Origin of the sequence: Gracilimonas sp., from assembly GCF_017641085.1 — a bacterium.
GTDB lineage: Bacteria > Bacteroidota > Rhodothermia > Balneolales > Balneolaceae > Gracilimonas.
This window is the reverse complement of sequence record NZ_JAEPPI010000003.1, coordinates 683,908-799,250: the sequence shown is the minus strand read 5'-3', so window position 1 is coordinate 799,250 and position 115,343 is coordinate 683,908. Positions and strand designations below refer to the sequence as shown.

General features: G+C 44.2%; 96 protein-coding genes and 6 tRNA genes (2 of these 102 only partly in view). 53 read left to right on the top strand and 49 right to left on the bottom strand.

The genetic code is table 11. The features are described from left to right. The 5 genes from JJ941_RS14500 to JJ941_RS14480 all read left to right on the top strand — a co-directional run. Nucleotides 1-9,305: the 3' portion of an FG-GAP-like repeat-containing protein gene (locus tag JJ941_RS14500; protein ID WP_290966729.1), read on the top strand. It extends 1,336 nt beyond the left edge of the window; 9,305 of the gene's 10,641 nt are visible here — the last part of the coding sequence; the start codon falls outside the window, past its left edge; the stop codon is at nt 9,303-9,305. A gap of 140 nt (nt 9,306-9,445) precedes the next feature. Beyond that, nucleotides 9,446-10,774, top strand: coding sequence for an efflux RND transporter periplasmic adaptor subunit (locus JJ941_RS14495; RefSeq protein WP_290966727.1), 1,329 nt, complete (start codon nt 9,446-9,448; stop codon nt 10,772-10,774). Nucleotides 10,775-10,785: 11 nt separating this feature from the next. After that, nucleotides 10,786-13,893, top strand: coding sequence for an efflux RND transporter permease subunit (locus JJ941_RS14490; RefSeq protein ID WP_290966725.1), 3,108 nt, complete (start codon nt 10,786-10,788; stop codon nt 13,891-13,893). A gap of 94 nt (nt 13,894-13,987) precedes the next feature. Continuing rightward, nucleotides 13,988-14,935 (top strand): hypothetical protein, encoded by a 948-nt coding sequence (locus JJ941_RS14485; RefSeq protein ID WP_290966722.1) that lies wholly within the window; start codon nt 13,988-13,990, stop codon nt 14,933-14,935. A gap of 57 nt (nt 14,936-14,992) precedes the next feature. Further along, nucleotides 14,993-16,633, top strand: coding sequence for a beta-N-acetylhexosaminidase (locus JJ941_RS14480; RefSeq protein ID WP_290966719.1), 1,641 nt, complete (start codon nt 14,993-14,995; stop codon nt 16,631-16,633). A gap of 67 nt (nt 16,634-16,700) precedes the next feature. Here JJ941_RS14480 and JJ941_RS14475 read toward each other — a convergent pair whose 3' ends face one another. Then, a complete protein-coding gene (locus JJ941_RS14475) occupies nt 16,701-17,777 on the bottom strand; it encodes a calcium/sodium antiporter (RefSeq protein ID WP_290966717.1) in 1,077 nt (358 codons plus the stop codon). A 169-nt stretch (nt 17,778-17,946) separates the two neighbouring features. Between JJ941_RS14475 and JJ941_RS14470 the strand changes: the two genes are divergently transcribed. The 7 genes from JJ941_RS14470 to JJ941_RS14440 all read left to right on the top strand — a co-directional run bounded on the left by JJ941_RS14470 (nt 17,947) and on the right by JJ941_RS14440 (nt 22,519). Continuing rightward, a complete protein-coding gene (locus tag JJ941_RS14470; protein WP_290966714.1) occupies nt 17,947-19,230 on the top strand; it encodes an amidohydrolase family protein in 1,284 nt (427 codons plus the stop codon). Between the two features lie 34 nt (nt 19,231-19,264). Next, nucleotides 19,265-19,789 carry a hypothetical protein gene (locus tag JJ941_RS14465; RefSeq protein WP_290966710.1) on the top strand — a complete coding sequence of 175 codons (525 nt, stop codon included), beginning with the start codon at nt 19,265-19,267 and terminating at the stop codon, nt 19,787-19,789. Nucleotides 19,790-19,923: 134 nt separating this feature from the next. Beyond that, nucleotides 19,924-20,220 (top strand): hypothetical protein, encoded by a 297-nt coding sequence (locus JJ941_RS14460; protein ID WP_255135006.1) that lies wholly within the window; start codon nt 19,924-19,926, stop codon nt 20,218-20,220. A gap of 100 nt (nt 20,221-20,320) precedes the next feature. Further along, nucleotides 20,321-20,641: a metalloregulator ArsR/SmtB family transcription factor gene (locus tag JJ941_RS14455; RefSeq protein ID WP_290966705.1), complete on the top strand. Its 321-nt coding sequence runs from the start codon at nt 20,321-20,323 to the stop codon at nt 20,639-20,641. Between the two features lie 10 nt (nt 20,642-20,651). Continuing rightward, nucleotides 20,652-21,191 (top strand): SRPBCC family protein, encoded by a 540-nt coding sequence (locus tag JJ941_RS14450; RefSeq protein ID WP_290966701.1) that lies wholly within the window; start codon nt 20,652-20,654, stop codon nt 21,189-21,191. A gap of 15 nt (nt 21,192-21,206) precedes the next feature. Beyond that, nucleotides 21,207-21,791: a hypothetical protein gene (locus JJ941_RS14445; RefSeq protein WP_290966698.1), complete on the top strand. Its 585-nt coding sequence runs from the start codon at nt 21,207-21,209 to the stop codon at nt 21,789-21,791. A gap of 50 nt (nt 21,792-21,841) precedes the next feature. Beyond that, nucleotides 21,842-22,519 carry a class I SAM-dependent methyltransferase gene (locus JJ941_RS14440; RefSeq protein WP_290966695.1) on the top strand — a complete coding sequence of 226 codons (678 nt, stop codon included), beginning with the start codon at nt 21,842-21,844 and terminating at the stop codon, nt 22,517-22,519. A 25-nt stretch (nt 22,520-22,544) separates the two neighbouring features. Here JJ941_RS14440 and JJ941_RS14435 read toward each other — a convergent pair whose 3' ends face one another. The 6 genes from JJ941_RS14435 to JJ941_RS14410 form a co-directional block, all read right to left on the bottom strand. Further along, nucleotides 22,545-24,305 carry a T9SS type A sorting domain-containing protein gene (locus tag JJ941_RS14435; RefSeq protein ID WP_290966692.1) on the bottom strand — a complete coding sequence of 587 codons (1,761 nt, stop codon included), beginning with the start codon at nt 24,303-24,305 and terminating at the stop codon, nt 22,545-22,547. Between the two features lie 136 nt (nt 24,306-24,441). Next, entirely contained in the window at nt 24,442-24,684 is a 243-nt protein-coding gene (locus tag JJ941_RS14430) for a hypothetical protein (RefSeq protein ID WP_290966690.1), read from the bottom strand. Between the two features lie 47 nt (nt 24,685-24,731). Next, nucleotides 24,732-25,373, bottom strand: coding sequence for a sigma-70 family RNA polymerase sigma factor (locus JJ941_RS14425; protein ID WP_290966687.1), 642 nt, complete (start codon nt 25,371-25,373; stop codon nt 24,732-24,734). Nucleotides 25,374-25,482: 109 nt separating this feature from the next. Then, nucleotides 25,483-26,202, bottom strand: coding sequence for a flavodoxin family protein (locus JJ941_RS14420; protein WP_290966684.1), 720 nt, complete (start codon nt 26,200-26,202; stop codon nt 25,483-25,485). Between the two features lie 127 nt (nt 26,203-26,329). After that, nucleotides 26,330-27,229, bottom strand: a complete 900-nt coding sequence (gene folE2 / locus JJ941_RS14415) for a GTP cyclohydrolase FolE2 (protein ID WP_290966682.1) — start codon at nt 27,227-27,229, stop codon at nt 26,330-26,332. A gap of 29 nt (nt 27,230-27,258) precedes the next feature. Continuing rightward, a complete protein-coding gene (locus JJ941_RS14410) occupies nt 27,259-27,690 on the bottom strand; it encodes a 6-carboxytetrahydropterin synthase (RefSeq protein ID WP_255135017.1) in 432 nt (143 codons plus the stop codon). Between the two features lie 351 nt (nt 27,691-28,041). Between JJ941_RS14410 and JJ941_RS14405 the strand changes: the two genes are divergently transcribed. The 6 genes from JJ941_RS14405 to JJ941_RS14380 all read left to right on the top strand — a co-directional run bounded on the left by JJ941_RS14405 (nt 28,042) and on the right by JJ941_RS14380 (nt 35,167). Further along, nucleotides 28,042-28,437: an ATP-binding protein gene (locus tag JJ941_RS14405; RefSeq protein ID WP_290966677.1), complete on the top strand. Its 396-nt coding sequence runs from the start codon at nt 28,042-28,044 to the stop codon at nt 28,435-28,437. 9 nt (nt 28,438-28,446) lie between these two features. Continuing rightward, nucleotides 28,447-28,734, top strand: coding sequence for an STAS domain-containing protein (locus tag JJ941_RS14400; RefSeq protein WP_255135019.1), 288 nt, complete (start codon nt 28,447-28,449; stop codon nt 28,732-28,734). Between the two features lie 76 nt (nt 28,735-28,810). Further along, nucleotides 28,811-29,332 carry a sigma-70 family RNA polymerase sigma factor gene (locus JJ941_RS14395; protein ID WP_290966673.1) on the top strand — a complete coding sequence of 174 codons (522 nt, stop codon included), beginning with the start codon at nt 28,811-28,813 and terminating at the stop codon, nt 29,330-29,332. Nucleotides 29,333-29,436: 104 nt separating this feature from the next. After that, nucleotides 29,437-31,056: a hypothetical protein gene (locus JJ941_RS14390; protein ID WP_290966669.1), complete on the top strand. Its 1,620-nt coding sequence runs from the start codon at nt 29,437-29,439 to the stop codon at nt 31,054-31,056. Between the two features lie 141 nt (nt 31,057-31,197). Continuing rightward, nucleotides 31,198-34,146: a hypothetical protein gene (locus tag JJ941_RS14385; RefSeq protein WP_290966666.1), complete on the top strand. Its 2,949-nt coding sequence runs from the start codon at nt 31,198-31,200 to the stop codon at nt 34,144-34,146. A gap of 16 nt (nt 34,147-34,162) precedes the next feature. After that, on the top strand, nt 34,163-35,167 hold the full coding sequence (locus tag JJ941_RS14380) for a PrsW family glutamic-type intramembrane protease (protein ID WP_290966663.1): 1,005 nt from the start codon (nt 34,163-34,165) through the stop codon (nt 35,165-35,167). Nucleotides 35,168-35,347: 180 nt separating this feature from the next. Here JJ941_RS14380 and arsB read toward each other — a convergent pair whose 3' ends face one another. From arsB to nuoL, 24 genes are all read right to left on the bottom strand, one after another. Further along, nucleotides 35,348-36,385, bottom strand: a complete 1,038-nt coding sequence (gene arsB / locus JJ941_RS14375) for an ACR3 family arsenite efflux transporter (protein ID WP_290966660.1) — start codon at nt 36,383-36,385, stop codon at nt 35,348-35,350. Nucleotide 36,386: 1 nt separating this feature from the next. Continuing rightward, complete coding sequence (locus JJ941_RS14370) at nt 36,387-36,833, bottom strand: DUF6428 family protein (protein ID WP_290966658.1); 447 nt, start codon at nt 36,831-36,833, stop codon at nt 36,387-36,389. A 37-nt stretch (nt 36,834-36,870) separates the two neighbouring features. Further along, entirely contained in the window at nt 36,871-37,479 is a 609-nt protein-coding gene (locus tag JJ941_RS14365; protein ID WP_290966656.1) for a protein-tyrosine-phosphatase, read from the bottom strand. Nucleotides 37,480-37,491: 12 nt separating this feature from the next. Next, a complete protein-coding gene (locus JJ941_RS14360; RefSeq protein WP_290966653.1) occupies nt 37,492-38,397 on the bottom strand; it encodes an arsenite methyltransferase in 906 nt (301 codons plus the stop codon). Between the two features lie 39 nt (nt 38,398-38,436). Then, nucleotides 38,437-38,769, bottom strand: a complete 333-nt coding sequence (locus JJ941_RS14355; protein ID WP_290966650.1) for a metalloregulator ArsR/SmtB family transcription factor — start codon at nt 38,767-38,769, stop codon at nt 38,437-38,439. Nucleotides 38,770-39,048: 279 nt separating this feature from the next. Continuing rightward, the gene (locus tag JJ941_RS14350) at nt 39,049-41,961 is read right to left on the bottom strand and encodes a T9SS type A sorting domain-containing protein (protein WP_290966648.1); all 2,913 of its coding nucleotides are present in this window, start codon (nt 41,959-41,961) and stop codon (nt 39,049-39,051) included. 40 nt (nt 41,962-42,001) lie between these two features. Continuing rightward, complete coding sequence (locus tag JJ941_RS14345) at nt 42,002-44,869, bottom strand: TonB-dependent receptor (protein ID WP_290966646.1); 2,868 nt, start codon at nt 44,867-44,869, stop codon at nt 42,002-42,004. 129 nt (nt 44,870-44,998) lie between these two features. Beyond that, the gene (ftsH, locus tag JJ941_RS14340) at nt 44,999-47,092 is read right to left on the bottom strand and encodes an ATP-dependent zinc metalloprotease FtsH (RefSeq protein ID WP_290966642.1); all 2,094 of its coding nucleotides are present in this window, start codon (nt 47,090-47,092) and stop codon (nt 44,999-45,001) included. Between the two features lie 127 nt (nt 47,093-47,219). Further along, nucleotides 47,220-48,248, bottom strand: a complete 1,029-nt coding sequence (gene thiL, locus JJ941_RS14335) for a thiamine-phosphate kinase (RefSeq protein WP_290966639.1) — start codon at nt 48,246-48,248, stop codon at nt 47,220-47,222. Between the two features lie 73 nt (nt 48,249-48,321). Continuing rightward, the gene (locus tag JJ941_RS14330; protein WP_255135033.1) at nt 48,322-48,768 is read right to left on the bottom strand and encodes a biopolymer transporter ExbD; all 447 of its coding nucleotides are present in this window, start codon (nt 48,766-48,768) and stop codon (nt 48,322-48,324) included. 6 nt (nt 48,769-48,774) lie between these two features. After that, nucleotides 48,775-49,317: a biopolymer transporter ExbD gene (locus JJ941_RS14325; RefSeq protein WP_290966636.1), complete on the bottom strand. Its 543-nt coding sequence runs from the start codon at nt 49,315-49,317 to the stop codon at nt 48,775-48,777. 12 nt (nt 49,318-49,329) lie between these two features. Then, nucleotides 49,330-49,596, bottom strand: coding sequence for a hypothetical protein (locus tag JJ941_RS14320; RefSeq protein WP_255135035.1), 267 nt, complete (start codon nt 49,594-49,596; stop codon nt 49,330-49,332). A 31-nt stretch (nt 49,597-49,627) separates the two neighbouring features. Further along, nucleotides 49,628-50,347 carry a MotA/TolQ/ExbB proton channel family protein gene (locus tag JJ941_RS14315; protein WP_255135036.1) on the bottom strand — a complete coding sequence of 240 codons (720 nt, stop codon included), beginning with the start codon at nt 50,345-50,347 and terminating at the stop codon, nt 49,628-49,630. Nucleotides 50,348-50,516: 169 nt separating this feature from the next. Then, complete coding sequence (locus tag JJ941_RS14310; RefSeq protein ID WP_290966630.1) at nt 50,517-53,924, bottom strand: hypothetical protein; 3,408 nt, start codon at nt 53,922-53,924, stop codon at nt 50,517-50,519. Nucleotides 53,925-54,054: 130 nt separating this feature from the next. Continuing rightward, nucleotides 54,055-55,962, bottom strand: coding sequence for a cytochrome c biogenesis protein CcdA (locus JJ941_RS14305; protein ID WP_290966627.1), 1,908 nt, complete (start codon nt 55,960-55,962; stop codon nt 54,055-54,057). A gap of 188 nt (nt 55,963-56,150) precedes the next feature. Further along, the gene (gene rplI, locus JJ941_RS14300; RefSeq protein WP_255135039.1) at nt 56,151-56,597 is read right to left on the bottom strand and encodes a 50S ribosomal protein L9; all 447 of its coding nucleotides are present in this window, start codon (nt 56,595-56,597) and stop codon (nt 56,151-56,153) included. Nucleotides 56,598-56,617: 20 nt separating this feature from the next. Then, complete coding sequence (gene rpsR / locus JJ941_RS14295) at nt 56,618-56,869, bottom strand: 30S ribosomal protein S18 (protein WP_255135040.1); 252 nt, start codon at nt 56,867-56,869, stop codon at nt 56,618-56,620. A 33-nt stretch (nt 56,870-56,902) separates the two neighbouring features. After that, nucleotides 56,903-57,289 carry a 30S ribosomal protein S6 gene (rpsF, locus tag JJ941_RS14290; protein WP_255135041.1) on the bottom strand — a complete coding sequence of 129 codons (387 nt, stop codon included), beginning with the start codon at nt 57,287-57,289 and terminating at the stop codon, nt 56,903-56,905. 127 nt (nt 57,290-57,416) lie between these two features. Next, the gene (locus JJ941_RS14285; protein ID WP_290966621.1) at nt 57,417-57,830 is read right to left on the bottom strand and encodes a PIN domain-containing protein; all 414 of its coding nucleotides are present in this window, start codon (nt 57,828-57,830) and stop codon (nt 57,417-57,419) included. Then, a complete protein-coding gene (locus JJ941_RS14280) occupies nt 57,811-58,059 on the bottom strand; it encodes a CopG family transcriptional regulator (RefSeq protein WP_290966618.1) in 249 nt (82 codons plus the stop codon). The genes JJ941_RS14285 and JJ941_RS14280 overlap by 20 nt, the downstream gene beginning before the upstream one ends. Nucleotides 58,060-58,221: 162 nt before the next feature. Then, nucleotides 58,222-59,688: an NADH-quinone oxidoreductase subunit N gene (locus JJ941_RS14275; RefSeq protein WP_290966615.1), complete on the bottom strand. Its 1,467-nt coding sequence runs from the start codon at nt 59,686-59,688 to the stop codon at nt 58,222-58,224. 9 nt (nt 59,689-59,697) lie between these two features. Further along, nucleotides 59,698-59,982 (bottom strand): 4a-hydroxytetrahydrobiopterin dehydratase, encoded by a 285-nt coding sequence (locus JJ941_RS14270; protein WP_255135045.1) that lies wholly within the window; start codon nt 59,980-59,982, stop codon nt 59,698-59,700. A gap of 1 nt (nt 59,983) precedes the next feature. Beyond that, a complete protein-coding gene (locus JJ941_RS14265) occupies nt 59,984-61,594 on the bottom strand; it encodes an NADH-quinone oxidoreductase subunit M (protein WP_290966610.1) in 1,611 nt (536 codons plus the stop codon). A 17-nt stretch (nt 61,595-61,611) separates the two neighbouring features. Continuing rightward, on the bottom strand, nt 61,612-63,633 hold the full coding sequence (nuoL, locus tag JJ941_RS14260; RefSeq protein ID WP_290966607.1) for an NADH-quinone oxidoreductase subunit L: 2,022 nt from the start codon (nt 63,631-63,633) through the stop codon (nt 61,612-61,614). Nucleotides 63,634-63,982: 349 nt separating this feature from the next. Here nuoL and JJ941_RS14255 point away from each other — a divergent pair, with 349 nt between their 5' ends. The 12 genes from JJ941_RS14255 to JJ941_RS14200 all read left to right on the top strand — a co-directional run bounded on the left by JJ941_RS14255 (nt 63,983) and on the right by JJ941_RS14200 (nt 72,704). Then, on the top strand, nt 63,983-64,540 hold the full coding sequence (locus JJ941_RS14255) for a Na+/H+ antiporter subunit E (protein ID WP_290966604.1): 558 nt from the start codon (nt 63,983-63,985) through the stop codon (nt 64,538-64,540). Continuing rightward, on the top strand, nt 64,540-64,821 hold the full coding sequence (locus tag JJ941_RS14250; RefSeq protein WP_255135049.1) for a monovalent cation/H+ antiporter complex subunit F: 282 nt from the start codon (nt 64,540-64,542) through the stop codon (nt 64,819-64,821). The genes JJ941_RS14255 and JJ941_RS14250 overlap by 1 nt, the downstream gene beginning before the upstream one ends. Continuing rightward, nucleotides 64,802-65,143, top strand: a complete 342-nt coding sequence (mnhG, locus tag JJ941_RS14245) for a monovalent cation/H(+) antiporter subunit G (protein ID WP_290966600.1) — start codon at nt 64,802-64,804, stop codon at nt 65,141-65,143. The genes JJ941_RS14250 and mnhG overlap by 20 nt, the downstream gene beginning before the upstream one ends. Next, nucleotides 65,143-65,388, top strand: coding sequence for a hydrogenase subunit MbhD domain-containing protein (locus tag JJ941_RS14240; protein WP_290966598.1), 246 nt, complete (start codon nt 65,143-65,145; stop codon nt 65,386-65,388). The genes mnhG and JJ941_RS14240 overlap by 1 nt, the downstream gene beginning before the upstream one ends. Nucleotides 65,389-65,411: 23 nt before the next feature. After that, nucleotides 65,412-65,708 carry a hydrogen gas-evolving membrane-bound hydrogenase subunit E gene (gene mbhE, locus JJ941_RS14235; RefSeq protein ID WP_290966596.1) on the top strand — a complete coding sequence of 99 codons (297 nt, stop codon included), beginning with the start codon at nt 65,412-65,414 and terminating at the stop codon, nt 65,706-65,708. Further along, the gene (locus JJ941_RS14230; RefSeq protein WP_255135054.1) at nt 65,698-66,138 is read left to right on the top strand and encodes an MnhB domain-containing protein; all 441 of its coding nucleotides are present in this window, start codon (nt 65,698-65,700) and stop codon (nt 66,136-66,138) included. Before mbhE ends, JJ941_RS14230 begins: the two co-directional genes overlap by 11 nt. Then, on the top strand, nt 66,131-66,499 hold the full coding sequence (locus JJ941_RS14225; protein WP_255135055.1) for a cation:proton antiporter subunit C: 369 nt from the start codon (nt 66,131-66,133) through the stop codon (nt 66,497-66,499). The genes JJ941_RS14230 and JJ941_RS14225 overlap by 8 nt, the downstream gene beginning before the upstream one ends. Next, nucleotides 66,496-67,989 (top strand): monovalent cation/H+ antiporter subunit D family protein, encoded by a 1,494-nt coding sequence (locus tag JJ941_RS14220; protein ID WP_290966590.1) that lies wholly within the window; start codon nt 66,496-66,498, stop codon nt 67,987-67,989. Before JJ941_RS14225 ends, JJ941_RS14220 begins: the two co-directional genes overlap by 4 nt. A 15-nt stretch (nt 67,990-68,004) precedes the next feature. Continuing rightward, nucleotides 68,005-69,489 (top strand): monovalent cation/H+ antiporter subunit D family protein, encoded by a 1,485-nt coding sequence (locus JJ941_RS14215; protein WP_290966586.1) that lies wholly within the window; start codon nt 68,005-68,007, stop codon nt 69,487-69,489. Nucleotides 69,490-69,491: 2 nt separating this feature from the next. After that, nucleotides 69,492-69,707, top strand: a complete 216-nt coding sequence (locus tag JJ941_RS14210; protein ID WP_290966583.1) for a hypothetical protein — start codon at nt 69,492-69,494, stop codon at nt 69,705-69,707. After that, the gene (locus tag JJ941_RS14205; protein ID WP_290966580.1) at nt 69,697-71,424 is read left to right on the top strand and encodes a Na(+)/H(+) antiporter subunit D; all 1,728 of its coding nucleotides are present in this window, start codon (nt 69,697-69,699) and stop codon (nt 71,422-71,424) included. The genes JJ941_RS14210 and JJ941_RS14205 overlap by 11 nt, the downstream gene beginning before the upstream one ends. A gap of 149 nt (nt 71,425-71,573) precedes the next feature. Beyond that, on the top strand, nt 71,574-72,704 hold the full coding sequence (locus JJ941_RS14200; RefSeq protein WP_290966577.1) for a BamA/TamA family outer membrane protein: 1,131 nt from the start codon (nt 71,574-71,576) through the stop codon (nt 72,702-72,704). 303 nt (nt 72,705-73,007) lie between these two features. Here JJ941_RS14200 and nuoK read toward each other — a convergent pair whose 3' ends face one another. From nuoK to JJ941_RS14185, 3 genes are all read right to left on the bottom strand, one after another. Continuing rightward, the gene (nuoK, locus tag JJ941_RS14195; RefSeq protein ID WP_290966575.1) at nt 73,008-73,310 is read right to left on the bottom strand and encodes an NADH-quinone oxidoreductase subunit NuoK; all 303 of its coding nucleotides are present in this window, start codon (nt 73,308-73,310) and stop codon (nt 73,008-73,010) included. 2 nt (nt 73,311-73,312) lie between these two features. Then, nucleotides 73,313-73,810, bottom strand: a complete 498-nt coding sequence (locus JJ941_RS14190) for an NADH-quinone oxidoreductase subunit J (protein WP_290966571.1) — start codon at nt 73,808-73,810, stop codon at nt 73,313-73,315. 124 nt (nt 73,811-73,934) lie between these two features. Further along, nucleotides 73,935-74,741, bottom strand: a complete 807-nt coding sequence (locus JJ941_RS14185; RefSeq protein WP_290966568.1) for an undecaprenyl-diphosphate phosphatase — start codon at nt 74,739-74,741, stop codon at nt 73,935-73,937. A 76-nt stretch (nt 74,742-74,817) separates the two neighbouring features. On the opposite strand from JJ941_RS14185, the gene JJ941_RS14180 reads away from it, so the two are divergent. Further along, nucleotides 74,818-75,819: a MoxR family ATPase gene (locus JJ941_RS14180; RefSeq protein WP_290966565.1), complete on the top strand. Its 1,002-nt coding sequence runs from the start codon at nt 74,818-74,820 to the stop codon at nt 75,817-75,819. Between the two features lie 400 nt (nt 75,820-76,219). Here the strand turns inward: JJ941_RS14180 and rpsA are convergent, their stop codons facing one another. Both rpsA and cmk read right to left on the bottom strand, forming a co-directional pair. Next, complete coding sequence (rpsA, locus tag JJ941_RS14175) at nt 76,220-78,223, bottom strand: 30S ribosomal protein S1 (RefSeq protein ID WP_290966562.1); 2,004 nt, start codon at nt 78,221-78,223, stop codon at nt 76,220-76,222. A gap of 58 nt (nt 78,224-78,281) precedes the next feature. Then, a complete protein-coding gene (gene cmk, locus JJ941_RS14170; RefSeq protein WP_290966559.1) occupies nt 78,282-78,950 on the bottom strand; it encodes a (d)CMP kinase in 669 nt (222 codons plus the stop codon). Between the two features lie 128 nt (nt 78,951-79,078). On the opposite strand from cmk, the gene rpsT reads away from it, so the two are divergent. From rpsT to JJ941_RS14155, 3 genes are all read left to right on the top strand, one after another. Then, nucleotides 79,079-79,330, top strand: coding sequence for a 30S ribosomal protein S20 (gene rpsT, locus JJ941_RS14165; RefSeq protein WP_255135068.1), 252 nt, complete (start codon nt 79,079-79,081; stop codon nt 79,328-79,330). Between the two features lie 12 nt (nt 79,331-79,342). Continuing rightward, nucleotides 79,343-80,863, top strand: a complete 1,521-nt coding sequence (gene gpmI, locus JJ941_RS14160) for a 2,3-bisphosphoglycerate-independent phosphoglycerate mutase (protein WP_290966555.1) — start codon at nt 79,343-79,345, stop codon at nt 80,861-80,863. A 140-nt stretch (nt 80,864-81,003) separates the two neighbouring features. Beyond that, complete coding sequence (locus JJ941_RS14155; protein WP_290966553.1) at nt 81,004-83,589, top strand: ATP-dependent Clp protease ATP-binding subunit; 2,586 nt, start codon at nt 81,004-81,006, stop codon at nt 83,587-83,589. Nucleotides 83,590-83,763: 174 nt separating this feature from the next. On the opposite strand, the gene JJ941_RS14150 is transcribed toward JJ941_RS14155, so the two are convergent. Then, a complete protein-coding gene (locus JJ941_RS14150) occupies nt 83,764-84,849 on the bottom strand; it encodes a hypothetical protein (RefSeq protein ID WP_290966550.1) in 1,086 nt (361 codons plus the stop codon). 121 nt (nt 84,850-84,970) lie between these two features. Between JJ941_RS14150 and JJ941_RS14145 the strand changes: the two genes are divergently transcribed. The 8 genes from JJ941_RS14145 (at nt 84,971) to JJ941_RS14110 (ending at nt 88,024) form a co-directional block, all read left to right on the top strand. Further along, complete coding sequence (locus tag JJ941_RS14145; protein WP_290966547.1) at nt 84,971-86,014, top strand: NAD-dependent epimerase/dehydratase family protein; 1,044 nt, start codon at nt 84,971-84,973, stop codon at nt 86,012-86,014. A 4-nt stretch (nt 86,015-86,018) separates the two neighbouring features. Next, nucleotides 86,019-87,296, top strand: a complete 1,278-nt coding sequence (locus tag JJ941_RS14140; RefSeq protein ID WP_290966544.1) for a glycosyltransferase — start codon at nt 86,019-86,021, stop codon at nt 87,294-87,296. A gap of 80 nt (nt 87,297-87,376) precedes the next feature. Further along, nucleotides 87,377-87,450, top strand: a tRNA-Pro gene (locus tag JJ941_RS14135). A gap of 64 nt (nt 87,451-87,514) precedes the next feature. Continuing rightward, nucleotides 87,515-87,588: transfer RNA gene (locus tag JJ941_RS14130), tRNA-Arg, on the top strand. Nucleotides 87,589-87,610: 22 nt separating this feature from the next. Next, nucleotides 87,611-87,681, top strand: a tRNA-Cys gene (locus JJ941_RS14125). A gap of 54 nt (nt 87,682-87,735) precedes the next feature. Further along, nucleotides 87,736-87,808: transfer RNA gene (locus JJ941_RS14120), tRNA-Glu, on the top strand. Nucleotides 87,809-87,817: 9 nt separating this feature from the next. Beyond that, nucleotides 87,818-87,891 (top strand) — tRNA-His (locus JJ941_RS14115). 60 nt (nt 87,892-87,951) lie between these two features. Then, nucleotides 87,952-88,024: transfer RNA gene (locus JJ941_RS14110), tRNA-Glu, on the top strand. Nucleotides 88,025-88,142: 118 nt separating this feature from the next. Here the strand turns inward: JJ941_RS14110 and JJ941_RS14105 are convergent. From JJ941_RS14105 to JJ941_RS14095, 3 genes are all read right to left on the bottom strand, one after another. Then, on the bottom strand, nt 88,143-90,215 hold the full coding sequence (locus tag JJ941_RS14105) for an amino acid permease (RefSeq protein ID WP_290966541.1): 2,073 nt from the start codon (nt 90,213-90,215) through the stop codon (nt 88,143-88,145). Between the two features lie 567 nt (nt 90,216-90,782). Next, nucleotides 90,783-91,190 (bottom strand): hypothetical protein, encoded by a 408-nt coding sequence (locus JJ941_RS14100; RefSeq protein WP_290966538.1) that lies wholly within the window; start codon nt 91,188-91,190, stop codon nt 90,783-90,785. A gap of 64 nt (nt 91,191-91,254) precedes the next feature. Continuing rightward, nucleotides 91,255-92,205 (bottom strand): glycosyltransferase family 2 protein, encoded by a 951-nt coding sequence (locus JJ941_RS14095; RefSeq protein WP_290966535.1) that lies wholly within the window; start codon nt 92,203-92,205, stop codon nt 91,255-91,257. Nucleotides 92,206-92,285: 80 nt separating this feature from the next. Here JJ941_RS14095 and JJ941_RS14090 point away from each other — a divergent pair, with 80 nt between their 5' ends. Continuing rightward, on the top strand, nt 92,286-92,606 hold the full coding sequence (locus JJ941_RS14090; protein ID WP_290966532.1) for a MerR family transcriptional regulator: 321 nt from the start codon (nt 92,286-92,288) through the stop codon (nt 92,604-92,606). 81 nt (nt 92,607-92,687) lie between these two features. Here JJ941_RS14090 and JJ941_RS14085 read toward each other — a convergent pair whose 3' ends face one another. Further along, nucleotides 92,688-93,626, bottom strand: a complete 939-nt coding sequence (locus JJ941_RS14085) for a COX15/CtaA family protein (protein ID WP_290966529.1) — start codon at nt 93,624-93,626, stop codon at nt 92,688-92,690. Between the two features lie 81 nt (nt 93,627-93,707). On the opposite strand from JJ941_RS14085, the gene cyoE reads away from it, so the two are divergent. Beyond that, entirely contained in the window at nt 93,708-94,613 is a 906-nt protein-coding gene (cyoE, locus tag JJ941_RS14080) for a heme o synthase (RefSeq protein ID WP_290966526.1), read from the top strand. Nucleotides 94,614-94,626: 13 nt separating this feature from the next. On the opposite strand, the gene JJ941_RS14075 is transcribed toward cyoE, so the two are convergent. Further along, nucleotides 94,627-96,066, bottom strand: a complete 1,440-nt coding sequence (locus JJ941_RS14075; protein ID WP_290966524.1) for an alpha/beta hydrolase-fold protein — start codon at nt 96,064-96,066, stop codon at nt 94,627-94,629. A 153-nt stretch (nt 96,067-96,219) separates the two neighbouring features. On the opposite strand from JJ941_RS14075, the gene JJ941_RS14070 reads away from it, so the two are divergent. Continuing rightward, entirely contained in the window at nt 96,220-96,450 is a 231-nt protein-coding gene (locus JJ941_RS14070) for a hypothetical protein (RefSeq protein ID WP_290966522.1), read from the top strand. On the opposite strand, the gene JJ941_RS14065 is transcribed toward JJ941_RS14070, so the two are convergent. Next, nucleotides 96,431-97,177 (bottom strand): RDD family protein, encoded by a 747-nt coding sequence (locus JJ941_RS14065; protein ID WP_290966519.1) that lies wholly within the window; start codon nt 97,175-97,177, stop codon nt 96,431-96,433. The two genes, JJ941_RS14070 and JJ941_RS14065, sit on opposite strands and share 20 nt — an antisense overlap. Nucleotides 97,178-97,294: 117 nt before the next feature. On the opposite strand from JJ941_RS14065, the gene JJ941_RS14060 reads away from it, so the two are divergent. From JJ941_RS14060 to JJ941_RS14035, 6 genes are all read left to right on the top strand, one after another. Next, a complete protein-coding gene (locus tag JJ941_RS14060; RefSeq protein ID WP_290966517.1) occupies nt 97,295-98,248 on the top strand; it encodes a stage II sporulation protein M in 954 nt (317 codons plus the stop codon). After that, a complete protein-coding gene (locus JJ941_RS14055; protein ID WP_290966514.1) occupies nt 98,245-99,069 on the top strand; it encodes a hypothetical protein in 825 nt (274 codons plus the stop codon). The genes JJ941_RS14060 and JJ941_RS14055 overlap by 4 nt, the downstream gene beginning before the upstream one ends. After that, on the top strand, nt 99,066-99,782 hold the full coding sequence (locus JJ941_RS14050) for a DUF4129 domain-containing protein (protein WP_290966511.1): 717 nt from the start codon (nt 99,066-99,068) through the stop codon (nt 99,780-99,782). The genes JJ941_RS14055 and JJ941_RS14050 overlap by 4 nt, the downstream gene beginning before the upstream one ends. Next, nucleotides 99,782-100,984: a DUF4350 domain-containing protein gene (locus tag JJ941_RS14045; RefSeq protein ID WP_290966508.1), complete on the top strand. Its 1,203-nt coding sequence runs from the start codon at nt 99,782-99,784 to the stop codon at nt 100,982-100,984. Before JJ941_RS14050 ends, JJ941_RS14045 begins: the two co-directional genes overlap by 1 nt. Next, entirely contained in the window at nt 100,981-102,000 is a 1,020-nt protein-coding gene (locus tag JJ941_RS14040; protein ID WP_290966505.1) for a MoxR family ATPase, read from the top strand. Before JJ941_RS14045 ends, JJ941_RS14040 begins: the two co-directional genes overlap by 4 nt. Nucleotides 102,001-102,161: 161 nt before the next feature. After that, the gene (locus tag JJ941_RS14035) at nt 102,162-103,502 is read left to right on the top strand and encodes a DUF58 domain-containing protein (RefSeq protein ID WP_290966504.1); all 1,341 of its coding nucleotides are present in this window, start codon (nt 102,162-102,164) and stop codon (nt 103,500-103,502) included. A gap of 91 nt (nt 103,503-103,593) precedes the next feature. On the opposite strand, the gene JJ941_RS14030 is transcribed toward JJ941_RS14035, so the two are convergent. The 6 genes from JJ941_RS14030 to JJ941_RS14005 form a co-directional block, all read right to left on the bottom strand. Beyond that, nucleotides 103,594-106,014 carry an alpha-ketoacid dehydrogenase subunit alpha/beta gene (locus JJ941_RS14030; RefSeq protein WP_290966501.1) on the bottom strand — a complete coding sequence of 807 codons (2,421 nt, stop codon included), beginning with the start codon at nt 106,012-106,014 and terminating at the stop codon, nt 103,594-103,596. Nucleotides 106,015-106,250: 236 nt separating this feature from the next. Next, nucleotides 106,251-107,642, bottom strand: a complete 1,392-nt coding sequence (locus JJ941_RS14025; RefSeq protein WP_290966499.1) for a class II fumarate hydratase — start codon at nt 107,640-107,642, stop codon at nt 106,251-106,253. 177 nt (nt 107,643-107,819) lie between these two features. Then, nucleotides 107,820-108,944, bottom strand: a complete 1,125-nt coding sequence (locus JJ941_RS14020; protein ID WP_290966496.1) for a hypothetical protein — start codon at nt 108,942-108,944, stop codon at nt 107,820-107,822. A gap of 23 nt (nt 108,945-108,967) precedes the next feature. After that, nucleotides 108,968-110,206, bottom strand: a complete 1,239-nt coding sequence (locus tag JJ941_RS14015; RefSeq protein ID WP_255135095.1) for an aminotransferase class I/II-fold pyridoxal phosphate-dependent enzyme — start codon at nt 110,204-110,206, stop codon at nt 108,968-108,970. A 215-nt stretch (nt 110,207-110,421) separates the two neighbouring features. Then, nucleotides 110,422-111,597 (bottom strand): glycosyltransferase, encoded by a 1,176-nt coding sequence (locus JJ941_RS14010; protein WP_290966492.1) that lies wholly within the window; start codon nt 111,595-111,597, stop codon nt 110,422-110,424. 13 nt (nt 111,598-111,610) lie between these two features. Further along, nucleotides 111,611-112,771, bottom strand: coding sequence for a glycosyltransferase family 1 protein (locus JJ941_RS14005; protein WP_290966489.1), 1,161 nt, complete (start codon nt 112,769-112,771; stop codon nt 111,611-111,613). Between the two features lie 105 nt (nt 112,772-112,876). Between JJ941_RS14005 and JJ941_RS14000 the strand changes: the two genes are divergently transcribed. Continuing rightward, nucleotides 112,877-113,851, top strand: coding sequence for an NAD-dependent epimerase/dehydratase family protein (locus JJ941_RS14000; RefSeq protein ID WP_290966485.1), 975 nt, complete (start codon nt 112,877-112,879; stop codon nt 113,849-113,851). 4 nt (nt 113,852-113,855) lie between these two features. Further along, nucleotides 113,856-115,343, top strand: partial view of an Ig domain-containing protein gene (locus tag JJ941_RS13995; RefSeq protein WP_290966482.1) — the 5' portion only. 48 nt of this gene lie beyond the right edge of the window; only the first 1,488 of its 1,536 coding nucleotides appear in the window; its start codon is at nt 113,856-113,858; the stop codon falls past the right edge of the window.

The window sequence follows — 115,343 nt, the reverse complement described above, 5'->3', positions numbered from 1 at the left end:
TTTCTAAAACGAATAAAATAGTCTGGTATCAAAACCAGGGTAATGGAACCTTTTCTTCAAGTATAGAAATTAAATCTTCGGCCCCCGATCCAAGAGCTATCAGAGTAACTGATATGGATAATGATGGAGACCTTGACGTTTTATTCGCAACCAATACTGATGAGCAAATTGGATGGTTCCCAAATAACGGTGACGGGACTTTTGGTGCTGAAATAGACATTCCTTCAACAACAAGTAGTCTATGGGATGTGATTCACGCCGATTTTGACGGAGACGGTGATCAGGATGTAGCTTCCAGTTCGAATCTTGATGACAAAATTGTATGGTATCCAAATAATGGAGATGGGACATTTGATGTAAATTCTGAAATTCAAGTCTCAAATGGTACTGCTGACGCCCCAAGAAAGATTCATGCTGCTGATCTTGACGGAGACGGTGATCAGGACATTTTATCTGCCTCCTTTCAGGATGATAAGGTCACTTGGTATGAGAACGATGGCTCTGGAGCATTTACTGTTAAATCGCCAATAAGTACAACGGAAGATGGTGTATATGCTATCGTTGCAGCTGATTACGATAATGATGGCGATCAGGATGTTTTCTCTACTACCCTCAACTCTGATTTGGTATCTTTTTTCGAAAACACCGGTACCGAAATTGTAACCTATGTAACTAAAGTTTCTAAAGAAGCCGCCGCTCCCGGTTCTTCCATTCAGGTATATGGTTCCGGTTTTAATAGTTCCAGTTCAGTTTATATCGGTGGCGTTCAAGCAACGGTGGAATCGGCTCAATCTACCAAGCTGAGCGTTACGGTTCCTTCCATGAATACCGGTATTCACGATCTGATCGTTCAAACGGATGGAGATGTAGCGGAGTATACAGGTAAGTTCACGGTCATAAAAGAGCAACCTGCTTATTTTGAATTTGCGGAATCCTTCGATAATGGAAACAGCAGTTCAAATATTTCAGTTAGCCTGGACCTGGACGGAGACGGCGACTATGACGTGCTTGAAAATTATAGTTTAGGGGGGGGCGTTTACGAACTTATTCCTTTAATTAATGATGGTAACGGTAACTTCACCTATGGTACTTCTGTTGCTAATACTTCAATTATAGAACAGGCAGCAGGAGATTTTAACGGAGATGGGTTTGAAGACCTCGTCTATTTCACAAGTCTTGGTACCGATTCCCTCATATTTTTACCGAGTAACGGCGATGGTTCATTCGGTAATAAAATCCACCTAACCGGTTTTAGCACTACTTTCTTCAACTATCACATGGAAGCCGCTGATGTAAATTCAGATGGTAATTTAGATTTATTAGGCGGTAATTTAGGAAGTGGAGCGCTTAGCTGGTTTGCCGGCAATGGGGATGGCACCTTCGGTACAGAACAAACTATTATCACTGGGTCAAGCCTGATCTATGATTTCACTCTATCAGATTTAGATTTAGACGGAGATTTAGATATTGTAACCGGCCAAAATGGTATCCTGAACTGGTTCGAAAATGACGGAACTGGTTCATTTACCCTTGTAGCCAGCCTTGGTTCGTCTTCCTATCGCACGGTAGCTACCTCCTATGTTAATGGTGACGATTATCCGGATATCATAACCGGAACATCCGGCGAAACGTTTTATTTAATTAATAATGGAAACAGCACTTTCGGCTCCCAAATCGGGATCAGCTCTTCAACCGGGAATGGAATAACCTATGAGATGGAGGTGCTTGATTTTGATGGCGATGGTGATGAAGACATTTTGGGGAGCAATAACAGCTACCTCTTCTGGATTGAAAAAACAGGCACCTTCGATTATTCTGACGTCAGAATTATTCGAACTTCGGCAGGATTGCAACGAAAAACTGATGTTCGTGATTTTGATAATGATGGTGATTTGGACATTATAGGAAGTCCATTTTCAGGTGGAACCCTGGAATTTTACAGAAACCTCGTTCCCGATCTGAAAATCTCAGATGTAATTCCATTAGGTGCTGCTACGGGTTCAGAAGTCGAAATATATGGTAACTCGTTTAGCAAAGATGTGTCTGATTTAACTGTTTCTGTCAATGACATTGTTGCTAACATAGTTAGCTCTGAAGGAGATGCTACATATGCTAATAAATTGGTCATTGAAATCCCGGTTACCGCTGCCGGACCTGCCGAGTTAAGTATTATTAGCGGAAACCGAAGCGTAGTAGAACAAAATGCCTTTACCGTTCTTAAGAGTGAAGGTGCCTATTTCGACGGACAAAACATCATCTACAATCAACCGGAACAACCATATATATCCGTTTTCGGAGATCTGAATGGAGATGGGTACAAGGATTTGGTAACCTGGTCGAACACGAACGATAACCTCGATTGGTTTGAGAATAATCAGGCAGGTGGATTCGGCTCCCGTACTCCTATCACAAGTGGTACGTTTGTTTACAATATTGAAATCACTGACGTCGATAATGATGGAGATAATGATATCGTTACTCTGGATGGAACCAACCGGTCCGTAAGAGTATATCCTAACCTGGGCTCCGGATTATTCAGCACCCCTTATGATCTCTACGACTATCCTACCCAAAGCGGTTATACACCTACTTTAAAAGATTTCACAATGGTTGACATGGATGGTGATGGATTAAAGGATCCGGTTGTTAGTCTCTATTACACCGCTTCATCTGGCTTCAGCCCTTATTACACCAAAGTATTGTGGCATAAGAATAACGGGGATGGCACAGCTGAACTACCTAATGATGTATTCAGTTTCAACAGCAGTTCCTTCTCATCAACTTACATTTCTGACTTTCATATCACTGACTTTGATGGAGATGGTGACCAGGATGCATTAATAGCATATGATAGCGGAAAAGGTATACGTGCTTTAATAAACGAGGGTAATAATAACTTTAGCAACACCGGTGCTGAAAACCGGTACTATTATTCCAATGAACTGATTTCGGATATGAAATCAGTTGATTTTAACAAGGATGGTATAAAAGACATCGTATTCGGCCGTCGCTATATAGGTACCTCTTTTTCCAATAACATTACGGTAACCCAAGGCACCGGATCCTCGAATCCAGCACTTACTGTACTGCATGAAAGCTCAGGTTATCCGGATGAAATAGAAGTGCTAGATTTCAATGGTGACGGTTTTTACGACATTCTGTTTTCATCATTAGGTGGAGATGAAATTACCCTTCTGCTTACGGACGGAAGCTCAGTAACGGATACCGTAAACATAGCCACTTCTGCAACCATTAACGGACCAAGATATATTGATGCAGCAGATATGGATAATGACGGAGATCTGGATGTGGTTTCCGCTTCAAGCTTAGACGACAAAATCGCCTGGTATGAAAACAGTACACCTCCTCTGCCATTAACAACCATTGCAGATGCACGTCAACTGGCTAATGGAGAAACTGTGAAAGTACAGGGTATTATCACCCGTCAGCACGGGAACGTATATAAGATTCAGCAGAATAACGCCGGTCTACACTTATATGCAACTTCCAGCTTTAATGCCCCCCTGTTTAATTCAGGTGCCCAAATAGGTGACCTTGTGGAGTTAACGGGGACCTTAGGCGAGGTAAGTTTCACCAAGGAATTGATCAGTATCTCATCGGTAGACATTATTTCTTCCGGAAACTCCCTCCCAACCCCTGTTGAAATCGTATTAAACAATGTATCTGATTATGAGCAGTATGAATCTGTACTGGTAAATGTTAAAAACCTGTCGGTCAATACAACCGATCAGAACTTTTCCAATGATACGAACTACAGTATACTGGAGGCTGGTACTGCTGCAAATATTACCATGCAGATTGCTGGTACTGACGTTACAGAACTAGGTGGTGCCGTAATTCCGGATGACTTTGAATATACAGGAGTTATTTACCAATCATCATCTAATGCAACTGACGGATATCTCTTATTCCCTACAAATTCAGAGGATATCAGATATTATACTCCTGATAATGAATTCATTTCTATCGAAAGTGCCAAAAACTTGGTTGACAGTTCCTTTGTCCGCGTGCGTGGAGTGGTAACCTCACCTAACTTCCAGGCTTCTGTTAATAATACTGCCTTTTATATTCAGGACGGTGATTTTGGAATTGTCGCCTTCAATGGTGATGTACCTGTCTCAGGAATTGCCCCCGGTGACAGTGTGGAAGTGGAAGGAGAAATGGAAACTTTTAACGGTCTTCGGGAAGTTATGGTCAATGATGTCAATAACGACATCTCTGTTCTTAACAGCGGAAACACCTTGCCTGATCCTAAAGTCATTTCCTATAATGATTTCGTAAATGGCGGTGATCCATCAACGGACCTGCAAAACTTACAGGGAACTCTGGTTAGAATTAATGACCTGATCACAGATCCGGGTACCTGGCCTGCCAATGCATCGGCTGTGTCAACTACAGTATCAGCTGAAACATTCGGTGGAAATAACGTAAATATCCGCCTCTGGGCTCAAACACAGATTATAGGCGATACCCCTCCGGCCTATCTTGACCTCATAGGTGTCTTAAGTACTTTTAACGGTTCTCAATTAGCTCCCCGTTTCTCAAGTGATATCATTCCGATTGAAACACCGGGCCCTTTGAATATGACGGCTACTGCCGGAGCTTCATCCATTGATCTTGACTGGAGTCCAAGTCCGGCCCCGAATATCGGCGGATATAATGTGTACCGATCAACATCTTCATTCTCAGATTCAACCGCCGCAACACGATTGAATACATCGGTAATTGGTGATACCACCTTTACGGATTCAACCCCGGTTGAGAATACCACCTATTATTACCGTGCGGCAGCCTATGATACCGTAACAGGCGCCTTATCGCAGTTAAGTGATGAAGTAGTTGTACCATTCAAAATTAAGAGCCTTTATGCACTGTCTGCAACCGCCGGAGACGCCGGAAGTTCATTAACTATCTACGGTGCTAACCTCACCAACAGTTCTCTCGATGTACAGATTGGCGGACAAAGTGCCACCATTACCTCATCAGATTCAATTAAGATCTCCGTCACCATACCGGCTGTATCTCCGGGCACCTACCCGGTTACCGTAGTCATAAACGGGAATACATTCCTGAATGCGCCGGATATGTACACCGTATTGGAAGATACTCCTGGGGAAAGCGGCTTTTTCCAGGATCCTACATCCCTTGCTACCCTGTCGGGCATACTTGAAGTGCAGATTGCCAATCTGGATAACGACCAGGATCTCGATATCCTAACCGCATCCTACAACGAGAATTCATCTAACAATGTAGACTACCTTGAAAACCTCGGTAGCCTGACTTTTTCCGCTCCTGAGGCCTTGGGAGAAACAGGCGATGCACGTGCACGCAGCGTTACCTACGCTGATTTTGATGGTGACGGTATTTTAGATGTCGCCGCGGCATATAACAATGTGCTGGGCTGGTATAAAAATGATGGTGCTTTTAACTTTTCCAGTGTGGATGGTTCCGTAATTGAGACCTTCCCGGTTATCTCTAACTATAACTCCCAGGACGTGATAGCGTTTGATGTCAACCTTGATGGGGATACGGATATCATTCATGTACATACCATTTCTGACGATATCTCGTATTATGAGAATAACGGCACCGGTACTTTTGTGCTTCAGCAATTGATAGACGGCAATGCTCCTCTGGCTAATGATGTAAAAGCTGCCGATTTTGATGGGGATGGTGATTTTGACCTCGTTGCATCGATTGAAGCTTCAAATCAAATTGTGCAGTATGTTAATAACGCCGGCACCTTTGCTGCTGCTTCGGTAATTAGCTCTTCAGTTGATAATCCTCAAAACGTTATCACTGCAGATCTGGATAACGACGGTTTTGTTGATGTGCTTTCGATTTCACAAACCGATTCTAAAGTGGCCTGGTACTCTAACAGTTCCGGTAACGGAACCTTTGGAGCTCAAAGTGTTATTTCCAGCGACCTGACTGATCCTTTTAATGCTACGGCTGCCGACTTAAACGGTGATGACCTCAAAGACGTCATTGTTTCTACCTTAAATGGTGACCTGGTTTGGTATAAAAACCTCGGTTCCGGCAGCTTTGATACTGCAGATACGCTCCTATCCGGTGCCGGAGAATTGCGATCTGTGGCTGCTGCAGACTTAACGGAAGCAGGTTTACTTGATTTAGTTGTTGGAGATTATACAGCTAATCAATTGCTCTTATTGAAAAATGTGGATACCCCTCCCGCCCCTCCAACCGGCGTAACGGTTTCCGGAAATATTGGCTCGGCCTCATTAAGCTGGGATGCCAATACTGAAACAGATCTCCTGGGGTATGATGTAGTTCGAAGTACCAATCCTGATGTAGATGGATTCACCTCCCTGCTCGGCACACCACAAACAGGAACTACCTACGAAGATACCGGCCTGAATAACGGTGTAACCTACTACTATCGGGTGGTGGCTATCGACTCAAGTAATACCCGCGTAGCCTCAGATACCGTAAGCATCAAAGCCATATCAACCCAGATTTCCGGAATTTACCCTACTTCCGGTGTTGAAGGAACTCAGGTTACCTTATCAGGTATTGGGTTTTCTAACGTATCCTCTGAAAATCAGGTGCAGTTTGGTGGTACTAACGCTAATGTTATCAGCGCTGACTCTGCTTCAATTGTTGTAGAAGCGCCGGCTGGTTTATCCGGTTTTGTAAATGTTTCGGTAACAACCAATGGAATTGGATACACGTATCCTCACAAGTATCTATACCTCAATGAAAGTGAAGGAACCTTTGGCCTGTTCGAAACTCAAGGTGGGTTCTCAGGCAGAGGTAACATAACCTCGGCTGACATTAACGGAGATGGTTTTGAAGATTTGATTGCCACCCGACCCGCAGATAATCTAATTTCATTACTTTTCTCTGATGGTGACAATCCTTTCAACAGCGTACTAAGTCTGAATTATCCGGGATCGGTATCTCCGGCAATAATCAGGACGATGAATGTATATGGAAGTGATTTCCCGGATCTTGTATTTACTTCGAATGTGAACAATGAGTTCAGAGTTCTGAAAAATAACGGAGGAAGTACATCTACTACCGGATTCCTGGATGAAACTACGGTTACCGTTAATCATACCGGCATTTCTGATATATTCCCGGCAGATATGAACAACGACGGGTTTACCGATGTTGTCATTGCTTCTTCCGGTGATGGTAAAATCAGCTGGTACGAAAACCAGAGCTTCCAGTCTGCAGTCGCATTTGGCCCGGAGAACTCAGTAGTTGATAACAGCAACCTGATCAATTCTGTTTTTGCCGGAGACTTTAACGGCGACAACCTCACCGATATCGTTTCAGGTGAGAATGGCGGCCATGAAGTAGCTTATTATCAAAATAATGGAAACGGTTCATTTACCCGAACCGTAATCGGGTCCAACATCACCAATCCCGAAAGAGTGACAGCAGCCGACCTCGATAATGACGGCGACCTCGATGTGGTTTATGCTTCATCGGGAGATAGCGAGGTTGGGGCGTTTATCAACAATGGAGACGGCACCTTTGGAAGTAAGTCGGTTATAGGCACCGGTATTACCCAGGTTGTAGATGTTTCGGTTGGTGATCTTAACGGAGACGGACTGACGGATATACTCGCAACCTCACCGGACGATGGTCAGGGAATGTGGTTCCAAAATAATGGAGGCAACTCCTTCTCTTCAGAAATAGTGCTTACCAGCGATTTCAATGGAGCCGTCAGCATCCATCCTTACGACATGGATGGAAACGGTAATCTCGACATCGCTATTCGGGGACAATTCAGTGGTACAATCGGCGTAAGCAAAAACTTCCTGATTACTCCTCTGAGTGTCAACGATTTCAACCCAAATGGAAATGTACTGTATGTAAATAATGGCGTAGAAATCGTTTTTGATACCGACATTAATACACTTAATAACTTCTCAACGGTATTTTCCGGTGCTGTTACCTTTATCAATGACGATGGCCAGACTATTACTCCCGGTGCTCTGAACGCAGAAGGTAACAGCCTGATTCTGGATAACAACAACTTCTACAGTCTGGATACTCTTACTGTTCAGATTTCATCACAAAACATGCAGGATAACAGCGGCGGTCAGTATTTTGTTGATGTTGATGGAGACGGACAATTTACATCAGCTGATGACACCTATTCCTCTCCTGAATTTTACGTCACCATGATCGGCGATTTTAACAATGACTTCGCTGTTGACTTCGATGACCTGAATTCCTTCAGCAATGGCTGGAGAGATAATGACTTTGGGTTTGAGACTGCTCCTCTTGATTTTAGTGGTGGCTTAACTTTCCCGAATGCACGCCTGAATACAGATAACGATTTCAACGTTGAAGATATCGTCGCTTTTATTCGATTCTGGAATTTAACTCAAGACAGAAACAAAGCTGCCAAAGCACAGCACATGGCTGCTCTGATTTCCGGAATGGATAACGGTTCTGTAAGTGATGCGGCTTCTGCTCTGCGCTCAGGTGCTAAGCAAGCACTAAATTCGGGAACTGAGATTACAGTCGGTAATGACAATACCATTCAGCCGGCTTCACAGCAAAAATCCGCACTGTCCATTTCTGACACCCTGCAACATATCAGCTATACCAAAGTACAGCAGGCGCAGGAATACAGCAGCAACCCGAATGCTCCGCGTGAAGTCACTTATGCCTTTGCCCTCTCCCACCCCGACAGCGTGACTGCGCTTTCATTGGTGATCGATTACGATGAAGAGAAGCTCAGTGTTGCTGATATTACCGATCAGGAGCTGTTCAACATGCACAGCAGCAGCGCCAATGTGTTTCTCTCCCATGTGGATAGCGTTAACGGGATTATTACGCTTAACGTGGCCAACTTCGGAGCCCTTTCACCGGTTCAGGAAAGAGAAATTGCAACCCTGACCTTCCACTCCCTGAACGATCAGGATGCCGAACTCATCATCGCCTCCGACCTGAGAGCGAAAGGAAAACCGGCTCAGCAGCAAATTGCCCGAAAAGCGGTTAACGTTGCAGAAGAACTGCCGGAAAGTTTCACCATGTCACAAAACTATCCGAACCCGTTCAACCCTACAACAACCATTCATTACGAATTGGCTGAGCAGGCGAAGGTAAGTATCACCGTGTTTGACATCCTTGGTCGAAAAGTGGAAACGCTGATCAACGAAAACGGCGTACGCCCGGGATACTATAAACTGAACTGGGATGCTTCCCGCTACGCTTCCGGAATGTACATATATGTACTAAACGTGGAGTCCGCTTCCGGAAAAGCCTACTCGCTATCGAAGAAAATGGTGCTGGTGAAATAGCGTAAGACCCTTTTTTCCTTAAAAACCCCTTCGAAGTCATTCAGAATTTCAAGGGGTTTTCTTTTTTATACCATTTAACATTTGCAGGGGAGCGGTTTAGTAAACAATTGAGTTTTGCATATGAACTCAATAATTATACTATGAAACAGCTACTTGTCTTACCAAAACTATTTGTACTTACCGCCTTACTGCTCCTTTTAAATGCTTGTTCGGGGTCTGATGAAGATACCAGTCAAAATCAAACAACCGGAAATTCTGTAATTCCATCAGTAGAAGCGGTTCAGGCCCGTTACGGTTCACTCCCACTGGTAGAACGATTCAGTGGTAATGTGAAATCAGAAAACCAAGTGGCCTTGTATCCGGAAATTTCGGGGGTGGTAGAGCAGGTTTTTGTAAAAAACGGAGATTTCGTAGAAAAAGGCACTAAACTGGTTCAGTTGAATACCGATGTGTTGGAAAAACAACTTCAGCAGGCAGAAGCAGGGCTCAAGATTAACAATGCCCAGTTAAAGCAAGCCAAAGCTCAGCTCGCTGAAGTTCAGTCTGAATTTAAACGGACAAAACAACTGGAAGAGAAGAACCTGACCAGTCAGTTGGAAGTTGAACAAATTGAAGCCCGGCTTTTATCAGCCGAAGCCGATGTTGAATTGGCAGAAGCGCAACTCGATCAGGCCAGGTCTTTGGTGGAAGAACGCAAAGATGAGCTAAACAAAGCAGTAATACGGGCCCCTATTTCCGGAACTGTAGGTCAGCGTAATGCTGAAATCGGCATGCAGGCCTCTACAAATACCCAATTATTTCTAATCGGGGATTTAACAAAGCTCAAAATTGAGATCGTTCTTACTGAAAGTATGTTGAATCGAATTCAGGTTGGGCAATCTGCCCGAATCCTTATTGAGAATAGTGAGGGTGAACCAAGCTCTATCAACGCCAAATTATCCCGTATTTCTCCCTTCTTAAATGAAGTGTCACGGAGTACGGAAGCTGAAATTGATGTTAACAATGTAAACGGTTTATTACGTCCCGGGATGTTTGTACCCGTTGATATCTTTTTCGGTGAAAGTGAACAAGCTACCTTAATTCCTGTCAGTGCGCTTTATACCGATCCCACAACAGGAAGAGAAGGTGTGTTTGTAGCTACATCACTTGGTTCTGAAATAGAGCCGGTCAGTGACTCCAGTGATAATAATTCAGGGGGCCTGAGAGCTATGACCCAACCCACACCTGTGCAGTTTAAACCTATTGATGTTGTAGCAGAGGGTAGAATGGAGCTTGGGGTGAACGGTTTGGAAAGCGGTCAATGGGTAGTCACTGTTGGTCAAGACTTACTCTCTGAAGGAAGAACACAAGCCCGAATTCGTACCATGAGCTGGGACCGCATCTTTCAGCTTCAGCAACTGCAACGCGAGGATTTACTTGAAGAAATCATGCGTGACCGTGACAACCAACAAAATAACGTTACCCTTTAAGCCTTTCGATCATGCCTATTACAGAAACTTCGATTAAACGTCCCGTTGCCACCTCGATGGTCTTCCTGATCATCATTACCCTTGGAGTAATCGGGTTCAGGTTCCTCCCCGTAGATTTGCTTCCCCCTATTGAGTATCCGCAGCTTACCGTTGCTACTGAATATCCAAACGTGGGGCCCGAAGAAATTGAGCAAATCATTACTGAACCTATTGAAAATGCCCTTGCCGGTGTTCCCGGAGTAGAAAGAGTTCGTTCGAGCTCCAGTGAAGGACGAAGTAGGGTTACCCTGGAGTTTGCCCAAAGCATTGACGTTGACGTAGCCTCCAATGATGTACGGGCTGCACTTGACCGGGTCAGGGATAACATCCCTCCCGAAGCAGAACCTCCCCGTATCTGGAAGTTTGACCCAAATAATTTTCCTATTGTCATTGTTGGCGCCAACTCCGATATGGATCTTGCTAAACTCACTGTTGTTTTAGAACGGGAGGTAACCAAACGCTTTGAACAGATAAACGGAGTTGGATCTATCGATATTTGGGGCGGTATAAACCGGGAAGTAAAAATCGATATAAAAAGAGACCGGCTTATTGCAAGTGGTTTGTCGACAGCTGAAGTACAACAGGCTATCGCGAGGGAAAATACCAACCTTCCCGGAGGTAATGTTAATTCCGGACTGCAGCAGTTATATGTTCGTACGCTGGGTGAATATGAATCCATCGAGCAAATTGCCAACACCGTAATCACCACTATCGACAATAAGCCAATTCGGGTTAAAGACGTTGCAAATGTATCATTTGGATACCAAGACCTGGATCGGGTGGTTTCCATTGATAAAAAGCCGATGGTTCGGTTTGGAATCCGTAAACAGACGGGCGCTAACACCGTGGCTGTAGCTGAAAACATCCGTAACGAAGTCGAAAAAATTAACAGCGAGAGAAATGACCTGAATTTATTTGTTACTACCGACCAAAGTGAATTTATTCAAAGCTCGATCGACAATGTTCAGAACTCGGCTATGTGGGGAGCGTTACTGGCTGTTGTAGTTCTTTATGTATTTTTCCGCAATGGATCTTCAACCTTTATCATCGCGGTAGCCATCCCAATTTCGATTATTGCAACTTTTGCCCTGCTCTACTTCAATGATCTGACGCTGAATCAAATGAGTTTTGGCGGACTTGCACTCGGGGTGGGTTTAATTGTCGATAACGCCATTGTAGTACTCGAGAATATTATCAGGCTCCGGGAAGAAGAAGGCGAAGATTTAGAGACAAGCGCTCTGATTGGCACCAAGCAGGTTGCAGGTGCTATCGTAGCCTCCACCCTCACCACCTGTGTAATATTTTTACCAGTCGTATTTATGCAGACAGTTTCAGGACTGCTGTTCCAGGAACTGGCACTGGTTGTTGTCTTTGCTCTCGTATGTTCATTGGTTGTAGCTCTAACGCTTGTTCCAATGCTTTCAAGCCGGTTCCTGACTATAAAAAAAGGTGCTCATAATAAGAAAGGAGCCTTTCAGCGCTTTTTCACAAAACTGGAAACCCGCTATTCTTTGGTTCTTGAGAAAACCCTTTCACATAAACCCGCCGTATTTGGTGTAACAGCCGTACTTGTAGTTAGCAGCTTCCTGTTGATACCCATCATTCCGGTTGAACTGGCACCCCAAACAGATGCCGACGAAATTGATATCGACCTTGAAATGGCGGATGGTACAAACATTGCTGTACAGAATTTATACCTCAAAGAATTAGAGGAAATCGTTCGGGCTACGCTTCCCATGGAGGATGTGGAATATTTCACAACGGAAGTGAGAGATGGGCGTGCCGAGGTTGAGATAGCTATGGTACCCCAGTCTGAACGTAGTCAAAGCACTTCCGATCTTGCTGCTGAAATCCGAAAAAATCTCTCCGGTAAAGTTCCGGGAGCAGACATCCGTGTGGATGCACAATCCGGGCTGTGGATATTACGCCGCGTATTTGGTGGAGGAGGTGGCGAAGATGTACAGTTCGAACTTCGGGGCTATGACATTGAAAAAGCCTATGAGCTGGCTCAGGATATAAAGCTGAGAGTTGAGAAACTTCCCGGAATCGTTGAAGTGCGGGCGGGAAGAAGTGAAGGCACCCCTGAAGAACGTATCCTTTTTGACCGTGATAAAATTGCCGACCTGGGACTTTCAGTCCGTGATGTGGCTCAGGTCGTTCAAACAAATATCGGAGGCAGCCGGGCTGGTTCCTACCGTGTGGGGGGCGATGAATACCCGATTACCGTCCGCCTTCAACCCGAAGACCGGCTTGGAACACTCGATATTGATAATATCTCGATACGCACACCCGATGGCGGAGTACTTCCCGTTTCCTCAGTCATTAAAAAACAAAGAGGGCGCGGCCCGGAAGACATCAACCGTATCAACGGACAGCGGGTAACCAATATCACCGCAAACCTTCAAAGTGGCGTAGCTTTAAGTGAAGCTGTGGAAGCCATAAAAGCAGAACTCATCGACTATCCCCTACCCGATGGATTTAACATTGTGTACGGCGGAGAATACGAGGAGCAGCAAAAAGCAGCTAACGACTTTTCAATGGCTGTCATCATGGCTCTTATTCTAATCTACATGGTAATGGCCGGGCAGTTTGAACGATTCTTTGATCCACTTGTGGTAATGTTTTCCGTACCGCTGGCTATGATCGGTGTAATTCCCGCTCTCCTGTTAACAGGTACGACCATCAACATTCAAAGCCTGATGGGAATGATCATGTTGATTGGCATTGTAGTAAATAATGCAATTGTTCTGGTCGACTACATCAACCTGATGCGGCGGGAGAAAAACATGCCGGTTTTAGAAGCCGTTATAGAAGCCGGACGACTCCGTCTCCGCCCTATACTTATGACTACCCTGACCACCGTGTTAGGTCTCCTCCCTCTTTCCTTTGGGTTGGGCGCCGGGGCTGAAATTCAGGCTTCCCTGGCACGTGTAGTTATCGGTGGGTTAACCGCTTCTACCTTGGTTACCCTGGTGTTCATTCCGGTAGTATATGTAAGTACCGCGAAGTTCCTGGAAAAAGCAAAAGCCATCAGCTGGAATCCATTTGGCACTTCAAATGAAGTAGAATTAGCAAAATAGCTATTTGTTGAAATGTTCTTTCTATTCTGATAGTTGATTTGGTGAGGTCTTAGTTATATCCTCACTGAATCAATTATCACTTCATCCATTTCCTATGAGCTCCTGGACCTTAAAATCCATCCCTCCCCACGATTGGTTTCTCTGCCTCGATATCGAGTCTTACTTTGATCACGAACACGAACCTGAAAAAATATTTGAGGAAGGATTCACCCGTCCTATCCCCGTTGGCGAAACCGATGCTATTGTAACCGTCTTTTTCAACGGCGATCCTGAAAGCCCTGAGTTTCACATTGAATCGCAAGAGTCGCTCTCGAAAGAGGAAATTGCAGAAGCAAACAAAAGCCTGACCAAGATCTTCGGTACCGATATGGATCTTCGTCCTCTTTATGATCAGGCTGAAAATGACCCGGTTCTCGGCGACAAACTCACCAACCTGTACGGGTTAAAGCGCATGACCCGCGCCAATTTGTTCGAAGATATCCTGTACCGGATTGTACAAATGCAGATGAACCATAAACCCACGGCCAAGAAAATGATGTACAAAATCCGGGAAACTTATGGAACGGCTCTAATGCTTGGGAAGAAATCGCTGCCCGCCTGGCCCCGCCCCCATCAGCTGATGAAAGCCGATCCTGCCAACATTCGAAAATTAGGCCCCACTCTTCGCAAGGGACAGTATCTGGTTGGTCTTGCAAACGATATTGTTGCCGGAGAAGTGGATATGGAGCACCTGAGCATCTGCGATCCACAAACCTGCTACGATGAACTCACGAGTATTAAGGGAATTGGTCCCACCTCCGGGCAGGATTTAATGATGATGCGTGGACGCACCGATGCCGTTTTCCCATCCAACAAGAAAAGCGGGGAAGAAAAAGGGCTTCGCCGGTGGATTATCTGGAGCTATGGAGAAGATCCGCACAACACTTCGGAAGAACGGTTTCAGGAACTCATACAAAACTGGAAAGGCTTTGAAGCCTCGGCCTTGGAGTTTTTGTATGCAAATTACATCCTCAAAGAAAAAGAAGAACAAGCCAAAAAATAAAAAGTCTATAAATGCTATCTTGTCGGTCAAAATTACTGAACACAGACCTGACAGATTATGAAAAAGGCATTAATTGGCGCTCTTCTCCTATTTACCGTTCAATCCTTATACGGGTTCCAGGCAGAGCCAACCGTTTCCATCATTCCCAAACCTGTTTCAGTGGAATACGGAGACGGACTTTTTGAACTGGACAGACTTACCACCATTCATCTCTCCGAAGACACCGAAGAAATGCATTTTCTGGGCGAGTATCTGGCTGATTTACTTTACTCGGCTACCTGGATGGATCATTCCATCTCTTTTGAGGAAACCCGAACCGATACGAATACGGCTGTTTTCCTGGTCATAGACGAGGATAATGAGATTAAGCACCCGGAAGGATATATGCTGTCGGTTACGGAAGATGAGGTCAGAATTTCAGCTCGGGAAACCGCTGGTCTTTTTTATGGCATACAGACTCTTCGCCAGCTTTTTGATCCTGTTATAGAACATAAACTCCCTTCGCTGGCTCCTAACAATCAGGAGTGGGCACTGCCGGTTGTTACCATTAAAGATTATCCCCGGTTTCAGTATAGAGGTATGCACCTGGATGTAGCCCGCCACTTCTTCCCCACCGATTTTGTAAAGAAATACATCGACCTGCTGGCCATGCATAAAATGAACCGCTTTCACTGGCACCTGACCGAAGACCAGGGCTGGCGGATCGAAATCAAGAAATATCCCAAACTGACCGAAATTGGTGCCTGGAGGGATTCAACCCTGATTGGCCGATACGGAACAGGTATTTATGATAATGTGCGATATGGTGGATTTTACACCCAGGAAGAAATCAGGGAAGTTGTTGCCTACGCTGAGAAACGAAATATCACCATTATCCCGGAAATAGAAATGCCGGGACATTCTTCAGCGGCATTAGCGGCTTATCCTCAGTTTGGGTGTTTTGAAAAAGAATATCACGTGCAACCTACCTGGGGAATTTTTGAAGATATTTATTGCCCCAAAGAAGAAACTTTTGAATTCCTGGAGGACGTATTAACTGAAGTGATGGAGTTATTCCCAAGCACCTACATTCACATTGGCGGAGATGAAGCTCCCAAAAAACAATGGGAAGAAAGCCCGATTGCACAGGAAGTAATAAAGCGGGAAGGCCTGAAAGACGAGCATGAACTTCAGAGTTATTTCATCAGCCGTATTGAGAAGTTTTTAAATGAGCACGGCCGGCAGATTATTGGCTGGGATGAAATACTGGAAGGTGGATTAGCTCCCCGTGCCACCGTAATGAGCTGGCGGGGTGAAAAGGGCGGTATCGAAGCGGCTAAAATGAGTCACGATGTCATCATGACTCCCTGGGGCTCCAACTATTATGATCATTACCAAGCCGAACCGAAAACAGAGCCACTGGCCATTGGCGGATTTACTACCCTGAAGGATGTTTATTTCTATGAACCTATTCCTGAAGAACTCTCTGCTGAAGAAGCCAAGTATGTGTTAGGAGCACAGGGGAATGTATGGACGGAATACATGCATTCCGGAGACAAGGTAGAATACATGGCTTATCCAAGGGCTGCTGCTTTATCCGAAGTGCTATGGACTCCCGTAGAAAATAAAAACTGGCTGGAATTCTGGTCGCGATTACAAACCCATTTTGAGCGGTTGGATATTTTGGAAGTTAATTACGCGCCGCATTACAAGAGGTAGAAATATTTTAGATTGATTTCTCGAATCAGGATTTTGCAAGTTTTCTTTTTCTATAGTCAGTCAATTACTAAAGAGCTCTCTTCCTGTAATCGGTTATGAACTTAACAACGATCAACAGAACTGTAAGTGGGATGATAATCCAAATCATCGCCCACTCCATGGTTTCTTTATATGGATTCTGCATAGCTATAAGTACAAGGTAGGCCATGTACGCAGCGTAATAAAAGAGGAACCCGACGGCTTCCGGCCTTCCCAATTCCTTAGCCGGCCAGAAAAGCGGTAAACAGGCCACTGCAACAATCACCATAAACGGTAAGTCGAGCCTGATGGCATCCATGGATACGTCTAATGCTCCGGGTGCAACAATAATGGTCAGGCTCAGGGTAAGCAGGATGTTGTACAGGTTACTCCCCATCACGTTGGCAACGGCCGTATCAGAATCATCCCGCCTAACAGCCGAAAGAGAAGTAGCTACTTCGGGGAGTGATGTACCGATGGAAACGATCGTAAGCCCTATAATAAGCTCGGAAATACCAAGGATACCGGCAATTTCTACAGCTGACTCCACCATCCATCGGGAGCCCATCACAATAAGTACCAATCCTGCCAAAAGCAGAAAAATATACTTCCCATAAAAAAGTGTGGTTACAGGCTCGTCCAAGTCCGGTTGTTCTTCTTTATTTAGCTTATTATTCCGGCGATCTTTTTTGATTTGGCTGTACATGAAAATAGAATAGGCAACCAAAGCCCCGAAAATAATGAGTCCATCCACCGGGGTAAGTAAACCATCCATGGCTAAAACATAAAGCAGGATGCTGGCTCCAATAACTACAGGGACATCAACTTTGATAATCCGGTTTGTTATCCGGAGTGGCTTCACTAATCCTGCAATTCCAAGAATCAATAGGATGTTCGCAATGTTACTGCCCAAAATATTTCCCAAAACAAGGTCCGGTTTGCCTTCGGCAGCAGCTTGTAAACTGATGGCCAGCTCAGGGGCGCCGGTTGCAAAAGCTACGACCGTCAACCCCATTACAACCGGAGATACGCTCCAGGCCAAGCCAAACTTATCTACCGATTTCAGGAACAATTCTGCTCCCACAATCAGCGTAACTAACCCTATGATGAATAATAAAACCGTCATTGTTGATGAATTTTCTTTTTTCTGAAACCGACTAAAACTACCACAAAAAACACTCTAAAACGTATGATGAACCGCTAAAATTTGTTTCAATCTTACACATGTCTCTAACTCTTTTCTTTAGGCTCATTTACCTATATTGCGCCACACTACCTAACCAAATATACTTCCTATGAAATTCCGCCATATTATTTTCACATTCTTCATTTCACTTCTGATTTCTTCTTCTGGATTTGCTCAACGAACTATCATCCATGCGGGTACACTCATAGACGGAGTTTCGGATGAAGCCCGGAGTGAGGTCAGCATCATTATTGAAGACAACAAGATTATTGCAGTTGAAAACGGATATGTTTCCGGGAACAGAAATGATGAGGTGGTGGATCTGAAATCCAAAACCGTAATGCCGGGACTCATCGACCTGCACGTTCACCTTGAAAGTGAAACTAGTCCTCAAAAGTATTTAGAACCCTTCACCTTCGATGATGCCGATAAAGCCTTTCGCTCGGTTCAGTACGCCAAAAGAACGCTAATGGCAGGATTCACGACCGTACGGGAACTCGGTGGCTCGGGCGTAAACATTGCGCTTCGGGATGCCATTAAAGGAGGATATGTGGATGGCCCGCGTATCATCACAGTAGGAAAATCACTCGCAACTACCGGGGGACATGCCGACCCTACCAACGGCTGGAAAAAAGACCTGATGGGAAGTCCGGACCCGATTGATGGAGTACTGAATGGTGTGGCAGAAGCCCGCGAAGCCGTTCGTCAGCGATACAAGAACGGTGCGGATCATATCAAGATTACAGCGACCGGTGGAGTCTTGAGTGTGGCTAAATCCGGAGATGCTCCTCAGTTTTTCATGGACGAACTGACTGCTATTGTTGAAACAGCTAACGAGTATGGAATGCACGTGGCTGCCCATGCCCATGGAGCTGAAGGTATGAAACGAGCGGTTGAAGCCGGAGTACGTACTATAGAGCACGGAACCAAGATGACTCCCGAAGTCATGGACTTGATGATTGAAAAAGGAACCTATTACGTCCCCACTATTTCAGCCGGAAAATGGGTCGCCGAGAAAGCAAAGGTTGATGGATACTATCCTGAATTGGTAGTGCCTAAAGCCCTTGAAATCGGCCCGATGATACAAAACACCTTCGCTGATGCCTACAAACGCGGGGTAAAAATTGCTTTCGGTACCGATGCCGGAGTTTTCCCACACGGTCTGAATGGAAAGGAATTCAAATACATGACCGAGGTTGGGATGCCCGCTATGGAAGCCATTCAAAGTGCTACTATGACAGCGGCTACCGTTCTGGGAATGGAAGCTGAAATCGGCTCTATTGAAACCGGTAAACTGGCTGATATTGTTGCTACCGATAAAAACCCACTCGAAGATGTAACAACTATGGAGCGAGTTTCTTTTGTGATGAAAGATGGTGTGATTTATGAATGAGTAATTAGCAGCACCATGTAGTCTTTTATTTTATATGATAAATAATAATTCCAAAAAACGACTCATTAACCGACTTCAATGGAATTTCCAGGTCGAGGGAATGAATGTAGTCATGTTTTTTGGAATTACGATCTTTCTCAACTTCCAGTACTCTCTGTCCGACATCCTTTTCTTGTCTTATGGATTATTTGTGATGTGTTTTATCCTGTTCCAGGGCACCTATTATTGGTGGATAAAGTATTCCGTATTAACAGAACGGCCGGTTTTTAAAAGTACAGCCCTCTCCCGATTCAGGAGTTTCAAGAGTCAGAGCCAACTTATGATAACGCTGATACCTGTAGTTCTGATCATTCAATGGTTAGTTTCTGGTAAAACCCTATCGACCGATAATCTCATAGGCTGGGCGGTTTTCGCAAACCTGTTTGGGGTGTGTGAATACATCAACTATTACCATAAACAACTGATGTACGATAACCGGAATGACCTGAAGTATTTGCTTCAACACCGGAAACTTAAAGAAGCTTCGCTCCATAAAGATCTCAGGGAAAATAAAATTTGATCCTGCAGTCAATTGACGTCAGGGCCTCTTAACCGGGAGTTTAAATCGATTATGAATAATCGGATGATTTCGCAAAAGTCCGCCCAATTTTGTAAGATGTTTAAGCACATTCACTTTCACTTAACCATGGAGTTATGACGGTAGAAGCCATTAAAGAACAGCTTAAGACAGCCAAAAACCCGGTAGCCAAATCTTTTCATATCGGAGATCACTTTAAAGTTCTCTTATTTGGCTTTAATAAAGGAATGAAGCTGGAAGACCACAAAGCCCATCACCCTACCAAGTTGCTTGTTTTGGAAGGTGAAGTGATTTACCACCAGGAAAAGAAAGACATTCGCCTTAAAAAGCATCAGGAAGTGGACATACCGGCTGAAGTGTCCCATTCTGTAGCCGCTCTTGATGATGCCATAGTGCTACTGACCCAAGGTTAATTTACTGGCTTTACCCGTCCTTCGCCCCTGCTCCATACGGAAACAATTCACGACAGTAAATTTAATTTGCGTAACCAATTAGTTACTTAAATAAATTTCTATGTCACAGGATGTTTTCCAGGCCATTGCTGATCCAACCCGCAGGCAAATCATAGACTTGCTTGCCGGTCAGTCGCTCCCCGTAAACGATGTAGCCGAGAAGTTTGATATGAGCCGCCCTGCCGTATCCAAACATTTGAAAATTTTGAATGAATGCGGTTTAGTGGTAATCAAACAACAGGGGCGCAAACGCTTTTGCAGAGCCGACACCCGAAAGCTGCAGGATGTGATGGAATGGACACAACGCTACCGCAAGTTCTGGAATAAAAAACTGGATACCCTGGAAGCCCTGCTGAACGACATCGATGAAACCTCAAGTTAATGGAGCAGCTATGAACAATAAGAAAGGTGTATTTATCGAACCGGGAACTGTACGTTTTGAACGGCTGTTGCCCGGCCCTGCTGATCGAGTTTGGGAATATCTAACCAGGTCTGAATTGAAAGCAAAGTGGTTGTCGGCCGGTGATGTGGAGACAGAGGTAGGTGGGAAAGTTACCCATGAATTCAATCATACACGGTTATCTCCGGAGGAAGATTCGTGGCCGGAAAAGTATAAAGATCTCAAAGACGGAGATACTTCTCATGGTGTGGTGACACAATGTAAACCGCCTCATTTATTAAGTTATACCTGGGCTGAAGGTGATGGTACCGGCTCTGAGGTTACTTTTGAACTTTTCCCGGAAGGTGAAAAAGTGAGACTGGTTTTGACGCACCGGCAATTACCGGATGAAAAAGAAGTGCAACTGGGCGTGGGCGCAGGCTGGCATACACACCTTGGAATTTTGATAGATTTACTGGAGGGAAATACCCCTCAGGGATTCTGGAAAGTCCATATGCCTTTGGAAAAAGAGTATGAAAAGTTACTGTCCTGAAAGAAGTATTATCCAATGATTTGGAAAGTAGTAGAACTGGAGTCCGGAGAAAACAATCAACGATTCAGTATTTCAAAGGACGGAGTTAAGATTTCAAATCAGCAATTTCTCATGCTGTTAAAGAATGAAGCACCCTTTCGATCTTTCTATACTGAATACCTGATCAGCTTGGGTTACGAGGCCTTTTTCTGGGAGAACAAGCCCATGATGACTGCCAACCTGCAGCAGGATTACCAATGCAATGTACTTAACAGTGAATTTCTCGCTAAAAAGTCACCTGACTTTCACACCTTCAGCTCCTATTTCAAAAAAGACCGGGACGTGGTCAGTTTTAAGAATTTAGGAAATGATGCCCAACTCATTGCTCCCTGCCCTGTTGATGAGCGTCCGGGATATGCTCATATCGGTACCTTTATCCGTGAAGCGCCGGAATCACAAGTCCATAAGCTTTGGCAATGTACCGGCACGGAGATGTTAGATATCATCGGAGAAGAACCGCGATGGCTGAGTACTTCAGGCTTAGGTGTTTTCTGGCTGCACATTCGAATCGATTCGGTTCCAAAATATTATCAAACCAAAGAGTACAAATCCGTTGGCTAAATTAAATCAGCCGTCACCAACTCTTTCAATTCCATTTTGTATTATCTGCGATGGAACCCAAAGAACTTTCGGAACAACTAAAGAAACCAACCGGCGAGAACGGGCTTGAAGTTGCCAGGGCTTTAAACGAATCGAATCAGGGACTCTACGATCTGGCTTTTAAACTTCTTGAGCTGAAACCCAACCAGAACATACTTGAAATCGGCTTTGGAAATGGAAACCATTTCTCTCAATATCTTCAGATTGAACCTGAGCTAATCCTGACCGGCGTTGATTATTCTGCCGACATGTGTGAAGAAGCCAAAGCTCGCAACGCAACTCTGATTGATGAAGATAAGCTTACCATCCACTGTGCTGAAACATCTGCTCTCCCCTTCAGCAATGACGAATTTGATGTAATTATAGCACATAACGTTATTTATTTCCTCAACCCACCTGAACCACATCTTCGGGAAATTAAGCGGGTACTGAAACCTGGAGGTATCTTCCTGATTGGATACCGGCCCCGGCATAGCATCGAACATCTTGAATTTACCCGGCATCATTTTGTGCTGTATGAGGCAGATGAACTCATCCAACTGATGAAGACCAACGGTTTTATGATTGCAGATCAGCATACCAACAGCTATCAAAAGTCGGTGGTGGATGGGACTTCATTTCAGGTAACTGATGCTTGTCTGCTGGTGAAAAAGAAAACGCCTTCGTCCACTACAGACAAAGGCGTTTAAATTTCTAATACGCTTTATGATCAGCTTATTTAATAAGCATCATCTTCCTTGTAAGCTGCTTGCCACCCGCGGTTGATAACCTGTAAATATACACCCCGCTCGAAAGGTTGGATGCATCAAAGCTAACAATTTTTTCTCCTGCCGACTGATTTTCTCTAACCAGAGTTGCCACTTTTCTACCCATTACATCAAATACTTCCAACTGCACAAAATCGCTTTCGGCCAGGCGATAACTGATTTGGGTAGTTGGATTAAACGGGTTCGGGTAGTTCTGCTCCAGTGAGAAGTTTACAGGCCGATCGTGTAACTCATCCTCATTGCTCACCAGCGTTGTAAACTGAAAGCGTGTCCAGATTGGATAATGATCAGATGTGGAACTCAGGTAACTTCCAATGTACGTGGTGTTTTCTACCCGCTCAGTTGCCACGATATATTCATCCGTAAGTTCTGAGGTAATTGTTATATGGTCGATGAAAGAGCCGGATGCCTGGGAAGCAAATCCTCGTTCTTCAAGACTTTTGGTAATGATGGTATATTCTTGATCCTGATCAAAATTATCATAGGGTGAGTCCTGACCCGATGTAATAGATCCCTCAATAGTATCATTGTAATCACCTAAAAAGATAACATTATCGGCTTCTCTTTCACTGTCCAGGTATTGCTTAAGTTCGGCTGAAGCATTTTCTCTCTGGTCATAGGAATTGAAATCATCAAATGCTTTTGCGTGAATATTGAAAGCATAAATCTCCCGTGTTTCTCCTTCTACAGTAGCATTGAACCGGAAGAATAATGGATAGCGGCCATTTGCCCAGTTCGATTGTGTCATCCCGGAGGTAATCATTCCCGAATCGAGCGAGTCAATAGTGGTACGCTTAAAAACAAAGGCTGTTTTTTGGGTTTGGGAGAAATCTGCCATAAAACCACCATAACCTTCCAACCCGGCAATCAGGTCCGCAAAGGCAGCCGTATTTGAGATTTCCTGGAAGGCGTATAAATCGGCGTCCACCTCGGTAATCACCGTTGCTACATTCGCCATTTGCTCGGCTTCATCATCAGGGCCGTTACTGGCCGACCCAAACCAATTAATATTCCAGGTTGCTACTTCAAAAGTCTGGTCTTTGGAAACCTCTTCCCCGGGATATTCAAACGGATCTGCATTTAAATCTTCGGTATCGCGTGGCAACAACTGAAATGTGTCTCTGAACCTTCCTACAACACCCACAATGGTGGTAACGCCTTCAGGCGCCTCGGCTCCAACCAGATTGGTAAAACGGTCGATACGCAGCTCCCCGGTTCCGGTATTATCGGAAATGTCGTAATTCGTGTTCCCTTGTAAAGACCCGGTGTGATCAATATCCACAATCATGGAAACCAGCTGACTTTCAAAGTCACCGGAATTCATTTCTTCAACGGAAATTTCCACAGGAGTGGTTTTATGAGTAGAGTCGGGGAAAAACTCCCAGGAAGTGGCATTTACCACCTGTAACAGATCATTAAAAAAACCAATCTCACCCGTTACAACAATGGAATCTCCCCGCTGTACGTCCAGCGTAAATTCTTCCCGCATGTTGTCATAATCAAACCAGGCAATGGCCCCGGTTTCATCCTGAAAATAAACGGGTCCTGAAAATTCATCGGTTACCGTCACATGCCCCGAAACGGTTACGGTAGTTCCTTCGGCCTGCTCACGGGCTTCAGAAATCGGAATGGGATCTTGGGCAAAAAGAGAGCTTACTGAAAAAAGAAGAGCAAAAAGAGTTAAAAGCGAATACTGAGTTTTCTTCATTGGGAACAGGATGGTTTGATGAATATTTAATCCTTAAAGATAGGACTTTTCAAAACCGAGTGCATATCCGGTATGTATTCTCCTAAACTAAGCTGTTTAGAAGTTTAGAATGCCCGGTTCATCCTTTATCGCACTCTTACTGATACACTTCCAGGTTCTCCATTGCCTTTAACAGGGCTTTATACTCTTCTCTGCATTCTCCGCATTTCTCCAGGTGCTCTTTAACCAGCGGCTTGGCTTTTGCGGGAGATTTCCCCAACAGCTCCATCTCGGCAAACTCGTGAATCTCATCAAAGCATTCCCCACATCCCAGCTCATGCTCATGCGTAGCCTTTACGCTGCTTACTAATATTTTTATGATCTGTTTATTCAATTTCATTTTTATATATCTCTTGCCTTAACCTGATGAGTTGACGCTTCCATATCTTACATCTCCTCCAAAAGTTTTTCCGGATCAATGCCTTCCAGCTCCAGACTGTTTTTCAACTTCAAACGAGCATCATGTACCAGCTTATAAATCGCATTTCGGTTCGTATCCATTTTATCAGCCACAACCGTTAACGGTATTTGATCTATAATTAAATACTGAAGCACCGTTTTTTGTTTTTCGGTGAGTTGTTCGTTCATCACTTTCATCACCTTCTCAACGGCCATCGACTCGTGTGCAATTTGATCGGGCAAAGCTTCTTTCTCTTCAATCTCAACCGCATGCTCTTTCTCTCCTTTTGGATTCACGTAATCATGCAGGGAAATATCATCGTATCGTTTCCTCCTGAGCTCGGTATAGCCTTCTCTCACTGCTATTTTCATGGCCCAGGTTGTGAATTTACTCTCTCCGCGAAAGGTATCCAGCTTGTCGAGAATTTTCAGAACGGAATCCTGGGCTATGTCTTCCACAAAATCGCCCAGATTTTTATCAACGTACTTATACAGAGAGGCTTTTAATCCCCTCACCAGGTAGGCTCTCAGCTTTGAAATGGCTGCATCTTCCGGCGGCGGAGACAGCGCTTCAACCCATTCCTCATTTGTAAAAGAAGAAGCTGATTTCTTTTTAAACCAATTAAACATCCGGTAAAACCTTAAAGACTATGCGCACAAATGTCGCAGCCTGATGAAAATTCAAGACTAATTTACTGGATGTCTATATCATTTCACAACCCAATATTCGTTCGTCAAGCTACCGGTATTCCGGGTTTTCAAAGTTCCACCGAGTGCCATCATCCCACTCTTTTCTCGAGTTTCCATAAGCGGGATACCCGCCGTGTTCCTTGAGCATTTTTGCCAAATGAAGCAGGTTATAGGTCATAAAAGTGGTATTTTTCTGGGTAAACTCGTTATCAAAACCAACAGGCCCATCTTCACTTTTATCTCCATAGCTTGGTCCGGGACCGGCTTCCCCGATCCAGCCTGCATCCGCCTGTGGGGGAATGCTGTACCCGATATGCTGCAGGGCGTATAATACACCCATCGCACAATGCTTTATTCCGTCTTCATTTCCGGTAACCAAACACCCACCGGCCTTTCCATAAAACAGGTACTGCCCTTTGTCATTTTGCTTGCCGCTCATAGCATAAAGCCGTTCGATAAGTTTGGTAGCTACCGATGATTTTTCTCCCAGCCAGATCGGTGTTCCTATGATTAGTATATCTGCAGCCTTCACCTTTTCCCATAGCTCCGGCCATTCATCTTTCTCTGCTCCCTGCTCTTTCATATCAGGATACACACCATAGGCTACATCATGATCAACCAGACGGATACATTCAGCTTCCACCCCCTCTTTCTCCATGATGTTCATAGACACATCAATCAGCTTTCGGGTATGACTTTCTCTGGGTGATTTTTTCAACGTGCAGTTTATATATAAGGCCTTCAGGCTGGAAAAATCAGGATTTGCCATTGTTATTGATTTGATTGGAGTTGATACCTGGGATTTGATGGGCTATACATTGAAAACCTTACTTCATAATCACAAAAAAAGCCCCGCTCTTTATGGAACGAGGCTTAGTTTAACAAAACAACTCCGGTTATCTCAAACCATTCGGGAGTCCTTTACAAATTCTGCTCACCGCATCATGGCTGTGCAAGCTTTCCATGTGTACGCAACGGACTACAAAATCACGGATACTGTTGTAGCTGTCCAATTCATCGTAAAGCAAACGAGCTGCATCTTCCACGAACTTTTGATAAGCTCCGTTCAGTTCTGCAAACGCTTGTTCGTCTTCCCTTTTCACCATAACCTGTGTTTCGGTTTGCAGGGCTGTGCGACAGATATTGACCAAATCCTCTACGAAAAACTCATCCTTCAGCGCTACCGTCACATTAGCCACACTTCGCTGGCTGTGAGGTATGGCAGCTACTTCACGGGTTTCACGAGCATGTTCAGACAACTCGTACGAGCACGGGCATGCACTGCTGTACTCAAAATCGAGGTGCATGTATTTCTGAAACTGATTGTAGTTGTCCAGCCGTCCCTCAAAGGAAACCTTGTAGTACTGGTACCCTTTCATGTCGGAACGCAGACTGTCTTTGAGCAGCGGATAGTTGAAGCTGACTCTCAAAAATGATTCCTGGCTTTCTAAATCATCTTTGTATGCCCGTAAAATTTCTTCAAGTCGGTCGAGATGAAAAACCTTATCCTGAAACTTATAAAAGGTGCGCATGATCCGACTCATGTTAATCCCTTTCTTATCCATTTCAAGACTTACGTAACCATCTACAGAAGCCTCAAGCGTTATAGGTTCGCCCTCTCTTCTTCTGAATTTAAGCGGAAGCTTGAAATTGGAAATCCCCACCTGCTGTATTGGGACATTTGCCCCTTCAATTAAAGAAGCCGGACCGTTTTGTAAATCGGGCAGGGATTCTTTGTATTCGTCCGTTACCGTGAAGGTAGGGTCATAAAATCGTTGTATTTCATTCTTAATCATATCTCTAACTGCTAATGATGAATAGTCTGTTATAGTCCTCTGTACGGACAATATTCGGCAATATTTCGTTCGGTTTCGTACAGCTTAACCTTGTACAACTTTCCGTCTTTGGAACAGGCGGCTTCTACATCGGGGCGCAATTCGTCGAAAAAAGCACGAACCAGATTTTCTGTTGTGGGAATGATTCCCTGCAAAAAATCCACATCCAGGTTCAGGTTTTTATGATCGCAGGGATCCAGAACCTTCTCTTTTATAATGGATTTTAATTTACCAAGATCAATGGTGTACCCCGTCTCCGGATCAGGCTCACCGGTTACGGTAACCTCAATTATATAGTTATGGCCATGCCAGTTTGGAAGGTTACACTTACCAAAAGTTTCCCGATTCCATTCCTCACTCTTGTCGGGATTATGAAGCCGGTGAGCGGCATTAAAATGGGCTCTGCGTGTTACAAACGTCAATGTTCTGTACCTAAAAATTTCATGTTGTTTGGTTAGCTAACATCTGGAAAATTGAAACAGTTCTGCAAGTAGAAATATTTTTTACGAAAAACCATCCGCTCCTACGCAGAGCATCAGTGCGGGCACTTATCAAAACTTCAGAGTAAATACTATTCAGCGGATCCGTTAATCCTGTAAATCATAGTTCAGAACCCGGGCAAGAGCTCTGTTTACAAGGCAAACAAGTTACAAGCCCTCATTAACACCTCAATGTATTATTTAGAGTACATTTTATGCAATAATTTTATATATACACTCTCATATTAAGGTTTTCCGGGTGGTATAATTTTGACATCTCTGCTTATGAAAAGTATGGGCACTTTCAAACGGGATACGAGTGAATTAGATAATATCTTCGATTTCCTTAAACAAAACTGGGCTGGTTATGAAGTTGACGAAAATGATCAACGAAAGATTGAATTATCTGTTGAAGAAATTTTCATGAACATGGTGCGCCATAACCCGAATGCAGAGTTTGATATTAAACTAATAGTTGAAAAAAAGAATCGTAAGATTATATTAAGCCTGAGTGATTTTGAAGAAAAGCCATTTGATATAACTCAAGCGAAAGGCGTTGACTTTGAGGAATATTTCAGGAAAAAAAAGTCCGGGGGATTGGGTATTCACCTGGTTAAAGAAATTATGGATGATATCAAGTTTGTTCATCGGAACGGGATATCAACCATTACAATCACAAAATTGATTTAGGGTTTTTACATGCTGAAGATTGAAGAAGTAAGTGAAAACGAGTTAAAGTTTATTGGTGAGTTTAGTGCAAGTCAGGAAAGCATTGCTTCTGATAAGCTTTCTGAGCATGAAGAGACTTTGACCATAGATATGGGGGAATTAAAATACATTTCAAGCATGGGGTTAGGGGTGTTGGTAAAAACAAACCACAGGCTGAATGAAAACGGGCACTCGCTCAGGTTAAAAAACCTGAACAGCCATATTAAAGATATTTTCAAATTTACCCGCCTTGATCAGGTATTCGATTTAATCGATTAGGTAAGGCGCGGCCTGTAAAGCAGGCCTTTATTACAGCTTTCAACGACTGAAAGCATTTTCCTAACTAATACATGTTATGGCTGATGTAGGTGACTATGATCTTATCAAACGTTGTCTGAATGGGGACAATAGTGCTTTTGACCTTTTGGTAAAGCGTTATGAGCGCCAGATGTACAGAACAGCATGGGGTATTGTTAAAAACTCAGATACAGCCAAAGATATAACCCAAACTGGATTTCTGAAGTGCTGGAAAAAGCTGCATACCTACAACCCTGATTTTAAATTTTACAGCTGGCTGTATCGAATAATGGTAAATGAGTCTCTTAATCACCTAAGAAACAAAAAAACACATTCCAGCCTGTCACTGTATCATAGCAGCGGGGAAAATCCCTATTTGAAATTATTAAAAAAAGAAGAAAACAGAATTCTGGCGAAATGTATTGGTGAGCTGCCTACAGATTATCGGGTTGTAATCCAATTAAGACATTTCGAAGAACTAAGCTATAAAGAAATTGCGGGTATTTTGGACATAGAACCCAAAACAGTAAAATCGCGATTATACACGGCAAGAATTCAATTGCGCGAAAAACTGCTTTAGCTACTTTTTATATCAATTTTTTATCGGGATACAAAAACTTACCAACTTTTTCCAATTTGTGGTGTACTTAAAGTAAACAATACCAATTCGACAGTAGAAATTAGATGGAACAGGAGCTTATATACTTAATTCAGGCTGAAATTGACGGGGAAAACTCGGCAGAACAAAGCCTGAAAGTGAAAAAAATACTGGAAGAAGACCAGGAAGCAAAAGCTCTTTATGACGATCTATTTAAAATTTCAAAAAACATTAAAAAACTTGGATCGGAAATCGATCCTTCTGAGTCCATCTCAGCCCGGGTACAACAAGAAATAGTAAATGAATCATGGGTTTACGGGGTACAATCTAATTCTAACATCAATCATAAACATAATAATGGGGACACTATGTCTGAATCAAACAAACTATTTTCGGGTCAAAATATAGCCTCTGCGCTTGTAGGAGCTGCCGTTGCTCTTTTGGTGGTTTTTATTACCGGAATGCCACAACCAAATCAAAGTGATGTAAGCGGGACAATAGGAGGAGATCCGGTTGAACGTGCCGAAAGGTATCGTGGAACACAAATGACGCATGCAGATATTTCTCTGGATGACGAAGAATTTCAGCAGGTTTTACAAAGCGATGTTTTTATCGACTTGGTAGAATCGGGTGAACTAAAGAAGCTCTCTCAAAATGAAGCTTTTGTCCAGCTAATGGCCAGTCCTGACTTTAACCAGCTTTTTGCAAGTCCGGAATTCAATCAACTGATAGCAAGTCCTGATTTTTCTCAGCTCATGTCAGATGCCTCCTTTAGCCAACTGATGGCAAGTCCTAACTTCAATCAGTTATTGGCCAGCCCAAACTTTAATGAACTGATTGCCAGCCCGGATTTCAGCAAACTGGCTGCTAGCCCCGAGTTTAATGGGTTAATGTCATCACCGGAGTTTAAGCTGCTTACTGCCAGCCCTGACTTCAACAGACTATCATCTAATCCTTCTTTCAACTCGTTAATGGCCAGCCCTGACTTTAGTCGGCTTTTAGCATCGCCTGATTTCAGTCGTTTGGTGGCCAGTCCTAATTTTAGCCGCTTAATGGCAAACCCTGATTTTAACAGATTAACCGCTGCTCCCAATTTCAATGAGCTTGCAGCAAGCCCGGAATTTAACCGTTTGATGGAAAGTCCTGATTTCAGCAACCTGATGTCGAACCCGACTTTCAGTGAGTTAATGGCGAATCCTGATTTTAACAGATTGGTTGCAAGTCCTGGATTTAACAATCTCATGTCCAGCCCGGGCTTTAGCAGGCTTATCGCCAGTCCTGATTTCAGCCGTCTGGTTGCCAGTCCGGAATTCAGCCGCCTAATGGCCAGCCCGAATTTCAGCCGACTTATCGCAAGTCCGAACTTCAGCCGGTTAATGGCGAGCCCGAACTTCAGCAGATTGATGGCCAGTCCGGATTTTAGCCGACTGATGGCAAGCCCGAACTTCAGCCAGTTAATGGCAAGTCCTGACTTCAGCCGACTTGCTGCAAGCCCTGAATTCAATCAGCTACTGGCCAGTCCGAATTTCAGCATGCTTATGGCCAGTCCAAGTTTTAACCAACTAATGGCAAGCCCGGATTTCAGCAGATTGATGGCCAGTCCAAATTTCAACCAGCTGATGGCAAGCCCTAATTTCAGCCGACTGATGGCCAATCCTAATTTCCATAGAATGGTTGCAAGCCCTGAGTTTGATCAAAGGCTTTAAACCTCATCCAATTATTCAAACATAGAAGCTAACTGCTGCGGCAAATCAAGAATGGCCCTTTAATCGGGGTCATTCTTTTGTTTTTTAAGTCAGGGTTGATTAAATAGGTGCGGGGTTAACAAAAAATTAACGGAGTACATTTTGGGTTATGTAAGCAAATTTATTCTTGGGGGTGTCACACTCTTATTATGTCAATCCTTTGCCTTCGGGCAGTATAAAACGGTAAAAACGGAAGACCTGAACCTTGTTTATTACAATTTCGGGCACGAATACCTCATTAACCACACAATCCGAAGCTACACCAACGCACTCGATTTCCATAAAGATAAGTTCAACTACCAGGTTACTGAGCCGGTAACCGTGATAATGTCCGATTTTGGTGACTTTGCGCAGGGTGGTGCCTCAGCCGTACCTAATAATGTGATTTTGATGGGAATAGCTCCCTTCCATTATGCATACGAGACCAACCCCGCTAATGAACGAATAGGTGTGCTGATGAAGCACGAGTTGGTTCATATAATCGCTCAGGAAAAATCATCTTCAGCTGATCGTTTTTATCGTAAACTGTTTGCCGGTAAAGTTTTCCCTGATCGGGACAACCCCGTTTCTATGCTATACAGCTACCTGACGGTGCCCAGGATTTTTTCCCCAAGATGGTACCATGAAGGTATTGCTGAGTATATGACCACGTGGATGTCGGGCGGCATCGGACGAGTGATGGGCGCATATGACGAAATGATGTTCCGGACCATGGTGCGCGACTCTTCCTATATTTATGATGCCGTTGGGCTGGAGTCAGAAGGCACTACTACCGACTTTGAAGCCGGTGCAAATTCCTACATGTATGGCACCCGCTTTATGGCTTACCTGTCCCACCAATATGGACCGGAATCTTTGCTTGAGTGGGTGTCCCGGGATGACGACAGTAAACGATTTTATGCCCGACAATTCGAGCAGGTTTATGGGAATTCATTAGATGATGAATGGTCAGAATGGATAGAATGGGAAAAAGAGTGGCAGCGAAATAACCTGGCTAACATCAGAAGGAATCCGGTTACGCAGAGAAAAGTACTCTCAAAAACCCCTATTGGAGGTGTGTCTTCAGCTATCTATGCCAAAGAATTGAATAAAATTATTTTTGCAGCTGATCTACCGGGCCAGATTGCACATATCACTTTGTTAGATCCAAAAACGGGGGAAATGGAGCGTGTTGCAGATATTAATGGTTCTGCTCTCTACTTTGTCAGTTCATTAGCCTATGATGCTGACAGCCAAACGATATTCTATACCAACGATAATAACGGCTGGCGTGATTTATTTGCCGTAAATATCGAGACCGGCAACTCAAGGCAATTGATAAAAGATCTGCGCACCGGAGATTTGGTGTTCAATCCCAATGACCGATCGCTTTGGGGAGTCAGGCATTTAAATGGCATTGTATCCTTGATTCGCATCCCTGAGCCTTATACAGAATGGAACCGAGTCCATTCCATGCCTTATGGAGAAGACCTCTTTGATATCGATATCTCTCCTGACGGAAAGTATTTGAGTGCGGCTATCGGTGATGTGCAAGGCTTGCAAAAGCTGGTCATGATGAGTACCGACTCTTTAATGCAGGGGAAATTTGAGCCTGAGGAAATCTATGATTTCGAAGTGAGTTCACCCGCCAGCTTTAAGTTTTCTGAAGATGGAAAGTTCTTGTTTGGTTCCAGCTATTACTCCGGTGTATCAAATATTACCAGATATGACATCGAAAACGATCAAATGGAATGGCTTACCAATGTAGAAACCGGTTATTTCAAACCAATTCCCATTACGGATGACACCCTCATGGCATTCGAATATACAGGAAAAGGCTTCTTACCTGTACTCATTGAGAATAAGCCTGCTGAAAGAGTAAGTGCCATTAATTTTCTTGGGCAAGAAATAGTTGAAAAGCACCCCGTTGTTATAGACTGGATGCTTCCCCCTCCTTCGCCCGATAAGTATAACGTGGATGAGTTACGTACCGGACAATCGGACTACACACCTTTCTCCAACATGGCTTTGACCTCTGCCTACCCAATTATTCAGGGATTCAAGGATTATGCCGCGGCCGGAATGCGATTCAATTTCAACGACCCACTCAGGTTTCACAATTTGGGAATTGCAATATCGTATTCCCCATATTCCAGCTTGGCTGGTGATGAAAGATTCCATGCTTCTTTTTCTTATGAAGCTCAAAAGTGGAGATATTTCGGTAACTACAACGGAGCCGATTTCTATGACCTTTTTGGCCCTACCAAACAATCACGAAAAGGGTATTCCATTGGATTGGGAAGAAATTTTCAACTGATGGACGAGGTTGATAAAACGCTTACGGCTGATTTAAGTACCGCTTACTATGGTGGGATGGAACGACTGCCAAGTTTCCAGAATGTAATTACCTCTTTTTCTGAATTCGTATCTCTTTCGGGCAGTTTATCTTATAAAGCCATGTTGGCATCATTAGGAGCAGTGGATTATGAAAAAGGATGGAGCTGGGAGCTGCAGACCTATCACAATTATGTTGAAGGCACTTTATTCCCAAGGGTAAATCAAAATCTGGACTATGGAATTGCATTGCCTATTCACCACTCTTCCATTTGGCTAAGGTCTTCGGCAGGAATTTCATTTTCCCCCAGAAGGGAACCTCTTGGCAACTTCTATTTTGGAGGATTTGGTAACAACTGGATTGATTACAAACCCAGTAAAAGATACCGATCGCCGCAGGCTTTTCCCGGTGCGGATCTGAACCAGATTGGCGGTACCAATTATGGAAAACTGATGGTGGAATGGTCCCTCCCACCTGTGCGATTTAAAAGGGCCGGTTTTATGAACCTATATGCTAACTGGGCACAACTTAATCTATTTACCACAGGATTACTCACCAACATAGATGATGATACCTTTTTGCAACGATATTACAACGCCGGGGCGCAGTTAGACTTCAGGTTATCCGTCATTTCTATACTTGAATCTACCTTTTCAGTAGGTTATGCCTCTGCCTGGAACGATATTGCCGGCACCCGCAGTGATGAACTGATGATTTCATTAAGATTGATGAGATAAAATAAAATTTGCAAGCATGATTCAGGTTTTAGAGTTTAGTTTTGCCCTTCTGCCCATAGTCATTTTTCTGATTGGCATGTGGATGCTTGACAGCTTTCAGCTTATAAAAACAAGAGAAGTGATAATCACCATTCTCTTTGGATTCTTAATAGCCGGTATAACCGTACTGTTTCATGGAACCATTCTGAATAATACAGGTATTGACAGAGCGGCGTTATCCAGGTATATAGCGCCGGTTAGTGAAGAGTTTTTAAAATTTCTCCCTGTCATTTTTCTGATTGTGACTCGTAGGGTCGGGTTTATGGTAGATGCAGCAATTTTTGGCCTGGCTGTAGGAGCCGGATTCGCCATTATTGAAAACCTGTATTACCTTAGAGCATTAGAAGATGCTACTTTGATCACCTGGTTTGTACGGGGATTCGGCACAGCCATAATGCATGGTTGTACAACAGCCATCGCAGCTATTATCAGTAAGGATTTATTCGATACTAAAGATTGGCCGGCTATGATTTCATTTGTCCCCGGTTTCCTGCTCGCTGTGGTACTGCATGCTTTATTTAACATGTTTCTGCTGCCACCTACTACTTCAGCCTTACTCATCACCATTTCTTTACCGCCTGTTTTATACCTCGTATTCAAGAAAAGTGAGGCTCACACCCGCTCCTGGCTCGGCACCGGGCTCGACAGTGACATGGAACTGCTGCAAATTTTATTAGCCGGCAATATCTCACAGACAAGAATTGGAGGATATATTCAATCTATACGTGATAAGTTTCCACCAGCAGTAGTAGGCGATATTATTTGCTACTTACGCGTTTACCTGGAGCTATCCATTAAAGCAAAAGGCATTCTAATTATGAAAGACAGTGGTGTGGAGTTACCTCCCGATCCAGATGTTGAAGCTCAGTTTGAAGAACTTGAATACCTGGAATCACAAATTGGAAAAATTGGGCTTCTTGCCATCCAGCCTCTTTTAAAGATTGACAACACGGATCTATGGCAGCTATCTCTAATGCGTTAGACTATTATTTGGGCCTCCTTGCGGATGCGAACTGTACAATACTTACAAACTAATATCCGCTCCGACGCAGAGCATCAGAGCCAGTACTAATCATTGCAATCCTATCATCCTACAAATCATGGTTCAAAACCCGAAATCCACAATTAGCAGAAATCAGATAAACTACCCTCGTTACGTGTATCAGTAGCTTGCTCGCTTGCTGTTAGCAAATCTTACCAGCGATAGCATCACAGGCACTTCAATCAAAACACCAACAACGGTTACTAAAGCTGCACCAGACTGCAGTCCGAATAAAGCGATAGCCACGGCAACTGCAAGCTCAAAAAAGTTACTGGCCCCGATCATAGATCCCGGTGCACAAACCTGATACGGCAACCCGATCCACTTTCCCCCAAACCATGCGATTCCAAAGATGAAATATGTCTGGATGATCAGAGGGATGGCAATGAAGATGATATCCAAAGGCTGTGATATAATGCGTTCTCCCTGGTAAGCAAACAGCAGAATCAATGTGATCAATAATGCTGAAATGGAAACAGGTTTGAACTTTGGCAGGAAGGTTTCGGTGTACCACTGCTTCCCTTTTTTAGCGATGGCCACTTTTTGTGTCAGATAACCCGCTACTAATGGAATCACCACAAAAACGATAATGGAGGCTGCCAATGTATTCCACGGAATGATAATATCCGTAATACCCAGCAACAGACCAACAATAGGAATGAACAATACCAATATCAGCAAGTCATTTACCGAGACTTGCACCAGGGTATAATTAGGATCTCCGTCCGATAAATAGGACCATACAAACACCATAGCCGTACAAGGAGCGGCTCCCAGCAGGATTGCCCCGGCAATATATTGGTCAGCCAGCTCAGGACTCAGCCATGCAGAATACAGCTGATCAAAGAATATCCAGGCAAAGAATGCCATGGTAAAGGGTTTTATAGCCCAGTTGATGATAACAGTCCACACTACTCCTTTCGGTGACTTTCCGATCTCTTTGAGCGAAGCAAAATCAACCTGTAGCATCATGGGGTAAATCATCAGCCAGATCAAAACAGCTACGGGTATGTTGACTTTGTAAATCTCCCATCGGCTGATGACTTCGATGGAATCCCCGGCCAGATATCCTACCCCAATTCCAATTCCGATACACAGCAATACCCAAACTGTCAGGTATCGCTCAAAAAAGTCCATGGTCTTTTCTGAATTTGACATCTTAACAACAAGCCCCCGCTTTCACTTCTCTGTTTAAACTTGGTTTGCATACAGTTGGTTTTACCGACAATGCCATGATCAGTGTTTCCGAATTTTCTTTAACATCCTGTATAGAATATCGAATGGTGGGATGTTTAGAATCTCCGAACTCGATAAACAATTCGGCTTCATCTCGGTATGCTTGTTTTTCCCCCACAAGCTCGATGATCTTCAGGGCCTTGTCGGTTGTCCATTCAGCCGTATTCTCAGAGTTCTCATTCACCCAAAGCTGAATTACCGTTTCATTGTATGAGTGCTCGTTTCCACCGCAATCTACTGAATCTATCGAATGGTGTTGTATTTCGGTGATGTGAAGATCACCGGAAATCACCGTTGAGTCTGGAAGACTGAATTGCAGCTCTTTTCCTGTGTTGTTTACTAAAGTGGTTACAAAAGTTGAAGTATTCATTTTATCGTATTTTTGCGATTAATATGGGTAAATTTTTTTAGACCTTGCTCATCATATAAAACATCTCTTTAGCAATCTGAAAACATCGTTCATCATAGGTTTCTTTCTCTTTATCGGTGCCGTCTGATTCTTTTGGATCACGGTAGGTAACAGCAATTCTGAATTCGGTACCGGGCACAAACGGGCAATTCTTATCCGCATCGGAGCAGGTCATTACAGCCGCAAAGGATGTATCCGGGTTGACATTATCATCAAATTTCTTGGAGAAACAGGTAAGCGATGCTGCTTCTTCACTAAATGTGATCTGATAACGGGGATTACCACCACCGGGGTTATCAACTATGAATCCGGCTCTTTCAATAGCTGCCACCGCCCTCGTATTAAAGGCTGTTGCTTCAGTCCCACCTGAATAGGTTTCAATATTATCAATCCTATAATAATGCGCAGCCGCTGCAGTCCAGATTTGGGCGAGGTGACTCCGCCGGCTGTTATGCGTACAAATGTAGTTCAGTTTAGCTACCTGATCGTTCTCTGTCTTTGTTTTGATATAAGCAGACAGTTTCTTCAGGTTTTCCTTTCTTTGCTCAGGAATGGAATCGTAACCGGATTCCAGCTTTTGAATGTATTCTTTCAGTTTACTATACATCAGATAAGAAACTTAGCAGCATCCCGAACCGGGCTCGCAAGCATTAGCGTTGGCATTTCCAAGCATCGTCACAGCTTCCTTTTTCTCTGATTTACCTTCCCCGGCTTTACGGGCAAAGACAGTGATGCTGTAAATACCAGTTCCGCCTGAGTTAAATTCGGCCATTTCATGCTCAGCTAAATACTGACTTAGAATATCCTCGGGAATCTCAATCGGTTTTTCCTTCTGGATGGTGATGTCTTCAAATCCGGCTTCTTTGATATAGCCCAGATAGGTTTCTTTTTGGATGGCGCCGGCTACACACCCTGCATACATTTCGGCATCTTCCCGAAGGGCTTCCGGGAGATCTCCCTCCAATACAATATCAGAAATACTGAAATGTCCGCCGGGTTTAAGCACCCTGTGAATTTCGGTAAATACTTTTTCTTTGTCGGGAACCAGGTTCAATACACAGTTGCTGACCACTACATCGGCTACATCATCAGAAACCGGCAGTTCTTCTATATCCCCATATCGAAATTCTACATTATTAAACCCAAGCTTGTCTGCATTTTGCCGTGCTTTAGCAATCATCGGTTCTGCAAAGTCAATGCCCAGCACCTTTCCTTCTGCCCCGGCCTCATGCCTTGCTACAAAACAATCATTGCCGGCTCCGGAACCCAGGTCAATTACATAGTTCCCTTTCCTGATTTGAGCAAATTGAGTTGGCAGCCCACAACCCAAACCTAAATCTGCATCAGCATTATAGCCCTCCAATTCACTGTAATCATCTGTCATGATGTTATATACCTTGGTGGATTCTCCCCCTGCCCCACAACAGGAACGAGCGTTATAATCTTTAGCCTGTTCGCTGATCTGGCTGTATTTCTTCCGAACCGTTTCTTTTAGCTCTTTGGGTGATTTTTGATGTGTTTTCATAATTGGGAAATTTTGAATTGGGGGATTATGAATACCTATTTAACAGCAATTTGGGTTCTGGGTCGTCAGATCTTTTAACAATGATTCCATCACGTTTTTTAATTCAGCTACATTATCTTCATCCAGGCAATAACAGGTTCGGACTCCGTCGATCTCACCTTTTATAATTCCCGCAGACTTCAATGCTTTCAAATGCTGGGAAACGGTGGATTGAGCCAGGGGTAGCTCTTCGGTGATATCTCCACATATACAGGTATTTCGCTTTGCCAGTATTTCAAGAATAGCTATACGTGCGGGATGAGCCAGAGCTTTTGCAAACTCAGCAGCTTTCACCTGTTTTTCGTCGAATAATTGTGCTTTTGTGAGTGCCATAATCGTATATCGTAATTGTACGATTAATGGTACGGTAATATCTGTTGAGTGTCAACAACTTTGTTACCGAGATTTATAACGAACATATCGTCTCACGGCAATTGCACAAGATCCAGATTCTTGCCTCCGCAGAAATGACGTAAAGGTTAAGTAATCCCTGCAATCCTTAAATTCAATAATCTGTGGTCAAAAAAAAGAGAGCCCCGGTTCCCCGGAGCTCTCTCTGATCAGCACACCTCACAGTGATGTGAGACGTTTATGTGAGTAGGAATAGGTTAATTACTTAATCAGTGTCATCTTACGCGTTATAGCCACATTTCCACTGGTTAAGCGATAGATGTACAATCCACTTGAGAGATTGCTTGCATTAAAGTTCAGGGTATTCATACCTGACGAGAACATTTCTCTGTTTGCAAGCGTAGCCACTTCACGTCCCAGCATGTCATACACCTTCAGTGTTACCTGCTGCGCTTGTGGCAGTGTAAAGCTGATTTGTGTAGTTGGGTTGAATGGGTTCGGATAGTTCTGGTTCAGAGAAACCGCATTTGGCACTTCGGCAACCGGTTCTTCTGTATCCGTAACTACGCCGTCTCCCAGGAAGCCGTAAGCGTCCAGAGCAGTCCATCCTGCTGCCCAGTTAGTACCATCGAAGGCTCCAACGTAATTTGTGCTGTAGAACCAGCTATCTCCCATCGATCCGGCTGCTCCGTAAACAGGGCTTGTTGGAACAGGACGAGGATCCAAACCTCCGTCAGTAGTCCGGCTGATACCAATCAGTTGTGGGTCGGTCACTGAGTTTCCGTTTTCATTCAGCATGGTAGCTTCGTAATCGTTGGTAGCAATTTCAGCAATAGTTGAACCCGTACCGAAGTCAAAGAAGAAGCTGTTGTTGATATTGAGTGAGTCTGCTTCCAGTCGGGCACGTGAATCGAAGTCATCTACGCCATCTACATCTTCTACGCGAAGGGCATTGCCCGGGTGGTCGGTAAATACAGAGTTGGCGTAAAGAGCCCCGGTGTTATCACGAAATTCCAGCATTTGTCCCGGATCTCCGGATGGTGTTGAGGATGAACCCGGTCCAATATAGGTAGCATTTGCAATTACCGGGTAGGCGAATGGCGTACCGGTTTCATCTCCGCCAGCTCCATCCATTTCTGCTGAACGACCTGCTTGGTCACTATCCTGAATTACAAACCAGAATTGTCCTTTTCCACGGAAGCCCTGATCCCAGTCAAAAGCGTCATCATTGTTGAAAGCGGAAATCAGGTAACGGGTGTTTACTGTTCCACCGAACCACTCGTATCCGTCATCACCTGAGGCAAATGACTCAACATACTCGATAGTTGTACCGGCACCTACTCCACCTAAAGTCAGTCCCTGAATCTCATTACCTGAACTGGATCCAATGTTGATTCCTGTGTGTCGAATCGATACATATCGAAGTACACCGGAATCATCCATGTCGTCTGTACCACCGTATCCTACCAGTGCAGGATCAGACTCAATCTCATTTACACCTTCGATAGTAGCTTCAACGGTATTGTTTGTTGAAGCGCGGCCAAGAATTACTACACCGCCCCATTCTCCAACATCATCTTTTGTTAAGTTGGCATCCTCTTCAGCTGTAAATACAATAGGGTTGCTTGGAGAACCTTCAGCAAAAATTCTGGAATCGCGAGTAATTACTAACCCGGAAGCATCAAGATCCTGACCGGCTGCCCCGCGAACGGTGGTTCCGGCTTCGATATAAAGATCAGCACCGTTGGTTACGAAAATCATCCCGTCCAGAAGATATTCGTTGTCTGCAGTCCAGTATGTATCTTCGGTAATATTGGCTGAAACCGTTACCATTCCAGCTGTGCCTTCAGCTGCCAGGTATCCGTATTGATCCAGGGCAGTCCATCCGGCTAACCAGTTGTTACCGCCAAAAGCACCTTTGTAAGCTACATTACTGAAGAAAGCATCATTTGGAATTTCTGCTCCCTCAAGAACATCAGCATTGCCCGGACACGGGTCTAAACCTGCATCATCGGTTCGGCTAATTCCCCCTAACTGAGGATCTGTAACGCTATTGCCGTTTTCATTCAGCATGGTGGCTTCGTAATCGTTGGTAGCCATCTCGGCCAGGGTATTTCCTGTACCAAAACTGAAGAATACACTATTATTGATGTTCAAAGAATCTGCTTCGAGACGAGCTCTTGAGTCGAATTCATCAACACCATCCACATCTTCCACGCGAAGGGCGTTACCGGGGTGGTCGGTAAAGATGGAGTTAGTATAAAGAGCACCTGTATTGTCACGGAACTCAAGCATTTGTCCCGGATCTCCGGATGGAGTAGAAGTAACACCAGGTCCTACATAGGTCGCGTTGGAGATAACAGGATAGGCGAATGGAGTACCTGTTTCATCTCCTCCGGCTCCGTCCATTTCAGCAGAACGTCCGGCCTGATCACTGTCCTGAATCACAAACCAGAACTGACCTTTTCCACGAAAGCCCTGGTCCCAGTCAAAGGCATCATCATTATTAAAAGCAGACACCAAATATTTGGTATTTACTGTTCCACCGAACCACTCGTATCCGTCATCACCTGAGGCAAATGACTCAACGTATTCGATGGTAGTACCGGCACCTACTGCACCTAAAGTCAGTCCTTGAATTTCATTACCTGAACTGGAACCAATATTGATTCCTGTGTGACGAATAGATACATAACGAAGAACACCCGAATTGTCCATGTCGTTATCTCCACCATAGCCTACAAGAGCAGGATCAGACTCGATTTCATTCACACCTTCGATAGTCGCTTCAACAGTATTATTTGTTGATGCACGGCCAAGAATTACAATACCACCCCACTCACCAACATCATCTTTGGTTAAGTTGGCATCATCTTCTGCTGTGAAGATAATTGGGGAATCAGCAGTTCCTTCAGCGAAGATTCTGGAACCACGGGTAATTACCAGTCCGGAAGCATCAAGGTCTTGCCCTGCTGCTCCGCGTACTGTAGTTCCGGCTTCGATATAAAGATCTGCACCGTCGGTTACGAAGATCATACCATCGAGCAGGTATTCGTTGTCAGAAGTCCATTCGGTGTCTTCCGTTATGTTAGAACTGACAGTCACTGTTGTTTGCGCCATCGCAAGAGCGGGAACAATCATCAATGCTGCAATAAGTAGCGTTACTTTTTTCATTTGTACGTTTTGGTTATTTGGGATTTGAGTTAAAGCCTCTTTAAATCTTGTATTTAATGCCCAGAGAAAATGTACGTCCACGCTTATATCGCTGATAGAAATATTCGTCACCATTAAAAGATTGTGACTGAATGATATACGGGTCCAGAATATTGCTCACCTTAAAGCTGAGCTCGAAATGATCAGCAATGGTTTTGTTTGCGGTGAAATTGAGAGAGCCATATCCTCGTTCATAGATATCGGGGGTGGCACCCTCAGAGATAATCCCCAATCGGTCTCCAAAGTAGTTGTAACTCACCGAGGAGTTGAATTCGATGTCAGGGTTCGAGTACCCCAAATCAAAATTGAAGAGGAAAGGAGATTGGCCCTGCAGTTCCCTGGTATCTTCTGCATCAGGTTTTGCATTTCGAATAACAAGCAGTTCTAATTCAGGAATGTCCACATAAGAGCGTACCAGCGTATAGTTGGTAGCTAATGAAAAGTGCCGCAGATTCTCTGTAAGGAAGCCCAGATTTTTGCGGACTTCTAGTTCGAGCCCATACACACGCCCTTCTTCTACATTTTGAATGGAGAGTGCGTCATTCCCGATATCCGTTCTGATTACCCGCTCTAAAGGATTTTTCAGTTCTTTATAGAACCCGCTTACAGCCAGTATTTCACCCGGACCGGTGAATAATTCCCAGCGAAGATCATAATTGGTAATCAGCGTGCGCTTCAGGTTTTCATTCCCCTGAAATAATAATCCCCCTACAAAGTCGAAGGTGATATAAGGTGCGAGCTCCCTGAATGTAGGCCGAGCTACCGTTTTGGTATATGCTGCACGGATATTCATATTATCGGTGAGGCTGAGAATACCATTAATGGAAGGCAGATAATCGGTATTGGAGATTGAACCAACCGCAAGCGATGTATCCTGGCTTACCACTTCAATATCAGCCTGTTCAAGCCGCACTCCCCCAATTAGCCTGAACCAATCGGTAACGGGCAATTCGGTCATTAGATAAGCAGCAGAAACGGTTCGTGTGGCGTCATAATTACTTCTGGGGGTTGAAGCATTCTGTACATAGTTTCCAAACTCCGGCCGGCCACTGTTGCTGTATCCTAAGATTCCCAGTGAATCAAAAAACGCATCCACATTCCCTTCCACATCGTTCAGGGTGAAGTTCTGTGTGTCGGTATAGAAGTCAAATCGTTGTTCTCTGAAATCACGATCAACATCAACAAGGTTACCACCAAACTTGATGTTACCTGCCACTCCGTTAAAGGAATTAAAAGGAATGGTTACATCCACACCAACTGAACGGTTCGACTCTTCCAGGTTCCGGTAAAAACGTCCGGGTCGCTGGAAGTTATTGGTTGGGCTTGAATGGAGAATTGCCCCTGATGGAAAAGTATCCACCTGCGTGGTGAAGTAACGCAAATCAGGTTCATCCTGAATATTGGTTGCACTTGCGGCTTTCCACTCTATGGTAGTTTTGAGAAAATTCTCGAAATAGCTCTTACCGCTTAACTGAAATGAAGACAGACTTCGCTCCGTATATTGAACCACGCGAGTTTGGAAAAGAGCATTGGGGATGTCGTACTGAAAACCTTCTAAATAGCGACCTTCGCCGGTACCGCTTTGAGTTCTCAGGAAACGTGCGGAAACTTTATGCGCATCAGACAGTCGATACGATAGTGTTGCCATTCCACCCCAGTCCACGTTGCGCTGGCCTTTGATGTCAGTCACATCAAGCCGGCGAAACAGCTGCTCAGAATCGTCGAAATTACCAACCAGGTCGTATCTTGATACCACTCCGTCATCGTAACCGGAATACCCCTGGCTGTATGAAAAGCTGGCCGTGTATCCCAGGTCGTTCCCTAAAAATGGAACCTGATTCCCGATGGAAATACCATAACTCTGGTCCATCACCCCATACTGCTCACGGGGACGAAACTCGTTGTTGAAAGCATTTGATAAACGATCGAGTGTTTCTGCAGCTTCCGGATCATTGCGGGTATCACGCAGGGTTGGAAATTCTTGTCCGCTTTTTATAAAGTCACGGACTTCCTGAGGGACTCCTCTTCTCCCTCCGTCAAAACCCAAATAATCGGTACTGCTTGGATCTCCTATTACAAGGTCTGTGAACGTAGATTTGGTATTGAACCCTGTTGAGGCAGAAGCCTGGAATGAGAATTGCTCTGGAAAATCTTTGGTTGCAATATCTACTAACCCCCCGCTGAAGTTACCCGGTTTGTCCGGAGTAAAGGTTTTCAGGGTTACGATGTTCTCCAGAAGATTGCTTGGAAAAATGTCGAGCTGAAAAGATTTCCTGTTAGGATCTGCTGAAGGTAGTTCTGATCCGTTCAGGTGGGTACTGGTGTATCGGTCTCCCAATCCCCGGATGAATACATATTTACCATCCACTACAGAAGCCCCAACAACTTTCTTTAGGGCTCCGGCTGCATCTCCGCTACCGCTGCTGGAGATACTTTCAGCAGAAATAGCATCGCTGAATGAAATGGCTTTTTGACGCTGCCTGAGCAACCCGGCTTCATTATCCAAAATAGCTTCGGCCGTAATAATTACGTCCTCGAGCTTTTCGGTTTCGGGTTGTAGGGTAATATCCAGCTTGGTTACTTCGCCGGAATTTACCTCTACGCCGGTTATGATTTGTTTTTGAAAAGAAATGTAACTGACTTCAAGGGTATAACTGCCCGGTTCAATATTCTTGATGGTATATTGGCCATCAAGATTTGTGGAAGTACCTATAGTAGTTCCCTGAAGTACTACATTAACTCCGATAAGAGTTTCGCCGCTTTCGGCATCTACAACGGTACCGGTGATGGTACCTGCATCCTGCGCTTTTAGGTTATACGAAAAAGAAAGCGCAAAACAAACGAGTGCTGATATTATGTGTGTTTTCACGTGTGCTGATATGTTTTAGTTTTGCTTTCATAATGCACTGCAAAACTAAACCTCAGCCTTTGCGCTACTGTTAAGGAGGCGTTATCCTTTGTTTACCTGTAGATTATCTCAATGTTAATAGCCACCCTTTCAGGCCTTGGAATCTTCTGTGTCGTTTTTTGTCTCTTCTTTTGCCTCTTGAGTATCCTCAGATTCAACTATCTCAGCATCAGCCACATCAGATTTTTCTTCGTCTTCTTTCTGAACTCCATTTTTCTTGGAATCAGAGCGTGGCTCGAAAATTCCATCCGGATATTTTCCGTGCGGACGATCACCCAGCAGGTCCCTCAGGGCGTGGTGGTCAAGAACTTCTCTTTCAAGAAGTGCTTCAGCCAGTTTTTCGAGCTCATCCTTATGCTTCTTGAGCAACTCGATAGTTCGGTCATGATTAAGGTCAATAATCTTACGCACTTCTTTATCGATTTGCTCACTGGTCTGCTCTGAATACTTTTTATTGAATCCGTAGCTGTTCTCCGGGTTCTGTGAATCTTTCAGAGAAATATAACCAAGCTTCTCACTCATACCGTATTCGGCAACCATAGCAAACGCCATCGTTGTGATACGCTCAAGGTCGTTTTGTGCACCGGTAGAAATTCGGCCAAAGATGATTTCCTCAGCTACTCGCCCACCAAGCAGCGCACAGATTTTGTCGTTCAATTCCTCGGTTGTCATGAGGAAGCGTTCTTCAAGCGGAGTTTGTAAAGTATAACCCAACGCGGCTAAGCCACGTGGAACAATACTTACTTTCAACACCGGGTCGGTATGCTCCAGGAACCAGCCCACAACAGCATGGCCGGCCTCGTGATATGCCACAATTTTTCGTTCGTCCGGACTAATCAACTTATTCTTACGCTCCAGTCCGGCAATTACCTTCTCAATAGAATCCTGGAAGTCTTCCATCTCAATGCTGTTCTTCTCACGTCGGGCTGCCAACAGGGCAGCTTCGTTACAGAGGTTGGCCAAATCGGCACCGGCAAAACCGGGAGTTTGAGATGCTAACACTCTCAAGTCAATGTTATCCGAGAGTTTTAATTTTTTGGTGTGAACCCTCAGGATTTCAACTCGTCCGTTTAAGTCAGGCTTGTCAATCATAATCTGACGATCAAAACGCCCCGGGCGTAACAAGGCTGAATCAAGAATATCCGGGCGGTTGGTGGCCGCCATCAGGATCACCCCTTTGTCAGAGTTAAATCCATCCATTTCACTGAGCAGCTGATTCAACGTGTTCTCCCGCTCATCATTTGAACCCATTGCCATTCCTCTTCCACGGGTACGACCAATGGAATCAATTTCATCAATAAATATAATACATGGCGCTTTTTCCTTGGCTTGCTTGAACAAGTCACGAACTCGGGCTGCACCCACTCCTACAAACATTTCTACGAAGTCTGAACCACTTAAGCTAAAGAATGGCACGCTGGCCTCTCCAGCTGTTGCTTTGGCAAGCAATGTTTTACCGGTTCCCGGAGGGCCCACCAACAGGACGCCCTTAGGTAGCACCCCACCAAGCTTGGTAAACTTCTGTGGGTTTTTCAGGAATTCTACAACCTCTTCAACTTCGGCTTTGGCTTCCTGAAGTCCTGCCACATCTTCAAAAGTAACTTTGGTTTCTTTTTGCTGATCGTAGAGAGAGGCTTTATTCTTTCCAATATTGAGAACTTGCTGCCCGGGATTCATTTTTCTGAAAATGAATATCCAGATTACAATCAATAGCGCAATTGGGATCAGCCAAACGAAAATACCGCTGAACCAATCTTCTTCAATCCGAACGTCATACTCAACAGCGTTGGAATCCAGTACGGGACGAATTTCATCCCCGCGCAGCATAGTGGTTCTGAATTTTTTAAAATCTTCAACATTTTCTGTAGAAAACGGGAGATTGTTGCTGTCTTCCTGTGCCGGGCGATTTATAATTCCATCGGAAATGGCTTTATCAGAATAGACCCCGGTTACATCCACTCCATTGGTGATTGTTATTTCACTTACATATCCATTTTCAACATGTTCGAGAAACTTGCTGTATTTAATTCTGTTTCCGGTGTCGGGAGAAAAGAAAAGTACTTGTGCAAGTAGAAGTACGAAGAATAATACAAATATGCTCCAGGTAGGAAATTTAGGGGAGTTACCGCCTTTTTTGCCGTCTGGCTTTACTGATTTTTTTTGATTTTGGTCTTTTTGCGCCATTAAAACAAGCTTATAAAATTATCTTAGACTATAATATAACGAACCTTACACTCAGATGAGTTTACCAGATCGAATTATCTTTATTGAACCGAACTAACTCTTGGCAAAAAACGTGCCACTGACTTTATTATGACAAATCATCAAATGAGACCACGTCGCCCTCTGCCGTCTGCATTTTCATGCCCTCTTCTTTGGGTACCATGCGCCCTATTACTACAAAATCATTAAAATGATTAACGAACTCTTCCACTTTCTCTTCCGACAAAGTGAACATAAGTTCCAGATCTTCCCCACCAAACAGCGCATAATGATCCACGTCTTCCTGCATTTCGTCGGCTACCTGACGGGTTTCGATTGCTATAGGCAATGCTGCCTGATAAATGTAGGCTCCAAGATCAGATGCCTCGGAAACAGAATTGACTTCACTAACCAGCCCTTTGGTGATATCGATCATTGAGGTGGGTATAAAGTTCTTTTCTCTTAACGTATCCACAAGATCTTTTCTTGCTTCCGGCACCAGTTGTCTCTTAACCACAAACTGATAATCTCCCAGCTCGGGCTGAATAGATTCATCGCCATGCTCTTCCCAGAATTTCTTTTCACGCATTAGAATCCGAAGTCCGGCAAGTGCTCCACCAAGATCCCCGGTTATACAAATGGCATCGCCTTCATTGGCACCTTTACGATATGTGATGTGTTCTTCATCTACTTTACCATAAACGCTAATGGAAACCACCAGGTTGGCGTGATTAGCTTTCAGGTCGCCACCAACAACTTCAACTTCATGGAGCTTACCGGCTGCATATATTCCCTGATATAAATCTTCAACCATTTGGACAGACATTCGGTTGGGTACGGCAAGATTCACCAGAACTGCCTCAGGTTTGCCATTCATGGCATAGATGTCACTTACGCCAGCCGAAAGTATTTTATAGCCAAGGTGATTAAAAGGAGTGTAAGTAGGATCAAAATCTACTCCCTCAACGTAGGTATCGCTGGAAAGAAGGGTCAGGTTTCCGTCATCTTCTTTAATTACGGCAGCATCGTCTCCAATAGATTGCGTTACCTTTTCGTTTTTGAAAGCATCATAGTTTGAAATCTTTTCAAGAAGCCCTTTGCTTCCAATGCTTTGTATCGTTTGAAATTCTTCAGACATAAAGAGAGGGGTTAAAATAAAAAAAGGCACCTGCACCACTGGGTACAGCTGCCTTAATCTTTAAAAAATATAATTAAGGTTCGCGACGTGTAGAGTAGTTTATACGAAACGTGCTGGCCTGCTTCAATTCTTCCTGAACGTCGGTGAGAAGTCCGAACTCGGAGTTCTCATCCACACGTAAAGACACAATTAATTTAGGCTGTTCGCGAAGCTTGTCGTACATCAGCGTTCTTATTCCGCCAATATCTTCAACGATAGCATCATCAATCTGAACCTTATCTTCACCAAGTTTATTACCCGGAAGTCGTTCCGGCCCGATATATACATAGGAAAGAAGTCGCTTTTGCTCAATCTTTTCAATGTTTTCGGCCTGGGTAAGATTAACACGAACCTTTAATGTCACTTCTCTCAATACGGTGGTTACCATAAAGAAGAAGAGTAACATAAATACAACATCCGGCATGGCGGAAGTTGGCACTTCCTGCTTACTGCCTGCATTCTTCTTTTTAAAATGAGCCATGATAGATTATTCGTTAGGTTCTGCTATTGAGATTTTCTTCGGATACATATCCTTTACCTGCTCTTGCTGAGGACTGTCTTCTTCGAGAGCGCCATATGGAACACCATAATTAGCCCTTGAAGCTTCGTCTCTAAGATCCTTGTAAGCGCCCATTACCTCATCTAACATATCAACATAAATGCGGTAAGGAGTTTCGCGTTGGGTTCTGATAGAAACAATCGCCAAGTCGGGAGTTTCAGCCAGATTCGGATCTTGTGTTGGATTCTTAATGAACTCAATCAACCGAGCTTTTACTTCACCAAGTTGATAGAATTCTTCGTCCATCACAATTCGTCCTTCCTGATTTACAAGAATATTCATCAGGTTTCTTTCTTTAATGGGTGGTGGTTCCACATCATCTTCCAATGGTGGAGGTAGCACCAACCCAATTCCGGTATCAACGTTAATCGTTGTTGTTACCAGAAAGAAGATCAGCAAGAGAAAGGCGATATCGGCCATGGAAGATCCATTGATCTCCGCACTTTCTCTTTTTCTTTTTTTAAGTAGCATATTGCGTTCCTACTAAAACTTAAATGTTCCGCGAAGTCCGGTAAGGACTATCGCTGCAACCATACCAAGCATCATTAGAGCTGCTGTCATCACTCCGGCATCAGAAAACTCGCCGGATATTGCATATGCAATTCCGAAGACAACAAATGGGATGGCCATCATTCCAATCTTTTTGTAGTCCTGCTTGCCCATTACCAGGCTTCGTACTCCGGCACCGGCCATAGTGACCACACCGAGAACGATTAACCCGAGAGCAAGTCCGACACTAATTGCAACCATATCTATATCCTTTTTATTGTTTGGATTCTAATTATGCGTCAGTGTCGCTGGTAGATGGAGGAACTAAATCTTTTCCTTCATTCAGCATAATAATGGAGTCAATCAGGGTGATTGAACTTTCTTCCATTTCTGCAATCAGTCGGTCAATTTTAGACACGCAATAGTTGTATCCAATTTGAAGAATAATACCCGCAATCAAACCTCCGGCGGTTGTCAAAAGAGCTGTCTTAATACCACCGGCAACAATACTTGGTGAAATATCAGCTGCAGCTTCAATATCATCGAAAGCCTCAATCATACCTACTACGGTACCAAGGAATCCGAATAGCGGAGCAATTGCAATGAAAAGTGATAACCATACAAGGCCGCGCTCGAGGAAGCTCATTTCAATAGAGCCGTAGGCTGAAATTGCTTTTTCGGCGGCTTCAATACCTTCGTGAGAACGCATTAAACCAGCTTGAAAAACTGACGCTACAGGACCTCGGGTTTGTGCACAAAGTTCTTCAGCAGCTTCGATACCACCGTCTTGAAGAGCTTCTTGTACGTTAACGATAAATTTACGTGTGTTGATGTCAGCAAGGTTGAGAGTAATGATCCGCTCAAGAAAAATGGCGAGACCGAGGATCAATGTAACCAGTACGGGCCACATCCATCCACCTTCATTACCTTCGTTAAATTTTGCTACTACGACATTAAAAAACCCTTCGTCAGCAGGGGCTTGTAAGAGAAAAAGAGCAATCGACGATATCATGTCTACTCCACTAATAGTTTAATTGTTAAAGGCTAAGATTAATGAAGCGAAAGAATAGTTCATTTTATACTAAATGTCAAAGTAACATCCGTCTTAAAAAGTCATTTTTACGTAATGTTACCCACTTTCCGATTCACTCCTTTAACTTACAGATTTTTAAGGAGTTTTATCAAAAAGTTGCACTCATAACTAATTTTATAGTATGTATGGCAGCACGGTCTGAGACGGTTCTCCCGTCATAATTAAAACTTATCCGAATTAAATTACTTGCACGGTATGTACTATTGAGCGACCATATCAGATTCGTCCCCTCCCCTGTTCCCTCCGTCAGCTCATAGTTTCCATACGACGATGAACTTCCATTCACTGTCGTATTTCGTAATTCCAGTCGAAGGTTGGATTGAAGTTTTCTCCACAGAAAGGTTCGGTGTGTGGTCGAAACTTTCAGTAAATCAGCTGTTACATTCTCCTCTGGAAACCGGTCTTCTTTTCGGGCATAAGAAATTTCCAGCCCTGCATTCCAGGATCGGTTGATGGTCCCGTTTATCCCAGGTTTAAAGGAAAGCGTTCTGATGTCATAATTTCTGTTTTGGAGCCGGCTGCTTTCGCTTCGGTTTGTACTTCCCAAAGCATCAAGGGAAATCCGAATGCGATCGGTAATATCTAATGCCGTATTCAGGTACGTTAAGTCGGTGTAGCTTTCAATCGACTCGGTACTTCTCTGATTCAGGCTCCGGTTTTGTGAATATCCCAGGCGCAGGTCGGCTCGATTCACTCCATTCAATAGATTTAATTCTTTTTCCCAAAGCAGCCTGCCCTGCACGGTGTTGGAGTCATTTCGGAACGAGCTCAGCTTCAGCAAATAAACATCGGCCAAATCACGGGTTGTAGAATTTTCGGTAATGTCTATTCTCGATCTTAACCTGATTTCACGAAGCCAGCTTCCTTCCTCCAAAAAGACTAAAGGCTGAATAGTATTAAGCAACCGGGCATTCAAGTCTATGACCGGCAACAACTCATCGGAGGGTAAAAACTGGCGAATGAACGTTCCTTCATTAGGGCTCACTTCCAGGAAAAACTCATCCACCTGTTGAGTGCCGTCTCCGTTCAGATCATCCCATACATACTGCCCAATTTCAGGACCTACTTCAATATAGGTTTCCTGTAATAAAGCACGCCGCTGAGTGTTAGCCTCGTAGAAAAACTCCCCATCCAGCAACTCATTATTGGTTGAATAGTTTGTAACCGATTTAATAAGCAAGCCCTGACGATTTCTCCCACCTTCTGCTTCAAAAGCTTCGGTGAACTGTTTATCCCTCAGTCGCACTTCGTTGGTAGTCCCAAAATTACTGCCGGGCCGGTAGCTTACCCGGTATCGCTGCTCAATGGCTCTGGCTTCATCCTGCAGCCGATTATCGATCACGCCCTCCTCTTCCCGATATGCTACAGATGCATCCAGTTCCAGATCTGAAAATGTTACCCGTAATCCCGGCCCCACATCATAGAAGTTCCGAGAAAGTTGGGTGAGTGAATCTGTTTGGGCGTTACGTTGCTCCCTGTTCTCTTGCTCGAAGGACACATAGGGCGTAATAAGAGTTGAACCGGCATCAAATCCTTTACTTAAAGACCCGTTGTGTCTAAACCAGTTCCCATTCTGATTCAAAACTTCATCTTCACTTTTTACCCAATCCTGCCTGTAACTCACATCCATGATTCCTTCTTCCGAACTTGAGATGAATGAAGCCTGACGAACCCCATAAAACCGATCCCTTTCAACAATTCCCAGCTCACCCCCAATTGTTGTTTGCCCGGTTGGGCTCACACTCAAACTCGCCTGATTGATCACTTCCTTGCTTTCTCCGGTTCGGGTGATATTCCACTTGCGGTCAAACTCAACGTCTCGGGTGCGTTCAAAAAACTGAAATCTCCTACCTGAATATCTTCTGCTCACAGATGCATTAATTTTGCCAATTGCTGAATTTGCTTCCGAAATCCTCAAACCGGATTCATAAGCCATATCTGTATTATTGGCGTCATCAAGAGAGGAAAAACGGTTCGCATCAAAATCACTGGCCGCCCATTCCCCGAATAACTGAATATTGTCACTGACATTGAAGCTGCCATAAATAGCTGCCATTTGTTGTTTTTGGGGAGCCGGAAGCTGGCGAAATGGCTCATAACTGCCAAGCCCGGGACCAACCCATTCATATAATAAGCCATTTACCTGACTGCTCACCCGGCGGTAGCTGCCCTCTCCTTCTCCTACATTAGTAAATTGCACCCTGTAAATTGCATCTTCCGAGCCGGGCTGATTTTGGTAGATCGTATAGCTTTGCCCTTCCAAAACTGTATCAATCTCTGCATACATAACGAACCGATCCCGCTCATCTTCGGTAGCTATCCGGGCTCCGTTTACTACCGCGTCACCAAGGTCATCTCCAACATCCTGAAGTAATTCAATATCACTTTGGGTGAGCACTTGTTGAGACAAGAGGTCATCACCGTCTGCCTGGCGTATGACCGATGCTCCAACCTTCATTCTCCCATCTAAAAAATCCCCGCCGCCTTCTGCAGCCACCATCGTTCGGTTGAAATCCTGATCTACATACTCATACTCAATCACAATTCGGGTTTCATCTTTGATAAGCAGGTTGTTGGTGAAGGTGACTTCCCCTAAGCCATAGTCGATAATATAGTCATGCTCTGCTCCCCTTTGCACCTGTTGTCCGTTTACATAAACCCGCTCGGTTCCGGCAAGGATAATCACAAACTCCTGATCGTTACGGCCGGTTAGCCGGTAGGGCCCCTGAAACCCATCTTGTCCTGAAAAACTCATGGGTTTATAAGTACCCCTCACCACCGAAGCCGCACCGGTATAATCGCCATAGTCCGAATTCACATATCCGGTGGCTCCCTGAAGCCTTCTGTTGAGTCGGGCAAACGTACTTTGTTCCAGGCTGATGTCCACATCCCCCATTTCCACTGTTGTGTTCGGAGCTTCCACCTGAATAAACACCTTATCAAATTCCCGGAGGTTTTGCGTGGTACCATCGGGCTGAATGGGAATGCTTTGATCGGTTAAAGAGGCGTTGATGTTTATATTCTCGGTCAGGGCTCCGCTGAGTTCAAAATTCAATCCGCTCTCGAGCGCAAAATCCTGATTGGAACCTACAATAATGCCTCTGCTCAAGCTTCCCGATTGCCTTAGATTGGATTCAGCTAAACCGGGTTGCCGTTGCCGGCTTGCAATTTCTTCTTCCAGAGAATCCGGATCAGCAAATAACGTACTATCCAGTTCTATCGGTTTCCGGGGTTGATAGGTTCTGGAAATAGTAAAAGGAAATTCCTGATAGCGAACTACTACCTGCCTGTAATCGGGAAGATTATTTTCCCGAAAAGAAAGCAATCCTGATTGTTCATCAAAAGTCCATTTTTCTGAGCTAAGCTCCGTTCCATCGGCAGTAATATTGATGCTTGATGGAATCACCCACTCCCCTAAAAAATAGGAGGAATCCGGGTCAAAGGATTGCAGTAATTTTTGCTGATCAACAGGCGTCTGCCCATGTACAGAACCCAAACTTGCGAAGCACAACAGTAGTGTGCAGGCCAGATAATGAACGAATGTTTGGGTCGCAGGTGCAGCCAGAGGGATTTACATTTATTTGGGTGTGATTAAGGCTAAAGCTTTCCGCGGAAAGGGTCAACAATCAGCGATTATTAAATGCCTGAAGTCCGCGATCCAGAAATGCCACAAACTCATCTTTCTTACTGTACCCTAAACTTTGGGTAATTACCCGCCCCGATTCAGGATCAACAATAGCGTAAGTTGGAAGGGCTACGTTTCCGGTCAACTCAAACTGGAACATCTGATTTTCCGGCCCATCCGGACCGCCATCAGTGTAGAGCTTGACCAGCTCCATTTGATCAAAGCGTTGTACAACTTCTTCCAGCGGAAAGATATTTGATTCCATAGCCCGGCAGTTGGTGCAGGTATAACCCGTGAAGTCGATGAAAACAGGTATCCCTGCTTCTTTTGCGGCCTCCCGGGAGGCTTCATAATCTTTTGACCAGCCTTCATCCGCACTGGTAGTAGCTCCCGAGCCCGGAGTTGTTCCGATTGATGCCACTAAACTTACATCCGTAGCTTGTTTTGGTGGAAGGAATGCATCCCAGATGCCCAGTGAAGAACCCAACAGTCCCGGAATTAAGTAGAAACTGAACAGCAGAAAAGGAATCGAAAGCAGCATTCTTCCGGTAGAAATACTTTCAGGCTTTTGCTCATGCTTTAGCGAGTACGTGCCCAGCAGGTATAAACCGGTGAGTAAGAAAATGGCAATCCAAGCGGCGATGGTTAACGGACGGGAAACAACTCCCCACTCCCAAACCAAATCCACATTGGAAAGGAATTTAAAAGCTGCAGCAAGTTCTATAAAACCCAGCAATACTTTTACAATATTCATCCATGAGCCGCTTTTGGGTAACGATTCCATCCATTTGGGGAAAATGGCCAGGATCACAAAAGGGCTCGCAAATGCGGCTGAAAACCCAATCATCCCAATGATGGGGTAGAACCATTCTCCTCCGGTAGTTGCAGCAAACACACCGCCCACAAAGGGTGCAGTACATGAAAATGAAACCGCGCTGATCGTGAGTGCCATAAATAATATACCGGCTATTCCGGAGCTCTCATTACTTTGCCGGTTCAGCCAGTTTGTTAACTGATGAGGTAATCGCAGTTCATACATCCCCAACAAACTGAAGGCAAAAGCCACCAACACAAAAGCAATAAACAGGTTCACCCATGGATTGGAAGCAAAATTCTGAGCACCCGATACTCCGAAAATAGCCGCAAGCAAAACACCCAGAATCGTAAAAGTGATGACAATAGCGATTCCGAATAAAACAGCACCTCCAATTCCCTTCCCTGAACCTTCCTGTTTAGAGAAATATGAAACGGTTAATGGAATCATGGGAAAGACACATGGTGTAAGCAAGGCTGCAAATCCGGCCAGAATAGCCACCCAAATAAAAGAGAAAATCCCGTCTCCACCCAACGATGATTCTTTTATTTCACCGCCTGCTGTACCCGACTCTTCTTTATAAACAGCTTGTTCAACAGGACTTTCTGAAATCCCGGTTACCGTTACTCCCGCAATAATCGATTTTGATTTGGGCGGAAGGCAGACCCGGTCATCACATACCTGGTAAAAAACTTCGATGTCCAGATTCTGTGATCCTGTCTGATTGGTTTTGATAGCAACGGGAACGGTAAAACTGGCGAAACTGCTGTGCCAACCTAATTCAGCCTCGAAATTAGGATCGAATTCAATATCGGCCTCAGACTCTAGAACATCACCGGTGATTACAAAATTGGGTGACTTAGCAGAAAACTCAGTTGGGAAAGGACCGGCATCTTTGTCGTTTAGAATAGAATATAGGTGCCAGTCACCTTCGATAGAGGCATCAATTTTTATCTCAAAAACTTCACCGGCCAGCACTTCTTCCGGGGCTTCCGAAACGCTGAATTTAACAGGATCAGGGATTTGGGCGTGAATAAAAAATGGGGATAACATCATGATGATGATCCCCATTAATAGTGTTTGAGATGATTTCATTAAACCTAATTTCTTTGAGTTAGCCGTCACGGTTGTTATCTGCAATCTGTATGTTCAATCAATTTCGGCATCACTACGTTTCCTTGTAATAAATACGTTTGTTCTTGGATGACTGCGCAACCGTTTATCTTACGAATGCTAACTCAATTTATCCGAAATTAGTGTGTCGAAATCGAGTCAGAAAGTTATCACTCGTCTTTAACAACCCAGAACTTAACCTGAGGATTTAGATCTCCAACAAGGTTTACGGTGGCTGTGTATTCACCAAGAGCTTTCACATCCTGATCAAGTGAGATGTCTTTCTTGTCAACAAGAATTTCACGCTCTTCCAGAGCCGCTGCAATGTCAGCATTGGTTACGGTTCCGTGAATTTTGTCTTCTTCACCGGTTGTTACAGGGATAGTAAGTGAAGTTACTTCCAGCTGCTTAGCCAGTTCTTTAGCTTCCTTAACGGTAAACTCAGCCTGACGAGCTGCTTCTTTCTTCAGTCTTTCAAGTTCCTGAATCGCTCCTTTGGTTGCCATAACGGCTTTTCCTTGAGGAATCAGGTAATTACGTCCGTAACCGTCTTTTACATCAACAACTTCGCCGGACTGTCCTAATTTTTCTACGTCTTCTCTAAGTATGATTTTCATAATTCTGTCAACTTAAAATTTTATCTAAGGTTTTCAGCTACGTATGGCATAAGAGCTAAAAATCGAGCTCTTTTCACGGCCGTTGTTAACTGTCGCTGGTGCTTTGCACTGGTACCGGTAACACGTCGAGGGAGAATTTTACCCTGGTCGTTAGTAAAACGCTGGAGAGTATCTACGTCTTTGTAATCAATGTACTCAACTCCGGCACGTGTAAATTTGCACTGTTTTACCTTACGTTGACCTTTCTTTGGATGTGATGGATTCTTAATCATAATTCAAAATCTTTAGGTGTGGGTTCTCTTTAATTAATCGTCGTCTTCTTCCGATTCGTCTTCATCTTCAATCGCGAAGATATCCGGCACTTCATTTTTCTTTTGAAGTTCACGGTGACGTAGCATTTTGGCGTCATATTTCAGCGTTAGGTATCGAAGAATGTCATCATCGATTCTTAATTGACGTTCAACGCTGGCAATAGCTTCAGCGGGTGCTGTGAAATACATATTCACATAATAACCACTGCCTTTTTTATCGATGTTGTATGCGAACTGACGTAAGCCCCACTCATCTACTTCATCAATTTCTCCGCCGTTCTTTTCGATCAGATTGGTAACTTTATCGACGGTTTCTTTGAACTTATCCTCTTCGAGAACAGGATTTATGATATAGGTAAACTCGTAATAGTTTTTGCTCATTTTGATATGTTTTTCTTTGGTTGCTTCCTGAGATGAAAGCAGTCGCTCTGGCACTTTGCCGAGCAACAGAAGACTGTAAAGATACGCTTTTTTTGTTGTCTATTCCAACCTCTCAAAAAGGTTTATTTTACTGGTCCAATAGGTTTGACAGGTATTGGCCGTTACTCAATTTATATACTCCAAAATCACTGTCCAGCGTAATAATTGATTCAAGGTCGCGAGACTCGGCCGTAACAACAAGGGATGCATCCGTAAAATCTGCCGGTAAATCAGCGTACCTCTCTATCACTTCTTTTACTTTAATGAATTGCCACTGTTCAAGGTTTACTACTTCGATACCCCCTTCCGCTACCCAATCCAAAAAGTTCAACTGTGTTTCTTTGTTAAAATCGAGCATGTAGGATACTTCCGTTAAAACCGGCCAGGTAGAAATCAGCCTCCCCCTGAAATCTCTCATAAATTCCATTACTCTGGAATGATGCTGATCATCGCGATCAAACAGAGCAATTACAGGACCGGCATCAATCAGTGTGCTTATCACGGATCTTATCTTTTATGCGGGATTTATAGGTTACGGATCGGTTTGCTTCACCGCTCCCATGCTTTCCAAAGTAGGCTGCGCCCGCTTCATAGGGTTTGTTATATTTCTTCTCTTTTGCCATATACTCCACCAAGGCTTCTTTTATAATATTGGAGCGGGATACATTTTTTTGATCGGCTAACATCTCCAGCTCTTTCTCTAAATCTTCCGGCAAACGAACTGATCTCATGACATTATATTAATTGTTTTACAAAATGTATTACAATTTTCGATTATGCACAAATCTCTCGCAGATAAATTAGCAGTGTTCGATTAGCTCCACCGGCCCGACGCGTCAGTACATCAGCTCGGTGAGCCGGTTAGTTATTAAAGAAAAGAAATATACTGGTTATCAGGGAGCGACTGAAATGGCAGGTGTAGAATAGCCACCAAAGGTGTTCAGCAGATCCATTAACCCGCCGGTAGGCAGCAGCGGCTCCACTCCATAATAAAGTGTCAGAATTGCGAGAATAGCGATGGTTCCTTTGTAAAGCAGTGTGGGTTTGAATAGCTCAACTGGCTGATGTTCTTCACGGAAGTACAAGTAAACCATAACGCGAAGATAATAATACACACTGGCTGCACTTGCCAATACACCTACGATTGCTAACCCAACCATCTCAGCATTAATAGCTGCAGCAAATACGTAATACTTACCTACGAAACCCACTAATGGAGGAATACCGGCCAGAGAGAATAGGAATACGGAAAGAGAAATTCCCATCATTGGTTCCTTGTAGCCCAATCCGGCAAGGTTTTGAACCTGGTTGAAATCAAGGCCTTTGTTGCGCTCGTAATAAGCAATCACACCAAATGCACCCACATTCATCAGGGTATAGGCGAACAGGTAAAAGAGCACGGCGCTGTATCCTTCAAATGTGCCGGCAGCTAAGCCAACCAAAGCATAACCGGCATGTGCCACACTTGAATAGGCAAGCATGCGTTTCACATTATCCTGCACCAGGGCAATGATGTTTCCAAATATCATAGTTACAATTGCGATAAGGCTGAGCACCGATTGCCAGTCCAATCCTTCCATAATCGGAAGAGCTCTTGCAAGCACCAGAATAAAGGCTACAAACGTACCCGCTTTAGAGGCCGTTGCCATGTAAGCGGTTAAAGTAGTTGGCGTTCCCTGATAAACATCGGGAGTCCACATATGGAATGGCACCGCTGACACTTTGAATAAAAATCCTACTAAAAGAAGTCCGGTTCCGGCAAGGAATAATAAATCGGTACTTGCAGCCGCGCCTATTTCAGGAATGTTTGTTGTACCGGTAGCTCCATAGAGAAGAGCCATTCCATATAAAAGGAACCCGGTTGAGAAGGCACCCAGCAAGAAATACTTCAGAGCTGATTCGGCTCCGGCTTTTTCGTCTTTAATCAAACCGGCCATCACATATAAACAAATTGACATGGTTTCCAGGCCTACAAATAGCGTAATCAGGTCGTTGGAACCGGCAAGCGCAAGCATACCGGATGTAGCAAATAACATCAGTGCATAGATTTCACCGTAGTAATGGCCGATGTCTCTCAGGTAGTCTTCACTAATGAAAACACAAAACACAGCACCGGTGAGAATAACCATATTCCCGAATGCTACCGGGCCACCATAAACCAACATTCCGGAAAAAGCTGTATCCAGGTTGGTACCTAATGATTGCACACTTACAATGAGTGCAGCAATCAGGGAAAGTGAGGTAATCCAGAAATTTAACGGGCTGTCTTTTTTGAGTGATTCAACCACGATTACTACTAAACCGGCTACAGCAGTAATTACACCGGGAAGAAAAGCTTGTATGTCGCCTAAATAATCCATTCGCTAATTTTATAAAACGCTTTCAATTGCTTTGGCAAGATCCACATCTTTCTGTGTGACCTTATCACCCGCATCATGTGTATTCAAACTTATATTTACTGTGTTATACACATTAAATAATTGCGGATGATGTACCTGTTTTTCAGCTTCTACTCCAACACGGACAATAAATCCGAGTGCTTCGCTGAAGTCTTTAAATGAAAATTCTTTTTTTATAACGTCATCGCCAAACTCCCACCCTTCTAAGGAATTCAGAGCTTCGCGAATGTCCTGTTCTGAAAGTGGTTGTGCCATGTTACTTGGATGCCATTTGTGATTCAACTTGATCTACGTCATAGAATCTTGCAGTCCACTCAGGAAGGTCTTCATCAAGTTTGGACTGCTCTATTACAGCCATACTTTTTTCCTGAGATGCTTCAATTAATTCCTCAACCTGAGCCTCTGAATATTTTGTGAAATCAACAGGGTGGATTCCAATCCAAAACATGAAAATAACTAAAGGAACCAAAAGCCCGATTTCACGACCATTCAGGTCTACTAATTTCTCATTTTCTTCATTGGTGATTGGGCCAAACATCACGCGCTGGAACATCCATAACATGTAAACGGCCGCTAAAATCACACCGGTTGCAGCCAGTATTGCAAATACTTTATTGTTATAGAGCTCAGAGAAAAACGAGCCGTTCAGTATCAAAAATTCACCTACAAATCCATTCAGTCCCGGAAGCCCGATGGATGCCAGCGTTGCAATCATAAACATTACAGTAAATACCGGAACCTTCTTCGCGATGCCTCCGAAATCTTTAATCATTCGGGTGTGGCGGCGATCATATATCATCCCAACAATAAGGAAGAGCGCGCCGGTTGAAAGTCCGTGATTAATCATCTGGATGATAGCTCCCTGAACAGCGACAGTGTTCAGAGCAAAAATTCCCAATACAACAAAACCTAAGTGACTCACCGATGAGTAAGCCACCAATTTCTTCACATCTTTCTGAACCATGGCCACCAGTGCACCATAAATAATTCCGATCACGGCAAGGGTAGCCATCCATGGGGCAAATTCCATAAAAGCATTAGGGAAAATCGGCAGACAAACGCGGATCAATCCATAAGTACCCATCTTAAGCATAATGGCAGCAAGCACAACTGATCCCGCTGTTGGCGCCTCGGTGTGTGCATATGGTAACCATGTATGGAAAGGAAACAGTGGTACTTTAATACAAAACGCCAATGCAAAGGCCAGGAATAAATACGTCTGCTCAACCAGGCCAATATTGTACATATCACCGGACAGGAATCTCCAGTCGGTAGTAAAGGTAGTTCCGCCTCCCATTGCAGCACCGGCATCGTAACCCAGGTAAATCAACCCAACCAACATGATTAATGAACCAACCAGAGTGTAGATAAAGAATTTAACAGTAGCCTGAATACGTCCGGCTCCACCCCAGATTCCAATAAGGAAGTACATCGGGATCAGTGAAAGCTCAAAGAACACGTAGAATACCATCAGATCGAGAGATGCAAAAACACCAAGTGAAGCCGTTTGAAGCAATAATAACATGCTCAGATAACCGGCCAGGTGCTTCTTAACTGAATTCCATGAAGAAAGAATTACAATTGGCCCCATAAAGGTAGTCAGCATAAATAAGAGCAGACTCAATCCATCTAATCCTACCAGGTATTTAATATCCAGAGTTTCCATCAGTCGCCCGCCCTCAGTCAAGAACTGCGGAGTTCCCGAAGCTGCCACGTCAAAACTTAACATCAATGGCAATGAAGCCACAAAAGTAAGGGCTGTCACTAACAGGGCGATCCACTTACGGGAGGTTTCATTCCTGATCAGTAAAATCAGCGGAATGCCTAACAGCGGTAAATAAATAACGATATTTAAAAGAGTTTCCATCTACTAATCAGTGACAATTACATTATCATTAAATAAAGGATCACAATCACGCCAATCACAAAAGCCAGCGCATAACTTGAAACTACACCGGTTTGAACATACCGGAATAAGCTACCAAACAGACGAACCGTTCCGGCTGTAGCGTTTACAATTCCGTCCACTACTTTCATGTCGAACACGGCTAATACTTTATCCGAAAATTTCACGATAGGATCTGAAATCAATCCTTCATATACCTCATCGAGGTTGTACTTGTCTTTCCAGGTTTGGTAAAGCCCGCCAAATCGATCGGCGAGTTTTGCGTCCGACTCAAGCTGCTGATTGTTGTTGTACATTCTGAAGGCTGTCCAGGTACCGGCAATGGCTATCACAATAGAGAACGCCATGATACCCCACTTGATTGGCTTGCCAAGAATCAGTTCATAATCAGCATTAATATTGTACAGCCAGTTATGCAGTAAATTAATATGTGCAGTTTCTCCGGTGAAAGTTTCCACAACAAAATTAGGTACACCTAAAAATCCGCCTACAGCTGCCAGGCCTGCTAAAGTCCAAAGAGGAATAGTCATAGTTGCAGGACTTTCGTGCAGATATTTTTCAGCTCCGATAGCTTCTTTAAAACGCTGCCCCAGTTTGAACTCCCCATGGAAAGTAGTCAGTGTAAGACGGAACATATAAAAAGCAGTAAGGAACGCGGTAATCATTCCAACACCCCAAAGTGCCATATACATATAGCCTCCGAATTCACCGGCTCCGGCGTTGGCGGTCATCGCTAAAATTTCATCCTTAGAAAAGAACCCGGCCAATGGAGGAATACCTGCAATGGCAATAGTTGAAATCAGAAAAGTCTTGTAGGTAGATGGCATGTATTTTCGGAGTCCACCCATATTTCTCATATCCTGCGGGTCGAAATGCACATCTTTGCCTTCGTGCTCAAGTTCATGCTCTACATGGTGCATGGCATGAATAACAGATCCTGAACCAAGGAACAGACATGCCTTAAAGAAAGCGTGGGTTACTACATGGAACATGGCAGCCGTGAAAGCCCCCGACCCCAAAGCCAGAAACATATATCCTAACTGAGAAACGGTAGAATATGCCAGCACACTTTTAATATCGTTTTGAGTAATGGCGATGGTTGCAGCAACAATAGCTGTAAGCGCACCAACAACGGCAACAATTAGCATTACTTCCGGTGACAACACAAACATAGGCGACATACGGGAAATCAGGTAAATCCCTGAAGTTACCATGGTAGCCGCATGAATTAATGCAGAAACAGGTGTTGGACCGGCCATCGCATCGGGCAGCCAAACGAATAAGGGAATCTGTGCAGATTTACCGGTTGCCCCGATAAACATCAACAGACCAATGGTAAATACATATTCACCGGAAAACGCATCCAGGTTTCCAAGAATCACATCAAAGCTCAGGCTTCCCACCGTTTGAAAAACCATAAACATGGCAATCAAAAAGGCAAAATCACCGATACGATTGTATATAAAAGCTTTTTTGGCGGCATCGGATTTAGCCATGTCTGTGTACCAGAAACCAATCAAGAGGTAAGAACAAACACCTACGCCCTCCCATCCAAGAAACAGCAACAATAAGTTATTACCCAGAACCAGGTTCAGCATCGCAAAGATGAAGAGGTTCAGGTAAGCAAAAAACTTCCAGTAACCTTCATCATCCGCCATATACCCCATTGAGTACAGGTGAATAAGAAAGCCGACACCGGTTACCACCAATGTCATAAGTATGGAAAGCTGGTCGAGACGATAAGCAATATCAACGCTGAAGCTACCCACTTCCATCCAGGTAAACAGCTTATACACTACTGCTTCGGAGTCAGCATTAATATTAAGGAAGAAATAAACCGCAATAGCAAAAGGTACAAATACGGCCAGATTAGCAATCAATCCAATGAGTTGCTTCTTATTTCTATAGTTCTCTGCGAACAGGCCGATAATTCCGTTGATCAGAAAACCAGCTAATGGAAGAGCAATTATGAGTGAAAACAGCGCCGTAGCGGATTCCATTTATTAAACTTTGTTTTGATTTCAGTAAAAACAAAGCCGCGACAGGCACGGCTCCGAAATGGATGGCAAAGATACAAAAAACTATAGGAAGGTAAAGACAGATTTAGGGGATTTTTCTGAAATTTAAATTAGTTCTGCCTTTGGCCGATAAACAAAAAAATGAATGAATCATGGTGGCACGGATCAGGCATTAGTTTGCTTATTTAAATTTATGGACTGCCTGCAAACCAACTCGAAATATATAACCCAAACCAATCATCAAATTTACCCAATTTAAATTTCAGGTAATTATCAGAATTTGTATGTTTGGAGCCATTAAAAATTCCCAAAATCCTAATTCATCAGAATCTTGAAGTCTTTTTCAATTCAAAGCCCGATTGTATCTTTTCTGACCCTGATGGGGTTTTGGTATGTCATGAGCGGTTTTTTCGATATAACGCACACCATTATGGGTGTTATCAGCGTGACTATTGTAATGGCTATCAACTATAAGCTAAAGGCACATTCTTTTTACGATAACGAGAGTGATGTAATTAAAGATCTGCGGTTTTTATATCTGCCCTGGTATTTTATTTGGTTATTCTGGCAGATCATCGTTTCCGGAATTCATGTTGCAAAAATTTTACTGACCCCTTCGCTGCCTATTAAATCATCAGTGGTTCGTTTTAAGGTGAATTATCCCAACCCTCATGCTAAAATGATTTTAGGTAATTCTATTACACTCACCCCGGGCACGCTAACGGTAGATATTAACGACGACGAATTTATAGTACACGCAATTTCCCCGGTTTCCTTTGAGGGAATTGCCAACGATAAAATGCCCCAACAGGTACTCAAATTATTTACTACAGAAATGCACGATGTGGTGTCAGACTTTGAAGTGATTCACAGCAAGGAGGACTTATAATGGATTCCTTCTTCCTATACAGCGCCGTTATTTTGACCGCTATTATCGTTGTTCCCGCCTACCGGGTAATGAAAGGGCCAACCGTTTTTGACCGGTTGGTAGGTACCAATGCCATTGCCACAAAAACAATTGTTCTTATTTGCCTGATTGGATACGTATTCGGCCGCATCGATATGTTTATAGATATTACTCTGGCCTATGCTATTCTTGGATTCATCGGCTCGCTGACGATTGCAAAATATTTCTCATCCGAAAAAGTAGATGTCCGATTTGATGATTGATTTCACCTCCATATTAACCATTGTATTTGTTGTGGCCGGCATCTTCTTTTTGCTGGTGGGAAGTATCGGCATCATCCGGCTGCCGGATTTTTACTCCCGCACCCATGCCACCAGTAAAAGTGATACCCTTGGAATGATTCTGGTTATTATAGGCCTCATTATTTTTGAAGGCCTCACGATTAACAGTGGGAAATTAGTTCTGGTGCTCTTATTTATTTTGCTTGCCAACCCTGTTGGAGCCCATGCACTGGCCCGGGCAGCTTATAATTCGGGACTCAAACCCCTGTTCCCCGATAACAAAAAAGACAAAACGGAAGGCTAATGTACTGGGAACTTGAACTCATATTATTCATCTTTTTGTTAATAACCGGCTATATAGCCCTGGAAGCGAATGATTTGCTTATATCCGTAGTCATGCTTACCGCCTTCAGCTTTCTAATGGCTCTTTTATTCACCACTATGGGAGCTGTAGATGTTGGATTTACCGAAGCAGTTGTCGGTGCCGGGGTTACAGGAATTCTTTTAATTGTTGCCATTTATCAAACCACATATAAAACAGAAGATTGAAGTATCTGAAGCTACTTATAATTATGGCATTTACTACCGTGCTGCTCTTTGCGGCATCGGACTTGCCCTATCGTGGAGACCCTGACAACCAGATGAACCAGGAAGTCAGCATGACCGGCACTGAAGTTCCTGGCAACTATTACATTCAGGAAGCTTACAATGATGCCCACACCCCAAACATCGTAACCGTAATCTTGGGTGACTATCGTAGTATTGATACCCTGGGCGAGCAAATTGTAATCTTTACAGCCGGGCTCATTACTTTTTTGCTGCTTAGAAACCGAAAAGAAGAAGCAGAGGGAGAAAACGATGACCAATAAAGAACACAGCCCCATTATTTTGTTGGGCTCCCGTTTTTTGAGTCCTTATATCATGCTTTTCGGTTTTTATGTGATCTTTCATGGTCACTATTCTCCCGGAGGCGGGTTTCAGGGTGGAACGCTGCTTGCCGCTTCTCTTTTATTGATTCGCATTGCCAGTGGCACCGAAATTGCCGCCCTTCAGTTTAAGGACTATTTAGCCACCCCCTATGCTGCACTTGGTGTACTCATTTATTTTGGAACCGGGTTAGTAGCCATTTTCACCGGTGGATATTTTCTGGATTATGAACAACTACCTATTCCCGGCCTCGAAGCTGCAGACCTGCGCTATTGGGGAATCCTGATTATTGAATTAGGCATTGGGTTAACGGTGATGACCGTGCTTGTACTTATTTACGATAATATGGTAAAAGGAGAAGATTATGCTTGAATTCTTTTTAGGCCACTATGCTTATTGGTTTACCATTATTCTGTTGGCTTTGGGCTTATATGGAATGCTCCTGAAAAAGAACCTGGTAAAGAAAACCATTGGTCTTTCAATTTTCCAGGCCGGTGTCATCCTGTTTTTTGTTTCTGTAGCCATGAAAGAAGGCGCAACGGTGCCTGTTAAAGCCTATGATTTACCCGTTAGTGAAGTTTCAAATTATATGAACGCACTTCCCCACACGTTAATGCTGACTGCCATTGTAGTTGGTGTGGCAACTTTGGGAGTCGCCTTTGCTCTGTTGATCAACATTTACAATCGCTACGGCACCCTCAACGAAGAAGAACTTTTAGATAAGATTCAATGATTGGATCCGAAATACCGGCGTTAATACCCGTTACATACATCTTTTTTGCGATTCTGATTCCTGTCGTCGGACTCTGGAGGCGTGAAATTACCTGGCATTTGAGTCTGTTGGGAACCGGAATAGCTACCTTCTTTTCCGCATGGGGATTTTGGCACCTCATACAAACCGGCGAAACAATTCGCTACTTTTTTGGTGGTTGGGCGCCTCCCATAGGTATCGAGTTTGTGTATGATGGCCTTGCAGCTTTCATAGTTCTGGTAATCAATGCCATTGCCTTTTTTGTACTCATTCACTCCAAAGAAATCAGCAAGGTTGAATTTCCCGGCAAAAAGATGGCCTACTACACCGTTTCCATGCTGCTAATGCTGGGCTTCAACGGCATGGTGCTTACCGGAGACCTCTTCAACCTTTATGTATTCCTCGAAATCTCCTCTCTTTCTAGTTATGCCCTGATTGCCATTGGTGAGAAACGAGCTCCCTTTTCAGCTTTCCGCTATTTGATTATCGGAACCGTGGGTGGGTCACTCTATTTATTGGGAGTTGGATTTCTATATACCGTAACCGGCACGCTTAATATTATTGACATGCACGCCATGCTTCCGCAGGTGATTGGTCACTCTTCAGTAATTGCAGCATTGATTCTGATGATCATAGGTGTTGGGGTGAAGGCCGCATTGTTCCCGCTTCATGGCTGGTTACCGGATTCTTATACCTTTGCCTCTTCCACCTCTTCTGCTTTGATTGCTCCCATCGGAACCAAAGTTGCCGCTTATATTCTATTCAGGATTGTACTGTTTTTATTCGGAGTTGAACTGATCGACGAGCAACTTCCGGTTACCACTATTATCGGGATTTTTGCAGGGATCGGCATTCTCTACGGTTCCATCATGGCTATTGCCCAAAGCGAGTTAAAGAAAATGCTGGCATACAGCTCGGTTTCACAAATCGGGTATATCATCATGGGGATTAGCCTTGCCAATCCGTTTGGATTTATTGGAGCTGTACTTCATATCCTCAATCACGCCATAATGAAAGCCCTCCTCTTTCTTGTTTCAGGAAGTATGAGACTCAAAGAAGGGCATTCACTCATCACAAAATTTGACAATTCGTACCGAAAGAAATACCCGTGGACGATGGCTGCTTTTACAACAGCTGCTATTTCTATGGTCGGCCTTCCCCCACTCGCAGGATTTTTCTCAAAATGGTACCTGGCATTGGGAACCATTGAGAACAGCGATTGGCTGTTACTCGCAGTAATACTGATCAGTTCGCTGCTAAACGCAGTGTATTTCTTCCGGATTTTGGAAAAAGTATATCTCAATAATCCCGACGCGGAAGAAGCCTCCGAAACAGAAGCCGTTCAGAATAATGAAGTAGGCTTCAGCATGATGTTTCCTATGGCCGTAATGGCGATCGGGCTATTACTGGTTGGTATTTTCAACGTGTATATCGTAAATGTAATTTTCACCATGTTTCCGGCAGGATTTTAAATAGATAAATAAACAATGGATCTTACGTACATCCCTTTATATGCTGTTCTTGTATCGCTGGCTGCGGTGCCGTTCATCTTGCTGAGTTCGAAGAAACCGAACTTGCGCGAGTTCTGGACCATCCTGGCCGGGGTAATTAAATTCCTGCTGGTACTTACACTATTACCTTCAGCCCTTGACGGAAATACTATTGAGCTTGAACTGCTTGAAATTGCTCCGAATCTTCCTCTGGTCCTCAAAGCCGATACCTTTGGAGTCTTCTTTGCATTGATTGCATCAGGACTATGGATCTTTACCTCATTTTATTCCATTGGCTATATGCGCGGTCATCATGAGAAAAAACAGACCCGCTATTTTGCCAGTTTTGCCATATGTCTGAGTTCCACTATCGGCATCGCCTTTTCCGGCAACCTTTTGACCTTCATTATCTTTTATGAGATGCTGACGCTGGCTACCTATCCTCTGGTTATTCACAGCGAAACCAAGAAAGGAATTGCTGCCGGCCGCAAGTATCTGACCTATACGTTAACCGCCGGATTACTTTTGATTGCAGCAGCCGGGATCACCTATTCCCTCACAGGGACACTTGATTTCCAGGCCGGCGGAATCTTTGAAGGCGTTGAGCTTTCTCAAACCATGGCAGTGACTATTTTCATCCTTTTTCTCGGAGGTGTTGGGGTGAAAGCCGGTATTATGCCGTTGCATAGCTGGCTTCCATCCGCGATGGCGGCTCCAACCCCTGTTAGTGCTTTATTGCATGCCGTAGCCGTGGTAAAATCCGGTGTATTTGGTGTGATCCGTGTAGTCGGATTTATATTCGGCCCGGAAGTTATGGCTGAATTCGGCCTGAATGAAATTCTGATGGTACTGGCCGGAATCACGGTATTGGTAGCTTCCCTCCTCGCCTTTGCACAAGACAATTTAAAACGAAGGCTGGCATATTCTACCGTAGGGCACCTTTCCTACATCGTATTGGGCGTAGCTCTACTAACCGAGACTGGTTTGGTTGGTAGTATTATGCATATTTCCTTTCACGCCACCATGAAGATCACCCTCTTCTTCTGTGCAGGAGCTATCATGGTGAATCTCCATAAAAAGAATATCAGCGACCTGAACGGAATTGCCAAAGTAATGCCGTGGACCATGGCCGCGTTTGTAATTGGGTCAATGGGCCTGGCAGGAATTCCCCCTGTAAACGGTTTTGTAAGTAAATGGTACCTCGCCTCCGGAGCATTGGAAGGTGGAATGCTCATCCCTGTCATTATCTTAGTAGTCAGTGGTTTATTAAATGTGGGATATTTCTTCCCGATCATTCACCGTGCTTATTTCCGAAAAGGAGGCCCTGAGTTGGAAGGCCATACGGAAGCTTCACCATTTATGGTGGTTCCGTTGTTTGGAACAGCCGTTCTCTCCATCTTATTCGGTTTAAACCCTGACCTCTTCTTTAACTTTTTTGACATGGCCACTTCGGTAGCATCCACAATTTTTAATCCATTGTAATTATGAAAAACTGGCACTGGATAGCACTTGGTATTTTACTCATTGTGAGCTTAATCCTCGAGTTTACTTATCTCGCAGATTACGCCTCTCACTGGTGGAATCATGTCCCGGCATTTTATGCACTTTGGGGCGGACTTGGATGTGCAGCATTGATTTTCATTTCCAAAGGATTAGGTAAAATTTTCATCTTAAGCGACGAAGACTATTATGATGCTTGAGCTTCTTTCTGTACCTGCTGTGATACTTATTTTAGGAGCTTTTGTGCTTCCACTGATACCGGAGCGTTTCCGAAGCACAGCCTTTATCACTTTCCCATTGGTTGCACTCGTAATGGTCTGGACCATGCCGGAAGGGAATCTTCTTCAAGTGCCTTTTGCAAGTTATGAATTAGATCTTTTAGCCGTTGACGGGCTGAGCCGAATATTCGGAATTATCTTTGCATTAATAACTGTAATCGGTGGAGTATATGCGTTCCACATTAAAGATCTTGGACAACAGAGTTCAGCCCTTGCTTATGCCGGGGGTGCTTTAGGGGTTACTTTTGCCGGAGATTTCTTCACTCTTTTTATTTTCTGGGAAATTATGGCCGCAGCCTCCTCTTACCTGATCTGGGCCAGAGAAACCAAAGAATCTGCCAAAGCAGGAATGCGCTACCTGTTAGTTCACATTTTTGGCGGGGGACTATTATTCACCGGAATTTTATTGCACCTGAGCAGCGGCGGTTCTTTATACATAGAAAGCATTGAACCTGCTTTCACGGCAGCAAACATTTTTATGTTACTGGGTGTGGCTTTGAACACAGCCGTTCCACCACTTCATGCATGGCTTGCAGATGCATATCCTAAAGCGACTATAACCGGTGCAGTTTTCATGTGTGCTTTGACTACCAAGTCTGCCGTTTACGTTATGATCCGCCTTTTCCCAGGCTGGGAGATCCTGATCTGGGTTGGTGTGATTATGGCCATCTATGGAACTATTTATGCCCTACTCGCTAATGATATCCGCGAGATTCTGGCCTACAGTATTATTAGTCAGATCGGATATATGGTAACAGCAATAGGGATTGGAACAGAATTGGCACTGAATGGAGCAACGGCTCACGCCTTCAATCACATCATTTATAAGTCTCTGCTTTTCATGGCGGCCGGAGCTGTTATTCATGCTACCGGAACCAGTAAGCTGAGCGAAATGGGTGGATTTGCCAAAAAGATGCCATTGATTGTTAGCCTTTATATGGTTGGGGCGCTATCAATTTCAGGGATGCCCTTCCTGAACGGTTTTGTAAGTAAAACCATGATCTCAGGGGCGCTTGGAGATGCACATCTGGAATGGCCCATCCTGCTTTTACTTATCGCTACTATTGGTACATTTCTTCATACCGGACTTAAACTTCCTTACTTCACCTGGTTTGCTGAAAAGAAAACTGATTTTGAAGTTTCAGCCATCCCAACCAATATGAAAGTAGCTATGGGTCTGGGTGCATTATTTTGCATTCTGTTTGGCGTGGCTCCACAGCTACTATACAGCCAGCTTCCATATCCCACCGACTTTCAGCCATTTTCTATCTATAACTTTGTAGAGATGACTCAAATACTTGTTTTAGCATTTGTTGGATTCTGGTTCCTGAAAAACCACCTCAATGTATCTTCTACCATTTCACTCGATACCGATTGGTTTTATCGCCGACCTGCAGGTGTAGTTCGTACGGTCTTTGTTCAGTTTCCTAATAATCTTTTTGGCCTTGCTGAAACATTTTCCCTGCAAATTGCTGACAGGCTCTCAGGTCTTTCCGAAAACCCAATCAAGGTACTGCTCCCCTCGTTTGTCTTTAGTGGCAGAGAGATCAAGTCAGACGGCTTTACTGCATCTATGAGTGCCGCTCTTGCTTTTATTTTGTTTGGGTTTATTGTAGCTGCATTATTTGTATTACTTTGAGGTCAATACCTGCCGTTTGCCTTTATCCTCGAAACTCTTTTCGGAAAAGTATCTGCTTTCTTTTTTCATCATTAAAACTGGCTGTGCAATAGTTGAACATTTCCCTCAAACATAAATTCTACCTTTGTCTGTTACTTTCCTGGGTTGGATTGATCCCAATTTCACTCCTTCAGGCTCAGGCTCCAAGTCCGTCTGCACAAACCGCTGCACAGCAAGATAGTATTGAATTCGCCTTTTTGCCCGCCATCGCTTATGACAGTGACCTTGGGGTAATTGCCGGAGGAATAGCCAGCCGGTACCATTATCGCGGGGATATGAAGCCCTTCTATTCTTTTTTGAATATGTATGGTCTCATTACCACCAAAGGATTGATCTCTGTATTCGTGGAATACGACAAGCCCCACATCTTTGGCTCTGATAAACGCTTTTATACTGAGACTTTTGTGTCGCGGTTTACCGGTAATCAGTATTACGGGATTGGGAATTATGGCAAACTACCTGATGCGTTAAAAGACAGTAGCGACTATTATTTCTATAACTCCTTCTCCCTCGGCTTTGATATCATGTTGCGGAAGCCATGGCTGCAAAAAGCGAGCGGCAATCAGCTGGATGTATATGGGAAAGCCGTATTTGAATATGAAACTCCCTGGGGTAATGATGATGCTCAGCTATTGGTCGCAGACCAACCCAAGGGCATCAACGGCTCCCATATTTCGGCGCTGGGCGGAGGTATTGTCTGGGAAGGACGCAATAATGAATTCAACCCCACTACCGGAACCTATGCCCGCGCAGGAGCTGAGATTGGAAGTAAATTCATTGCCAGCTCCTACAATTACCTGCTGGTTGAAACGGACATCCGTGCTTACACTTCATTCACCCTTCTGCGTGAAATCACCTTTGCAAACCGGCTCTCATTTAAGCACACCTCCGGAACTATTCCTTACTGGAAAAAGCCGGACTTGGGTGGCGGAGATAAGATGCGTGGGTATCCCGAGTACAGATTTCGGGACGACAACTCTGTCCTGCTGAATTCAGAATTAAGAACCTGGCTTTTTGAAATTCCGTCTATCACTTCAAAATTCGGCGGAACCTTATTCACCGACATTGGGCGAACGTTCCCGAATGGCGAATCTGTCGATACCATCATAAACGACCTGAAATATACCTACGGCTTCGGTATTACTGCATCCTTCTTCACGGAAGACTTCATACTCAGAACAGATGTCGGATTCTCAGAAGAAGAGTACGGGGTTTACGTCACAGCCGGTTACCTGTTCTGATTGAGGGTTTTTGTTGGAGAGACTCCGAGTTCGGTATCCTTGTAGGTATTAAATAATCCGATAAGATATATACCCCAAGCCCTAAAAGTTTGACGCCTAAGCAGCAACATCTATATAAGACTGGTTTAAAAACTAAGAACCTCCAAGCGTCCGCTTGGACCAGTTAGCAATTTCCTTCCCCTGTCATTAGTAATTCTTCCCACGTTTTTCACAATCTTATTTACAATAAAAAAGCCCTCCTGAAATCAGGAAGGCTTTAACCAAAACAACACAAAAGGTTGTTGTGTCGTATAAAATCGGTTACTACCAGCGCAGTAAGTTTATCTTACCAACATCCACCGTGAGGTTATTCCGGAAAATGGCAATGATAATAGCTAACCCTACCACAGCTTCGGCAGCTGCTACAGCCAAAGCAAAAAATACCAGAACCTGACCGTCAATATTTCCGTGGTGACTGGCAAATGAAACCAGTGATAAGTTCACGGCATTCAGCATCAGTTCCACACACATAAAAATCACAATGGCATTTCGGCGAATCAGTACACCAATAATACCAATGGTAAACATGATCGCACTTAATCCTAAAAACCAGTCAATTCCAACCATAATTAAATCTCGTCTGTTCTTTTAATTTTATGCTGTGCAATCATCAATGCCCCAACTACGGCTGCGGTAAGTAAAACGGCCGTCATTTCAAATGGCAGCAGGTAATCGGTGTAGAGCACATCACCAACAGCTTCCACCGTTCCTATAGTAGCCATCTGCCCCGAAATTTGGGGGAGCATGTCTGTAACTCCGGCAAGGCTGTAAAAAATTTGCCCCATCACTACCATTGCTAATAAAAACGTCAGCAAATATTTCACGCGGAACTTGTCAAATAACTTCTCTTCATCTTCCACATTCAGTAACATGATTACGAACAGGAACAATACCATGATGGCTCCGGCATATACCAGAATTTGAATAACCGCCAGGAACTGAGCATTCAGTATCAGAAAGATTCCGGCCAGTGAAACCATGTTCAAAACAAGGAACAAGGCACTGTTTACGACATTTTTGTTGATGACCATAGCCAGGGCAGAACCAATGGCTAAGACTGCTAACATGATGAAAAAATAAACGATCATAAATAATCTGTTTTGTGAGCGCCAAAGGTAGCCATATTTGCTTCCGGCTTCAAGAACTGACGGCGCTATTTTTTCGATTTAATGAATTTTATTCCAAAAAACATCAGATAATGAAATAGATGAGTCCGGCACCGCCTACCAACCAGCAGTAATATGAAAAATAATGAAATCCTTTTTTCTTGAGTATCATGATCAGGTACTTTAATGCAAAATACCCGGAAATAAATGAGGTCAGGAATCCAACCACCAGGCTTATCATTTGGGCGTCACTCACACCTACTTCCATCATCTCATTGAACTGAAGCAGCATAGCTCCTGCTATTACCGGTATTACCATCAGGAATGAAAAGTTGGCTGCATCTTCCCTCTTCACCCCTAAATATAAAGAGACTGAAATGGTTGACCCGGCTCTGCTCACACCGGGAATCATGGCAAAGGCCTGTGCCAATCCAATTATAAAGCTTTTGGGAAGATTAATGTTTTTCATAGTGTCTCCGGCAAATCGGGTTAGAAACAAAATCAAGCCGGTTACCATTAACATGATCGAAACCAGCAAGGGATCCATAAATATTTCTTCGATATAATCTTTCATAGTGAATCCAATTACCATGGCAGGAATCATACTCACCAAAATGAAGCCGATCAGTTTTACCTGCGGATCTTCCTTCTTCTGAGTCGGAGCTTTCAGAAATCCCACTCCCGACATCAGCAAATCTCCCAATAGTTTTCGGTAGTAAAGCAGAATGGCGCACAAGCTCCCAAAATGAACCACCACCTCGTAGGTAATGCCGGCTTCAAGGTCGCCACCTAAAATATACTTACCTAATACAAGGTGTCCTGAGCTGCTGATAGGAAGAAATTCTGTGATTCCCTGGATGAGTCCTAATAAAAAAGATTGTAAAACGTCCATTTATTATATTTGTTCACTTTTTGAAGGCGAGAAAATAATCATATCATCAGCTAATACTAAAAAAAGAATTTACGAAATGAGTGAATACGCAATTGACATGGAAGCGCTGGGCGAGAAAATTGAAAAGAACAGCGCCTTTATTGAAGACATTCGAAAAGAGTTAGACAAGGTGATCATCGGGCAGCGGTACATGATTGACCGCTTGTTGGTAGGGTTATTGACCAACGGACACGTACTGCTTGAAGGTGTTCCCGGCCTGGCCAAGACCCTGACGGTCTCCAGCTTGGCTACAGTTTTGGATACGGCTTTTCAACGCATTCAGTTTACGCCCGACCTACTCCCTGCCGACCTGATCGGTACGCTCATTTACAATCAAAAAGAAGCAGAGTTCCTTGTTAAAAAAGGTCCGATCTTCGCGAACATCATTTTAGCGGATGAGATCAACCGTTCTCCTGCAAAAGTGCAAAGTGCGCTCCTCGAAGCCATGCAGGAAAAGCAGGTTACCATTGGTGAAAATACTTTCAAACTGGACGAACCGTTTTTGGTTCTTGCCACCCAGAATCCTGTGGAACAGGAAGGAACCTACCCGCTGCCGGAAGCTCAGGTTGACCGTTTTATGCTGAAGCTGAAAATCGATTACCCAACCGAAAAAGAGGAAATGCTGATTATGCGTCAGCAGGCCAAAACCGGTAAGAAGGAAGAGTTGAATAAAGTCGTAAGTCCTGCCAAAATTTTAGAAGCCCGCTCTACCATCAACGAAATCTATATGGATGAAAAGGTGGAACAATATATCGTTGACCTGGTTTTTGCCACACGTAAGCCCAAAAACTACAACCTGGATGATCTCGAGGATTTAATCAGCTTTGGAGCCTCTCCGCGAGCCACTATCAACCTCAACCTCGCCTCCCGGGCGCAAGCCTTTATGGAGCACCGCGCGTACGTTACACCGGAAGATGTGCGGACTATAGCGATGGATGTATTAAGGCACCGCATTATCCCTACTTTTGAAGCGGAAGCCGAGGACATCACTCCGGAAGATATTGTAACGAGGATTATGAACAATGTTCAGGTGCCGTAAGAACATCCAACAAGGAACATCGAATTTAGAACATTGAAGTTTTTAAGGCGCCGTTTGGCGCTTTTTTTTGTTATCGAGTCATCGCGAGGAGCCCACTTGCCTGACCTTAAATCTCTCAGTATTTCGACGTGGCGATCTCCCTGGTCTATTTATGACTCTTATTTAATTAACTAACCCTTTCTACTCCCCGGACAAATCAAAAACCGGTCGTTCGGTCCATCGGCAAATCGCAGTTCTTTTGGATTTAACTCTCGTTACGAACTTCCAGTTCGTAACGCCTGCCAGAACCTCTGGTTCATGTTTGTAAATCATTTATACCCAGTTCAATCTAAGATTTAATAAAAAAGCCTCGCTCAATTTAATGAACGAGGCTTAATAACTTTAGAAAGCTATTCGAGAATTATTCTTCTTCGTCAGAAGATTCGTCCTCAGCTTCTTCAGCTTTTGCTTCTTCCTCAGCCTCTTTCTTCTTGGCTTTGGCAGCATCCGCTTTCTTCTGAGCTTCGGCTTTCTCTTTTTCTTCCATGTCTTTCTTCAAAGCTGCAAGGCCTGACATTTCACCGAGCGTTGGAGCGCCGGTTTCAGTGTTAGCACTTTCAACTTTCTTCTTAGCTTTCTTGGCTTTGTTCTTGTCAGAATCAAGCTGACTCAATTCGATGTTTTTGTTTCCTTCATCGAAGTTCAGAACAAATGCGTCTTCAACTTTATCACCTTCTTTGTATTCGGCTTCTGTTGATTTAGCATAGCTTAAGAATGCTTCAGCACCTAATGGAAGCTTCACAAATACGCCTTTATCGGTAGTTTTAACAACTTCACCTTCAACGGTGTTACCCGGTGCGTACTCTTCAGCATATTGTTTCCATGGGTTGTCTTCCACTTGCTTGTGGCCAAGGGTGATTCGACGGTTGTCGAAGTCAACACCAAGAATTACAACCTCAATTTCCTGATCTTTGTCAACCACTTCATTTGGATGGTCCACTTTCTCAGTCCAGCTCAGGTCAGAAACGTGAATCAAGCCGTCAATACCGGGCTCGAGCTCAACGAATACTCCAAAGTTGGTAAGGTTGCGAACAACGCCGGTGTGCTTGGATCCAACAGGGAAACGATCAAGGATGTCTGCCCATGGATCATCTTCAAGCTGCTTAACACCAAGAGAAATTTTCTTCTCTTCTTCGTTGATGTTCAGAACAATACATTCTACGATGTCATCTTTCTCAACTAACTGAGACGGATGCTTAATGTGCTGTGTCCATGACATTTCAGAAATGTGGATCAGACCTTCAACACCTTTCTCGAGCTCAATAAATGCACCGTAATCAGCGATAGAAACAACGCGACCCTGTACTTTATTTCCTTCAGGAAACTTCTCGTTGATAGCGTCCCATGGGTGTGGTTGAAGTTGCTTCAGACCCAGAGATACTCGTTTACTTTTCTCGTCAAAGTCGATAACGGCAACGTTCATGCGCTGGTCGAGTTGAACAATCTCGTGCGGATCGTCAACACGTCCCCAAGAGAGGTCCGTAATGTGAAGCAGTCCGTCAACACCACCAAGGTCGATGAATACACCGAAGTCAGTAATGTTTTTAACAGCACCTTCGAGAACCTGACCGGCTTCGATGGTTTCGAGAATTTCTTCACGCTGCTCTTCAAGATCAGACTCAATAAGTGCACGGTGAGATACAACCACGTTTTCAGCGGCCATATTTAGCTTAACAACCTGGAACTCCATGGTTTTGCCTACATAGGCGTCGAAGTCACGTACAGGTCGTACGTCGATTTGAGAACCGGGCAGGAATGCGTCGATGCCTAATACATCTACAACCATACCACCTTTAATGCGTCGCTTGATATATCCTTCAATAATATCACCATCGTCATGAGAAGCTTCAATTTTCTCCCATGCTTTCAGGATATCTGCTTTACGGCGAGATAGAATTAACTGTCCTTCTTTGTCCTCAACGCGATCAAGGAATACTTCCACTTCATCGCCGGGCTCCATTGCTTCCAGAGCTTCGTTAGAAAACTCATTTACCTGGATGATACCTTCAGACTTGAAACCGATATCTACAACAACGTACTTCTCATCTACTGAGACAACACGGCCGTGTACAATTTCTTTTTCTTCAATTTCATTGAGGGTGTCTTCATACATATCCACCATCTCATTGTACTCATCATCGGAGTATTCATCGGATGGACGCTGGAGGTCTTCAAGATTGTACACCTCTCCTTCCACGTCTCCGGAGTACACATGAGTCATTGTTTCTTTTCTCTCTTCAGCGGCTTGCTCTTCGGCTGTAGTTTCTTCTTGTACTTGCTCTTCCGCTTCAGCTACTGCTGTTTCCTCAGCCGTGTTTTCAGCTGTTTCTTGTTCTGCTTGTTCTTGTTTTACTTCGTCAGTCATTATGTTTGGTTATTGGTTTACCTCACAATTGACTTTCAATTGTGGGATAAGTTTATGGTTAATTGTTTTTCTGCGTTGATATCAATCGTTCTATTTTTTCACTGATGAAAGCGACTTGCTCCTCAAAAGTCATTTCGGATGTATCCACCAAAATGGCATCATCGGCTTTTTTGAGCGGATCAGAATCCCGGTTAGAGTCTTTCTCATCCCGCCCGGCAATATTTTGCTTCACTTCTTCAAGCGTCACATCTTTGCCCTGAGCTTTCACTTCCTGATATCTTCGCTGTGCTCGTGTATCCAAATCGGCAACCATAAAAAATTTCAAGGCTGCGTCAGGGAAAACAGCGGTTCCTAAGTCCCTTCCATCGGCGATGTATATATCGGTCTTAACAACTTCGCGCATCAAATCATTTAAGTGCGCGCGCACATCAGGGTTAGAAGCCACCTCACTTACATGCTCAGAAACTTCCATACTCCTTATCTGATCGCTAACATCACGACCATTTAAATACGCATGAAACTTTTCATTCTTGAAGTGAAAGCTAATATCACTTTCTCTCAGTGTGTCAAAGAACTGTGGTAAATCTTTATTAACGTCCAGGTATAACAAGGTAGCAACGCGATACAACGCTCCGGAGTCAAGAAATTGAATCTGAAGGTTGGCCGCTACGGCCTTTGCTGTTGAACTTTTGCCCGATCCTGCGGGTCCATCAATTACCACTATCATAACAGATCAGCTAAATTAAACTTATCCTGTTAATTATTCAATCATTTCTTGTTTAATATTTTCATAACTCTTAATTTTGGTTTCTCGGAAAAATCCGAGGAAAAGATAATTTCAAAAGCATATTAGCAATGCCAATAACTGAACAAGCCAAAAAAAGAGTACGACAGGCTGAAAAACACAGAGATCATAACCGAAGCCGAAAGTCTAAAATGAGATCTTTGGTTAAGAACGTGTACGAAATTGAAGATAAAGCCAAAGCCGAAGAAGCTTTAAAAGAAGCTGTATCGTACCTCGACCGTATGAGCGTTAAAGGTATTATTCATAAAAATAATGCAGCGCGCAAAAAAGCTCAGTTAACTAAATACGTTAACAACCTATAAAGATAAAGCTGGATGGCCAACGCCGAATCGAAAGCTCTGCTCGTCATTTTAGATGGATTCGGGTTGGCTGAAAACCCAGAGGTCAGCGCGGTGGATAAAGCTGACACGCCTTTCATCGACTCCCTTTTCCAAAATTATCCGCATGCCAAACTTTCTGCCAGTGGAGAAAATGTAGGTCTCCCAGACGGTCAATTCGGAAATTCTGAAGTCGGACACCTTAATATAGGTGCCGGCAGAATTGTATGGCAGGAACTTTCCCGAATCAATAAAGCCATTCAAGACGGCTCGTTTTTTGAGAACGAAAAACTGCTGGCAGCTGTAGAAAAAGCCAAATCCCGGAACAAGATTCACATTATGGGTCTTTTTTCTGACGGAGGCGTTCACAGCCACAACGAACACCTGTTTGCATTGCTTGAGCTCTGCAAAAAGCATGGCATCGAAAATGTAAACGTGCATGCTTTCACCGATGGACGGGATACCTCCCCTAACGGTGGAATTGAATACGCAAAAGAGTTTGAGGCCAAAGCACAGGAAGTTGGCGTTGGGCAGCTTTCTTCCATTGTAGGAAGGTATTACGCTATGGACCGGGATAACCGCTGGGAGCGCATCAAGCTGGCTTACGACCTGCTTGTGCATGGAGAAGGAGAGAAATTTGAGTCGGCCTCCAAAGGTTTTAAAGCTTCATACGAGGCAAAGGTAACCGATGAATTTATAAAACCGATTTTGCTGGACGACAGCCCCGAATCACGCATACAGAAAGGTGATGTGGTGATTTTCTATAACATTCGCGGTGATCGGGCCCGTCAGATTTCCCGAGCTTTAAATGAAGACGGGTTCAGTGAATTTGAGGTGGAAGATCTGGATCTTCATTACACCACCTTTACTTCCTATGATGAAACTTTTGAGTTTGCACGTGTAGCCTATCCCCCACAGGAACTCTCAAATACCATGGGTGAATGGATCAGTAATCAGGGACTGAGGCAGTTTCGAATTGCAGAGACGGAAAAATATCCGCACGTGACCTATTTCTTTAACGGCGGAGTGGAAACTCCGAACAAGGGAGAAGAACGAATCGTGATTCCAAGCCCGAAGGTAGCTACCTACGACCTTCAACCCGAAATGAGCGCTGAGCAGGTTGCGGACACATTGTGCAAACAGCTATCAACTGAAAAACATCACTTTGTTGTGCTCAATTTTGCCAATCCCGATATGGTTGGCCATACCGGTGTGATGGAAGCCGCTATAGAAGCTGTGGAAACGGTCGATAAACAACTGGAGCGCGTGATCGAAACCGCAAACAAACACGGTTATCGCACGCTCATAATTGCAGATCATGGCAATGCCGACTGCATGATTAAGGAAGATGGAAGTCCGCATACAGCGCATACTACCGCTTTGGTACCGGCTATTGTTGTTAATTATCCGGAAGAAATCAGCTTAAGCGATGGCATACTGGCGGACGTATCCCCTACGCTCCTAAAGCTTATGGGGATTGAGCAACCAAAAGAAATGACCGGCAAATCGTTATTTTAATTTCAGCGATTAGCATTTAGTTTGCATTTACTTTTCCGCGCTACTACCTTCGAGTAGTAATGAACTAAAGCAGTGTTTCACACGTTTTTTTATCTGAATATTCACAGATTTATTTAGCAATTATTTAAGGAACTCGTCAGATGGAGGGAAATTTTTCAAGCAAAGTTCGAGATGTAATTCAGTTTAGCCGTGAAGAAGCTTTACGGTTAGGACATGATTATATCGGAACGGAGCATTTAATATTAGGTATCGTTCGATTAGGTGATGGAGTGGCAGTCCGGATTCTTAAAAATCTGGATTGTGATCTTTTTAAACTTAAAAAGACCATTGAAGACACCGTTCGAGGAACCGGTGGATCTGTACAGGTTGGAAACATTCCGCTCACCAAACAAGCCGAAAAAGTACTACGGATCACCTATCTGGAGGCTAAGCTTTACAAAAGTGACACCATCGGCACCGAACATCTTCTGTTATCTCTCCTGAGAGATGATGAAAATATCGCTGCACAAATACTGCAACAGTTCAGCATTTCTTACGATGCAGTTCGCGAAGAACTGGATCTTATCATATCCGGAAAATCTCGTGATGACCATAGCGATTCCTCGTCTATGACTGCGAGTGCTTCTACATCCAAAGGATCCGGTTCCGGATCAGGGAGCTCAAGGGAAAAGAAAATGGAAAAATCAAAAACACCAGTACTCGACAACTTTGGCCGTGACCTTACCGAGATGGCTGAAGAAGGTCGCCTCGACCCTATCATCGGCCGGGAAAAAGAAATTGAACGTGTGGCCCAGGTACTGAGCCGCCGTAAAAAGAACAATCCGGTGCTTATTGGTGAACCGGGCGTAGGTAAAACCGCCATCGCTGAAGGACTGGCAACTCGCATCATAGAACGCAAAGTGTCTCGCGTCCTTTATGATAAGCGCGTTATTGCTCTGGATCTGGCTGCATTGGTAGCCGGCACAAAATACCGGGGTCAGTTTGAAGAGCGCATGAAAGCGGTAATGACCGAGCTTGAGAAAACAGACGATGTTATCCTGTTTATTGATGAACTTCACACTATTGTTGGGGCCGGTGGAGCAAGCGGATCGCTGGATGCATCCAATATGCTTAAACCAGCTCTTGCGCGTGGTGATGTTCAGGCCATTGGCGCAACTACATTGAATGAGTACCGTCAGTTTATTGAAAAAGATGGTGCCCTAGAACGACGTTTCCAGAAAATAATGGTTGACCCGACTACACCGGAAGAAACCACCGAGATTTTAAATCAGATTAAACCCAAGTACGAGAAACACCACAGCGTCCGCTTCACGGATGATGCGATTGATGCCTGTGTTAAACTCACCGATCGTTATGTAACCGATCACTTCCTCCCCGACAAAGCCATTGATGCTTTAGATGAAGCAGGAGCCCGTGTTCACTTATCCAATATCACGGTTCCGCAGAACATCATTGATCTGGAAGAGGAAATTGAGACCACCAGCGAAGAGAAAAACTCGATGGTGAAAAAGCAGCGCTTTGAAGAAGCTGCCCGTCTCCGTGATAAAGAAAAACGACTGATTGAAGAGCTTGAAGTTGCTCAACGTCAGTGGGAAAAAGAGTCTGAAAACATTGTTTATGATGTTAATGAAGAAGACGTTGCTTCCGTAATTGCCATGATGAGTGGCGTTCCTGTCAACAAAATCACCCAGAAAGAAGGCCAGAAACTGCTCAAGATGAAGAAAGAGCTGAGCGGCCAGGTGATTGGACAGGACGAAGCAATTGTGAAATTGACCAAAGCTATCCAGCGTACCCGCGCCGGACTGAAAGACCCAACCCGCCCGATCGGTTCGTTTATATTTCTTGGGCCAACCGGTGTTGGTAAAACAGAAATGGCCAAGGTTCTTTCCAAGTATTTATTTGATAAAGAAGACACACTCATTCGCATTGACATGAGTGAGTATATGGAGAAGTTTTCCGTATCCCGACTGGTAGGAGCTCCTCCCGGCTACGTTGGATATGAAGAAGGCGGAGTGCTCACTGAAAAAGTACGCCGTAAGCCATATAGCGTGATTCTTCTGGATGAAATTGAAAAAGCACACCCGGATGTATTCAACATCTTACTACAGGTGCTGGATGATGGAATCCTGACCGACAGCCTCGGCCGTCGCGTTGACTTCCGTAATACGATTATCATTATGACTTCTAACATCGGAGCACGTGATATCCGGAATATGGGTAAAGGCATCGGTTTTGATACTGATGACTCTGCTTTCGATTACGCTAAGATGAAATCAACCATCCAGGATGCTCTTAAAAAGGTATTCAATCCTGAATTCCTGAATCGTATCGATGACGTGATTACATTCCGTCCGCTCGAGAAAGACGATATCTTCCAAATCATCGACCTGATGAACGAAGATCTCTTCAAGCGCATCAAGGAGCTGGGTTATGAAATTGAAGTGACCAAAGCTGCCAAGGAATTCATTACCGATAAAGGCTTCGATCAGAAATACGGAGCACGACCTCTGAAGCGTGCTATCCAGAAGTATATCGAAGATCCTTTAGCCGAAGAGTTGCTCGAGAACGAACATAATGAAGGTTCTCTCATCAAGATTAAGATGAACAACTCTCGTGACGGACTCGAGTTCGACTGGAAAGAAGCGGAACCTTCTGCCTCCAAAAGCGAGAACGGCGAAGAAGCTAAGGAAGAAGAGGATACATCAGAAAAGCCGAAAGAAGCTTAAGCTGAGATTCTTCTTAAAGAAACTAAAGCCGGTGCATAATATATGTACCGGCTTTTTTATTGAGTACACTTTCCGGAATTAATGCTTGCTTACTTGATACCAAACCTCACAAGCCCGGATTAAGGAGATCGCGGGTCTGAGCCCGCGATGACAGTTCAGAAGTATGAGATTAGATTAAAAACTTACGCTCAGGTTAAGCGCTTTGCTCAATCCGGTTAAAGAATAGCTGTTCGAACCAGTGCGATCTAAGCTCACAGAAAGCAAATCAGAGATACCTAACTGCCCGCTGTAGTCTTGACGTTCGATTGCCCTTGCTTCTACATTGATTGCATGAAATTCTACTCCCGATAACACCGAACCGGCTATATCAGCGGTTAAGGCAATGATCGTGTTATCTTGCGGTACATACTCCGCGAAATGCAGCATAGAACGGAAGCTCGTGCTTCCTTCTCTTTCTCCGTCAATCACAGAATAGACTCCCACCCTGCTATTAGATCTGATCGTTACAAATTCTCCATCTTCGGAAAACCTCAGATCGGCAACACTCTGATTAAAGGAAAAAGTCTCCAGTTCATTTCCAAAACGATCCATCACATCAACTTTATCGTCTTCACCATCTTTATAAGACACAACTGCAATCAGCTGACCGTTCTCAGAAACTTTAATGAACCGGATGGCGCGATCTCCGCTGTAGAAAATATCAGTGGTCGTCCAGTTCGGCTTAACAATACGTGCACGGGATCCTTCGATCTGATCACGAACTATCTTGGGGTTATACAAAACCACGGTTTTAAAAGCAGGGTCGGCAGCCAGTTCTGAAACCGACTCACCTTCTGTACTTTGAGAGCTATTGGAAATCGATTGTTCAATGCTTCCCGATTCATCAAAAAACAGAAAATTGGCAATATTCTCTCGCACAATAAATCCGCCATTCGGCTTTACATAAACTTTTGCTGAATTGTCACCTGGCTGAAGCTGATAAGCGGATGAATTATACAATTCCTTACCACCACCTTCATAAACGGTAACCCCGGAAATACCTAACGCTCCGGATAAAGCCGTAAGGGAATTCAGGTCAGAAGAAGCAGCTCCTGATGTGAAACCAAGAGAGGTTTTGCTCATGCTGATTTGATGTCCGGCTACCGTAAATTCGCCGGCACTGTTACTGCGAGTGGAAGATGATTCGGATATACGAAGTGACTGCGAAAAAGCTGTTACAGAAATCAACGTAAAAACAATAAAGGGAATAGTATATTTCATGAGTGATTTTTGATTAAATGCACTGCAAAGAACGGGATTTTTCAACAATATTTCTTCTTTTTCAAAGGCTTTTTCTCAAAATTCATATCTTCAGCAAAAATCTGAAAAACAAACTCTTTATATGGGCTATCATCTAATTACAGGCGGATGCGGATTCGTCGGAAGAAACTTTGTAAAACGACTTCACAAAACCACGGACGATACCATCTTCTTTATTGATGATTTATCCGTTGGCACTCACCCTTCTGACTGGCTTCCGGATGGCACTCCGACCCGTAAAGAAAACGGACTCGAGTTTTTCGGGGATGATGAACGCATGGTATTCCTGAAGCAGGATGCCCGCTATTTTATCCGGGCCATGCTGGATAATGAAAATCACATCAACGATACCTACGGGCTGGACGTAACCCGCTTCAAAGATGTATTTCACTTTGCAGCTATTGTGGGTGGAAGAGCGAAAATTGATGGTGACCCCATGCTTGTGGCCCTCGACCTGTCTATTGATGCAGAATTCTTTCTGTGGGTATGCCGCCAGAAACCTAATCGTGTTCTGTATCCAAGTTCCAGTGCGGCTTACCCGGTTGACCTTCAAACCGAAGAAGATGCTATTGCACTGAGTGAAAGTGATATCGATTTCAAAAATATGGGTCAGCCCGATATGACGTACGGCTGGTCTAAATTAACCGGTGAGTATCTCGCGTACATCGCTGCCAAATACTATGGGGTATCTGTTACTTGTATCCGGCCTTTCTCAGGTTATGGCGAAGACCAGGACCTTTCCTATCCTATCCCAGCTATTGCCCGGCGTGCCGCTCTCAAAGAAGATCCTTTTGAAGTTTGGGGAACCGGTCAACAAGGCCGTGACTTTGTGCACATTGAAGACGTGATGGATTGCACCCTCCACGCTATGGAAAGAATTACCGATGGCCGAGCGATTAATATTGGCAGTGGCCGACTGACCACCTTCCTCGAAATTATCGAGATTTTCACTGAATTCGCCGGTTATGATCCGGAAATCAAAAAATTACTGGATAAACCTGTAGGTGTACATTCCCGATATGCGGATATGAGCTACGTGAATGAAGAACTCGACTGGAAGCCCAAACTATCTCTGCGGGAAGGCATGCGACGCGTTTATGACGTTGCCGTAGAGAAATACGCTTAAGCTGATGGCTAAAATTGTATGCTTTGGGCCGGGACCAAAATTTAAAGGTGGGATTTCTAACTACAACACCTCGCTGGCAAAAACGCTGGACAAAGATCCGGATAATGAAGTCCATATTGTTTCTTGGACCAATCAGTATCCATCAATCATTCCACGGGAGTTTGTTGATAAATCCAGCCAATCTGATTTTCTGGAAGGCACGCGTATTAAGGTGAAGTATATCACCAACTACAACAATCCCTTCAGCTGGAAAGAAACGGCGAAGTACATTAAATCGCTGAATCCAGATAAGGTTATTTTTCAATGGGCAATTTCTATTCAGGGAATACCCATGGGGTCGATATCCAAATGGCTGAAGAAACATTGCCGGGCAGAAATCATTTTCGACTTACATTTTGTGGTTCAGAAAGAAGACAGCACCATCGATGAGCGGCTCACCAAAAGAGGCATTAAACATGCCGACACCTATATCACACACGCCTATAAAACGGTGGATGAACTGAATGCCCTTTATCCCAACCGAAATTTTGCCATCAATGAAACCGGTGAACGGTCGGATTCTGAAGCCACCACGGTGATCAAGCTATTTCACCCGGTTTACGATTTATATGAACCGGATCCCGACTTTGACACGGAAGCGTTCAAGAAGGAACTGGGCTTAAATAAGTATGTTTTTCTTTTCTTTGGGTTCATCCGAAAATACAAGGGATTACATAACGCCATTCGGGCCTTCAAACAAGTTTCCGATCAGCGGGATGATGTCTCTTTTCTGATCTGCGGAGAGGAATTCTGGGCTACCCTGGATACGTCAAAAATCACCACAAAAATTAAGCGTGGTTTATTTGCGGTCGCTCAAAAGTTGTTTCTCAAGAACAAGGAAAGCGAACAGGATTACCGCCCCCTTCAACTGATTGAAAAATTAGGGTTAGAAGAAAGTACCGTGGTTAAAAACGAGTTCATCCCCAACGAAGACGTTAATAAATACTTTCAGGTAAGTGACTGTAGTGTGCTCTACTACCTCACCGCAACTCCATCCGGGGTAGAATCACTGACCTATAATTTTGAACTGCCCATTTTGGCCACTAATGTCGGACATTTCCCGGAAACCATAAAAGATGGTTTTAACGGTTACCTGGCTGAAGACGGTAACATCGACTCCATGGCAGAACAAATGCTTAAGTTTATCGAGCATCCGCTTCCGGCTGAAAATGTTCGGAAATCTGCTGAGAATATGAGCTGGGAAAACTACGTTTCAGCTATCCTGAAAGATCTACCTAAATAAATGCCAATTTTTAGAAAAAAGTAATTTATTCATTTGGCAACCGTCTGAAATAAGTCCTATATTTGGAGTCTTTCGAAGAACGGGGAGTGGCGCAGTCCGGTAGCGCATTCGCTTTGGGAGCGAAGGGTCGCAAGTTCAAATCTTGTCTCCCCGACTAAAGAAAGATTTTTCGGTTTTATGATCGGAAAATCTTGTTTTTTTGACATATTGTAAGTTGAGCGCCCGTAGCTCAACTGGATAGAGCAACGCCCTTCTAAGGCGTAGGTTACAGGTTCGACTCCTGTCGGGCGTACTAGCTTTTAGCTTTTGCTTAAGGCGACATGGCCGAGTGGTTAGGCAGAGGTCTGCAAAACCTCGTACGGCGGTTCGAGTCCGCCTGTCGCCTCTAAAGAGGTTTACACAAGTTGCTCTTTTTTTGACTTATTGAATTTTTATTAATGCCGCGTTCGTCTAGGGGTCCAGGACGCCGCCCTTTCACGGCGGTAGCACGGGTTCAAATCCCGTACGCGGTACTATTAATGGAGCTCGTAGCTCAGTTGGTTAGAGCGCTAGGTTGTGGCCCTAGAGGCCGTGGGTTCAAATCCCATCGGGCTCCCTTTTATATTAGCTGTGGATCGACACAACATCCACGGTTTTTTTATGGACTTTATTTTATGCCGCGTTCGTCTAGGGGTCCAGGACGCCGCCCTTTCACGGCGGTAGCACGGGTTCAAATCCCGTACGCGGTACATACCACATAAAAGCCCTGTGAACTTCACTTCACAGGGCTTTTCTATTAGTGGTTTGCTCTTCCATCTTTCCACTTACTATTTAGATTAATGAAATCAGCCATAGGTTTTTTTTGGTTTAACTGCTCATCAGCTCTTTAATGTCATCCGGATCACCTACCATCAGGAATTCATCTTCCTCATTGATTAGGGTATTTCCATGCGGGATGATGAGTTCACTTCCCCGGTAAATAATGGTGATCAAACTTGACCCGGGCAGGTTTATGTCACGGATTTTTTTACCTGCAAATTCCATGAGCTGCTTGCTTTCATTCACTTTCAGCTGGATAAAGTGACCTTCACTCAGCAAGCACTCCCTGAGTTCGCGTTTGTTACCGGATTGCATCCATCGCTTTTTGAAGCCGGATGACTGAACAATTTCAGCCAGATGCCCAACCAAACGGATATCCAATCCTTCCTCTTCTTCAGGGACTAAGAGAATGGCGTACATATACACATTGCCATCAACTCCTGTTATTTCAAGGTCCAGCGATTTCTTAATCCGGAAAACAACCAATTCAGGAGCTGAAACTTCAGCCATCGCATGATAACTGCAAATTACCCCGCTGCTCAATTTATTGAAGCGATGGTTGTAGTTTTCAGTAAGCTCATTCAACAGCATCTTTTTTTCCACCTTCAACCGGCCGTACAGAATTTTAGAGGCTTCTCTTAACAATTCATCCACTTTTGTATTCTCCGAATCCACATCTACAATAATGCTTCGGGCAATGGTTTCTTTGTATGAAAGATGCTCCCCGGTGTTTTTCTCGCTGAGGATGTTCAAAAGCTCGAGCTCCAGATCATCATACCTTTTCTTACCCAGTCGCTCATGAACGTGGAATATCGCTCCTCTTCGGTTTATCCGGCCTTTTGTATAGTAGATGTACCACGCCACGCACATCACCACGATGAAACCGGTAAGTGATACAGCAAGGATTCCCATTTCTGCTACCAGCCAAACAGAGATTAACATCCCGGCAATTTGAACCCACGGGTATAGCGGTGATTTGAATCCCGGCCTGTAACTGTTGATGTTGCTTTCGCGCATTACGATAACTGCTAAACACATAAACCCGAACAGCAGCAACTGAAACGCACTGGCAAGCTTGGCTACCGATTCCACATCAAAAATCAAAAGAATCAGAATCATGCAAATTACCGTTACGATAATGGCATAGTAAGGAGTACCCTGCTTACCGATATCGCTGAACTTAGGGCTCATAAGCTTATCTCTCGACATAGCGAACGGATACCTTGAGGCAGACATAATGCCGGCATTTCCGGTTGAGGCAAAGGCAGCAACTGCCGCAACCACAATAAGGAGCATGCCACCTGAACCGGGTAACCAGTTCATGAATTTTGCTCCCGCATCGGCTACCGGCGTAAGGCTTGAATAGAACTCTTCTGCCGTCAGAACCTGCTGCATTATATACACTCCGGCAACATAGATCAGAGAGGCGGTTGTGAGTGAAAGAATCATCCCGAGAGGAATATTCCGATCCGGATTCTTCACTTCTTCAGCCACACTGGTAACCTTGGTAAGCCCGGCATAAGACACAAAGACCAGGCCTATGGTGGATATAAAACCATGCAGGTTGTTGCTAAAAAATCCATTTTCCGAATCCGATATGCTGATATCCAACCCGGCGGCCGAGACCCCCTGTATGATGAAAAGTCCCATAATCAATACTAACACCGTGACCAATATTCTCTGAAGGAGTGTTGTTTCTTTCGCTCCGAAAATATTCAGGAACCCAAATATCAGGGTCAGAATGAGGGCTAGCATCGTAAATGAAACATCCACGAAGAGTGCTAAATAAGCTCCCATACCAATAAGGGCAAAGGAACTTTTAAACATAAGGGCAACCCACGATCCTAACCCGCCAATGGTACCTACCATCGGACCCAGACTTCGATCCAGGAAGTAATAGGTTCCCCCCGATTTTGGCATAGCCGTAGATAATTCTGCCACGCTGAGCATGGCGGGTATAATCAGAATTCCGGAAGCCAGGTAAGCCAAATACACCGACTCCCCTGTTTGGGCTGCCGCAATTCCCGGTAGCAAGAAGAACCCGGAGCTGAACATAGCACCGGTACAGATGGCAAATACATCGTAGAGGCCAAGTTGTTTTTTAAGTTTATTATCAGACATAGTAAACACCTAAAATTTGCGGGCGTAAGTACCCACTAATAGTTTTTATTTCTTAGTTAGTTTGATGGAAGATGTTAACCGTTCGTTGATTGGTAACAGCTTATTATTCCTTTCGAAGATATTTTTCCTCAAATGAAATGCCGTTACAGAAGCAGTCGGGATTAGATTAGCCGAAACAGCGTTCCAAGAATCCCTGAAAATGGTAAAAAAAGCTGGTGCCCAAACTTAGAAAAAGAATTTGGCAAAGATAAGAGTAGCACGAACCTTTCAGCTTAAGCTGATGACTTTTTGGACAAAATGAATATAAGTGAACCGATACTGACGTAGCCATTGGCTGTTAATTTTAAAAAATTGCAGTTTAGCTAAATCAGGAGCAAACCTTATTCTGAATCCAACAGATGAGTTGACGCCCAATAATGAAGACGCTCCTTATTTATGATGAAACTAAATAACGGAAAAATATATTACCTGACAAGTGTCAGTTTCTACATTTTGATGCTTTTAACAAAAAGTTAATACATCAACTGCCTGTAAATAACTGATTTTACATTCTTATTTTAGATAATATCAGTTTTTCTTCAGCTCTAAACCAAGATAGAAGCGCATTGGTTCACTTTGCCCGGACTCACCATAAACAAACAACTGATAGGTGTATTTCCCTTCATCAAGAAAATCTTCCCCAACGTAATCGATCGGTTGCAATATGGCTTTCTCTCCATCAATTTCTGATTCGATGTATGCGTAGCGATAGGCTTTATTCACCTTTCGGTAGTCGCTGCTCTGAGCCGGGTCTAATGTTCCATAACTCACTTCTTCGTCAGGAAATGAAACCCTGATATTTTCGAGGGTGTACTCCGATGAATTTTGGATCCGGATCTGTACATCTTTATTGGAATCAAAGATGTTTGCATCACAGCCTGCCATCAGGATGAACAGGAATGTTGAAACGAAAAGCAGATTACTTTTTAGCTTCATAAGTGTGTTGATTAAAGTTGAACGACACAATATAAACGCTTCCACAATCTGATAATTATACCGGTTAAATAATTTCTCTGACCCTCGGTTTTTGATCCTTCACATTGTTTTTGTTGATCATTTCGCCCAATAATCCGGTTGAGAAAAACTGCACGCCTACTACCATCAGCAAAATACCTAGAAATAAGAGCGGGCGGTCACCAATACCCTGCCTGTAAACAAACTTTAGCAGTGCCATGTACAGGTTGATACCTCCACCGGCTAAGAGTAACAACACCCCTACTGTACCAAAAAAATGCATGGGCTTTTGCAAGTACCGCTGCACAAAAGTAATCGTAATCAGGTCAAGAAATCCATTCATAAACCTGGACAGCCCAAATTTAGTTTTTCCATACTTACGGGGATGATGCGTAACCACTTTCTCAGTAATCCGGGTGTATCCTTCTCGCTTTGCCAGCATGGGAATATACCTGTGCAGTTCTCCGTACAGATAGATATTCTTAACCACTTCTGCTCTGTACGCTTTGAGGCCGCAATTAAAATCATGCAATTCAATCCCGGCAACTTTTCGGGTAACGAAATTGAAGAATTTGGACGGGATGGTTTTTGAAATTGGATCGTGGCGTTCTTTTTTCCAGCCGCTCACCAAATCATATCCGTCTTTTAGCATTTGTACCATCTCGGGCACTTCATTGGGATCATCCTGGAGATCAGCATCCATGGTTACAACATACTTTCCCTGTGCTTTCTCAAAGCCGGCCTGCAGGGCTACGCTCTTACCGTAATTATGACTTAGTGCGATTCCATGAATAAAATCTTTCTCGCCCCCCATTGAAAGAACCTGCTGCCAAGATTTATCCGATGAGCCGTCATCAACAAAAATAATTTCATAGCTGTAATCAGCCGATAATGCCTTGCTAATTGCCTTTTCCAGCTCGGGTAATGATTCCTCTTCATTATAAACGGGAACCACGATACTGATGTCGATATTTTTTTCTGAAGGTGTATCTTCCAAAATGTATTCTTTTATATATGTTCAGAAATGGTTTACTTTCACGCCATTAAAAACGTTCTAAAATACACTTTCTGTCTGCTATGAAAAAATTGTATTACTCGATGGGTGAAGTCAGTAAGCTAACCGGACTTGAGCCCCACGTATTACGAAACTGGGAGAAGACCTACACGGAGCTGAGCCCCAAGAAAAACAGCGCCGGTAACAGAGTGTATAAAGAGCAGGAACTTGCCCTCATCTTCAAGATCAAAGAACTACTACATGATAAAAAGTACAGTTCAGAAGGTGTGCAGGAAATTTTACGTGAAGGCGAAATCAAAAACGCTCCTCCCCTCAGTGCCGAAGCCCGTAAAGACCTGAATGAGATCAAGGTTTTTTTGAATGACTTACTGGAGAGATTGTAATAAGGGTTAAATTTCAAGTCTCAAATTCCAAATTCCAAGTCCCATTTCGTTAATCGTTGGTCACTGGTCACTGGTCACTGGTCATTGATCACTGATCACAACTTCCCCTCTTCTAAGTACCAAAATCATCAGAAACTGAGTACATACCATCACGGCTACGCCTACTAAGTGCAGAACCTGCAGCACTCTGGGCATTGCCAGATAGTTGAGACCTATACCAATTAATACCTGAAGAAATACCAACACAACATTCAGGTCACCCAGCTTTTTAACCCACCCTTCCGCATTGTATTTCTTCATCAGGTAAAACAGCCACCCAGCTGCCGCTACCAATAACCAAGAGAAACTTCGGTGAATGGGGAATACGCCTTCCATGTTTTCAAGCCAGGTTCCGCGGGGAGAAACAACCGGTGCATTTTTTATTACATCGATGGCCTCACGAACCTGTGTTCCCAGTACGAGCTGGATCATGGTAAGCCCGAATAATACCCACACTGTCCAAAGTAATTTTTTTCGGAAGCCTTCCTCAATCCTGATTTTAAACAGGTCGCTGGTTGCCTCAAAGGTTGCATAAAGGAGCACCGTCACAATTACCATAGCTACCAGCATATGCGCGGTTATCAAGCCTTCATGAAGTCCGGTTCTAACCACTACTCCACCAAGCCATCCCTGGAATAAAACGAGCACAAAAGCGGCAATGGAACTGTAAAAAACTGTTGGCTTTTCCTTTCTGTACCTGATGGAGAGTAAAAAGGTAGCCGTAATCAGCAAGCCAATTACAACTCCCACTAACCGGTTCACATACTCAATCCAGGTCTTCCACACATTAAATTGGGATTCGTCAAAACCCGCCGGAAGGTCGGCTAAACTTGTGGGAGGTATCCACATACCAAAGCATTTAGGCCAGTCGGGACAACCAAGTCCTGCCCCGGTAGCTCGCACAAGTCCACCCACTAAAATTAAGAATAAAGTAGCGGCAACGGTTGTTATTGCTGTTTTCTGAAAAGCGTTCAATTTCATAGCTGAAATACTGTGAAGTATGAGGAATAATATTTAAATTTGGTGTCTGTAAACGTATTTATTTCGACCTATCAAATTTACATGAATTCAGCCGAAGATAACATTCTCATCAAGAGATCTTTTACGGATGTTATTACCGATTACTACCAACTAACCAAGCCGGGCATCACTATGTCGGTATTGGTGAGTATGCTGGTTGGTTTTATCCTTGGCAGTGGAGCTAACATCAATTTTGTGACGCTCATTCACGCTTTGGTCGGTACCTATCTGATTGCTGCAGGTACCGGGGCTCATAATCAATTTATTGAGCGTGCTTCCGACGGCCTGATGAAGCGGACTTCTAAACGTCCGCTACCCGATCGCCGTATTGACTCTAAAAGCGGTATGATCTTTTCCCTGACTTTGATTTTCTCCGGACTGCTTTACCTTATTCTTTTAGTTAACCCGGTGGCCGGAGCCGTATCCTTTGCAACCGCACTGATTTACCTTGGCGTTTACACCCCAATGAAAAAAGTTTCTCCGATTAATATTGCCATCGGAGCAATCCCCGGGGCCCTGCCTCCCGTTGGCGGATGGGCTGCAGCAACCGGTAATATTGCCGAGCCGGGCATGTGGCTACTGTTTGGTATTATGTTCTTCTGGCAGATACCCCACGTGCTGTCCATTGCCTGGTTGTGCAAAGACGATTACTCCAGCGCCGGATTAAAGATGTTGCCCCGCAAAGATGAAAAAGGCTACAAAACCGTATTCTGGTCATTGATTTGCACCCTTTCCCTCTTCCCGGTTACGTTCGCTCTTTATCAGTTTAATATTTCCGGGATGATTTTTCTGGTGGGCGGACTCATATTCGCAATTGGATTTCTTTTCTACACCATCAAGTTTGGAATGGATCGAACCAAGGCAAATGCCAAAAAGATGATGTTTGCCTCCATCGCGTATCTGCCCCTTGTTTGGATTGCTGTATTTATAGATCGGTTTTTTGTCTGAAATTGAATTACAATTAATTTTCTGCAGCATATAAAAACCGGAGCATCTCAGGAACCCGTTTGGCCCAAGCCCGTTCATTATGAGCAGCTCCTTCCTCAATAATAAATTGCAGATTTCGAGCTGACCAACCTTTATCTATTAGCGCCTGATGTAAAGCTCTAGCGTTATCTACGGCACCCTCACCCTCAGCCGTTCCCATATCCAGCCAAATATGTTGATCGGTTGAGCCCTTTAATTCATTTACTTCATCGATGATCATTCTTCCATCCCACCAAACGGAAGGAGAAACCACCAACAGCTTGCTGAAAACATCCGGGTATTCAAGTCCAAGGTATAGCGTAATCAACCCGCCCAGTGAAGAACCGCCCAGAGCTGTGAACTCTTTCCCGGGTTTTGTCCGGAAATTCTCATCAACAAATGGCTTCACTTTATTCAGTATAAACTCTCCATATACATCCCCTTTACCACCCATTGACAGCTTGCTTGCAATCAGTTTATTAACCTTTCCTTCTGATGCTTCAAAACTAAAGGTGATCCCAGCCTGAGGAAGGTAAAAGCTATGTTCAGTTTTGGGAATCAGAGACTGCCAGGAATCCCCACCCGGAATCATTGCATAGAGTGTGTCTGCTTTCGTTTTGAACCGGATGGTGTCTCCTTCTGTTGTTTTAAAATCTCCGGTATAGGCATCAGGAAATGAAGATGCTTCTACGGATGAAACTTGCTCCAATTCATGTCTCCAGATTTGCTTGCTGGGGGTGTATTCATCAATGCGGTTTTGCGTATTTCCAATCCCCACAATAATTACCGGCTCAATTTCACCGGATCTAATTAGCTCTTCAGCAGCTTCATCTACTTTCCATTCCTGCCCTATTTCAGAAGCATCAAACAGAGCCTGACCGTCATGCATATATAGCACCGGGTAGCGCTGGTCACTTTCCTTATAGTTCGGAGGAAGGTAAATGTATAAATCCCTGGGCAGCAGATTTTCACTCTCAAAGTCTCTGATAATCTCAACCTGTCCCGTTATGGTTACCGGCGCTTCGGGTGGCCGGTCTCCCCATGCTAACGCCACGCTGTTTTCCATGCCTTTATATATGGTGACTTCATGATTACGCCCGGCCTGCCATCCATCATCCGGGTTCTCCACTCCATCCACTTTTATTTTGAAGGAAACCAACAGACTATCAGTATTTAGTTTAAAGGGCACGGCGATATTATAAATGCCATCTTTGTTAGGATCGGCTGCCAGATAGGTTGTTCCCCAGCTCAGCGGAGGCTGGTCTCCACGAATTCCAACCTTTTCGGAAACCGGCTCGAACCAGTCTTCAGAAAGAGGTCCGGTCATATCTATCGAGAAGAACAGAGTATCAGGTGTTTGAGCAGAAGCACCGGTTGTCAGAATTAAACTGAAAAGCAGTATCCCGAATTGAGCGTGGATAAAAAGATGGCGCATAAATAGTTTTTACGGTAATGATTAATCAGCGAAGAATATACGGCATATATCAAAATGGGTTACCTGTTTTTCCAACCCACAACATCCTAATTCTAACCTTTTATAATCATATAATGGAACACTGATAATACTGATTGTACGAATGATCACTGTTTGAAGAATACAGAAAACACCCCTTCATTCCGCGATTATCTGCTCGATCCTCTCATCCGTGTTCTATCCTGCTCCAACATAGCATGGAACACGGATAACACCGATGTAATGGATGGTCGCTGGTTGAAGTATAACAGAAAACACCCCCCTCATTCCGCGATCATCAGCTCAATCCCCTCATCTGTGTTCCATTCCTTTCATCCGTATTCCATCACCCCTTTCCGTGAATAGCGTTGTAATCTTTAATCACAGTCTGCAGAAATTCATCCCCGCTCAGTCCATGATCTTCTATCCCTAAACGGTCTTCAATTTTCTTGCGGGTTTTTTGGAGCATAAGGAACCAGTTGTCATAGTCGTAATGAGAACGGGAGTCGAGCACTTCCCGGATGATGCGAATATCGTTATCGGTGAGTTCGGCAACCTGTTTAAACCGGGGCTCATAAGCATCCGCCACTTTAGAATACAGCGTGTTATCGAGATTCACTTTTTTTCGTTCTTTGATCACACAGGTCTTACCTAAGATATCCCCGATGCGTTGCCCCTTCCCATTCAGCAAAATAGCCACAAAAGCCAGAACGCCACTTGTCATTGAGATTTCCACAAGCCTGAACATCCAACGAACCAGATACCCCCCAAGATTGGCACGCGTACCGTCAATTTTAACCACCCGGATTCCCACAATCTTTTTTCCCAGACTGTAGCCATTGGAAACCACTTCTGATACCAGGTGATAGAGCATCAGCGGAAGAACGAGTACGATGTAAAGCACCCAAACGGAATCCTCAAAGCTTCCGGTTGAGGAGGGACCGATATCATTCACATACCCCCAGATCCAAATTACCACCAGGTAGTAGATCCCGATAAAAAAGGCGTCCAGGAAAAAGGCCAGGATGCGCTCTCCCACTCCGGCCGGCTCATAACTGAGTTTAACGTGTTGCGAGGTTTCAATACCTACCATAATGCTGGTTTATTGGGATTTCTGTGGTTTCGTATTGGTTTTGATTTGTTATCTTCTTGCACACAAACGAGCGCCAAGTTAGGCTCATGTATGTTAAAACGAAAGTGAATTTACTGAATGAGAGAAGTTGCCTTTTTACGGAAGAATGCAGACAAATGGAAGGAGTTTGAAAGCCTGCTTAAGGATAAATCTCAGGATGACCCCGACAAACTCGCCGATCTCTATATCGAGCTCAGTGCCGACCTGGCTTATGCACAGGCAAATTACCCCGGCAGTAAAACCGAAGAATACCTGAACCAGCTTTCGGTGGCCGTACATGATGAAATCTATCGCTCCAAAAAAGAAGAGACCAACCGCCTGATTACATTTTGGACGCAGGAACTGCCCGGGCTTTTTGCGACCAAACAGAAAGAATTACTCTACAGCTTTATCGTATTTACAGTAGCTATTGGCATCGGTGTTTTATCCTCAATGAATGATCCTTCGTTCGTTCGCTACATTATGGGGGATGCCTACGTGAATATGACCATCAGCAACATTGATCGCGGAGACCCGCTGGCCGTTTATAAAGAAGCTGAAGAAATGAATATGTTTTTTGCCATCACTGTAAACAATGTCCGCGTTTCTTTTTATGCCTTTGCAAGTGGTTTACTTACCTCGCTGGGAGTTGGAATGGTGCTGCTCAATAATGGAGTGATGGTAGGCGCTTTTATCCACTTTTTTGCCAAATACGGGTTGGTGGCCGAAGCTCTTCGGGTCATTTTCATCCATGGAACTCTGGAACTTTCAGCTATTGTAATTGCAGGTGCAGCTGGTTTCGTGGTCGGCAATGGCTTTCTTTTCCCCGGTACCCGTTCCCGTAAACATTCCTTTATAAAAGCCGGACGTGAGGGGCTGAAAATGATTATTGGCCTAGTCCCTGTATTTGTGGCTGCCGGATTGCTGGAATCGTTTGTAACCCGCTACACTGAAATGCCTATCTGGTTGAGCTTATTCATAATTTTGAGTTCATTAGCATTCATTCTGTGGTACTTTGTTTATTTACCCATCACTCTAAAAAAGGAACAATGAGCGACTTCAAACTTCAAAAATATCGCGACCTCGGGGGTATCTTAACCGATTCTTTTACCTACATCCGGGTGCATTACAAAAGCCTGGGTAAGGCGCTGGGACTACTGGTTCTGCCTTTCTACATCATTTCCGGTTTATTGGTGGGAAGCGGATATTCCAGCTTCTTCACCGCTATTATGGACAATCCCGATGCCTCAGCTGATGCCCTCTTTAGCGGAGATTTCCTGATTGGAATGCTTCTTCTTGCCTTTTCATCCGGTGCGTTACTCACGGTTTCTTTAACGCATATAAATCTTGCACAGGACACAAATGATGTTCGGTTTGAAGATATTTTCAACAATTTTGGCCGGAACTTTTTTACGCTTCTGGGCCTCTACATCCTGATTATAATCATTGTGTTTTTTGGATTTATGTTCTTCATCATTCCGGGCATTTATATCGGGATCAAACTTTTTGTGGCACCGGCCGTGGCTGTAATCGAACAGCGGAACCCTTTTGAGTCAATCAGCCGTTCGTGGGATTTAGTACAAGGCCACTGGTGGTTCACTTTTGCCACTTACCTGGTGATGAACATCATCACGTCTTTCATGTCCTATGTCCTCATTATCCCAATGTCGATATTGTTTGGGTTTCTGGCAGCTTCTGGAGCCGATAACTCGGCAATGATCGGAACCGGAATGGGCCTTTTTTACGGACTGCTTATAGTTGTAGCCTCCCTGTTTTCGGTACTCATGCTGATTGCGATGGCCCTGCAGTATTTCAACCTCATTGAGCGAAAAGAAGGAAAAGGATTACGCGCGCAAATTGAGGAGTTGGGTTGATCCGAAGACTGCTGTTTATATTTCTGTTCCTGATTCCGGCTGCAGCAACAGCTCAGGATTCTTCTACGGTTCAACACTTCGAACCGGACAGCAGCAAAGTGTATGTGCGAACCGTTGAACCGTCAACCTTAGACAGTTTAACAAACGAAGACGTCTTTGCTTATAACGAAGAGGCTGAAAATCCTGAGACGTTATGGAGCCGGATACAACGGTGGTTTATTCAATTACTTCAATGGATTTTCAGCAGCCCTTGGGCGTCTATCACCGTTCGGGTTATCTTTTTCGCCATCTTCGGAGCCATCCTTTTTGCCCTGATAAACCATATGCTGGGTGGGAATCTTACTTCCTCCTTCTCCAGAAAAAAAACGGGGCAATCTCTGGCAATGAACATTCGCGAGTCAGAGCTCTCCAAAACAAATTATGAGGAAATGCTACAGGCTGCTCTCGCAGAAAGCCGTTACCGCGATGCCGTTCGGATTTTATACCTGAAAGCACTTCAGCAGCTGAATGAAAATGAATTGATCAGCTGGAAACCGGATAAAACCAACCACGATTACCTGCGGGAATTAGGTAGTCACCCCGCCGGCAACTACTTCAATAAACTTACCACCTATTACGAATATGTGGAATACGGCGATTTCAATATTGAACAAGCCGGATATGAAACGGTAGAGAGCGTTTACCAACAATTTAAAAATCAGGCTCACGCATAGTGTTTAAGAAAGAGCGCACATATTACTTCATCTTGGGCGGCCTGATATTTATCTACGTCCTGGCCCAGATTCTTCAACCAAAACCCCTGAACTGGACCGAAAGCTATTCCTCGGAAGACAAAATTCCCTATGGCGGTTACCTGATGCATGCCTTACTTCCGGCTGCTTTTCCGGATGATGAAATCAGCCTGAATCAATCACCCATTTTTGAATACGCCGACACCACAAACCCCCAAAAGAACTGGATCTTCATCAATAAGAGCTTTGGTATCGACCGGTGGGAAACAGACATATTGTTATCACAGGTTGAACAGGGAGCCAGCGTATTTATTGCTGCACGCACTTTCGAACAGGCTTTTAAAGACAGCCTCGGTATTGGCACGTACCTGAATAACCCGTTATTGACGGGTGGTTCTATTTTGGATGAAGATACCGCCCGCGTCAATTTCACCAATCCCCGGCTCAAAGAGGAATCCGGTTTCCCCTACTACCGAAGCACCACAGAAACCTATTTCTTTAAGGTAGATTCCACGCTGAAAGTTTCTTCACTGGGAGTTAATGACGAAGGAAATCCAAATTTCATACGTATCCAGTTTGGAGAAGGAGAGCTGTTTCTTCATTCCAACCCTACCTTGTTCACCAATTATTTTGTGCGGGATGAATCCGGAGCCGATTATGCCTTAAAGGCCCTTTCCTACCTTCCGGAACGGGAAACCATTTGGGATGAGTATTATAAGGATGTCCGCCTTGCCGGCGGAAGCGTGGTACGCTACGTTGTTTCAGAAGAACATCTAAGCTGGGCATGGTTTATTAGTTTGAGCGGCGTATTGCTGTTTATGGTGTTCAGGGCTAAGCGGAAGCAACGAATTATACCGACGATCGAACCACCAAAAAATTCCAGTATCGAATTTGCCCGAACAATCGGAAGTCTTTATCTCGAAAAAGGAGATCACAAGCTGATTGCTGATAAGAAAATCCGGTTTTTCTTTGATTATATTCGATCCAACCTCGGGCTGGATACTTCCGAAATTGATGATGAACTAAAGCGTGACATCGCCCTTCGATCCGGCATTGAAGAGATCGTAATACAAGGCCTTTTTGATCTGATTGACAAGATCTCCGGTCAGGATGACCTCACCCAAAAAGAATTAAAACTGTTAACCGAACGAATTGACCAATTCTATAACCAGAGTCAACGATGAGCACTGAAGAGAAAGACACTCACAACGAACAATCAACCGAAGAAAAAGCACCATTTGAAAGCCGCACTGATTTATCAGGAGTGGAAAAACTGGTGAAAAGTATCCGGGAGGAAATAGGTAAAATCATTGTAGGTCAGCATCGTATGGTCGATTTGTTGATTGCGGCCCTCCTCGCCGACGGACACGTTTTAATTGAAGGCGTTCCCGGTGTGGCCAAAACCCTGACCACCAAGCTGCTGGCCCAAACCATCAGTGCTGACTTTTCCCGTATTCAGTTCACCCCCGACCTGATGCCGGCTGATGTAATCGGAACATCGGTATTCAACCCAAAAACCACAGACTTTGAGTTTAAGGAAGGACCGGTTTTTTCAAATCTCGTGCTTATCGATGAGATCAACCGATCGCCGGCGAAAACACAGGCGGCTTTATTTGAAGTGATGGAAGAACGGCAGATTACCGTGGATGGTAAAACCTATTTCATGGAGCCTCCATTTATGGTAATTGCCACACAAAACCCCATTGAACATGAGGGAACCTACCGGTTGCCGGAAGCTCAGCTCGACCGTTTTCTGTTCCGGATTGATGTCCCCTATCCTTCATTAGAAGAAGAAGTGGAGATTTTATCCGGCAGTTATTCCCGCAAAAACAAGCTGGATATCAGCTCACTGGATAAAGTGATTTCCGCCGAAGAAATTGCCAAACAACGAAATGTAGCGGCATCGGTTCATGTGGAGCCTGAGCTGATGAAGTACATTGCCCAAATTATTCAGAATACAAGAAACAGTAGTTCGGTCTCAATCGGTGCTTCGCCACGTGCCTCGGTGTTTGTAATGAAAGCCGCACAAGCTTGGGCTGCTATGAACGGGCGCGACTTTATTACTCCTGAAGATGTGAAAGAGGTAATAAACCCTGTTCTCCGCCACCGAATTACCCTAACCCCGGAAAAAGAAATGGAGGGAATGAAACCCGATCAGGTAATACAAATTATTCTGGAGAAGGTGGAGGTGCCGAGGTAATTTTACTAAAGTCCCCTCCGGGGAGGGGATTTAGGGGCGGGTCAATGTTTGAATAGGTAATTAAGTTGACTCAAACATTGACCCTCTCCTTTGTTTCCTCTCCTATGGAGAGGAAGACGCTTTTTCAGAAGGCAAGTTATAGAAAGACTTACTAACAACACATGAATCCACTAAACTTTTTAAAGCAACTGCATCTCAGCAACCTGTTTTTCCAGGTACTGGCCGGGGTGGCTCTGACTTTTCTGGTAGGCTACTTTGTGCCCCCTGTCGGTGCTTTTGCCGAAATTCTTTTCTTTGGGTTTATAGTGATTTTTGGCATTGATTTGCTCCTCTTGTTTAGCAAAAAAGAGCCGGCTGCCGGAAACAGGATAGTCCCACAACGACTTTCCAATGGAGATGAAAACACGATTCGGCTGCAATTAACCAACCAGCTTAACTTTACAGCCCAGGCAGAAATCATTGATGAAATTCCCCATCAGTTTCAAATCAGGGACTTCAGCATTTCCACCTCCCTTCCATCGGGAATGGAAAAAGAATTTACTTACGAGCTGCGCCCGACCGAACGAGGGGAGTACGACTTTGGGGATATCAATTTATTTATAAATTCGAGAATTGGGTTTGTGCGGAGGAAAGTCAGTATTGCTGCCTCGCAAACGGTTCCTGTTTATCCCTCCTTTATTCAGATGCGTAAATTTGAGATGTACGCCATTTCAAACCGATTGACAGACATTGGCATCAAGAAGATCCGCAGAGTCGGCCACACCATGGAATTCGACCAAATCAAGGAATATGTGCGGGGCGATGACGTCCGTTCCATTAACTGGAAAGCTACGGCCCGTGCAAACGACCTGATGGTAAACCAGTACCAGGATGAGCGATCCCAGAACGTGATTAATGTAATTGATATGGGCCGCGTTATGAAGATGCCTTTCGACGGCCTGCACCTGCTCGATTACGCCATCAATACCAGCCTGGTGATTTCAAATATCGCGCTCATTAAAGATGACAAAGCCGGCTTGGTTACTTTTTCCAATGATGATTCCATAGTCGTAAAACCGGAGAAAAAGCGAACGCATATTCAGCGCATTCAGGAAGCTTTATATAACCTGAATACCAACTTTATGGAATCCGATTATGAGCGGCTGGTTGTTTCCCTGAGAAAGCATGTAAATCAGCGAAGTCTTGTTTTACTTTATACCAATTTTGAGACCTTTTCTTCGATGGAGCGGCAGCTTCCCTACCTGCAGCGAATTGCCAAAGACCATTTGCTGGTTACCATCTTTTTTGAAAATACCGAAATGACCAAACTGCTGTATGAAGAATCTAAAACTATCGGGCAGATTTACACAAAGACGATTGCAGAGAAATTCTCCTTTGAGAAAAAACAGATTGTAAAGGCCCTGAACCAACGAGGTATTCAAACTATTTTAACCCCTCCGAAAGAGCTTTCGGTGAATGCCATTAATAAGTATTTAGAGTTGAAGGCGCGGGGGCTTATTTGAGCACAGATGTTAAGGATTTTCAGATTTCACAGATATAGCCTTAGCTATTGATTAAGAATCTGTGAAATCTGAAAATCCGGTAAATCTGCGATCAATATATCGCCGGATAACGCTCGGTATCTGCTTTGTGCATGATCTCGTAAATGGTCTCGAAGATATCCTCGGCGTTGGGCTTGCTGAAATAATCACCATCGGAAGCATAGGCCGGACGATGATCGTGGGCCGTCAGGCACTTAGGCTCTGAGTCGAGCTGAAAGTAGCCGCCCTGCTCTTCCAATACTTTGTGCAGGATGTAGGCAGAAGCTCCACCGGGAACATCTTCATCCACAATCAACAGTCGGTTGGTCTTGCTGAGTGATTTTCCAATCACATGATCCAGGTCGAAAGGCATCAGGGTTCTTACGTCAATCAGCTCGATGGAAATACCGGCATCATCAAGCTGTGGAATAATGCTTTCCACAATGTTGAAGGTTGATCCATAGGAAACAACCGTCATATCGGATCCCTCATTAATAATTTCCGGCTTGCCTAACGGTGTGGTAAATTCACCTAAGTTAGTCGGCATATTTTCTTTGAGGCGATAGCCATTCAGAGGCTCAACGATGATAGCAGGGTCGTCTCCCTGAAGTAAGGTATTGTAGAATCCGGCCGCTTCAGTCAGGTTTCTGGGAACACATAAATGAACACCCCGAGCGCCGCTTGTAATCATCCCCATTGGGGAACCGGAGTGCCAGATTCCTTCCAGACGGTGACCGCGGGTTCGTACAATCAACGGAGCAGCCTGCCCGCCCTTTGTTCGGTAGCGAAGGGTAGCCAAATCATCCGAAATTCCCTGGAAACAGTACAACAGGTAATCCAGGTACTGTATTTCAGCAATCGGGCGGAGTCCGCGAATCGACATCCCGATGCCTTGCCCTAAAATGGTTGCTTCCCGGATACCGGTATCACTCACACGGATTTCCCCGTATTTATCCTGCATGCCTTCAAGGCCTTTATTAACGTCACCAAGCTTTCCGGAATCCTCACCAAATACCAGCGTATTTGGGTATTTGTCAAAAATGGTGTCAAAATTTTCACGTATAACCATCCGGCCATCCACTCGTTTGGGCTCTTCAGGATATTCCGGCTTAATCTCTTCTACCTTTAACGGAGAATTTGGTGTTTGGCTGTATAAATGAGAATTGTAGCGATCCCGGTTTACTTCCCGGTATTCTTTAACCCACTCAGCCAGCTTTTCACGGGCAGATGAATTGTTTCCGGCCGTAACCGCCAGCGATTTACGGGCTGCTGACAAAATATCCTTGCGAATGGCATTCGGGTAGTTCTTCAGTTTCTTGGAAAACTCACCTACCTTTTCTACACCTGATTCCTCTTTCAGGTTGTCAATCAACTCTATAGCCGTTGACTTTTCCTGTTTGATGGGTTCAAAAAAGGCTTTCCATGCCGCATTTTTAGCTTCATTTACCTCATCCTGAGCTTCATCTTCCAGCTCATCCAGTTTCTCGGATTTGGCAATGCCATTATCTAAAATCCACTGGCGCAGCTTTTCCAAGCAGCAATATTCTTCTTCCCACTGCAGTCGCTCTTCCGACTTATATCTTTCATGCGAACCGGAAGTGGAGTGCCCTTGTGGCTGGGTAACTTCCTGCACGTGAATCAATACCGGCACATGCTCCTTCCGGGCAATCTCTTCTGCTTTCTGATAGGTTTCAATCAGTGCCTGGTAGTCCCAGGCTTTCACCCTCAGAATTTCGTAACCGTCCTCATCTTTTGTGCGCTGAAATCCTTTCAGCACTTCCGAAATATTCTCTTTTGTGGTCTGATATTTCTTAGCCACCGAGATTCCAAATCCATCATCCCAAACCGACATAATCATCGGCACCTGAAGCACACCGGCTGCGTTAATAGTTTCCCAGAATACCCCTTCCGAAGTACTGGCATCCCCGATGGTTCCAAATGCAACTTCATTTCCTTTATTGGAAAACTTCTTCCACTCTTTGCCCTTTAGCGCTTTCTCGTTGCGGTACACTTTGGAAGCCTGGGCAAGTCCCAGTAAGCGGGCCATTTGTCCTGCAGTAGGTGAAATATCGGATGCTGTGTTCTTTGACTTGGTTTGATCTTTCCAGTTGCCTTCTTTATCCAGCAGGCGGGTGGCAAAGTGTGAGTTCATTTGCCGTCCGGCAGAATTCGGATCTGCTTCCACATCAGCGTGAGCGTATAGTTGCGCAAAAAGTTGCTGAGGGGTTACCTCTCCGATTGCAAGCATAAAGGTTTGGTCGCGATAGTAGCCTGACCGGAAGTCTCCATTCTTAAATACTTTGGCCATCGCGATCTGCGGGATTTCCTTACCGTCTCCAAATATCCCGAACTTGGCTTTTCCGGTGAGCACTTCTTTTCTACCGATTAACGACATATGCCGGCTTACCCAACCCAGCTTGAAATCGGCTAAGATTTCCTTTTTCTGAGCAGCGGTAAACTTATTCTTCGTCGTCTTTTCTTTTACTTGAGCCATTATACAATTTTAGTTCTGAATATTTAGGAAAACACCCTTCCAAAAGGGGCGATATAATACGGAAAAGCGCTTTTTTATGAAACAGCCTCCAGCGCTCTTATCGTTCTTTTTCTATTGATTTGTAATGAATTCTGGGTTCAAACGACAAACACTGAACTAACCCTTCCAAGGTTAAAGTACTTTGCCATAATTAGAAATAATAGTAATAACCTTGGAAGGGTTATCGTAAAAACCTATCACTCCGTGAACCCGCCTTTCGTCATTTTTATAGGATCAAGAGCTTTCTCCAGTTCCTCATCCGACAGGTCGGTCATCTCTTTGGCAACTTCTTTGAGTGCCCGGCCTTCAGCAAATGCTTTCTTAGCAATCTTGGCCGCTTTGTCGTACCCAATAATTGGATTAAGTGCTGTAACCAGGATTGGGTTTTTCTCAACCATCGAGGCAATATTCTCTTTACGTACCGATAGTTTTGAAACCGAACGGTCAGCCAGATTCCGGGCCGCATTTGCAAGGATTTCTATCGACTGCAACAGGTTATGCGCCACTACAGGCAGCATCACATTTAGTTCAAAGTTTCCGGCCTGTCCGCCTACGGTTACCGTGGCATCGTTACCAATTACCTGAGCGCAAACCATCGTCAGAGATTCTTCAATAACCGGATTCACTTTTCCGGGCATAATAGAAGATCCCGGCTGAAGGGCCTCCAGCTCAACTTCTCCGATTCCACTGTTCGGGCCAGAATTCATCCATCGCAGGTCGTTGCCGATTTTCATCAAGCTAACGGCAATGGTTTTTAGTTGACCGCTTAGCTCAACAGGTGCATCTACCGTTGCCTGAGCTTCAAAATGATTTTCTGCTTCGGTAAACTTCTCTCCGGTCAGCTCTGAAATTTTAGCTGCGAATTTCTTCCCAAAGTCTTTGTGGGTATTGATTCCTGTTCCAACAGCAGTTCCTCCCTGCGGAAGTTCGCTTACTCTTTCCAGGGCCGATTCAACCCGCTTAATCCCCAGCTCAACCTGTCGGGCATAGCCACTAAACTCCTGCTCGATGGTTACCGGCATGGCATCCATGAGGTGAGTTCTTCCGGTTTTAACTACATCTGCATATTCTTTCCCTTTTTCGATAAAGGTTTTGTGGAGATGCTCAAGTGCCGGGATCAGGTTGTTGTTCACCGCTTTAACGGCGGCCACACGAATGGTGGTTGGAATTACATCATTTGAGCTTTGACCATAATTGATATGGTCATTTGGATGAATATCCACATCCAGGTTTTTCTTCAGCTCATTGGCGCGCCGGGCAATCACCTCATTCGAGTTCATATTGGTGGAAGTACCCGAGCCGGTTTGAAAAATATCGATCACAAATTCTTTGTCGTGCAGTCCGTCAATGACTTCCTGGGAAGCAGCCTGAATTGCTTTGGCAACTCCATTATCCAAAAGGCCCAGTTCCGCATTTACAGCCGCAGCCGACTTCTTCACATACCCGAGAGCTTCAATAAACTCACGGCTGAATTTAATTCCGCTGATAGGAAAATTATCGTGGGCACGCTGGGTTTGTGCTCCATATAAAGCGTCTTTTGGAACTTTCACTTCACCCATTGAATCTTTCTCGATACGATATTCACTCATTCTTCTGCTTTCTTCTTTAAAGGTTGAGAATTCACGCCCCAAAATGATTCAAAAACGCTAAGCGTTCGGGGCAAATAAAAATTTCTTTATAGCCTTAAGAAGATAAGGAAAAACTATGTAGATGTTGTGAATTGGATGTTAAAAAGAAGGGATGCCTTAAGAAGTAATGAAGAAGTGCTACAACTCTTTAGCATACATCCGGTAGGTTTTATCCAACGTACCGCCGATGCGTTCTGCAACGCGAATCATCTCCGGGTTAGATTCCAGAATCCAGCTTAGTTCAGAGATGGTTTTACCTTCGGTTTCCAGCCCGTTTTGGATCGAACGCTGATGAAGAAGAGCATCGATACCTTTGCCCTGCCATTCCGGTAAAACTCCCATTAATGCCGTCCGGAGTCCTTGCACCCTGCTTTTGCCCCACAGCAGCTTGATAAACCCAAATGGAAAGAGCTTTCCATTCATGTCTTTGAGAATCTCGTTGATATTGGGAAGTCCGATGGAGAAAGCTACCGGTTCACCTTTGATCTCAGCAATGTGAGCGTAATCGGTATCCACAATCATTTTCAGGTCTTTGCCCGCCGCCTGAAATTCTTCTTCTGTTAGTGGGATGAAACCCCAGTTATCTTTCCAGGCCTTGTTGAAGATCTCACGGACAATCTTAATCTCAGAATCCATTTTCTTCAGATTCACAGGACGAATTTCGATATCGGGAAGCCTTTTTTTAACAATTTCCATTGCCCTGTTCATCCGTTCTACCGCCACGGTTTCCGTATCCACGATGTAGGCATACATGTCCATCTCTTTTTGGAATCCGGCGTTCTTAATCAGCTCATCATAATAGGAAAAGTTATAAGGCATCATGATGTACGGATCTTTATCAAAACCGTCTATCAATACGCCAATCGTATCCATCATACTCGGGCTGGCTGGTCCCACCACTTTATTCATCCCTTTATCTCGAAGCCAGTCTTCAGCTACCCGAAAAAGTAAGTTTGTAGTGTGCTGATCGTTTATGCTTTCAAAGAAGCCGAAATGACCGGTTTTTGTACCGTGAAATTCATTGAAACGATGGTCAATAATAGCTGCAATCCGGCCTACGTCTTTGCCATCTTTCTCAGCAAGGAACAAAGCTATTTCAGCATTGTTAAAAAAGGGATTTTTATTGGTATCAATCAGTTTTTTCTGATCCATACGCAATGGGGGAACCCAGTGCTCTTCACCTTCATAAAAAGGGTATATGAAGTTCGTGAACCGTTTCTTTTCCTCTTTAGTCGAAACAAAGGTTACCCCGGAACTATTCATGCAGCCTTGGTAAGATTAAGGGTTTATTCGGTTGCTGAATGGCCATTTCTGTCAATCACGCCGTGTTTTAAGCCTACTTTACGAAATGCCTCCAGAATTTGATCGAGATGTTCGTCTGTATGACTTGCCATATAACTTGTTCGCAGCAGCGACTGCCCTTGTGGCACAGCCGGTGGAACAACCGCATTCGTATAAACGCCTTCCTCAAACAGATCTTTCCAGAATTTGAAACAGTCCATCATTTCCCCAATTACAACAGGGATGATTGGACTCTGACTGCTCCATACATTAAATCCTAAGCCTCGCAGTTCTTTACGCATGTAATTGGCAATTTCTTCGAGACGGTCCAATCTCCAGGTTTCTTCCTGAAGAATCTCCAGAACTTTAAGTACCGTTGCCACATTAGCGGGTGGCATGGATGCACTAAATATATGCGCCGGTGATTTATGACGTATGTATTCAATTACAGGACGATCCCCTACTAAAAACCCTCCAAGGGACGCAAATGATTTTGAGAATGTTCCGCTAATCAAGTCGACTTCATCGGTCAATCCAAATACAGATGCTGATCCTCTTCCACCGTCTCCAACTACTCCAACAGCATGAGCATCATCAAGATATAATCGGGCATTAAATTCCTTGGCCAACTTAACCAGTTCGGGTACTTTAGCCAGTGTTCCTGACATTGAAAATACCCCATCAGTTACAATGATTTTTCCGGCGTCAGGATCGGCTCTTTCAAGGAGTTTTCGTAGCTGATCCATGTCATTATGCTTATAACGCATGGTCTTAGCGTTCGAAACAAGAGTACCCACTACAATACAGGCGTGGTTGTCTTTATCTGAGAAAATAATATCGTTACGATCGGCAATGGTCTGTATAGCGCCTTCATTGGTTTGATAACCGGTACTGAAAAGCACACACCCTTCTTTGCCCATAAACTTGGCTAGCTTATCCTCCAGTTCGAGGTGACTGTCGAGTGTACCGTTTAGATAGCGAGAGCCGGTACATCCTGTACCATATTTTTTGAGGGCATCCTGAGCTGCTTTAATCGTGCGCTGATCGTTGGTGAGGCCCAAATAATTATTAGACCCGGCCATAATTACTTTTTTACCTTCGATTTCAACAATTGTACCGTCCGTTGCTTCGAGAGGTTTAAAGTACGGATACAGCCCCATTTCTTTGACTTCATCCGCTTTTGTGAAATTAAAAGCCTTCGAAAAAATGTCTGATTTTGTGGCGCTGGATTTTTGGTCGGCCATTCGGTAATTCCTTAACAAAGATTCTAAATAAACAGCGAAATATAGCCAGTATTAAATTTCTATCAAATTTTCGCTAACTCGTGGTTAAGAACTGGTCGCTGTAAAATAAGTTTAATTTCGTGCTGAAGATAAGAAATATATCGGTCTGCTACTGAATTCTAAACAGTGTAAATAACATCAAAATTCACAGAATTCAAAAATTCCACTTTCAGCGTTTACAGAACCGTATTTTTCTGTTCTACCAATTGTTCATATTTCTTAAACAGAAGTTTAAAGTGGTCATCCATCGTTCCTATGTCTTCACTTGCCGCCAGTTTACATGCAGCAACCAGCTCGTCCCGATCTCTGGAGATAATATCCAGCAGGGCTTTTTTAAGGGATGAAGAATCTCCGGCTGTAAAGGTTTCAGCAATATCGGGATTGGCAATATCACCGGCTCCCCCTCTTTGGGGAACAACCACCGGCAAGCCACTGCATACCGCCTCGGCTACCACAATACCATAGGTTTCTGCTGAAGAACCGTGCACAAAGTAATCGCACGAAGCAAGGATGTTCGCCAGCTCATCCCGGTTTTCGGTAAAACCCATCAGCTTAACGTGCGGGCTTTGGTTCGCTTTAAAGTCCACATACTTACGGATGGGGCCATCCCCGAAAACAATCAGGGCCATGGGCTCTTCTTCAGCAGCTGCATGAAACCCGCCGATAAGAGAACCCAGTCTTTTTTCAGGATGGTGGCGACTGATGGCAATCATCAACTTTGCGGTTTCCGGTAACCCGAAATCGGATAACAGTTTTTTCCGAAGCTCGGGATCTCTTCGGCTTGGTGAGAAGAAGTCTTTATCTATTCCAAATGGAACCGGAATGGGGTTGTTCACTCCATAATTGTCAATCCGCTCGCCCAGCCATTCTCCACTTACAATGGTGGCATCAAAATTACTACTAAGCCTTTGCAGGTATTTCCAGTAGAATCCGAAGAGCTTATCAACACGGTCAAAACCAAGTATATTCCCAAATATAGTATGAGGGTAAGCCGCAACCGGATCCTGATGAAAAATGAAGGTCTTCACAGCATCACCTTTCCAGCGCCCGGCAAACCAGCCACCGGTCCACGGCGAAGAACCTTCAACTACATCGGGCTTTTCACGATCCAGAATTTCATGCACGGCTTTTTCTCTCCATAGAATGTAGTAGCGCCAATCTACCGGCAGTCGCGGGCCTTTCACCCAAATCACCCTCCCGCCATAGCGCTCTTCTTCACCCCAGTCTTCGCCGGGAGCTACAATTACAATATCATGGCCATGCTTTTTTCCGGCTTGCAGCTTCTGATTGATGTAGGTTTTCACCCCTCCACCCTGATCTGTATAAAACTCTGCGACGTCTATGATTTTCATGGACTAAATTTCTTTATAAATAGGTTTGCGGAACCGGGAGTTTTAAAGCTTCTTTATAATTTTGGACCAGCTGACCATTAATTTCATCCCACTCATATTCGAGTGCTTTTTCCCGGGAGGCTTTTCGCATTTTGTCGCGAAGGCTTTGATCCGAAACAATGATGGATAATTTTTTCACGAAATCCACTTTATTCTCCGGCTCAGCTAAGCCACCGTTTACCCCGTGTTCTACTAATGATTTACTTCCGGTGGCATCTGCAACCAGGCAGGGCAAACCACTGCTCATGGCTTCCAGTGTAACATTTCCGAAGGTTTCGGTATGGGAGGGAAATAGAAAAACATCACTGCTGGCATAAGCTCTTGCCAGGTTTTCACCTTCCAGAAAACCGGTGTAATGGGCTTCCGGCATTAATTTCTGCAGTTCGGCCATTGCAGGTCCGTCGCCAACCACAAGAGGTTTTACTTTTGGATTTTTTGAGGCCACTTGCTGTACACTGTGCCGGAATGTATCCAGCTCTTTTTCCCACACCAGGCGCGATACAAACGTGACAACAATATCATCGTCTTCAAACCCTGCTGCTCTGCGCCATTCCATATCCCGTTTTTCAGGAGAGTATAGTTTTGTATTTACCCCACGGGCCCAGATTTTCATCCCATCCTCGAAACCATGATTTTTCAATTCATCAATCATCGATTGTGAAGGCACATACACGTGTGTGCAGGAATTATAGAACCAGCTCAAATACCTCCACGCCAGAAATTCTATAGGCGTAAGGCCATAGTATTTAAAGTAGCTGGTGAAGTGAGTGTGATAGGAACCCACTACCTGCACATTGTTTTTCTGTGCCCAAAGTAAGGCCTTGTATCCGGCACGATCGGGCGTTGCGATGTGAACCAGGGTGGGATTAAATTCATCTAATTCCCTTTTTGCCTCTTCCGAGATCCCAATCGGTACCCGGTACTCTCCCCGCCCGGAAACCGGCATACGGATGGATGGCACCGAAACCAGTCGTCCGTTGTGATTAAGCGCAGGCTCCTTAACCGTTGGCCCGAAAACCAAAACCGGTATCCCCTGCTCTTCCAAAAACTTCACCAACCGATTCAGGGTAAGTGAAACACCGTCTTTAATGTGATTGTAGTTGCCTGTAAAAAGGGCGACTCGTAATTCTTTCATAAAAATTTAAAAGCAGAGGGTAGATTTGTATCTTATTTGCTCTGCGATGATCCTCGCTGTAAACTCTTTTTTATTCCAAACGATTCGCCAAATATAAGGAAATAAATGAAAGCCTTTGTAACCGGAGGAACAGGTTTTATAGGAAGCCATTTAGTTGAAGCTCTAATCAAATCTGACGACTACGATGAAGTACGCTGCCTGGTAAGAAGTGATGAGAAATGGCTGAGTGGCCTTGATTTCAAAAAAGTGCCGGGAGACCTTCAAAATTTAAATGCCTTATCAAAAGGACTTGAGGGTGCTGATGTATTATTTCACATTGCAGCCATTGTAAAAGCTCCCACCAAAAAAGAATTTACCCACGCCAATGTTGATGCCACAGAGGATCTTGTCCGCCTGGCTCAAAAAAAAGGTGTCAGGAACATGATGATTTTATCCTCATTAGCTGCCGCCGGTCCCAGTAACGGTTCACCCAAAACAGAAGGGGAACCTATGAACCCTGTGAGTATGTATGGGGAGTCAAAGAAAGAGATGGAGGCCCGTATTCATAAAGCGGTGAGTGGGAAGGACAGTATAAAAATCATCCGCCCGCCTGCAGTATATGGACCCCGTGAAGACCAGATTTTCTCTTTCTTCCAGGCGTTCTCAAAAGGTATTTGCCCGATTGTAGGCGATGGGAACAATCCCCGCCTTTCGATGGTGTATGTTAGTGATTTAGTGAACGGGATTATGCAGGCTGCTCATAAAAAAGATACAGGCGTCCATACTTATTTTATTTCCGGGGAAGGCACCCATTCCTGGAACGAGATTCGTGCTGTCACCTCCAAAGTAATGGGCAAAAAAGCGATCCCGGTCAAAATTAAACCCGGATTGGTTAAAAAAGCGGCAGGTGTAATAGAAAACGTGGCATCATTAATTGGAAAATATCCCGTTATTAACAAGGAGAAAGCAAATGAGCTGATATTGGAATGGACCTGCACCTCCGATAAAGCTCACAAAGATTTAGACTATACTCCTGATGTTTCGCTGGCTGAGGGAATCTCCCGAACCATCCACTGGTACAAAATGCATAACTGGTTATAGTGATATGAAACTTATTTCAAGGATTACCCTGATACTTACACTTGTGTTCATCTGTATTTCGCAGGCTATGGGGCAGCAAAAACTGGTGCAGAATTATGCCCGGATGATGGAAATCCCGGATGTAAAGACGATGGAAGCTTCTCCTTCTCATTTGTATGTGCTATCCGAAAGTGAAGGCATGGCTGTATTCAGAGCCTACCCTGATTCGCTGCAATGGCTTTATACTTCTTCCGGTATGCAGCGTCGCGGAAATATCATTATGGCCGACATCCGTTTTGCTTACCTGTTCGGAGATTCGAGAAGACTCACCGTTCTTGAACCTACCTCGGTATTAGGGGTTTATTCATCCACCATCTTGCCCGCTCAGCCCAAAGCTGCCGCCCGTTTAAAAAACAGTTTATATATAGCATTGGGAGAAGAAGGTTTGGGCCGTGTTTCTCTGGAATCCCCGGAAACAGTGGACTCTGATCCCGAGATTGTGGCCGGGAGTTTCATGAACGGAGCAAGCGTTATGGATTTAAGCTCATCCAACCTAAGCAATCAGCTTTTTGTACTTACCGATGCTCCTTCCCTCCTCGTTTTCAATCAACAGGATAGCACCCTGCAAAACTCAGCCAATATTTCGTTACGCAGGCCTTTGGAGCACATCTTTGTAGATCAGGAACAGGTTTGGGGAAGCACTGCTACCGGAGAGATTTTTGAGATAAGATCCACCGGAATCGGGAAAAAAATTGGCGTTACCAACGAGTCCGTTGATCACATTTCCAGCTGGAATGGACGGCTTTTTGTGAGAACGGTATCCGGCCGTGTTTGGACAACCGATGAATCCGGTCTTCTCGGCATATGGAAGGATGATACCCGTGCAGGAAATTACCTCGCCAACAGCGCCAACCGAATTTGGATTTCAGAAAATGACAATATCTCTGAAATTATGATGCGCGAGCAATCATCCGAATCCAACACCTCCGCTTCCGGTGAATTCAGCATAAAACCAATTCCCAAACAGATAATAACCTATCCAAATCCGCTTATTTTAGCTTTTGAAATGGAAGGGAATTATCCGACAGATCAGGTTGAGTTTTCATATCGATCTAATGCACAGAATGCCAAAATTCGAAAGCAGGGCTTTTTCTGGCAGCCGACCATCAACCAGGTTGGAAATTTCTGGTTCAGCATTGTAGCCACTAATTCCGAAGGGCAATCCGACAGCACTCGCTTTGTTGTAGATGTGCGCTCTTTTAATGCTCCTCCCCGGTTCAGTCCGGTTCGCTCTACTTCTATAGCGGTTAATGAAGAATACACGCTACAGTTTAATGCTACTGATCCTGAAAACCCGCAAAATTCACTGGTCAGATACATCGGTGTTGATATGCCGGATGGTGCTACCATTAACGAGAAAACCGGGGAATTTACCTGGACGCCAACCGAACGACAGGTAGGCGAATCCACGTTTAAGGTCATTGCTACCGACAGGCTCGGAGCTGCATCTTCC

Bases quoted from the DNA above. Each gene is read 5' to 3' on its own strand.
- JJ941_RS14495 (WP_290966727.1), top strand. From the start codon at position 9,446: ATGAAACAGCTACTTGTCTTACCAAAACTATTTGTACTTACCGCCTTA.
- JJ941_RS14490 (WP_290966725.1), top strand. From the start codon at position 10,786: ATGCCTATTACAGAAACTTCGATTAAACGTCCCGTTGCCACCTCGATG.
- JJ941_RS14485 (WP_290966722.1), top strand. From the start codon at position 13,988: ATGAGCTCCTGGACCTTAAAATCCATCCCTCCCCACGATTGGTTTCTC.
- JJ941_RS14480 (WP_290966719.1), top strand. From the start codon at position 14,993: ATGAAAAAGGCATTAATTGGCGCTCTTCTCCTATTTACCGTTCAATCC.
- JJ941_RS14475 (WP_290966717.1), bottom strand. From the start codon at position 17,777: ATGACGGTTTTATTATTCATCATAGGGTTAGTTACGCTGATTGTGGGA.
- JJ941_RS14470 (WP_290966714.1), top strand. From the start codon at position 17,947: ATGAAATTCCGCCATATTATTTTCACATTCTTCATTTCACTTCTGATT.
- JJ941_RS14465 (WP_290966710.1), top strand. From the start codon at position 19,265: ATGATAAATAATAATTCCAAAAAACGACTCATTAACCGACTTCAATGG.
- JJ941_RS14460 (WP_255135006.1), top strand. From the start codon at position 19,924: ATGACGGTAGAAGCCATTAAAGAACAGCTTAAGACAGCCAAAAACCCG.
- JJ941_RS14455 (WP_290966705.1), top strand. From the start codon at position 20,321: ATGTCACAGGATGTTTTCCAGGCCATTGCTGATCCAACCCGCAGGCAA.
- JJ941_RS14450 (WP_290966701.1), top strand. From the start codon at position 20,652: ATGAACAATAAGAAAGGTGTATTTATCGAACCGGGAACTGTACGTTTT.
- JJ941_RS14445 (WP_290966698.1), top strand. From the start codon at position 21,207: ATGATTTGGAAAGTAGTAGAACTGGAGTCCGGAGAAAACAATCAACGA.
- JJ941_RS14440 (WP_290966695.1), top strand. From the start codon at position 21,842: ATGGAACCCAAAGAACTTTCGGAACAACTAAAGAAACCAACCGGCGAG.
- JJ941_RS14435 (WP_290966692.1), bottom strand. From the start codon at position 24,305: ATGAAGAAAACTCAGTATTCGCTTTTAACTCTTTTTGCTCTTCTTTTT.
- JJ941_RS14430 (WP_290966690.1), bottom strand. From the start codon at position 24,684: ATGAAATTGAATAAACAGATCATAAAAATATTAGTAAGCAGCGTAAAG.
- JJ941_RS14425 (WP_290966687.1), bottom strand. From the start codon at position 25,373: ATGTTTAATTGGTTTAAAAAGAAATCAGCTTCTTCTTTTACAAATGAG.
- JJ941_RS14420 (WP_290966684.1), bottom strand. From the start codon at position 26,202: ATGGCAAATCCTGATTTTTCCAGCCTGAAGGCCTTATATATAAACTGC.
- folE2 (WP_290966682.1), bottom strand. From the start codon at position 27,229: ATGATTAAGAATGAAATACAACGATTTTATGACCCTACCTTCACGGTA.
- JJ941_RS14405 (WP_290966677.1), top strand. From the start codon at position 28,042: ATGGGCACTTTCAAACGGGATACGAGTGAATTAGATAATATCTTCGAT.
- JJ941_RS14400 (WP_255135019.1), top strand. From the start codon at position 28,447: ATGCTGAAGATTGAAGAAGTAAGTGAAAACGAGTTAAAGTTTATTGGT.
- JJ941_RS14395 (WP_290966673.1), top strand. From the start codon at position 28,811: ATGGCTGATGTAGGTGACTATGATCTTATCAAACGTTGTCTGAATGGG.
- JJ941_RS14390 (WP_290966669.1), top strand. From the start codon at position 29,437: ATGGAACAGGAGCTTATATACTTAATTCAGGCTGAAATTGACGGGGAA.
- JJ941_RS14380 (WP_290966663.1), top strand. From the start codon at position 34,163: ATGATTCAGGTTTTAGAGTTTAGTTTTGCCCTTCTGCCCATAGTCATT.
- arsB (WP_290966660.1), bottom strand. From the start codon at position 36,385: ATGTCAAATTCAGAAAAGACCATGGACTTTTTTGAGCGATACCTGACA.
- JJ941_RS14370 (WP_290966658.1), bottom strand. From the start codon at position 36,833: ATGAATACTTCAACTTTTGTAACCACTTTAGTAAACAACACAGGAAAA.
- JJ941_RS14365 (WP_290966656.1), bottom strand. From the start codon at position 37,479: ATGTATAGTAAACTGAAAGAATACATTCAAAAGCTGGAATCCGGTTAC.
- JJ941_RS14360 (WP_290966653.1), bottom strand. From the start codon at position 38,397: ATGAAAACACATCAAAAATCACCCAAAGAGCTAAAAGAAACGGTTCGG.
- JJ941_RS14355 (WP_290966650.1), bottom strand. From the start codon at position 38,769: ATGGCACTCACAAAAGCACAATTATTCGACGAAAAACAGGTGAAAGCT.
- JJ941_RS14350 (WP_290966648.1), bottom strand. From the start codon at position 41,961: ATGAAAAAAGTAACGCTACTTATTGCAGCATTGATGATTGTTCCCGCT.
- ftsH (WP_290966642.1), bottom strand. From the start codon at position 47,092: ATGGCGCAAAAAGACCAAAATCAAAAAAAATCAGTAAAGCCAGACGGC.
- thiL (WP_290966639.1), bottom strand. From the start codon at position 48,248: ATGTCTGAAGAATTTCAAACGATACAAAGCATTGGAAGCAAAGGGCTT.
- JJ941_RS14330 (WP_255135033.1), bottom strand. From the start codon at position 48,768: ATGGCTCATTTTAAAAAGAAGAATGCAGGCAGTAAGCAGGAAGTGCCA.
- JJ941_RS14325 (WP_290966636.1), bottom strand. From the start codon at position 49,317: ATGCTACTTAAAAAAAGAAAAAGAGAAAGTGCGGAGATCAATGGATCT.
- JJ941_RS14320 (WP_255135035.1), bottom strand. From the start codon at position 49,596: ATGGTTGCAATTAGTGTCGGACTTGCTCTCGGGTTAATCGTTCTCGGT.
- JJ941_RS14315 (WP_255135036.1), bottom strand. From the start codon at position 50,347: ATGATATCGTCGATTGCTCTTTTTCTCTTACAAGCCCCTGCTGACGAA.
- JJ941_RS14305 (WP_290966627.1), bottom strand. From the start codon at position 55,962: ATGAAATCATCTCAAACACTATTAATGGGGATCATCATCATGATGTTA.
- rplI (WP_255135039.1), bottom strand. From the start codon at position 56,597: ATGAAAATCATACTTAGAGAAGACGTAGAAAAATTAGGACAGTCCGGC.
- rpsR (WP_255135040.1), bottom strand. From the start codon at position 56,869: ATGATTAAGAATCCATCACATCCAAAGAAAGGTCAACGTAAGGTAAAA.
- rpsF (WP_255135041.1), bottom strand. From the start codon at position 57,289: ATGAGCAAAAACTATTACGAGTTTACCTATATCATAAATCCTGTTCTC.
- JJ941_RS14280 (WP_290966618.1), bottom strand. From the start codon at position 58,059: ATGAGATCAGTTCGTTTGCCGGAAGATTTAGAGAAAGAGCTGGAGATG.
- JJ941_RS14275 (WP_290966615.1), bottom strand. From the start codon at position 59,688: ATGGATTATTTAGGCGACATACAAGCTTTTCTTCCCGGTGTAATTACT.
- JJ941_RS14270 (WP_255135045.1), bottom strand. From the start codon at position 59,982: ATGGCACAACCACTTTCAGAACAGGACATTCGCGAAGCTCTGAATTCC.
- JJ941_RS14265 (WP_290966610.1), bottom strand. From the start codon at position 61,594: ATGGAAACTCTTTTAAATATCGTTATTTATTTACCGCTGTTAGGCATT.
- nuoL (WP_290966607.1), bottom strand. From the start codon at position 63,633: ATGGAATCCGCTACGGCGCTGTTTTCACTCATAATTGCTCTTCCATTA.
- JJ941_RS14250 (WP_255135049.1), top strand. From the start codon at position 64,540: ATGGATTCCTTCTTCCTATACAGCGCCGTTATTTTGACCGCTATTATC.
- mnhG (WP_290966600.1), top strand. From the start codon at position 64,802: ATGTCCGATTTGATGATTGATTTCACCTCCATATTAACCATTGTATTT.
- JJ941_RS14240 (WP_290966598.1), top strand. From the start codon at position 65,143: ATGTACTGGGAACTTGAACTCATATTATTCATCTTTTTGTTAATAACC.
- mbhE (WP_290966596.1), top strand. From the start codon at position 65,412: ATGGCATTTACTACCGTGCTGCTCTTTGCGGCATCGGACTTGCCCTAT.
- JJ941_RS14230 (WP_255135054.1), top strand. From the start codon at position 65,698: ATGACCAATAAAGAACACAGCCCCATTATTTTGTTGGGCTCCCGTTTT.
- JJ941_RS14225 (WP_255135055.1), top strand. From the start codon at position 66,131: ATGCTTGAATTCTTTTTAGGCCACTATGCTTATTGGTTTACCATTATT.
- JJ941_RS14220 (WP_290966590.1), top strand. From the start codon at position 66,496: ATGATTGGATCCGAAATACCGGCGTTAATACCCGTTACATACATCTTT.
- JJ941_RS14215 (WP_290966586.1), top strand. From the start codon at position 68,005: ATGGATCTTACGTACATCCCTTTATATGCTGTTCTTGTATCGCTGGCT.
- JJ941_RS14210 (WP_290966583.1), top strand. From the start codon at position 69,492: ATGAAAAACTGGCACTGGATAGCACTTGGTATTTTACTCATTGTGAGC.
- JJ941_RS14205 (WP_290966580.1), top strand. From the start codon at position 69,697: ATGATGCTTGAGCTTCTTTCTGTACCTGCTGTGATACTTATTTTAGGA.
- nuoK (WP_290966575.1), bottom strand. From the start codon at position 73,310: ATGGTTGGAATTGACTGGTTTTTAGGATTAAGTGCGATCATGTTTACC.
- JJ941_RS14190 (WP_290966571.1), bottom strand. From the start codon at position 73,810: ATGTTAGCAGTCTTAGCCATTGGTTCTGCCCTGGCTATGGTCATCAAC.
- JJ941_RS14185 (WP_290966568.1), bottom strand. From the start codon at position 74,741: ATGGACGTTTTACAATCTTTTTTATTAGGACTCATCCAGGGAATCACA.
- JJ941_RS14180 (WP_290966565.1), top strand. From the start codon at position 74,818: ATGAGTGAATACGCAATTGACATGGAAGCGCTGGGCGAGAAAATTGAA.
- rpsA (WP_290966562.1), bottom strand. From the start codon at position 78,223: ATGACTGACGAAGTAAAACAAGAACAAGCAGAACAAGAAACAGCTGAA.
- cmk (WP_290966559.1), bottom strand. From the start codon at position 78,950: ATGATAGTGGTAATTGATGGACCCGCAGGATCGGGCAAAAGTTCAACA.
- rpsT (WP_255135068.1), top strand. From the start codon at position 79,079: ATGCCAATAACTGAACAAGCCAAAAAAAGAGTACGACAGGCTGAAAAA.
- gpmI (WP_290966555.1), top strand. From the start codon at position 79,343: ATGGCCAACGCCGAATCGAAAGCTCTGCTCGTCATTTTAGATGGATTC.
- JJ941_RS14155 (WP_290966553.1), top strand. From the start codon at position 81,004: ATGGAGGGAAATTTTTCAAGCAAAGTTCGAGATGTAATTCAGTTTAGC.
- JJ941_RS14150 (WP_290966550.1), bottom strand. From the start codon at position 84,849: ATGAAATATACTATTCCCTTTATTGTTTTTACGTTGATTTCTGTAACA.
- JJ941_RS14145 (WP_290966547.1), top strand. From the start codon at position 84,971: ATGGGCTATCATCTAATTACAGGCGGATGCGGATTCGTCGGAAGAAAC.
- JJ941_RS14140 (WP_290966544.1), top strand. From the start codon at position 86,019: ATGGCTAAAATTGTATGCTTTGGGCCGGGACCAAAATTTAAAGGTGGG.
- JJ941_RS14105 (WP_290966541.1), bottom strand. From the start codon at position 90,215: ATGTCTGATAATAAACTTAAAAAACAACTTGGCCTCTACGATGTATTT.
- JJ941_RS14100 (WP_290966538.1), bottom strand. From the start codon at position 91,190: ATGAAGCTAAAAAGTAATCTGCTTTTCGTTTCAACATTCCTGTTCATC.
- JJ941_RS14090 (WP_290966532.1), top strand. From the start codon at position 92,286: ATGAAAAAATTGTATTACTCGATGGGTGAAGTCAGTAAGCTAACCGGA.
- JJ941_RS14085 (WP_290966529.1), bottom strand. From the start codon at position 93,626: ATGAAATTGAACGCTTTTCAGAAAACAGCAATAACAACCGTTGCCGCT.
- cyoE (WP_290966526.1), top strand. From the start codon at position 93,708: ATGAATTCAGCCGAAGATAACATTCTCATCAAGAGATCTTTTACGGAT.
- JJ941_RS14075 (WP_290966524.1), bottom strand. From the start codon at position 96,066: ATGCGCCATCTTTTTATCCACGCTCAATTCGGGATACTGCTTTTCAGT.
- JJ941_RS14065 (WP_290966519.1), bottom strand. From the start codon at position 97,177: ATGGTAGGTATTGAAACCTCGCAACACGTTAAACTCAGTTATGAGCCG.
- JJ941_RS14060 (WP_290966517.1), top strand. From the start codon at position 97,295: ATGAGAGAAGTTGCCTTTTTACGGAAGAATGCAGACAAATGGAAGGAG.
- JJ941_RS14055 (WP_290966514.1), top strand. From the start codon at position 98,245: ATGAGCGACTTCAAACTTCAAAAATATCGCGACCTCGGGGGTATCTTA.
- JJ941_RS14040 (WP_290966505.1), top strand. From the start codon at position 100,981: ATGAGCACTGAAGAGAAAGACACTCACAACGAACAATCAACCGAAGAA.
- JJ941_RS14035 (WP_290966504.1), top strand. From the start codon at position 102,162: ATGAATCCACTAAACTTTTTAAAGCAACTGCATCTCAGCAACCTGTTT.
- JJ941_RS14030 (WP_290966501.1), bottom strand. From the start codon at position 106,014: ATGGCTCAAGTAAAAGAAAAGACGACGAAGAATAAGTTTACCGCTGCT.
- JJ941_RS14025 (WP_290966499.1), bottom strand. From the start codon at position 107,642: ATGAGTGAATATCGTATCGAGAAAGATTCAATGGGTGAAGTGAAAGTT.
- JJ941_RS14020 (WP_290966496.1), bottom strand. From the start codon at position 108,944: ATGAATAGTTCCGGGGTAACCTTTGTTTCGACTAAAGAGGAAAAGAAA.
- JJ941_RS14015 (WP_255135095.1), bottom strand. From the start codon at position 110,206: ATGGCCGACCAAAAATCCAGCGCCACAAAATCAGACATTTTTTCGAAG.
- JJ941_RS14010 (WP_290966492.1), bottom strand. From the start codon at position 111,597: ATGAAAATCATAGACGTCGCAGAGTTTTATACAGATCAGGGTGGAGGG.
- JJ941_RS14005 (WP_290966489.1), bottom strand. From the start codon at position 112,771: ATGAAAGAATTACGAGTCGCCCTTTTTACAGGCAACTACAATCACATT.
- JJ941_RS14000 (WP_290966485.1), top strand. From the start codon at position 112,877: ATGAAAGCCTTTGTAACCGGAGGAACAGGTTTTATAGGAAGCCATTTA.